General features: G+C 67.9%; 102 protein-coding genes and 1 tRNA gene (2 of these 103 cut by a window edge). 48 read left to right on the top strand and 55 right to left on the bottom strand.

Annotated features, from left to right (window positions below; all coding sequences use genetic code 11):
* A protein-coding gene (locus ACQHGV_RS04370) for a glutathione S-transferase family protein (protein ID WP_440979576.1) crosses the window boundary here: on the top strand, positions 1-284 show its 3' end. It extends 379 nt beyond the left edge of the window; the window shows 284 of its 663 coding nt (coding positions 380-663); the start codon falls outside the window, past its left edge; its stop codon occupies positions 282-284.
* 107 nt (positions 285-391) lie between these two features.
* Here the strand turns inward: ACQHGV_RS04370 and ACQHGV_RS04365 are convergent, their stop codons facing one another.
* Entirely contained in the window at positions 392-574 is a 183-nt protein-coding gene (locus ACQHGV_RS04365; RefSeq protein WP_183951009.1) for a hypothetical protein, read from the bottom strand.
* Positions 575-712: 138 nt separating this feature from the next.
* On the opposite strand from ACQHGV_RS04365, the gene dapE reads away from it, so the two are divergent.
* Positions 713-1,828, top strand: coding sequence for a succinyl-diaminopimelate desuccinylase (gene dapE, locus ACQHGV_RS04360; protein ID WP_440979575.1), 1,116 nt, complete (start codon positions 713-715; stop codon positions 1,826-1,828).
* Here the strand turns inward: dapE and ACQHGV_RS04355 are convergent.
* Genes ACQHGV_RS04355 through ACQHGV_RS04345 form a run of 3 tightly spaced genes read right to left on the bottom strand, consistent with a single transcriptional unit; the run spans position 1,806 to position 4,377 of the window.
* Positions 1,806-2,333: a Smr/MutS family protein gene (locus tag ACQHGV_RS04355; protein ID WP_440980137.1), complete on the bottom strand. Its 528-nt coding sequence runs from the start codon at positions 2,331-2,333 to the stop codon at positions 1,806-1,808. The two genes, dapE and ACQHGV_RS04355, sit on opposite strands and share 23 nt — an antisense overlap.
* A 25-nt stretch (positions 2,334-2,358) precedes the next feature.
* Positions 2,359-3,738: an MltA domain-containing protein gene (locus ACQHGV_RS04350; protein ID WP_440979574.1), complete on the bottom strand. Its 1,380-nt coding sequence runs from the start codon at positions 3,736-3,738 to the stop codon at positions 2,359-2,361.
* A gap of 15 nt (positions 3,739-3,753) precedes the next feature.
* Positions 3,754-4,377 carry a Tim44/TimA family putative adaptor protein gene (locus ACQHGV_RS04345; RefSeq protein ID WP_440980136.1) on the bottom strand — a complete coding sequence of 208 codons (624 nt, stop codon included), beginning with the start codon at positions 4,375-4,377 and terminating at the stop codon, positions 3,754-3,756.
* Positions 4,378-4,597: 220 nt separating this feature from the next.
* Between ACQHGV_RS04345 and secB the strand changes: the two genes are divergently transcribed.
* From secB to trpS, 3 genes are read left to right on the top strand one after another with little or no spacing between them, the layout of a single operon-like run.
* Positions 4,598-5,104 (top strand): protein-export chaperone SecB, encoded by a 507-nt coding sequence (gene secB, locus ACQHGV_RS04340; protein WP_183951013.1) that lies wholly within the window; start codon positions 4,598-4,600, stop codon positions 5,102-5,104.
* Positions 5,105-5,117: 13 nt separating this feature from the next.
* Entirely contained in the window at positions 5,118-6,695 is a 1,578-nt protein-coding gene (gene murJ, locus ACQHGV_RS04335; protein WP_440979573.1) for a murein biosynthesis integral membrane protein MurJ, read from the top strand.
* Between the two features lie 8 nt (positions 6,696-6,703).
* Entirely contained in the window at positions 6,704-7,711 is a 1,008-nt protein-coding gene (gene trpS, locus ACQHGV_RS04330; RefSeq protein ID WP_440979572.1) for a tryptophan--tRNA ligase, read from the top strand.
* Positions 7,712-8,128: 417 nt separating this feature from the next.
* Here trpS and dnaA read toward each other — a convergent pair whose 3' ends face one another.
* From dnaA to mutM, 3 genes are all read right to left on the bottom strand, one after another.
* Positions 8,129-9,658 (bottom strand): chromosomal replication initiator protein DnaA, encoded by a 1,530-nt coding sequence (gene dnaA / locus ACQHGV_RS04325; protein ID WP_440979571.1) that lies wholly within the window; start codon positions 9,656-9,658, stop codon positions 8,129-8,131.
* Positions 9,659-10,131: 473 nt separating this feature from the next.
* A complete protein-coding gene (gene rpsT / locus ACQHGV_RS04320; protein ID WP_007404699.1) occupies positions 10,132-10,395 on the bottom strand; it encodes a 30S ribosomal protein S20 in 264 nt (87 codons plus the stop codon).
* 87 nt (positions 10,396-10,482) lie between these two features.
* Complete coding sequence (gene mutM / locus ACQHGV_RS04315; RefSeq protein ID WP_440980135.1) at positions 10,483-11,298, bottom strand: bifunctional DNA-formamidopyrimidine glycosylase/DNA-(apurinic or apyrimidinic site) lyase; 816 nt, start codon at positions 11,296-11,298, stop codon at positions 10,483-10,485.
* 105 nt (positions 11,299-11,403) lie between these two features.
* On the opposite strand from mutM, the gene ACQHGV_RS04310 reads away from it, so the two are divergent.
* From ACQHGV_RS04310 to ACQHGV_RS04275, 8 genes are read left to right on the top strand one after another with little or no spacing between them, the layout of a single operon-like run.
* Positions 11,404-12,135 (top strand): class I SAM-dependent methyltransferase, encoded by a 732-nt coding sequence (locus ACQHGV_RS04310; protein ID WP_183951017.1) that lies wholly within the window; start codon positions 11,404-11,406, stop codon positions 12,133-12,135.
* Between the two features lie 42 nt (positions 12,136-12,177).
* Entirely contained in the window at positions 12,178-13,713 is a 1,536-nt protein-coding gene (ubiB, locus tag ACQHGV_RS04305; RefSeq protein ID WP_440979570.1) for a 2-polyprenylphenol 6-hydroxylase, read from the top strand.
* Positions 13,714-13,715: 2 nt separating this feature from the next.
* The gene (locus ACQHGV_RS04300; RefSeq protein ID WP_440979569.1) at positions 13,716-14,810 is read left to right on the top strand and encodes a hypothetical protein; all 1,095 of its coding nucleotides are present in this window, start codon (positions 13,716-13,718) and stop codon (positions 14,808-14,810) included.
* A complete protein-coding gene (gene coaBC, locus ACQHGV_RS04295) occupies positions 14,807-16,000 on the top strand; it encodes a bifunctional phosphopantothenoylcysteine decarboxylase/phosphopantothenate--cysteine ligase CoaBC (RefSeq protein ID WP_440979568.1) in 1,194 nt (397 codons plus the stop codon). Before ACQHGV_RS04300 ends, coaBC begins: the two co-directional genes overlap by 4 nt.
* Complete coding sequence (gene dut, locus ACQHGV_RS04290; RefSeq protein ID WP_440979567.1) at positions 15,997-16,446, top strand: dUTP diphosphatase; 450 nt, start codon at positions 15,997-15,999, stop codon at positions 16,444-16,446. Before coaBC ends, dut begins: the two co-directional genes overlap by 4 nt.
* Positions 16,443-16,862 carry a hypothetical protein gene (locus ACQHGV_RS04285; RefSeq protein WP_440979566.1) on the top strand — a complete coding sequence of 140 codons (420 nt, stop codon included), beginning with the start codon at positions 16,443-16,445 and terminating at the stop codon, positions 16,860-16,862. Before dut ends, ACQHGV_RS04285 begins: the two co-directional genes overlap by 4 nt.
* Complete coding sequence (locus tag ACQHGV_RS04280) at positions 16,859-17,617, top strand: HesA/MoeB/ThiF family protein (RefSeq protein ID WP_440980134.1); 759 nt, start codon at positions 16,859-16,861, stop codon at positions 17,615-17,617. The genes ACQHGV_RS04285 and ACQHGV_RS04280 overlap by 4 nt, the downstream gene beginning before the upstream one ends.
* Positions 17,614-17,961: a hypothetical protein gene (locus tag ACQHGV_RS04275; protein ID WP_440979565.1), complete on the top strand. Its 348-nt coding sequence runs from the start codon at positions 17,614-17,616 to the stop codon at positions 17,959-17,961. The genes ACQHGV_RS04280 and ACQHGV_RS04275 overlap by 4 nt, the downstream gene beginning before the upstream one ends.
* A gap of 335 nt (positions 17,962-18,296) precedes the next feature.
* On the opposite strand, the gene galU is transcribed toward ACQHGV_RS04275, so the two are convergent.
* Complete coding sequence (gene galU, locus ACQHGV_RS04270; protein ID WP_440979564.1) at positions 18,297-19,157, bottom strand: UTP--glucose-1-phosphate uridylyltransferase GalU; 861 nt, start codon at positions 19,155-19,157, stop codon at positions 18,297-18,299.
* Positions 19,158-19,269: 112 nt separating this feature from the next.
* Between galU and wecB the strand changes: the two genes are divergently transcribed.
* The 4 genes from wecB to ACQHGV_RS04250 all read left to right on the top strand — a co-directional run bounded on the left by wecB (position 19,270) and on the right by ACQHGV_RS04250 (position 22,924).
* The gene (wecB, locus tag ACQHGV_RS04265; RefSeq protein WP_440979563.1) at positions 19,270-20,400 is read left to right on the top strand and encodes a non-hydrolyzing UDP-N-acetylglucosamine 2-epimerase; all 1,131 of its coding nucleotides are present in this window, start codon (positions 19,270-19,272) and stop codon (positions 20,398-20,400) included.
* A complete protein-coding gene (wecC, locus tag ACQHGV_RS04260) occupies positions 20,384-21,652 on the top strand; it encodes a UDP-N-acetyl-D-mannosamine dehydrogenase (RefSeq protein WP_440979562.1) in 1,269 nt (422 codons plus the stop codon). Before wecB ends, wecC begins: the two co-directional genes overlap by 17 nt.
* 79 nt (positions 21,653-21,731) lie before the next feature.
* A complete protein-coding gene (locus ACQHGV_RS04255; RefSeq protein WP_440979561.1) occupies positions 21,732-22,490 on the top strand; it encodes a metallophosphoesterase family protein in 759 nt (252 codons plus the stop codon).
* A 161-nt stretch (positions 22,491-22,651) separates the two neighbouring features.
* The gene (locus ACQHGV_RS04250; protein ID WP_240456035.1) at positions 22,652-22,924 is read left to right on the top strand and encodes a hypothetical protein; all 273 of its coding nucleotides are present in this window, start codon (positions 22,652-22,654) and stop codon (positions 22,922-22,924) included.
* A 717-nt stretch (positions 22,925-23,641) separates the two neighbouring features.
* On the opposite strand, the gene ACQHGV_RS04245 is transcribed toward ACQHGV_RS04250, so the two are convergent.
* Complete coding sequence (locus ACQHGV_RS04245) at positions 23,642-24,214, bottom strand: FKBP-type peptidyl-prolyl cis-trans isomerase (RefSeq protein WP_183951029.1); 573 nt, start codon at positions 24,212-24,214, stop codon at positions 23,642-23,644.
* A gap of 151 nt (positions 24,215-24,365) precedes the next feature.
* Positions 24,366-24,572: a 30S ribosomal protein S21 gene (gene rpsU / locus ACQHGV_RS04240; RefSeq protein WP_007404630.1), complete on the bottom strand. Its 207-nt coding sequence runs from the start codon at positions 24,570-24,572 to the stop codon at positions 24,366-24,368.
* A 330-nt stretch (positions 24,573-24,902) separates the two neighbouring features.
* On the opposite strand from rpsU, the gene cysS reads away from it, so the two are divergent.
* Positions 24,903-26,378: a cysteine--tRNA ligase gene (gene cysS / locus ACQHGV_RS04235; protein ID WP_440979560.1), complete on the top strand. Its 1,476-nt coding sequence runs from the start codon at positions 24,903-24,905 to the stop codon at positions 26,376-26,378.
* A gap of 86 nt (positions 26,379-26,464) precedes the next feature.
* Here the strand turns inward: cysS and ACQHGV_RS04230 are convergent, their stop codons facing one another.
* The 3 genes from ACQHGV_RS04230 to ACQHGV_RS04220 form a co-directional block, all read right to left on the bottom strand.
* Positions 26,465-26,779, bottom strand: coding sequence for a hypothetical protein (locus ACQHGV_RS04230; protein WP_183951031.1), 315 nt, complete (start codon positions 26,777-26,779; stop codon positions 26,465-26,467).
* Positions 26,780-26,955: 176 nt separating this feature from the next.
* Entirely contained in the window at positions 26,956-28,806 is a 1,851-nt protein-coding gene (locus ACQHGV_RS04225) for a methyl-accepting chemotaxis protein (RefSeq protein ID WP_440979559.1), read from the bottom strand.
* Positions 28,807-28,924: 118 nt separating this feature from the next.
* Entirely contained in the window at positions 28,925-29,968 is a 1,044-nt protein-coding gene (locus ACQHGV_RS04220; RefSeq protein ID WP_440979558.1) for a M48 family metalloprotease, read from the bottom strand.
* Positions 29,969-30,163: 195 nt separating this feature from the next.
* Between ACQHGV_RS04220 and ACQHGV_RS04215 the strand changes: the two genes are divergently transcribed.
* Positions 30,164-31,537: a class II 3-deoxy-7-phosphoheptulonate synthase gene (locus ACQHGV_RS04215; protein WP_440979557.1), complete on the top strand. Its 1,374-nt coding sequence runs from the start codon at positions 30,164-30,166 to the stop codon at positions 31,535-31,537.
* 124 nt (positions 31,538-31,661) lie between these two features.
* A tRNA-Glu gene (locus ACQHGV_RS04210) sits at positions 31,662-31,736 on the top strand.
* Between the two features lie 337 nt (positions 31,737-32,073).
* Here ACQHGV_RS04210 and ACQHGV_RS04205 read toward each other — a convergent pair.
* The 3 genes from ACQHGV_RS04205 to ACQHGV_RS04195 are packed head-to-tail and all read right to left on the bottom strand — an operon-like array spanning position 32,074 to position 34,254.
* Positions 32,074-33,462 carry a PLP-dependent aminotransferase family protein gene (locus tag ACQHGV_RS04205; protein ID WP_440979556.1) on the bottom strand — a complete coding sequence of 463 codons (1,389 nt, stop codon included), beginning with the start codon at positions 33,460-33,462 and terminating at the stop codon, positions 32,074-32,076.
* 50 nt (positions 33,463-33,512) lie between these two features.
* The gene (locus ACQHGV_RS04200) at positions 33,513-33,818 is read right to left on the bottom strand and encodes a hypothetical protein (protein WP_440979555.1); all 306 of its coding nucleotides are present in this window, start codon (positions 33,816-33,818) and stop codon (positions 33,513-33,515) included.
* Positions 33,819-33,825: 7 nt separating this feature from the next.
* Positions 33,826-34,254: a DUF983 domain-containing protein gene (locus ACQHGV_RS04195; protein ID WP_440979554.1), complete on the bottom strand. Its 429-nt coding sequence runs from the start codon at positions 34,252-34,254 to the stop codon at positions 33,826-33,828.
* 152 nt (positions 34,255-34,406) lie between these two features.
* Between ACQHGV_RS04195 and ACQHGV_RS04190 the strand changes: the two genes are divergently transcribed.
* Positions 34,407-35,336, top strand: coding sequence for a carbon-nitrogen hydrolase family protein (locus ACQHGV_RS04190; protein ID WP_440979553.1), 930 nt, complete (start codon positions 34,407-34,409; stop codon positions 35,334-35,336).
* Positions 35,337-35,390: 54 nt separating this feature from the next.
* Here the strand turns inward: ACQHGV_RS04190 and pcaF are convergent, their stop codons facing one another.
* From pcaF to ACQHGV_RS04130, 12 genes are all read right to left on the bottom strand, one after another.
* Entirely contained in the window at positions 35,391-36,593 is a 1,203-nt protein-coding gene (gene pcaF / locus ACQHGV_RS04185) for a 3-oxoadipyl-CoA thiolase (RefSeq protein WP_440979552.1), read from the bottom strand.
* Positions 36,590-37,237, bottom strand: coding sequence for a 3-oxoacid CoA-transferase subunit B (locus tag ACQHGV_RS04180; RefSeq protein WP_440979551.1), 648 nt, complete (start codon positions 37,235-37,237; stop codon positions 36,590-36,592). Before ACQHGV_RS04180 ends, pcaF begins: the two co-directional genes overlap by 4 nt.
* Positions 37,234-37,947, bottom strand: a complete 714-nt coding sequence (locus ACQHGV_RS04175; protein ID WP_440979550.1) for a CoA transferase subunit A — start codon at positions 37,945-37,947, stop codon at positions 37,234-37,236. The genes ACQHGV_RS04180 and ACQHGV_RS04175 overlap by 4 nt, the downstream gene beginning before the upstream one ends.
* Positions 37,948-37,994: 47 nt before the next feature.
* On the bottom strand, positions 37,995-38,885 hold the full coding sequence (locus ACQHGV_RS04170) for an alpha/beta fold hydrolase (protein WP_440979549.1): 891 nt from the start codon (positions 38,883-38,885) through the stop codon (positions 37,995-37,997).
* Between the two features lie 28 nt (positions 38,886-38,913).
* On the bottom strand, positions 38,914-40,416 hold the full coding sequence (locus tag ACQHGV_RS04165; protein ID WP_440979548.1) for an OprO/OprP family phosphate-selective porin: 1,503 nt from the start codon (positions 40,414-40,416) through the stop codon (positions 38,914-38,916).
* Positions 40,417-40,498: 82 nt separating this feature from the next.
* Positions 40,499-41,395, bottom strand: a complete 897-nt coding sequence (locus tag ACQHGV_RS04160; RefSeq protein WP_440979547.1) for an alpha/beta fold hydrolase — start codon at positions 41,393-41,395, stop codon at positions 40,499-40,501.
* A 22-nt stretch (positions 41,396-41,417) separates the two neighbouring features.
* On the bottom strand, positions 41,418-42,209 hold the full coding sequence (locus ACQHGV_RS04155) for a substrate-binding domain-containing protein (RefSeq protein ID WP_206362482.1): 792 nt from the start codon (positions 42,207-42,209) through the stop codon (positions 41,418-41,420).
* On the bottom strand, positions 42,206-43,177 hold the full coding sequence (locus tag ACQHGV_RS04150) for an SMP-30/gluconolactonase/LRE family protein (RefSeq protein ID WP_440979546.1): 972 nt from the start codon (positions 43,175-43,177) through the stop codon (positions 42,206-42,208). Before ACQHGV_RS04150 ends, ACQHGV_RS04155 begins: the two co-directional genes overlap by 4 nt.
* A complete protein-coding gene (locus ACQHGV_RS04145) occupies positions 43,177-44,112 on the bottom strand; it encodes an amidohydrolase family protein (RefSeq protein WP_440979545.1) in 936 nt (311 codons plus the stop codon). Before ACQHGV_RS04145 ends, ACQHGV_RS04150 begins: the two co-directional genes overlap by 1 nt.
* A 4-nt stretch (positions 44,113-44,116) precedes the next feature.
* Positions 44,117-44,935 carry an SDR family NAD(P)-dependent oxidoreductase gene (locus tag ACQHGV_RS04140; protein WP_183951045.1) on the bottom strand — a complete coding sequence of 273 codons (819 nt, stop codon included), beginning with the start codon at positions 44,933-44,935 and terminating at the stop codon, positions 44,117-44,119.
* A 28-nt stretch (positions 44,936-44,963) separates the two neighbouring features.
* Complete coding sequence (locus ACQHGV_RS04135) at positions 44,964-45,524, bottom strand: carboxymuconolactone decarboxylase family protein (RefSeq protein ID WP_440979544.1); 561 nt, start codon at positions 45,522-45,524, stop codon at positions 44,964-44,966.
* Positions 45,521-46,840, bottom strand: coding sequence for a cation:dicarboxylate symporter family transporter (locus ACQHGV_RS04130; protein ID WP_440979543.1), 1,320 nt, complete (start codon positions 46,838-46,840; stop codon positions 45,521-45,523). Before ACQHGV_RS04130 ends, ACQHGV_RS04135 begins: the two co-directional genes overlap by 4 nt.
* 228 nt (positions 46,841-47,068) lie before the next feature.
* On the opposite strand from ACQHGV_RS04130, the gene ACQHGV_RS04125 reads away from it, so the two are divergent.
* Complete coding sequence (locus ACQHGV_RS04125) at positions 47,069-47,995, top strand: LysR family transcriptional regulator (RefSeq protein ID WP_440979542.1); 927 nt, start codon at positions 47,069-47,071, stop codon at positions 47,993-47,995.
* Here ACQHGV_RS04125 and ACQHGV_RS04120 read toward each other — a convergent pair whose 3' ends face one another.
* The 4 genes from ACQHGV_RS04120 to ACQHGV_RS04105 all read right to left on the bottom strand — a co-directional run bounded on the left by ACQHGV_RS04120 (position 47,996) and on the right by ACQHGV_RS04105 (position 53,220).
* Entirely contained in the window at positions 47,996-49,123 is a 1,128-nt protein-coding gene (locus ACQHGV_RS04120) for an alpha/beta hydrolase (protein WP_440979541.1), read from the bottom strand. It lies immediately after the preceding gene.
* Complete coding sequence (locus ACQHGV_RS04115; protein WP_440979540.1) at positions 49,120-50,244, bottom strand: hypothetical protein; 1,125 nt, start codon at positions 50,242-50,244, stop codon at positions 49,120-49,122. Before ACQHGV_RS04115 ends, ACQHGV_RS04120 begins: the two co-directional genes overlap by 4 nt.
* Positions 50,245-50,267: 23 nt before the next feature.
* On the bottom strand, positions 50,268-52,691 hold the full coding sequence (locus ACQHGV_RS04110) for a TonB-dependent receptor (protein WP_440979539.1): 2,424 nt from the start codon (positions 52,689-52,691) through the stop codon (positions 50,268-50,270).
* A 136-nt stretch (positions 52,692-52,827) separates the two neighbouring features.
* A complete protein-coding gene (locus tag ACQHGV_RS04105) occupies positions 52,828-53,220 on the bottom strand; it encodes a cupin domain-containing protein (protein WP_440979538.1) in 393 nt (130 codons plus the stop codon).
* A gap of 334 nt (positions 53,221-53,554) precedes the next feature.
* Between ACQHGV_RS04105 and ACQHGV_RS04100 the strand changes: the two genes are divergently transcribed.
* Both ACQHGV_RS04100 and ACQHGV_RS04095 read left to right on the top strand, forming a co-directional pair.
* Positions 53,555-54,484, top strand: coding sequence for a fatty acid desaturase (locus ACQHGV_RS04100; RefSeq protein WP_440979537.1), 930 nt, complete (start codon positions 53,555-53,557; stop codon positions 54,482-54,484).
* Entirely contained in the window at positions 54,481-55,281 is an 801-nt protein-coding gene (locus tag ACQHGV_RS04095; protein WP_440979536.1) for a phosphate/phosphite/phosphonate ABC transporter substrate-binding protein, read from the top strand. Before ACQHGV_RS04100 ends, ACQHGV_RS04095 begins: the two co-directional genes overlap by 4 nt.
* Before the next feature lie 7 nt (positions 55,282-55,288).
* On the opposite strand, the gene ACQHGV_RS04090 is transcribed toward ACQHGV_RS04095, so the two are convergent.
* From ACQHGV_RS04090 to ACQHGV_RS04075, 4 genes are all read right to left on the bottom strand, one after another.
* Positions 55,289-56,392: a YihY/virulence factor BrkB family protein gene (locus ACQHGV_RS04090; protein WP_440979535.1), complete on the bottom strand. Its 1,104-nt coding sequence runs from the start codon at positions 56,390-56,392 to the stop codon at positions 55,289-55,291.
* Complete coding sequence (locus ACQHGV_RS04085; RefSeq protein ID WP_440979534.1) at positions 56,389-58,287, bottom strand: AI-2E family transporter; 1,899 nt, start codon at positions 58,285-58,287, stop codon at positions 56,389-56,391. The genes ACQHGV_RS04090 and ACQHGV_RS04085 overlap by 4 nt, the downstream gene beginning before the upstream one ends.
* Before the next feature lie 145 nt (positions 58,288-58,432).
* A complete protein-coding gene (locus ACQHGV_RS04080) occupies positions 58,433-59,203 on the bottom strand; it encodes a PRC-barrel domain-containing protein (protein WP_440979533.1) in 771 nt (256 codons plus the stop codon).
* Between the two features lie 271 nt (positions 59,204-59,474).
* Positions 59,475-60,632: a S8 family serine peptidase gene (locus ACQHGV_RS04075; RefSeq protein ID WP_440979532.1), complete on the bottom strand. Its 1,158-nt coding sequence runs from the start codon at positions 60,630-60,632 to the stop codon at positions 59,475-59,477.
* 89 nt (positions 60,633-60,721) lie between these two features.
* On the opposite strand from ACQHGV_RS04075, the gene ACQHGV_RS04070 reads away from it, so the two are divergent.
* On the top strand, positions 60,722-61,210 hold the full coding sequence (locus ACQHGV_RS04070) for a sigma-70 family RNA polymerase sigma factor (RefSeq protein WP_183951174.1): 489 nt from the start codon (positions 60,722-60,724) through the stop codon (positions 61,208-61,210).
* On the top strand, positions 61,207-61,887 hold the full coding sequence (locus ACQHGV_RS04065) for an anti-sigma factor family protein (RefSeq protein ID WP_440979531.1): 681 nt from the start codon (positions 61,207-61,209) through the stop codon (positions 61,885-61,887). The genes ACQHGV_RS04070 and ACQHGV_RS04065 overlap by 4 nt, the downstream gene beginning before the upstream one ends.
* A gap of 7 nt (positions 61,888-61,894) precedes the next feature.
* Here ACQHGV_RS04065 and ACQHGV_RS04060 read toward each other — a convergent pair whose 3' ends face one another.
* The 3 genes from ACQHGV_RS04060 to ACQHGV_RS04050 form a co-directional block, all read right to left on the bottom strand.
* Complete coding sequence (locus ACQHGV_RS04060; RefSeq protein WP_440979530.1) at positions 61,895-63,691, bottom strand: ABC transporter ATP-binding protein/permease; 1,797 nt, start codon at positions 63,689-63,691, stop codon at positions 61,895-61,897.
* A 20-nt stretch (positions 63,692-63,711) separates the two neighbouring features.
* Complete coding sequence (locus tag ACQHGV_RS04055; protein ID WP_440979529.1) at positions 63,712-66,006, bottom strand: TonB-dependent siderophore receptor; 2,295 nt, start codon at positions 66,004-66,006, stop codon at positions 63,712-63,714.
* 85 nt (positions 66,007-66,091) lie between these two features.
* A complete protein-coding gene (locus ACQHGV_RS04050; RefSeq protein WP_440979528.1) occupies positions 66,092-68,854 on the bottom strand; it encodes a M16 family metallopeptidase in 2,763 nt (920 codons plus the stop codon).
* 81 nt (positions 68,855-68,935) lie between these two features.
* Here ACQHGV_RS04050 and ACQHGV_RS04045 point away from each other — a divergent pair, with 81 nt between their 5' ends.
* Positions 68,936-70,375, top strand: a complete 1,440-nt coding sequence (locus tag ACQHGV_RS04045; protein WP_440979527.1) for a PLP-dependent aminotransferase family protein — start codon at positions 68,936-68,938, stop codon at positions 70,373-70,375.
* On the opposite strand, the gene ACQHGV_RS04040 is transcribed toward ACQHGV_RS04045, so the two are convergent.
* The 4 genes from ACQHGV_RS04040 to ACQHGV_RS04025 all read right to left on the bottom strand — a co-directional run bounded on the left by ACQHGV_RS04040 (position 70,365) and on the right by ACQHGV_RS04025 (position 75,848).
* Positions 70,365-71,624 (bottom strand): ABC transporter permease, encoded by a 1,260-nt coding sequence (locus tag ACQHGV_RS04040; protein ID WP_440979526.1) that lies wholly within the window; start codon positions 71,622-71,624, stop codon positions 70,365-70,367. The genes ACQHGV_RS04045 and ACQHGV_RS04040 overlap by 11 nt on opposite strands.
* Positions 71,621-73,060 carry an ABC transporter permease gene (locus tag ACQHGV_RS04035; protein WP_440979525.1) on the bottom strand — a complete coding sequence of 480 codons (1,440 nt, stop codon included), beginning with the start codon at positions 73,058-73,060 and terminating at the stop codon, positions 71,621-71,623. The genes ACQHGV_RS04040 and ACQHGV_RS04035 overlap by 4 nt, the downstream gene beginning before the upstream one ends.
* Complete coding sequence (locus ACQHGV_RS04030) at positions 73,057-73,803, bottom strand: ABC transporter ATP-binding protein (protein WP_440980133.1); 747 nt, start codon at positions 73,801-73,803, stop codon at positions 73,057-73,059. Before ACQHGV_RS04030 ends, ACQHGV_RS04035 begins: the two co-directional genes overlap by 4 nt.
* Positions 73,804-74,108: 305 nt before the next feature.
* Positions 74,109-75,848, bottom strand: coding sequence for a M14 family metallopeptidase (locus ACQHGV_RS04025; protein ID WP_440979524.1), 1,740 nt, complete (start codon positions 75,846-75,848; stop codon positions 74,109-74,111).
* A gap of 205 nt (positions 75,849-76,053) precedes the next feature.
* Here ACQHGV_RS04025 and ACQHGV_RS04020 point away from each other — a divergent pair, with 205 nt between their 5' ends.
* From ACQHGV_RS04020 to ACQHGV_RS04010, 3 genes are all read left to right on the top strand, one after another.
* Positions 76,054-78,156: a TonB-dependent siderophore receptor gene (locus ACQHGV_RS04020; protein WP_440979523.1), complete on the top strand. Its 2,103-nt coding sequence runs from the start codon at positions 76,054-76,056 to the stop codon at positions 78,154-78,156.
* Between the two features lie 389 nt (positions 78,157-78,545).
* A complete protein-coding gene (locus tag ACQHGV_RS04015; protein ID WP_440979522.1) occupies positions 78,546-80,948 on the top strand; it encodes a TonB-dependent receptor plug domain-containing protein in 2,403 nt (800 codons plus the stop codon).
* A complete protein-coding gene (locus ACQHGV_RS04010) occupies positions 80,948-82,234 on the top strand; it encodes an aminotransferase class V-fold PLP-dependent enzyme (protein ID WP_440979521.1) in 1,287 nt (428 codons plus the stop codon). Before ACQHGV_RS04015 ends, ACQHGV_RS04010 begins: the two co-directional genes overlap by 1 nt.
* A gap of 90 nt (positions 82,235-82,324) precedes the next feature.
* Here the strand turns inward: ACQHGV_RS04010 and ACQHGV_RS04005 are convergent, their stop codons facing one another.
* On the bottom strand, positions 82,325-82,876 hold the full coding sequence (locus ACQHGV_RS04005; RefSeq protein ID WP_440979520.1) for a TetR/AcrR family transcriptional regulator: 552 nt from the start codon (positions 82,874-82,876) through the stop codon (positions 82,325-82,327).
* Between the two features lie 96 nt (positions 82,877-82,972).
* Between ACQHGV_RS04005 and ACQHGV_RS04000 the strand changes: the two genes are divergently transcribed.
* From ACQHGV_RS04000 to ACQHGV_RS03990, 3 genes are read left to right on the top strand one after another with little or no spacing between them, the layout of a single operon-like run.
* Entirely contained in the window at positions 82,973-83,665 is a 693-nt protein-coding gene (locus tag ACQHGV_RS04000) for a DUF1349 domain-containing protein (RefSeq protein ID WP_440979519.1), read from the top strand.
* Between the two features lie 5 nt (positions 83,666-83,670).
* Positions 83,671-84,219, top strand: coding sequence for a sugar O-acetyltransferase (locus ACQHGV_RS03995; RefSeq protein ID WP_440979518.1), 549 nt, complete (start codon positions 83,671-83,673; stop codon positions 84,217-84,219).
* Positions 84,216-85,331: an acyltransferase family protein gene (locus ACQHGV_RS03990; RefSeq protein WP_440979517.1), complete on the top strand. Its 1,116-nt coding sequence runs from the start codon at positions 84,216-84,218 to the stop codon at positions 85,329-85,331. The genes ACQHGV_RS03995 and ACQHGV_RS03990 overlap by 4 nt, the downstream gene beginning before the upstream one ends.
* Here the strand turns inward: ACQHGV_RS03990 and ACQHGV_RS03985 are convergent.
* Together ACQHGV_RS03985 and ACQHGV_RS03980 are read right to left on the bottom strand one after the other, a co-directional pair.
* Positions 85,328-85,849, bottom strand: coding sequence for a serine O-acetyltransferase (locus ACQHGV_RS03985; protein ID WP_440979516.1), 522 nt, complete (start codon positions 85,847-85,849; stop codon positions 85,328-85,330). The genes ACQHGV_RS03990 and ACQHGV_RS03985 overlap by 4 nt on opposite strands.
* Positions 85,846-86,913, bottom strand: coding sequence for an acyltransferase family protein (locus ACQHGV_RS03980; protein WP_440980132.1), 1,068 nt, complete (start codon positions 86,911-86,913; stop codon positions 85,846-85,848). The genes ACQHGV_RS03985 and ACQHGV_RS03980 overlap by 4 nt, the downstream gene beginning before the upstream one ends.
* Before the next feature lie 232 nt (positions 86,914-87,145).
* On the opposite strand from ACQHGV_RS03980, the gene ACQHGV_RS03975 reads away from it, so the two are divergent.
* The 6 genes from ACQHGV_RS03975 to ACQHGV_RS03950 all read left to right on the top strand — a co-directional run bounded on the left by ACQHGV_RS03975 (position 87,146) and on the right by ACQHGV_RS03950 (position 93,794).
* Positions 87,146-88,369, top strand: a complete 1,224-nt coding sequence (locus ACQHGV_RS03975; protein ID WP_440979515.1) for a glycosyltransferase family 4 protein — start codon at positions 87,146-87,148, stop codon at positions 88,367-88,369.
* Positions 88,370-88,510: 141 nt separating this feature from the next.
* Positions 88,511-89,104, top strand: coding sequence for a polysaccharide biosynthesis/export family protein (locus ACQHGV_RS03970; RefSeq protein ID WP_440979514.1), 594 nt, complete (start codon positions 88,511-88,513; stop codon positions 89,102-89,104).
* A 40-nt stretch (positions 89,105-89,144) separates the two neighbouring features.
* The gene (locus tag ACQHGV_RS03965; protein WP_409786767.1) at positions 89,145-89,627 is read left to right on the top strand and encodes a hypothetical protein; all 483 of its coding nucleotides are present in this window, start codon (positions 89,145-89,147) and stop codon (positions 89,625-89,627) included.
* Positions 89,628-89,694: 67 nt separating this feature from the next.
* The gene (locus ACQHGV_RS03960) at positions 89,695-90,987 is read left to right on the top strand and encodes an outer membrane beta-barrel protein (RefSeq protein ID WP_440979513.1); all 1,293 of its coding nucleotides are present in this window, start codon (positions 89,695-89,697) and stop codon (positions 90,985-90,987) included.
* Positions 90,988-91,006: 19 nt separating this feature from the next.
* A complete protein-coding gene (locus tag ACQHGV_RS03955; protein ID WP_440979512.1) occupies positions 91,007-93,160 on the top strand; it encodes a GumC family protein in 2,154 nt (717 codons plus the stop codon).
* The gene (locus ACQHGV_RS03950) at positions 93,138-93,794 is read left to right on the top strand and encodes a hypothetical protein (protein ID WP_440979511.1); all 657 of its coding nucleotides are present in this window, start codon (positions 93,138-93,140) and stop codon (positions 93,792-93,794) included. The genes ACQHGV_RS03955 and ACQHGV_RS03950 overlap by 23 nt, the downstream gene beginning before the upstream one ends.
* On the opposite strand, the gene ACQHGV_RS03945 is transcribed toward ACQHGV_RS03950, so the two are convergent.
* The 5 genes from ACQHGV_RS03945 to ACQHGV_RS03925 all read right to left on the bottom strand — a co-directional run bounded on the left by ACQHGV_RS03945 (position 93,728) and on the right by ACQHGV_RS03925 (position 99,718).
* Positions 93,728-95,086: an O-antigen ligase family protein gene (locus ACQHGV_RS03945; RefSeq protein ID WP_440979510.1), complete on the bottom strand. Its 1,359-nt coding sequence runs from the start codon at positions 95,084-95,086 to the stop codon at positions 93,728-93,730. The genes ACQHGV_RS03950 and ACQHGV_RS03945 overlap by 67 nt on opposite strands.
* 50 nt (positions 95,087-95,136) lie before the next feature.
* Positions 95,137-96,540, bottom strand: coding sequence for a hypothetical protein (locus ACQHGV_RS03940; RefSeq protein WP_440979509.1), 1,404 nt, complete (start codon positions 96,538-96,540; stop codon positions 95,137-95,139).
* Positions 96,537-97,007, bottom strand: a complete 471-nt coding sequence (locus ACQHGV_RS03935; protein ID WP_440979508.1) for a hypothetical protein — start codon at positions 97,005-97,007, stop codon at positions 96,537-96,539. Before ACQHGV_RS03935 ends, ACQHGV_RS03940 begins: the two co-directional genes overlap by 4 nt.
* Positions 97,008-97,081: 74 nt before the next feature.
* Entirely contained in the window at positions 97,082-98,323 is a 1,242-nt protein-coding gene (locus tag ACQHGV_RS03930; protein WP_440979507.1) for a cell wall hydrolase, read from the bottom strand.
* 12 nt (positions 98,324-98,335) lie between these two features.
* Positions 98,336-99,718 (bottom strand): exopolysaccharide biosynthesis polyprenyl glycosylphosphotransferase, encoded by a 1,383-nt coding sequence (locus ACQHGV_RS03925; RefSeq protein ID WP_440979506.1) that lies wholly within the window; start codon positions 99,716-99,718, stop codon positions 98,336-98,338.
* A gap of 249 nt (positions 99,719-99,967) precedes the next feature.
* Between ACQHGV_RS03925 and ACQHGV_RS03920 the strand changes: the two genes are divergently transcribed.
* Positions 99,968-100,174, top strand: coding sequence for a hypothetical protein (locus ACQHGV_RS03920; RefSeq protein WP_183951083.1), 207 nt, complete (start codon positions 99,968-99,970; stop codon positions 100,172-100,174).
* A 145-nt stretch (positions 100,175-100,319) separates the two neighbouring features.
* On the top strand, positions 100,320-101,357 hold the full coding sequence (locus tag ACQHGV_RS03915; protein ID WP_440979505.1) for a transglutaminase-like cysteine peptidase: 1,038 nt from the start codon (positions 100,320-100,322) through the stop codon (positions 101,355-101,357).
* 15 nt (positions 101,358-101,372) lie between these two features.
* On the opposite strand, the gene ACQHGV_RS03910 is transcribed toward ACQHGV_RS03915, so the two are convergent.
* Positions 101,373-102,407 (bottom strand): hypothetical protein, encoded by a 1,035-nt coding sequence (locus tag ACQHGV_RS03910; protein WP_440979504.1) that lies wholly within the window; start codon positions 102,405-102,407, stop codon positions 101,373-101,375.
* 141 nt (positions 102,408-102,548) lie between these two features.
* On the opposite strand from ACQHGV_RS03910, the gene ACQHGV_RS03905 reads away from it, so the two are divergent.
* Positions 102,549-103,430: a glycosyltransferase family 2 protein gene (locus ACQHGV_RS03905; protein ID WP_440979503.1), complete on the top strand. Its 882-nt coding sequence runs from the start codon at positions 102,549-102,551 to the stop codon at positions 103,428-103,430.
* Positions 103,431-103,439: 9 nt separating this feature from the next.
* On the opposite strand, the gene ACQHGV_RS03900 is transcribed toward ACQHGV_RS03905, so the two are convergent.
* Positions 103,440-104,927 carry a lipopolysaccharide biosynthesis protein gene (locus tag ACQHGV_RS03900; RefSeq protein ID WP_440979502.1) on the bottom strand — a complete coding sequence of 496 codons (1,488 nt, stop codon included), beginning with the start codon at positions 104,925-104,927 and terminating at the stop codon, positions 103,440-103,442.
* 116 nt (positions 104,928-105,043) lie between these two features.
* Between ACQHGV_RS03900 and ACQHGV_RS03895 the strand changes: the two genes are divergently transcribed.
* The 3 genes from ACQHGV_RS03895 (at position 105,044) to ACQHGV_RS03885 (ending at position 108,105) form a co-directional block, all read left to right on the top strand.
* Positions 105,044-106,102 (top strand): glycosyltransferase family 2 protein, encoded by a 1,059-nt coding sequence (locus ACQHGV_RS03895; protein ID WP_440979501.1) that lies wholly within the window; start codon positions 105,044-105,046, stop codon positions 106,100-106,102.
* 93 nt (positions 106,103-106,195) lie between these two features.
* Complete coding sequence (locus tag ACQHGV_RS03890) at positions 106,196-107,392, top strand: glycosyltransferase family 2 protein (RefSeq protein WP_440979500.1); 1,197 nt, start codon at positions 106,196-106,198, stop codon at positions 107,390-107,392.
* The gene (locus tag ACQHGV_RS03885; protein WP_440979499.1) at positions 107,392-108,105 is read left to right on the top strand and encodes a WecB/TagA/CpsF family glycosyltransferase; all 714 of its coding nucleotides are present in this window, start codon (positions 107,392-107,394) and stop codon (positions 108,103-108,105) included. The genes ACQHGV_RS03890 and ACQHGV_RS03885 overlap by 1 nt, the downstream gene beginning before the upstream one ends.
* 10 nt (positions 108,106-108,115) lie before the next feature.
* Here ACQHGV_RS03885 and ACQHGV_RS03880 read toward each other — a convergent pair whose 3' ends face one another.
* On the bottom strand, positions 108,116-109,249 hold the full coding sequence (locus ACQHGV_RS03880; RefSeq protein ID WP_440979498.1) for a glycoside hydrolase 5 family protein: 1,134 nt from the start codon (positions 109,247-109,249) through the stop codon (positions 108,116-108,118).
* Between the two features lie 101 nt (positions 109,250-109,350).
* Between ACQHGV_RS03880 and ACQHGV_RS03875 the strand changes: the two genes are divergently transcribed.
* Positions 109,351-110,403, top strand: a complete 1,053-nt coding sequence (locus ACQHGV_RS03875) for a family 43 glycosylhydrolase (protein WP_440979497.1) — start codon at positions 109,351-109,353, stop codon at positions 110,401-110,403.
* Positions 110,400-110,918: a hypothetical protein gene (locus ACQHGV_RS03870; protein ID WP_440979496.1), complete on the top strand. Its 519-nt coding sequence runs from the start codon at positions 110,400-110,402 to the stop codon at positions 110,916-110,918. Before ACQHGV_RS03875 ends, ACQHGV_RS03870 begins: the two co-directional genes overlap by 4 nt.
* A 138-nt stretch (positions 110,919-111,056) precedes the next feature.
* On the opposite strand, the gene ACQHGV_RS03865 is transcribed toward ACQHGV_RS03870, so the two are convergent.
* Positions 111,057-113,210, bottom strand: a complete 2,154-nt coding sequence (locus tag ACQHGV_RS03865; RefSeq protein ID WP_440980131.1) for a TonB-dependent receptor — start codon at positions 113,208-113,210, stop codon at positions 111,057-111,059.
* Between the two features lie 138 nt (positions 113,211-113,348).
* On the opposite strand from ACQHGV_RS03865, the gene ACQHGV_RS03860 reads away from it, so the two are divergent.
* Positions 113,349-114,025 carry the 5' portion of a PepSY domain-containing protein gene (locus ACQHGV_RS03860; protein ID WP_440979495.1) on the top strand. Its footprint extends 1,825 nt past the window's final position, so 677 of the gene's 2,502 nt are visible here — the first part of the coding sequence; the start codon lies at positions 113,349-113,351; its stop codon lies beyond the right edge, outside the window.

Here is a 114,025-nt window from a genome sequence, read left to right as displayed (position 1 = left end):
CCGATGATGACGTCATCGTCGATCTGAAGCGAATCATGGAGCTATGGGCGCAGGCGCGAGCGCGGTTCGGCGGCGAGGGCGACTTCCTGTTCGGGGAATTCGGCGCGGTCGACATCATGTTCGCGCCGGTGGTGACGCGCATCATCACCTATCAGCTGCCAGTCGCGCGCTTCGCCGTCCCCTATATGGATGCGGTGTTGCGCCACCCCTTCATGCAGGACTGGATCGCCGGGGCGCAGGAGGAGGAATGGGTGATCGAGCGGTTCGAGCAGCCGGTGGGGTGAGTGTTTGCCCCTGGCCTTCGACTTCGCTCAGGCTGAGCGGAGCGCATCGCCATCGGTCCGACACCCCCCCGTTCAGCCTGAGCGAAGTCGAAGGCCACGCCCCCCGCTCACCGTGCCGCCGGCGGCGTTTCGTTGAGGGGCGCCCGCTGCTCGCCCGCCGGTTCGGCGACGCGCGACGTGAATGCCCAAAGCAGCCCGAACGCGATCAACAGCGCCACGCCCAGCCATGCCATCAGGGCGACGCTGGTCTTTCGGCCCTTGTGATCCACACCACGATCGCGATCGTTCATCGCCTTACTCCCATCATGAGCGCTCACAACGATGCGCATGCCATTGGGGTCCCGCCATCCCCTAACCTGGATTAGAAAGATTAGCGCGATCGGGCCGGGTGATTGCCTGTGCCGTCGCGGCTGCCTATGCCCCGCCGCATGACCGATGCCCTTTCCCTGACACAGGCCCTGATCCGCGCCGACAGCGTCACCCCCGCAATCGGCGGCGTGTTCGACGTACTGGAGGCCGCGCTCGTCCCGCTGGGCTTCGTGGTGGATCGCTTCGTCATCGGGGAAGCACCCGATGGTCCGGTCGAGAATTTGCTCGCGACGCGCGCCGGCGACGGCTCGCACCTCGCTTTTGCCGGTCATGTCGATGTCGTGCCCGCCGGCGAAGGCTGGCAGGGATCGCCCTTCTCGGGCGATGTACGCGATGGCCTGCTATACGGACGCGGCGCGGTCGACATGAAGGGTGCGGTCGCGGCCTTTGTCGCGGCGATCCCGGCCGATCCGACCATCCCTCTCTCGCTGATCATCACCGGCGATGAGGAAGGCCCGGCCGTCTATGGCACACGCGCGCTGATCGATCGCATGGCCGAGCGCGGGGTCGCGCCCGATCTATGCCTGGTGGGCGAGCCCACCTCGGCACACCGGCTGGGCGACATGATGAAGATCGGGCGGCGTGGCTCGGTCAATATCTGGATCACCGTGCCCGGGCGGCAGGGGCATGTCGCCTATCCCCATCTCGCCGACAATCCGATCACGCCGCTGGTCGCGATCCTGGCCGAGATAGAGGGGATCACGCTCGATACCGGCAATGCCTGGTTCCAGGCATCGAACATCGAGATCACCGACCTGCATGTCGGCAACCCCGCGCACAACGTCATCCCCGGATCGGCGCAGGCGCGACTGTCGATCCGCTTCAACGACGAACAGCAAGGTCAGGCGCTGATCGACCGGATCGCCGACGTGGCGCAGCGCCATGCGCCCGCCGCCCAGGTCACGGGCCGCATCTCGGGCGAGGCGTTCCTGACCCAGCCCGGCCCCTTCTCCGCGATGATCGCCGACGCCATCCGTGCCGAGACCGGGATCGAGGCCGAACTGTCGACCACCGGCGGCACGTCGGACGCGCGTTTCCTGTCGAAGCTGTGCCCCACGGTCGAGTTCGGCCTGCTCAATGCGACGATGCACAAGGTCGACGAGGCAGTGGCGGTCGACGATCTGTACGCGCTGACCCGCATCTATGCGGGCATCATCGCTCGCGCGGGCGCCTGAACACGATGTAGAGCGCGCCCTGCCCGCCATGGCGGGGATGGGCACCCCGGATCGCCGCGATCGCATCGGCATGGCGCGACGCGCCCAGCCAGTCGCTGATCGCCGCGCGGATCGCACCGCGCGCATGCGGGCGCTCGCTTTCGGGGCGCGGTGGCTTGCCCGTGACCAATAGCAGCACCCGGTCACCACGCGCGATGGCGCGGCCCAACCCCTGGTCGAGCAGCGCGTGCGCTGACGACAAGGTATGCCCGTGCAGGTCGAGAGAGCTGTCGGGGATCACGGCGCCGCGCGACAGTCGCTTGTCCCATCCGCCATCGAGTGTCTCGCCCGGCCCCTTTTTGGGCGCGGCCGGTACGGGAACAGGCTGACGCAACGGAGGCACGCGCCCCTTCACCCGCACCTTGGGGGCGCCCGGCGTTTCGTGGAACACCGCCTCCATCGTCGGAGGCGGTGGTGCGGGCCTGGCGGGCACGATCGCGGCACGCAAGGGGCGCACGGTGTTCATCACCCGCGCCCAGAGCTGCGCTTCGTCAGGGTTGAGGGATCGCACCGGCCGTCCCGTTCGCACCGACAGTGCCGGCACGCGCCAATGTGCCGACCGGCAGCAACAGGAACGCCGTGCCCCGCGCCGACATGCCACCCGCGACCGCACGCGCGGTCTCGCCCGCACCCCAGAAGGTGTCGAAGCGGTTGGCGCCCTTAATCGCCCCGCCCGTGTCCTGCGCGACCCATAGGCCGGTTGCATCCTGCCGATCCATCGACAGGAAGACGGGCGCGCCCAGCGGCACGAATTTGGGATCGGCGGCCGCGCTCACCTGGCCTGTCACCGCATAGCCCATCGCGCCCTGCGGCGCGCCGTCCAGTTCGCGGAAGAACACGAAGCTCTTATTCTCGCGCATGATCGCACGACCTTCTTCGGGATGCGCATGCAACCAGGCGACGATCCCCTGCATCGAGGTCTGCCCCGGCCCCAGCAGCCCGCGCGACTTCATCAGCGCGCCGATGCCGGTATAGTCCCGGCCATTCTGCGTGTCATAGCCGACCCGCATGATGTCACCGCCGGGCAGCCGCAGTCGCCCCGAACCCTGGATTTGCAGGAAGAACACCTCGACCGGGTCCGCGCCCCAAGCGAGGACGGGCGCGCGTCCCTCGAGCGAGCCTTCCTCGATCGCGGTCCGGTCGTCATAGGGGACCAGATTGGTGCCCTGCACCTTCCCGCGAACCTTCTTGCCCTTCAGCGCGGTCGAGAAGGCGCCGAGATCGACATCGATCAGGTCGCGCGGGCGGGCGTAGATCGGCACCTCATAGCCCGATCGACGATCACGCGAGCCGGCGATTTCCGGCTCATAATAGCCGGTCGCCAGCGAGCGGCCGTCGCCGACCTGTACCGCCTCGAAATACCGGGCGAAGAAGTCGCGCGCACCGCCACGCGGCACATTGGCAGCCGCCTGACAAGCCGGCTGCCAGTCCGCCCCCTGGGTCAGGCCGCTGCTGTCGGTCCGCCGCATCAGGCCGGGGCAGGACAGGAGGAAGGCTGCACGCGCCGCTTCGGCCTGTGGCTCGGTGATCGGCAGGGCGGCGACCGGCGGGCCGGCCAGCACGCCCGCCTGCGCGGCAGTGGTCGCACCAGCGGGCGCGATCACCGGGGTGGCGGGCAAGGGCGTCGCGGGAATGATCTGGACCGGACCGGGACCGACGCGCGAGACGCTGGGGCCATTGGGCTGGACCGAAGGCCCGACGGGACGCGGCCGATCGGGACGGGCTTCGGGTCGCTTAGAGGGCATGGGGCGGGACGCGCCGCCCGTATAATCGCCCGACGTACCCGGCGGGACGATATGCCCGGCGCAGGCCGCCAGGCTCAACGAAAGCGCGACCGTCGCCGCGGTGCGAAGCCCCCTCACCGTTCGCATTCCTCCGGCCTGTCGTCAGGCTTCGTCGGTGTCGACGAGCTTCCAGTTCGGATCGCCGCTCTTCAGCGTCCGGGCGAAGGTCCAGATGTCATGCGTTTCGACCGCATCGCTCAGCGAGCCGGCAACGACCTGGCCCTCGGCATCGCGGGTGACGGCTACGATGTCGGCATCGAAGCGCACCGTGATCCGCGCATCGCGACCGGCGAGTTGCGCATCGACGATCTTGGCGGTTTCCACCCGGATCAGACGGTTGTCGAGCGTCTCGCCCGCCGCCTCACGCTGCGCGATCGCTTCGGAGAAGGCCGCGAGCACATCGGTATCGACCAGTTCGGCCAGCGCCTGCTCGTCGCCCTTCCAGAACGCCTCCAGCGTCATGCGATAGGCCGATTGCGCGCCGGCCAGGAACTGGTTGACGTCGAAGCCCGGCTCGCCGGCGATGATCCCGCGCAGGCCCTGTTCGGCGCGCGGGTCGATGTTGCGGTTGACGACCGGGGCCGGGGTCTGCGTCGCCTCGGTCGTGCGCGGCAGCGCCACGGGGCGGGCGCGATCGTCCGCGCTGCGCGGCAGCGGCTGCTGTTCATGGCCGGTACGCTTGCCCAGCACGCTGTACAGCCTCAGCGCCAGGAACAGCGCAACCATCGCGAGAAGAACGACGTAGAATAACAACGCGACAAGCCTTTCGATAACCCGACCGATATAGGCACAGCGACCGACAATGAAAACCCGGCCACCCGAGAGAGTTGGGCAAGGTTGAATCCGCGTCGACCCGCTGCTACGCGCAACGGCCATTAGGCCGAACGCGCGGACCCGCCCTTTCGGTTCCCTAGCCCCCTTGATACTATACGAGAAGGTATTGACGATGGACGAACAGGGTTTGCCGCAGGGCTTCGAAGCGCCGGCTGGTGACGATACCGGCCCCGCCGCCGGCATGATCTCGCAATATGTGAAGGACCTGTCGTTCGAGAACCCGAACGCCCCGGCCATCTATCAGGCGCAGACCGCACCCGGCATCGACGTGCAGTTCAACATCTCGGCCGCGCAGGTCGGTGAGGAAGTCCACGAACTGACCCTGAAGATCGAGGTTCGCGCCGAGTCCGAGGGCAAGACCGCCTTCATCGTCGACCTCAGCTATGCCGGTCTCTTCGGCTTCCGCAACGTGCCGGCCGACCAGATCCAGCCCTTCATGCTGGGCGAAGCGCCGCGCCTGCTCTTCCCCTTCGCCCGCCGCGTGCTGGCCGATGCGGTGCGTGACGGCGGCTTCCCCCCCCTGATGCTCGAGCCGATCGACTTCGCGCAGCTGTATCTGCAGCAGGCGGATGCCCAGGCGGGCGCACAGCCCAACACCCCGGAAACCGGCCACGCCTGATCCGGACTGATATATGAACCTGACCAAGGCGCTGGGCTCGGTCGGCGGGCTGACTCTGGCCAGCCGCGTGCTTGGTCTGGTTCGCGACTCGCTGTTCTTCCGCTTCGTGGGCGCGAACTTCGCCTCCGATGCGTTCCAGATCGCGTTTCGCCTGCCCAACATGTTCCGCGCCCTCTTCGCCGAGGGCGCCTTTTCTGCCGCCTTCATCCCGATGTTCAACCGCAAGGTGGCCGAAGGGGACAAGGCGGCGGAAGGGTCGGGGCTGACGCATGGCCTGGCCTTTGCCGAGAATGCGCTCTCGGTCCTGCTTCCCATCCTGATCGTCATGACCGTGCTGGTCGAACTGGCCGCCTGGCCCGTCACCTGGGTTCAGACCTTCGGCTATGGCAAGGGCAGCTCGGCGCAGTTCGATTACATCGTGCTGCTCAACCGGCTGACCTTTCCCTATCTACTGTTCATCAGCTTGGTGTCGCTCCTGGGCGGCATCCTCAATTCGCTGCACCGCTTCTGGGTGAATGCGGCCGCGCCGATCCTGCTCAACCTGACGCTGATCGTAGCCCTGCTGTTCTTCCACACGCACGACCCGATGACGACCGCACGCAATCAGGCGATCGCGGTGACGGTCGCGGGCATCCTGCAATTCGTGTGGCTCTGGTGGGCGTGCCGACAGGCGGGCGTCCGGCTCCGGCTGAAGCGGCCGGTCATCAACGACGACGTCAAGCGCCTGATGAAACTGATTCTGCCCGCCGCCGCCGGTGCGGGCGCGGTGCAGATCAACCTCGTCATCTCGACCGCGCTTGCCGCGCGCTTCCTGCCAGCGGGGTCGGTGTCGTACATCTATGCCGCCGACCGGCTGAACCAGTTGCCGTTGGGGCTGATCGGCATCGGGCTGGGCACCGTCCTACTCCCCACCGTCTCGCGTCTTCTGGGCGCAGGTAAGGAAGTGGAGGCGATGGAGACGCAAAACCGCGGCATGGAACTGGCGCTGCTGCTCACCCTGCCCGCGACCGTCGCGCTGATCGTCTGCGGCCAGCCGATCGTCGCCGCGCTGTTCGAACATGGCAAGTTCACCGCGACCAACAGCTATTACACCGCGCAGGCGCTAGCCGCCTTCTCGATCGGGCTGCCCAGCTACATCCTCGTGAAGGTGTTGACGCCCGGCTATTACGCGCGCGCCGACACGCGGACGCCGGTGCGCTTTGCGACCTGGTCGATGCTGGTCAATCTGGTGCTGAACCTGATCTTCATCTGGTGGCTGGGCCATATGGGGCCGCCGCTGGCGACCGCCATCGCCTCGACGGTCAATGTCGTGCTGCTCTATCGCACGCTGGCGCGGCGCGGGCATTTCGTCGCGGATGCACAGTTGCGGCGGCGCAGCTGGCGGATGCTGGTTGCCGCCATCCTGATGGGCGGGGCGATGGCACTGCTCAACGAACGCTTCCAGCCCTATGTGACCGGCACCAACCTGGAGCGCTGGGGCGCGCTCATCGTGCTGGTCGCGACGGGGATGCTGGTCTATGCGGTCGCGACCTTCGCGACGGGCGCCTTCCGTCTCGGAGACATCAAGCGGCTCGTTCGCCGCAACAGTTGAGGACCATCATGCGCGTCGTTTCCGGCATCAAGCCCACGGGCAACCTTCATCTCGGCAATTATCTGGGCGCCGTGAAGCAGTGGGTGGCGATGCAGGACGACATCCAGGCCAAGGGCGGCGAGACGATGTACTTCATCGCCGACCTGCACGGCCTGACCGAATGGATCGTGCCCGCCGACATGGCGGCCAACACCATCGAGATGACGGCGACCCTGATCGCGGCCGGGATCGACCCCGAACGCTCGATCCTGTTCAACCAGACCCGCGTGCCGCAGCATAGCGAGCTGAGCTGGCTGCTGAACAATGTCGCGCGCGTCGGCTGGCTGAACCGCATGACCCAGTTCAAGGACAAGGCGGGCAAGAACCGCGAGGGCGCCAGCGTCGGACTGTATGATTACCCGGTGCTGATGGCGGCCGACGTGCTGCTCTACAACGCCACCCATGTGCCCGTGGGCGAGGACCAGAAGCAGCATCTGGAGCTGGCGCGCGACATCGCGACCAAGTTCAACAACGACTATGGCCGCGAGGTCTTCACGCTGCCCGAACCGCTGATCAGCGCCGCCGCCCCGCGAATCATGTCCCTACGCGACGGCACCTCGAAGATGTCCAAGTCGAACCCGTCGGAAATGTCGCTGGTCAAGCTGATCGACACCGATGACCAGATCGCCGAGAAGTTCCGCAAGGCCAAGACCGACCCGGACGTGCTCCCCGAGACGCTGGACGGGCTGGAAGGCCGGGCCGAGGCGCGCAACCTGATCACCATCTATGCCGCCATGGCCGACCGGGCGCCGGCGGACGTGCTGACGCAGTTCGCGGGCAAGGGCTTCGGTGCCTTCAAGCCCGAGCTGGCCGATCTAGCGGTGGCGACATTGGGTCCGATCCGCGAGCGGCTGACGCGGTTGCTCGACGATCGCGGCGAAGTGGGCCGCATCCTGGAGCGCGGTGCCGAAAAGGCGCGTAACCTCGCCGCGCCGATGCTGCTCGACGTGCAGCGGACCATGGGGTTGCAGATCTAATGACCCCTGGCCCCGTTGCCCGGTTCGGGTGACGGGGTTTTGGCTGCTGAGTGGCGTGGCCTTCGACTTTGGCATTTATCCTGAGCCGATGGCTTGCCAGCAAGCCCAAGGGCTCAGGCTGAATGGAGCCGGGCTTGAGCTTTCATTAGAGCGGATCGACATTCATTCTATTCCTCCCCTGCAAGGGGAGGTGGCAGGCCGAAGGCCTGACGGAGGGGTGTCACGGTTGGTAAGAGCAGACTTGCCTCGCCACCGGTGACACCCCTCCACCATCCTTCGGATGGTCCCCCTCCCCTTACAGGGGAGGAAAAAGGTAGGGTGGCCTGAACGCCGACCCGGCTTAGCTGATCCTTGCCCGACCTCCGTTCAGCCTGAGCGAAGTCGAAGGTCACGCCCCGAACCCGACCCAAACGGACCTCAGCCCTCCAGTTCCTTCATCAACACCCGCACCGCATTATCGATATCGCGGTCGGTATCACGCAATTCCTCGATCTTGCGCACCGCATAGATCACGGTCGAGTGATCGCGCCCGCCGAACTTGCGACCGATCTCGGGCAGCGAGCGGGTGGTCAGGCGCTTGGCGAGATACATGGCGATCTGGCGCGGACGGGCGATCGCGCGGGCGCGGCGGGCCGAGACCAGATCGAGTGGCTTCAGCTCGAAATGACGGCTCACCAGCTTCTGGATCTCGTCGATGGTGATTCGCCGCTGCGCACCGCGCAGCACTTCGCCCAAGGTGGCGACCGCGAATTCCAGGTCGATCTTGTCGCCGGTCAGCTGCGCATAGGCGACGACGCGGTTCAGTGCGCCCTCCAGTTCGCGGATATTGCCGCGAATCCGCGACGCCAGCAGGTCGAGCACGTCGTTCGGCACCGCCTCGGGGAGGTCGGCGACCTTGCGGTTGAGGATCGTGCGGCGCAGCGTCAGGTCGGGTGCTTTGATGTCGGCGACCAGCCCCGCGCCCAGGCGACCGATGATGCGCGGCTCCACCCCGTCGAGCGACTGGGGCGAGCGGTCGGCGGAGATGACCAGTCGCTTGCCCGCGCTGACCAGCTCGTTGACCGTGTGGAAAAATTCCTCCTGGGTCGAATCCTTGCCGGCGATGAACTGCAGATCGTCGATCAGCAGCAGATCGGCCGAGCGCAGCCGCGACTTGAAGCTGTGCGTGTCGCGGGCGCGCATTGCCGCGACGAAATCGAACATGAACCGCTCGGCCGACATGCACAGTACGACCGCCTCGGGATGCGATTCGAGGAAGGCATGCGCGATGGCGTGCATCAGATGGGTCTTGCCCTGCCCCGTGCCGCCATGGAGGAACAGCGGGCTGAAGCGCGGCGGGCCCGGCTCGGCGAGCGAGAGGGCGGCGTTGAACGCGACGCGGTTCGACGAATCGACGACGAATCGGTCGAAGGTCAGCCGGGGATCGAGCGGCGGCCGGTCGCTGGGGGTGCGCGGTGCGGCGGGGGCAGCGACGTCCGCCTTGGCCGCACGCGACGCCGTGGTCGCACGCGCCGGCTTGGCGGGCGCGGGTGCGGCGGGCGCACCGAACAGCGAGGGCTGCTCGTCCGATTCGACCAGGCTGGGGGCCGCTTCGGCGCGCAGCGCGGCCGGGCGGGGCGCCGGGGCGGGCTCCACGGCTTCGACACTGGTCAGCTTGGCCGCACGCGACGGCGCACGGGTCTCGAGCATCACGGCGCGCACTTCGGGAAGTACCGCTTTGAATTCGAGGTGCAGGCGGTCGGCATAATGGCTGCGCACCCAATTGGTCGCAAAGGCCGACGGGAGCGCGAGGCGGACCGTGTCCGGCTCATCGCCCTCGATCAGTTCCATCGGCTTCAGCCACTGGTCGAACAGGCGGGCGCCGGCCGATTCGCGCAGGTTCGCGCGGACGCGCGCCCAGGCACGGGCCTGGTCCGACGTCGGTCGCGTTGCCTGCCAATTGGTCACCCGCACACTCCATCCTACTCGGCCGCCGCATCAGCGACCGACCCCAATTCCACTCGGCGACAAGAGCCCCATGGGCGAATCCGACCTGGACTCGGCCCGGTTATGTCAATTCGCCATTTCCATGACGCGGCGACGAAGCACCGCTGCTGGGAAACCGATTATGAGCCATGAGGGGGTCTGATCAAGACCATGTCCGGCCATAAATCTGAAATAAACCGGATTGACAGCCAAAAGCCCGCAGAAACCCGTCCGACAATCTTACAAGTCACTGATATTGCAAGATATTAAGGATAATGGCGCACGGACACGCAAAGACCCCCACACTCGAATCGCCGGGAATCCTAGTGTTGCACGAAAGGCGCAATTGTTCCTTGGCTTCGCCCGATCGGCGAAGCTTAACCTATGCCGCAGAGGCACGAAAAAACCCGCCGGGGCCGCCCCCGGCGGGTTTCATTCGTCGCTGATAGAGGCGTTTAGGCCAGCGCGGCGATGCGCTTGGTCAGGCGCGAGAACTTACGCGCCACGGTGTTCTTGTGAAGCACGCCCTTGGCGACGCCGCGCGCCATTTCGGGCTGCGCCGCGGCCAGAGCAACCGTCGCGGTTTCCTTGTCGCCAGCGGCCAGCGCGGCTTCGACCTTCTTCACGAAGGTGCGGATGCGGCTGACGCGGTTGCCGTTGATGACGGCGCGACGCTCGTTACGACGGATACGCTTTTTGGCCTGCGGCGTGTTCGCCATGAAAACCTCTAAATTTCGATCAAAAGGGATAGCGGCGCGACGCACCAGCTTTGAAGCCGCGCCCCTTACCGGTTGGCGGAGCCGCCGTCAACTGCGCTGGCAACTCGCACAGTAGAAGGTGGAGCGCCCCGAATCACTCCGACGCCGGACGATGGCCCCGCATTCGCAAGGATCGCCCTCACGCCCATAGACCCGCCACTCCTTGGAGAAATAGCCTAATTCGCCGTCGGGCCGGACATAATCGCGCAAGGACGAACCGCCCGCCAGGATCGCGGCGTTCAGCACGGCGCGGATCGCATCGACCAGTCGCGCCAGCCGCGCCTTGGAAATCTGTCCGCCCGCGCGGCCCGGCGAGATGCCCGCCATGTGCAGCGCCTCGCACACATAGATATTGCCGAGGCCTGCCACGACTCGCTGATCGAGCAGCATCGCCTTGATCGGCGCGATGCGGCCCGCCAGCCGCTCGGCCAGATAGGCGGCGTTAAAATCCGCGCTGAGCGGTTCGAGCCCCATGGCGAGGAAGGGCGGATAGGCGATCAGCTCGGCGGTCGGCCACAGATCGACGAAGCCGAATCGGCGCGGATCGTTCAACGCCAGCCGCCGCCCCGCCTCGGTCTCCAAGAGCAGATGGTCGTGCGTCTGCGGCTCGCCCGGATCGATCCGCCAGCGGCCCGACATGCCCAGATGGAAGATCATCGTGTCGCCGCGATCGGTGTCGATCAGGCCATATTTGGCGCGCCGGCCCAGCCCCGTAACGCGTGCCCCCGTCATCCGCTGGCGCAGATCGGCGGGAAAGGGATGGCGCAGATCGGCGCGGCGCGGCTCGACCAGCGTCAGCCGCGCATCGGCCAGCACGGGGGTCAGGCCGCGCACGGTGGTTTCGACCTCGGGCAGTTCGGGCATCGTCTCTCGGGCCATCTCACGAAAGCGCGGCATGTCGGCGCTTTCCTCAGCCAAACAGCTAGGTAGCGTTTGCCCCGCCAGCAAGGCCGGGCTAGGGCATCTTGCATGAGCGATACCGTGTCCTTCGGCTATGAAGATGTACCCCGCGACGAAAAGGCCGCCCGCGTCGGCGGCGTGTTCACCAACGTCGCCTCCAAATACGACCTGATGAACGATGCCATGTCGGGCGGCATGCACCGGCTGTGGAAGGATCGCTTCGTCCGCCGGGTGAAGCCCCGCGCCAGCGACCAGATCCTCGACATGGCGGGCGGCACCGGCGACATCGCCTTCCGCCTGGCCGAGTCGGGGGCCAGCATCACGGTCGCCGACATCAATCCGGCGATGCTGGAGGTCGGCATGAAGCGCGCGGCGGAACGCGGGTTCGACGAGCTGGTCTGGACCGAGGCCAATGCCGAGGTGCTGACCTTCCCCGACCGTTTCTTCGACGCCTATACGATCGCGTTCGGCATCCGCAACGTCACCGACATTCCGGCGGCACTGAAGGAAGCGCACCGCGTCCTGCGGCGTGGCGGGCGATTCTTCTGCCTGGAATTCTCGACCACCGTCTGGCCGGGTTTCTCCGAGGTGTATGACGCCTATTCGCACAAGCTGGTGCCCAAGCTGGGCCAGATGCTGGCGGGCGATGCGGACAGCTATCGCTATCTGATCGAATCGATCCGCCGCTTCCCCGACATGCCGACCTTCGAGAAGATGATCCGCGAGGCGGGCTTCGTCGAAACCAAGGTCGAGCCGATCATGGGCGGCCTGGTCGCAATCCATTCGGGTTGGAAGATTTGATGCGAGGAAGTCCGGGCGGATTCGCCCTGTGAGGTTCGCGCTGTGACCCAGCCGGTGGTGCATCTCTGGCGTCTGCTCAAATGGGGGCGGACGCTGGCGCGGCATGGCGCGCTGCGGGGGATCGAACGTGATCCCAATACGCCGGCGCCCGTGCGCCGGCTGGCGCGCGTCGCCCGTTTCGGCGCACGCGTGCCGGCGAAGCCCGCTTATGCCGATGCGTTCCAGGCGATCGGCCCGGCCGCGATCAAGCTTGGACAGACGCTGGCGACACGCCCCGATCTGGTCGGCGAGGAAGCCGCGCACGATCTGCTGCGCCTGCAGGACCAGCTGCCCCCCGTCCCCTTCGCGACGATCTGCGCCGCGATGGAGGCGAGCATGGGCCGGCCGCCCTCGCATTTCTTCGCATCGATCGAGGAAACGCCGGTCGGTGCCGCCTCGATCGCGCAGGTCCACCGCGCGGTGACCACCGATGGCCGCACGGTCGCGGTCAAGGTGCTGCGACCCGGCGTCGAGGACGACTTCACCCGCGCCATCGACACCTATCAATGGGCCGCCGCGCAGGTCGAGGGTATGAGCGGCGAGGCCGCCCGTCTGCGCCCGCGCCTGACCGTCGAGAATTTCCGCCGCTGGACGCTGCGCGAACTGAACTTCCGGCGCGAGGCGGCCTCGGCCTCCGAACTCGCCGAATCGATGACCGCCGAACCCGATTTCGTCGTGCCGCAGATCGACTGGGCGCGCTCGACCGCCAAGGTGCTGACGGTCGAGTGGATCGACGGGATCAAGCTGTCCAACCGACAGGCGCTGGTCGAGGCGGGATACGACCTGCCGCACCTCGCCCAGACGCTGGTCCGCGCCTTCCTGCGCCAGGCGATCGCGGAAGGCTTCTTCCACGCCGACATGCATCAGGGCAATCTGTTCGCGCTGCCCGGCAACAAGATCGCCGCGATCGACTTCGGCATCATGGGCCGGATCGACCGGCGCGCGCGGGTGTGGCTGGCCGAGATCCTCTATGGCCTGATCACCGGCAATTATAAGCGCGTCGCCGAGATCCATTTCGAGGCGGGTTACGTCCCCCCCCACCACAATGTCGCCGAGTTCGCCACCGCGCTGCGGGCGGTGGGCGAGCCTATGCGTGGCCTGCCGGTCAAGGACATGTCGATCGGCATGATGCTCGACGGTTTGTTCTCGATCACCCGCGATTTCGACATGGTGACGCAGCCGCATCTGCTGCTCCTCCAAAAGACCATGGTGATGGTCGAGGGCGTGGCGACCAGCCTCGACCCCGACATCAACCTGTGGGACTCGGCCGCGCCGTTCGTGCGCGAATGGATCAGAACCGAACTCGGCCCCGAAGCCAAGATCGCCGACCGGCTGATCGAGGATGTCCGCACCATCGCACGTCTGCCCGAACTGGTCCGCCGGATCGAGGCGCGCTATCCGGCACCGGGCGGCGAGCCACCCGCCCCGCCGCTCAAGCAGATCGAGGTCGTCCGGATGGGCGGCGGCTGGCGCTATGCGCTGTTGTCGATGGCCTCGGCGGCGGCCGGGGTCGCGGCGACGCTGGCCCTGCTTCGGTAACGATGGCGGGCAGCACGCCCCCCACCCGTCCGCGTCCGCTCTGGCTGGCCCAAGCCGGCCGGCTGACGGGCCTGTCGCCGATGGTGGCGGGCGGCGTGCTGGGGTTCGTGCTGCTGCTGATCCTGCTGGCATGGGCGACGCAAGCCCCCATCATCCCGCTGGTCGATCGGCTGGCGCCGGTGCCGGTCACTATCATCGACCATGTCCGTCACGGCCAGCCCTTCTATGCAGCGGCGATCGATACGCTGCGCGAGAATGAGCAGCCGCTCCGCCCGGCGCTGATCGCGGTGCCCCTGCCCGCGCTTCCCGTGGCGCTCGCCGCGCTGCCCCCGGCGCTGGGCGACGGCCTGCTGGTCCTGTTGGGGCTGGGGGTCGTGATCGCCTGGGCGCGGCGCTGGCGCCCCCTGCTCGACCAGCCGATCGCATGGGGCCTGGCACTGATACTGGCGGTCGCGGGGCTGTATCCGCTGGTCGCCTGGCCGATGAGCGTGGTGCCGGAAAGCTGGGCCGCGCTGCTGATCGCGCTGTCGCTGGTTCAGCGCCGGCCGCAAGCGATGCCGACCGCGATCGCGCTGGGTCTGGCCGCGATGATCCTGACCCCGGTGGCGCTGCTCCATGCGCTGATCATGCTGATCCTCGCCTGGCAGGCGCGCGCGCGGCAGGAGGTAATCGGGTGGATCATCGCCATCGCGCTATTCCTGCTGGTGCTGGCCGCGCATGCCCATGCCCTGAATGCCGCGGTGACCGCCATCGATCCCGCCATGGGGGATATTCTGTCGATCCTGTCACCGGGAACGCTGATCGCCGCTATCGCCTCGGCCGGCGCGATCGGCTTCCTGCCGCTGTGGCTCGTCCTGCCACTGGGTGTGCTGGCGGCCTTGGGCTGGGTGCATTGGCGGCAGCCGGTCGCGCGCAGGGCCGGTGTCACGCTGGCGGCCTATGCGCTGGCGGCGATACTGACCGGGGGTGCGGGGTTTCTGCTGATGCTGTCGCCGCTGCTGTTCCTGGGGCTGGTCTTCGCCCCCGATGCCCTGCGTGACCTGTTCGTCGCGGTGCGCGCGCGCCGCCGCATCACCGTGAAGCGAGTGGTACGATGAGCCATATCCTGTTGATCGTCGGCGGCGGCATCGCGGCCTATAAGAGTTGCGAGCTGATCCGCCTCCTCCGCAAGGCCGGGCATAGCGTTCGATGCGTGCTGACCGAGGGGGGCAGCCATTTCGTCACACCGATGACTCTGGCCGCCTTGTCCGAGAACCAGGTCTTCACCACCCTGTGGGACCTGAAGGACGAGGCGGAGATGGGGCATATCCAGCTCAGCCGCGAGGCCGATCTGGTCGTGGTCGCGCCCGGCACCGCCGACCTGATGGCGCGGATGGCGAACGGCCATGCCGATGATCTGGCGACGACCCTGCTGCTGGCGACCGATACGCCGGTGCTGGTCGCGCCGGCGATGAACGTCCGCATGTGGCTCCACCCCGCGACGCAACGCAACGTCGCGCAATTGCGCGCGGACGGGGTGACGGTCATGGCCCCCGACAAAGGCGCGATGGCCTGCGGCGAATTCGGTCCCGGTCGCCTGCCCGAACCGTCCGCGATCCTGGCGGCGATCGAGGATATGCTAAGCCCCGCCCCCGGAGCGCAGCCGCTGGCCGGGCGTCACATCCTGGTCACCGCCGGCCCCACGCATGAACCGATCGACCCGGTGCGCTATATCGCCAACCGCTCCTCGGGGCGGCAGGGCTTCGCGGTGGCGGGGGCACTCGCACGGCTGGGCGCGCAGGTGACGTTGGTCGCCGGGCCGGTGACGCTGCCGACCCCCGCCGGTGTCACCCGCATCGATGTCGAGACCGCGCGCCAGATGGCCGAGGCGGTGGAGACCACCCTGCCCGTCGACGCCGCTGTCATGGTCGCCGCCGTCGCCGACTGGCGCGTCGAGGCCGCCGGGCAGAAGGTCAAGAAGGATGGCGGCGCGGCGCCGTCGCTGACACTGGTCGAGAACCCCGACATATTGGCGCGCGTCGCCGCCGGCCCCGACCGCCCCCGGCTGGTCGTCGGCTTCGCGGCGGAGACCGAGCAGGTCGTCGACCACGCCATCGCCAAGCGCGTCCGCAAGCGCGCCGACTGGATCGTCGCCAACGACGTCTCCACGGATGTGTTCGGCGGCGAGGCCAACACGGTCCACCTCATCACCGCCGATGGCGTCGAGAGCTGGACGCGCATGACCAAGGAGGCGGTGGCGGGGGGACTCGCGCAACGTATCGCCGATGCGCTACAAGCGCCGGCATGACGCTTTCCCCAATCGCGATTGCTCTCAAGCGCTTGCCCCATGGCGAAGGGCTGGCCCTGCCCGCTTATGCGACCCCCGGCGCGGCCGGCATGGACGTGGTCGCCGCCGAAAGCCTGACGCTGGCACCGGGCGCGCGCGCCGCCGTGGCGACCGGTTTCGCCATCGCCATTCCGCCGGGTTATGAGGTACAGGTCCGGCCGCGATCGGGACTGGCGTTGAAGCATGGCATCACCTGCCTCAACACGCCGGGCACGATCGACGAGGATTATCGCGGCGAGGTGAAGGTGATCCTGGCCAATCTGGGGCAGGAGCCGTTCGCGGTCGTGCGCGGCGAGCGGATCGCGCAGCTCGTCCCCGCCCCCGTCCAGCACGCCACCCTGACCGAGGTCGAGACGCTCGACGACACGCAAAGAGGCACAGGCGGTTTCGGATCGACCGGGCAATGAGCCTGTTGCTCGCCCTGGCCGTGCAGGCTGCGGTGGCACCCCAGACGGTCTTGCCGCCCCCCGCCGCTCCCACCCCTTCGAACCCGCCGCGTGAATGGTCGACGCTGCCCGCCATCCCGCTGCCCCCGGCCAGCGACGACATGGTCCGCTTCGTCCGTGACGAGGTGAACGCCGGTCGCTGTGTCCGGCATCAGACGACGCAGAGCGGCCAGGTCACGGTCGTTGCCCCGCTGGCGCTGCGCTTCAACGCGGAACATGGCGTCGAGACGATCGTGCCGGTCGCGATCGGCTGTCCAACGGTCGAGCAGTTCAGCGCGGGCGCGGCGCAGCGCATGGTGCGCCGCCTGCCCTACCGCGCCACGCTGACCGGCGATCGCTGGTATCGGACTGTCATCACCTATACATGGCCGGGATGATCCTGTCCGATGACGAACTTGCCCGTTACGCCCGTCACATCGTCCTGCGGGAATTCGGCGGCGGCGGCCAGCTTCGGCTGAAGCAGGCGCGGGTCGCGGTCATCGGGGCGGGCGGCATCGGCTCTCCTGCCATCCAGTATCTCGCCGCCGCCGGCATCGGCGCGCTGACGCTGATCGACGATGACGTCGTCGAGCCGTCCAATCTGCAACGCCAGACGATCTTTTCGACCGAGGATCGCGGCACCCCCAAGGTGGAGGCCGCCGCCGCCTTCGTCCGGCGGCTCAATCCGCATGTCGCGGTGACCACCCACCGCACGCGTGTGATACCGGACAATGTCGCGGCCCTACTTGCCGGCGCGGATGTCGTGCTCGACGGATGCGATAATTTCGCGACCCGGCTGAGCGTCGCCGATGCCGCGCTCGGCTTACGCATCCCGCTCGTGTCGGCGGCGGTCGGCCAGTTCGAGGGGCAGCTGGCGACCTATCGCGGCTGGGAGGCGGACAAGCCCTGTTACCGCTGTTTCGTCGGCGATGCGGTCGATCAGGCCGGCATGACCTGCGCCGATGACGGCGTGCTGGGCCCCGTCACCGGCGTGATGGGCAGCCTGGCCGCGCTGGAGACACTGCGCGCGGTTGCGCCCTTCGGTCGGGACAGCGCCGGCTCGGTGCTGATCGCGGACCTGCTGTCGATGCGGTTCCGGACGCTGGCGCTGCCCAAGGACCCGGGTTGCCGCTGTTCGGGCGTGACGGCGTGAAGACGCCCCCCGCCCCGCCGACGGGCTGGCTCGACTGGACGGGTGACAAATCCTGGATCGGCGAGATCACCGGTCTCCCCGACAGTGCGCTTCACGCGCATTTCGGCATGGCGATCCTGGTGCTCGCGGCCCTGATCCTGCGGCGCGCGCCGTGGGACTGGCGATGCTGGCTGACCGTCCTGGCGATCGAGACCGCCAACGAGGTCTATGACCTGCTCCAGCCCTACTATCCGACCGACGAGGGCAATCTGGCGGCATCCTGGTTCGACATGTGGTCGACGATGCTGTGGCCGACCGTCATCCTGCTGACCTTCCGCTGGCTCGCCCGGCGCGCGGACCGGTAGGGACAGCATATTCCTCTCCTGCAAGGGGAGGTGGCAGGCCGAAGGCTTGACGGAGGGGTGTCACCGCTGGTTGATACGGTACTTTAGAGAGGGATGACATGAGATGGGTCCGTCATTGCGAGCGTAGCGAAGCAATCCAATGTCCGGGCGAGACGCTCTGGATTGCTTCGCTGCGCTCGCAATGACGGATTGGATTAAGCTGACGTCATCTCGTTCTATCGCCCCCGGGGCACCCCACCACCATCCTTCGCATGGTCCCCCTCCCCTTGCAGGGGAGGAATAGAAAAGGGGCGGCGACCTTTCGGCCCCGCCCCCTTCATGCACAAGCAACTCGATCAGGCGAGCAGCGTCTTGGCGAACTCCCGTACCGCCGGCCCGATGTCCTCGCGCGCCACACCCAGCGCCAGGTTCGCGGTCAGCCAGCCGGCCTTGTCGCCGCAGTCGTAACGCTGTCCATCGAAGGTGAAGCCATGGAAGGGCTGCTTGCCTATCAGCTTGGCCATCGCATCGGTCAGCTGGATCTCGCCGCCCGCGCCGGGCTCCTGCGCGTCGAGTATGTCCATCACCTCAGGCTGGAGGATGTAGCGGCCCGGGATCATCAGGTTCGACGGCGCCTTGTCCTTGGGCTTTTCGACCAGCGCGGTGACCTCGGTCAGGCGGCCGTCCTGCTTACCAGGCGAGATGATGCCGTATTTGTCGGTCTCGCTGTCGGGCACTTCCAGCGCGCCGATGACGTTGCCGCCGACCTGGTCATAAGCCTCGACCATCTGCTTCATGAAGCCGCCGACCATCAGTTCGTCGGGCAGCAGCACCGCGAACGGCTCGTCGCCGACGATCTCGCGCGCGCACCATACCGCATGGCCCAGGCCCAACGGCTCCTGCTGGCGGACATAGACCGGGCTGCCCGGCTTCTGGCGGATGCCGTCGAGCACCGCGAGGCTCTTGCCTCGCGCCTTCATCGTGGCTTCCAGCTCGTAGGAGATGTCGAAATGATCCTCGAGCGCGCCCTTGCCGCGCCCGGTGACGAAGATGATCTGCTCGATGCCGGCTTCGAGCGCTTCCTCGACCGCATATTGGATCAGCGGCTTGTCGACGACGGTCAGCATTTCCTTGGGCATCGCCTTCGTCGCCGGCAGGAATCGCGTCCCCAGACCCGCCACCGGAAACACGGCCTTGCGCACTTTCTTGATCGTCATGAAACCTCCCTGGACGAAACGGCCTCTAGCGGGATCGTTCGTCGCAACATAGTCCTTGCACCCTTGGATGCGGTTAGCGTGTCCTTAAAAGCGACAGGCTACGAATCGCCCGATGACGCGTGCACCGATCCTCATCGTCTTCGGCACAAGACCGGAAGCGATCAAACTGTTCCCTGTTATCCGCAACTTGGCGGCATCGGGCGTGGCGCCGGTGCGGGTCTGCGTGACCGCGCAGCATCGCGGGATGCTCGATCAGGTGCTGTCGATCGCCGGGCTGACGCCCGATCACGATCTGGACCTGATGGAGCCGGGCCAGTCGCTCGACCGGCTGACGGCGCGCCTGCTGACCGGGCTGGGCGCGGTGATGGATGCCGAGCGGCCCGCGATGGTCGTCGTCCAGGGCGATACCGCCACCGCCATGGCCGGCGCGCTGGCGGCCTATTATCGCAAGGTGCCCGTCGCGCATGTCGAGGCAGGGCTGCGGTCGGGCGATATCTATCATCCCTGGCCTGAAGAAGTGAACCGGCGGATGATCGCGCCGATCGCCGCACTGCACTTCGCCCCGACCGACACCGCCGCTGCGGCCTTGCGCGACGAGGGGATCGCCGCCGACCGGGTCCATGTCACCGGCAACAGCGTGATCGACGCGCTGCACTGGACACGCGCGCGCATTGCCGCCGATCCCGCGCTCGCGGCCGATCTTGCCCCCATATTCGAGCGGATGGCGGGCAAGCGCATCGTACTGGTCACCACCCATCGCCGTGAGAATTTCGGCGATGCCATGGCGCATATCGCCCGCGCGCTCGCCCGGATCGCCGCGCGCGACGATGTCGGCATTCTCTTCCCGATGCACCCCAACCCCAATGTCGCCAGCGTCATGGACGAGGTGCTGAGCGACCATCCCGCGATCGCGCGCATCGCGCCGCTCGACTATCCGCACTTCGTCGCCGCGCTCGACGCCGCGCATCTCGTCCTGACCGATTCAGGCGGGGTGCAGGAGGAAGCCCCCGCACTCGGCAAGCCGGTGCTGGTGATGCGCGAGACGACCGAACGCCCCGAAGGGGTCGCGGCCGGCACCGCTCGGCTGGTCGGCACCGACGAGGATCGGATCGTTGCGGAGGTCTTCGCGCTTCTCGACGAGCCCACCCGCTATGCCGCGATGGCGCGGGCGCATAACCCCTTTGGCGATGGCGACACCGCCGAGCGTATCAGCAGGATCATTTCCCATGCCCTTGGACACTGAATTTTCCGTCACGGTCATGGGGCTGGGCTATATCGGCCTGCCGACCGCCGCCGTGATCGCCCGCACCGGCGCGATGGTGACCGGCGTCGACGTGACCCCCGCGGTGGTCGAGACGATCAATTCGGGCCGCGTCCATATCGAGGAGGTCGATCTCGACGGCCTCGTCTCGGGCGTGGTCGCGCGCGGCAATCTCAAGGCTTCGCTGACGGTCGCACCCGCCGACGTCTTCGTCATCGCGGTGCCGACCCCGTTTACCGACGCGCACCAGCCCGACATCACCTTCGTCCTCGACGCCGCGCGTGCGGTGGCACCCGTGTTGAAGACCGGCGACACGGTGATCCTCGAATCCACCTCGCCGGTCGGCACCACCGAGAAGGTGCGCGACCTGATCGCCGAGCTGCGCTCCGATCTGACCATGCCCGGGCTCAACCGACCGGGGGAACAGGCCGATATCGCCATCGCCTATTGCCCCGAGCGGGTGCTGCCCGGCCGAATTCTGGTCGAGCTGATCGACAATGACCGGGTGATCGGCGGCATCACGCCGCGCTGCGCGCGCAAGGCGCTAGCCTTTTACCGGCGTTTCGTGCGTGGTGCCTGCGTCACCACGACCGCACGCGCGGCGGAGATGACGAAGCTGACCGAGAACGCGTTTCGCGACGTCAATATCGCCTTCGCCAATGAACTCAGCCTGGTCGCCGACACGCTGGGCGTCGATGTGTGGGAGGTGATCCGGCTGGCCAACCGCCATCCGCGCGTCAATATCCTGTCGCCCGGCCCCGGCGTCGGCGGCCATTGCATCGCGGTCGATCCCTGGTTCCTGGTCGCCGCCGACCCCGCCAACACGCCGCTGATCCGCACCGCGCGCGAGGTCAATGACGGCAAGACCGACCATGTCATCGCCCGCGCGACCGCGATGGTCGAGGCGCAGCCGCCGGGCCAGCCGGTCGCCTGCCTGGGCCTGGCGTTCAAGGCCAATATCGACGATTTCCGAGAAAGCCCCGCGCTCAAGGTCGCGCAAGCCCTCGCCGAACGCTTCGGGCCGCGTATCCATATCGTCGAGCCCTATGCGACCGCCCTTCCCCCGGCGATCGCCGCGACCGGCGCCGTGCTGACCGACATCGACACCGCGCTGGAAACTTGTGCGGCGATGGTCGTTCTAGTCGATCACGACATCTTCCGTTCGGTTCCGCTGGACGAGCGCAGGGGCAAGACGGTGCTGGATACGCGCGGGCTGTGGCCCGACCAGGCGTGACAGCCCCCTGACGGCTCGCATTGCGTGGACGGGACGGGGGGACTAAGGACAACCGCCTGTTGCGGATCGACCATCACCCATGCTTGCCAAGCTTTTGAATCTGCGCAAACGCGCGCCCGAATTCGTGCCCGTCATGGAGGAAGGCCTGCGGGTCTACGCCATTGGTGACATCCATGGTCGGCTCGACCTGCTCGACCAGCTTCTTTCCCAGCTTGAGGCGGATCATGCCGCGCGCGGGCCGGCCGAACGGCACATCATCTTCTTGGGTGATCTCGTCGATCGCGGCCCCGATTCGGCGGGCGTGATCGAGCGCGTTCGTACCTTATGTGCCGCCGATCCCAATGTGCATTGCCTGATGGGCAATCACGAGGAGATCATGTTGCGATCATTGGACGGCGAGGACAAGGCGCTGCGCCTGTTCTGCCGGGTCGGCGGCCGCGAGACGATGATCAGCTATGGCGTGACGCCCGAGGAATATGAACGCCTCGATTATGTCGAGGTGACCGAGCGGCTGAACGCGGTGGTACCGGCGTCGCACCGCGCGTTCCTGGCGGCATTGAAGGAGATCATGGTGCTGGGCGATTATGCCTTCGTCCATGCCGGCGTCCGCCCCGGCGTCGCCATCGCCGATCAGAAGCTGTCCGAAACCCGCTGGATTCGCGATGCCTTTCTCGAACATCGCGGCCTGCTGGAGAAAGTTGTCGTGCATGGTCATACGGTTGCGGACGAGGCCGAGCTCTTGCCGCACCGCATCGGAATCGACACCGGCGCCTATCAGACCGATCGCCTGACCGCGTTGATGCTGGAGGGAAGCCAGCAGGAGATATTTTCCACCTGAAGCCTCTTTACCGAGGCGAAACGTTTGTGGGGGCATTCCCTCCCCCGGCAAAGCACAGTATAGCCGCAAAGCGGTGAAGCGATGTTGCGTTGCCGCATCAGTATGGGAGCATAAGGGCTCCATACTCGTTGGTGGGGTTGCCATGGTACGGCTAACGTGCCATGGCCCCGCTGACATTTTTAAGGGAGTTCGACATGCGTCTTGGGAAGTATCTCGTCGCCGCTGCCGCCGTTTCGATGACCGTTGCTCCGGCGATGGCTGCAAACCCGGCTGCCAGCCTTTCGGTTTCGAAGTCGGTTCGCGCTTCGGCTCCGGCCGCCAAGAAGAACGGCCTGGCCGGTGGTGGCATCCTCGTCGCCGTTCTGGCGGCGGCTGCCGTCGTCGCCGGCATCGTTGTCGTCGCCGACTCGGACGATTCGGCCGACAGCAACTAAGTTGCTTCAGCCTCACGGCTGAAAGGAATAGCGGCCTTCGGGCCGCTATTTTTTTGCCTGTCGTCCGTGGCTTGGGCGGTCTTGGCTGTGGTTGCGGCGGGAAGGGTGACCTCGGGCAGGATTGCTATTGCGCCCTTCCCTCTCTCTAAGCCATCTGAACAATGGTTGAGGGGCGTCTCTAGCCTCGGGGAAGGGAACGCTCGTTAGCGGTGACACCCCTCCGTCAGGCCTGCGGCCTGCCACCTCCCCTTGCAGGGGAGGAATAATATCCCGCTTAGTTCAGCTGTCGTGCTTCTGTTGACACATCCTATCGCAAATGCGCCTGACACAGTTCAGCGCCTCAGTCGTTTAAAACCGCGGCACCGATCAATCGCATATCCTTGCGGGTCCCGTCGAATAGGGCCTACGCATTGACGCACCACAATGCCCCGCATAGGTGCTTGTATGCCGTCCAGTGGTATCCTGCCGCTCCCGTCGCCTGACGCAGCCCGTGCTCATGCGGGAGAATCGACAGCCCTCCATCCTCGAATCGGCGAATCGCAACCCCCATGGTGGCGAAGGTCCGTCACGAGGCGATTCGAAATGACAGGACTATAGCCGTCTCCTCTTTGAGACGATCACCAACCAAACCGCCCACAAACGAAAATCGCCGGAGCCCCATGAGGCTCCGGCGACATTCATTTTTTGGCGATAGGGCCGTCTACCGGCCCACCCGGGTCAGCGCGGCGATGGTACGCCGGGGGCACCACCGGGGATCGCGCCGGGGGCGCCGCCGCCCATCATCGACTGCTGCGCCTGCATCTGACGGAGAACCGCTTCGGGGATGAAGTCGATCAGCTCGACATCGAACACCAGGTCCGAGTTGGGCGGGATCGCGCCGGCGGCCTTGTCGCCATAGCCGATCTTCGCCGGCAGCCAGAAGCGGTACTTGGCGCCCTTAGGCATCAGCTTGAGCGCTTCGGCGAAGCCGGGCAGCACGCCCGACAGCGGCATCGGCGCCGGCTGCTGCGACTTGTCGAAGACGGTGCCGTCGATCAGGCGACCGGTATAGTTGATCAGCGCCACATCGGTCGCGGTCGGATGCGGACCACCCTGACCCGGCTCGATCACCTTGTACTGAAGGCCCGATGCGGTCGTCACGACGCCCGGCCCACGCGCTTCGCGCACCAGTGCGGCATCGCCCTGACGCGCCAGCAGCGCGGCGACGACGATCGCGGCGGCCACCGCCACCCATATCCAGATCAGATAGGAACGCCGAACGGGACGAAGGGGAACAGCGGTTACGGACATGCCTGGCTCTCGCTCTGTACGGTGGCGTTCGGGAATGGGCGCTGAAAGCGCTGGCCGATTCGGCTAGGCGAATCGGTGGCCATAACGATCGCGATCCCGCGCCGGCCCGCCGGAGGCGAGCCAGTCACGGGACCAGGCGACCGTCAGGCGATTACCGTGCGCCGTCGCGCTCGGCGCGCTTGCGCTCCAGCTTGCGGGCACGACGGACAGCCGCCGCACGCTCGCGAGCGCGCTTTTCCGAGGGCTTCTCATAGTGGCGGCGAAGCTTCATCTCGCGATACACGCCCTCACGCTGCAGCTTCTTCTTGAGAGCGCGAAGGGCCTGGTCCACATTGTTGTCGCGAACGATGATCTGCATAAAAACGAATTGCTCCGGCAAAACAGGATAAAGCGGCCGCAGAACACTGTGGCCGCATCGTGGGGCGCTCCTAGCAGGCGCATGGCCACAACACAAGCCACGGCGTGGCCATTCGGGCCGCCCCCTCACCCGCCGCCTGCCCGCCAAGCGATTGATGACGCGAAATGTCATGGCCACGCCATGCCCCTGTGATGTCGGGGTCGATAGGACGGATGCGTCCATGGGGGTTTCCCGTCCCCCTGGACCGGACCACGGTGCCTCCCCGTCGCCGCGTCCGGCCCCGGTCCGCGCTCCCACCGGACCGGGGCCTCTTTCCAGAAGACACCCGACATGGCTAAGGCACGCGCCATGACCGCGCCCGTATCCTCGCCGAGCCTGCCGCTGACGCTGTACAACAGCCTGACCCGCAGCGCCGAGACGTTCCAGCCGATCGATCCGGCCAATGTCCGCGTCTATTCCTGCGGGCCGACCGTCTATAACTATGCGCATATCGGCAATTTGCGCGCCTATGTCTTCACCGACACGCTGTCGCGCGTGTTGCGTTGGAAGGGCTGGCCGCTCACCCATATCATCAACATCACCGATGTCGGCCATCTGACGTCCGACGCCGATGCCGGCGACGACAAGATGGAGGCCGCCGCCAAGAAGAGCGGCCAGGATATCTGGGCGATCGCCGCGCATTACACGACTGCCTTCAAGCAGAATTTGAAGGACCTGGGCATTGCCGAGCCGACCCGCTTCCCGCTGGCGACCGAGCATGTCCCGCAGATGATCGACTTCGCCAAGGCGATCGAGGCGAAGCATTGCTACAGCCTTCCCGACGGCCTCTATTTCGACGTGACCACTGTGCCCGATTATGGCCGCCTCGCGCGCCACCAGGACGATGAGGGCGAGAGCCGGATCGATCCGGTCGCGGGCAAGCGGCACTCGGCCGACTTCGCGATCTGGCGCGCCTCGGCACCCGGCGAGAATCGGCAGATGGAGTGGGACAGCCCCTGGGGTCCCGGCGCGCCGGGCTGGCACCTCGAATGCTCGGTGATGAGCAAGCAATATCTGGGCGCACAGTTCGACATCCATACCGGCGGCATCGACCACCGCGAAATCCATCACCCCAACGAGATCGCGCAGAACCAAGCGCATGGCTGCACCGCCGAGACGGGCGCCAATATCTGGATGCACAACAACTTCCTGGTCGACCGGACGGGGAAGATGTCGAAATCGTCGGGCGAGTTCCTGACGCTGCAGGCGCTGATCGATCGCGGCTTTCACCCGCTGGCCTACCGCCTGATGTGCCTTCAGGCGCATTACCGGTCGGAGATGGAGTTCGGCTGGGACGGCCTGGCTGCTGCGCAGGTGCGGTTGAAGCGACTGGCCCAGACGATCGAGGGGCTGCGCACCCGCGCCGATGCGCCGGCCAAGGGCGATACCGCGACCTATCGCGAGCGGCTGGACGCGGCGGTGTCCGACGATCTCGCGACCCCGCGCGCGCTGCCGGTGCTGGACGAGATGCTGGCCGACAAGAAGCTGTCGCCGGGTGTTCGCCTGGCCGCGCTGGCCGATTTCGATTCGGTGCTGGGGCTGCAACTGGCGACGCTGACCCGCGCTGATCTGCGCACCCGTCCCAAGACCGCGACACTTGACGACGCCACGATCGAGGCGCAACTGGCCGAGCGCCGGGCGGCGCGCGCGAACAAGGATTTCGCGACGTCCGACCAGCTCCGCGACTCGCTGCTGGCCGCCGGGGTCGAGGTGATGGACGGCGATCCGCTCGGCTGGGACTGGAAGCCGGTGCTGCCGGAGGGATAGGCCGGATCGGGATTCACCCCCTTTCCTCCCCTGCAAGGGGGAGGAAGGCGTGAACGTCGCCCCGGCCCAGCCCCGTCCCCGCCCGGTCAGCGGCGAGCGCGCGGGGACCGCATGCGCAGGCCGATGAACAGCACGGTCGGCCAGAACAGCGTATTGGCGGTGTCGCCCAGCGTGTCGGGCCAGCGCCACGACCCGTAATGCAGCCGGTCGAGGATCTCGTTACCCGCCTGCGCCAGCGCGACACAGGCGAGCGGGATCGGCGTGGCCAGCGACTTGCGCGTCAGGATGCGCGCCAGGAACAGCACCGCCATGCCGGCATGGACGTGCAGCAGGCTGTCCGCCATACCGGTTCCATCGCCGATCCACTGGATGAATTGGGCATAGCGCGCGGGAATATCCATTCCCGACCCTTGCCGTGACCAAAACGGACATACAATCCCAAAGCGGGCGCAAAGCCGATCGCCACCGCTTTTCCGCCCCGCCCGGACGCCCCGCCCGGACGCCCCGATGCGAAAGCCCCGTGGAAACCGGGGTTCCCACGGGGCCTTTCTCATCAGCGACGGCGCAACGTCACGCGTCAGAAGCTGCTCCAGTCGTCATCATCCTGCTTCAGCGCCAGATTGCCCTGCGAGACGGGCGCGGCACGCCGCATCGGTGCCGATGGCGGCGAAGCCGCGCGACGCAGCGCGGGGGCGAAGGTCGGGGCCGACGCCGCCGGGGCCTCCGCCGCGCCATCGATGCGGAAGCGTGCGATCTGTTCGTCCAGCGAGCGGGTCTCGCCCGACAGCGCACGCACCGCCGCGGTCACCTCCTCGACCATCGCGGCATTGGCCTGAGTCACCCCGTCCATGTCGTTGATCGCCAGATTGACCTGATGGATGCCGGTCGCCTGTTCCGAGGCATCGCCCGCGATCGCGCTGACCAGCCCGGAGATTTCCTGCATGCCGGTGGCGATCAGGCGCAGCGACTCGTCGGTCTGGTTGGCGAGGTCGACGCCGCTGCGCACGCGCTCGACCGTGGTCGTGATCCGCGCGCTGATGTCGCGCGCCGCCTCGGCCGAGCGTTCGGCGAGCGCACGCACTTCGGAGGCGACCACGGCAAAGCCCTTGCCCGCATCACCCGCACGCGCCGCCTCGACCCCGGCGTTCAGCGCCAGCAAATTGGTCTGGAAGGACAGGCCGTCGATCACCGCGATGATCTCGGCGATCTCGTTCGAGGACCGCTCGATGTCACCGATCGCCGAGACGGTGCGGCGCACGACATCCTCGCTCTTGGCGACGTCGCCGGTCGCCTTGCGCACGATCGACTCGGCCGACTGCGCCTTGCTCGCGGCGGCGGTGACCGACTGGGCGATCTCGTTCATCGCGGCCGAAGTCTCCTCGATGCTCGCCGCCTGCTGCTCGGCGCGGCGGGCCAGATCGTCGGCCGCCTGGTTCATCTCGACCGTTCCGCTCGCGATGCCGGTGGCGTTGATCCGCACCGCCGCCAGCGCCGCCGACAGACGCGACACCGCGCTGTTGAAGTCGCGCTCGATCGCCACATAGGATGGGGGGAAGCCCGACAATTTGGGGGTCAGGTCCGAGTCGGCCAGCTGGCGCAGCGCGTCGCCGATGCTGTCCACGACCTGTTGCTGCTCGGCATCGGCACGCTGCTTGGCGACCGCCGCATCGCGGAACACCGCGACCGCACGCGACATGCTGCCCAATTCGTCGCCGCGCTCGGCATCGGGCACCGTCACGTCGTTCCGTCCCCGCGCCAGCTGATCCATCACGCCGGTCAGCGCGACGATCGGCCGCCCCAGGACACGCGACAACAGCATCGACATGGCGAGCGCCACACCGATGAGGACGATGCCGCCGATGCCCAGGCTCCATTTGCCCGTGCTCACCGCGACCTGACGCGTCGCGCGGCTGGCCTTCATCGCCTCGACCGTCTTCGCGCGCAGATCGCGAACCGGCTTCAGGATCGCGGTCACCCGAACCGCTTCGGAATTGGCGCGAATCCAGGCCTGCGCGCCTTGCGGATCGGTGCGCGCACGCTCGATCATCGGGTCGCCGACATTGCGACGCCAGGCGTTCATGCGCGCATGCGAGGTCGCGACCGCAACCTTGGCCTGCGGATCGTCGGCCAGCAGCGTGTCGAGATTGGCCGCCGCCTGGGTTTCGGCTTCGCGCGAGTCGAAATACTGCTTCAGGTAATTCTCGTCCTGCGTGATGAGAAAGCCGCGCATTTGGCTGTTCTCACGCTGGATGCCGCCCTCCATCTCCAGCGACGCGGCATAGATTTCCTGGGCATGGCCGTTGGCGACCGTCGTGGCCTCGATCCGCGCTAGTGCCCACCACAGCGCCGCCATCATCACCAGCACGGATATCAGGACGAGTGCGAACGAGAGACCGATCTTCTTGGGTATCGGCAAGGATGACAGCATGAAGCCCCCGGACAGCGCGGAAGCCCAATGCCTCCGGTTTGTCCGCTTCAATAATCAGGGAACCGCCAACAGAAGGTTAAAGAGCGCTATTTGAGAATCTTAGCTTGTGTCAATCCGCTCAAAGCGGCCTGTCGGCGACGGCGATCAGTGCCGGCTTGTCGGGAATCGGCGCGTCCTTGGGAATGGTAGCGATCTCGGCCGCGACCGCATCGGCGCGCGCGGACGAGGAGGGATGGGTGCGGCTGCGGAATATCCCGCCATCGACCTCGCCACCATGCTCGCGCCAGAAGCGTACCGCGTCCTGCGGATCATAGCCGGCATTGCGAATCAGATGGACGCCCAGCAGATCGGCCTCGGTCTCGGTCTGGCGGAACAGCCGGCCATTGCGCCCGAATTCGGACAATATCCCCCGCTTGACCCCGGCTGCGTCGAGCCGTTCGCGGTGGCGCAGGATGTTGTGCGAGAATTCATGGCCCACCACGACCGCGATCATCCGGTCGTCGAACCGTTCGAAGAAGCGCGAGCCGATCTGGACGATGTCGCCATCCGCCGAGGCGGTCAGGCCCGGCCCCATCAGCATCTCGAACCGCGACCTGCATCCGGGCTGGGCCGGCACCGTCACCTCGCGGCGCTCGCCCTTGCGCAGGATCGTCAGGCGCAGCGGCACATCCGCCGGCTCGGCCGCGATCTGGCGCTGCGCCGTGTCGCGTGTGGCGGTGTCGGCGCGCTCGCGTCCCGCCGCCTGCACGACCAGCGGGCGGCCGTTCACTGCCGCGATGCCGTCATTGGCGACGATCCCCGCCTTGGCCGCCGCGCTGCCCGGTACGACCGCCTCGACCGCGATCGGCGCCTCGAACCCGAAGATCGCGGGCAGCGTCTTGCGCACGGCCGGATCATATTGGTCGATCGCATGGATCACCAGGCCGGGCGTCGGTGCGCGGTCCCTGCACAAGGGGGCGTTCGCGGTCGCCAGCCGCCAGGCGATCGTTCCCAGCCGAAGATCGGCGTCACGCATCGCGCTGAACAGCGCGGCGTCATCGGTATCGGCGGCCGCCACCGGGGTCGCGGCGACGGGGGCCGCCGCCGGCGCCTCGGGCGGCATGACGAGGAGGAAGGCGGACAGGGCGATCACCGCCGACGACAGGATGAAGGGACGCGACATCGCCGCGTTGCTACCCGTTCCGCGCGACGTCCGCAAAGCCGGTCGCCGCAACCGCCAACGGCTCGGCGCAAACTCGTATCATGCGCAACAAAGCACGCGACTTCAGGGGGTCAAACGCCAACTTCATTGCGTATGGACCCAAATCGGCGCATGGCACTATTTTCACATGCAGTAGACAAAGAGAGCAGGACGATCATGGCCGCGAACTGGGCCCCCGACAGCTGGACGAGCGCCGAAGCCCGGCAGCTCCCCGAATATCCCGACGCCCAGGCGCTCGACGCCGCGACGCGTACGCTGTCGAGCTATCCCCCGCTGGTCTTTGCGGGCGAGGCGCGCAGCCTGACCGCCGAGCTGGCCGAAGTGGCCGCCGGTCGCGGCTTCCTGCTCCAGGGCGGCGACTGCGCCGAGAGCTTTGCCGAGCATAGCGCCAACAATATCCGCGACACCTTCCGCGTCATCCTGCAGATGGCGGTGGTCCTGACCTTCGCCTCCAAGCTGCCGGTGGTGAAGCTGGGCCGCATGGCCGGCCAGTTCGCCAAGCCGCGCTCGGCCAATACCGAGGTCGTCGATGGCGTCGAGCTGCCCAGCTATCGCGGTGACAATGTCAACGACATCGCCTTCACGCCCGAAGCGCGCATCCCCGATCCGCAGCGCATGCTGCGCTCCTATGCGCAGTCGGCGGCGACGCTGAACCTGCTGCGCGCGTTCGCGCAGGGCGGCTATGCGAATCTGCATCAGGTGCATCGCTGGACGCACGACTTCATGGGCCGCAGCCCCTGGGCGCGCAAATATAGCGAGATGGCCGACCGGATCGGCGAGGCGCTGGACTTCATGGCGGCGTGTGGCATCGATCCCGCCTCGGTCCCGCAGCTGGCGCAGACCAGCTTCTACACCAGCCATGAGGCGCTGCTGCTCCCCTATGAGCAGGCGCTGACGCGTCAGGATTCGCTGACCGGCGACTGGTACGACACCTCGGCGCATTTCCTGTGGATCGGCGACCGGACGCGGTTCGAAGGCTCGGCGCATGTCGAGTTCCTGCGCGGCATCGGCAATCCGATCGGCGTGAAGTGCGGGCCGAGCCTGGAGCCAGAGGCGCTGCTGCGGATGCTCGACACGCTCAATCCGGGCCGCGTACCGGGGCGGATCACGCTCATCACCCGCTATGGCCATGACAAGATCGAGGCGCATCTGCCCAAGCTGGTCCGCGCCGTCACGCGCGAGGGCCATCCGGTCGTCTGGTCGTGCGACCCGATGCACGGCAACACGATCAAGGCGGCGACCGGCTACAAGACCCGTCCCTTCGACCGTATCCTGGCCGAAGTGCGCGGCTTCTTCGCCGTGCACCGTGCCGAGGGCACCCATGCCGGCGGCATCCATGCCGAGATGACCGGCCAGAACGTCACCGAATGCACCGGTGGCGCGATCGACGTGACCGAGCAGTCGCTGGCCGATCGCTACCACACCCACTGCGACCCGCGCCTGAATGCGGGCCAGAGCCTGGAGCTGGCCTTCCTGCTGGCCGAGATGCTGAACGAGGAAATGGCCGAACGCCGCAAGGCCGCCGCCTGATTCGCCTTGGTCGGGGCGGGGAAGCCATGACGCTCCCCCCGCCCCGATCTTATCCACAGCTTCCGCATGCAATCCGCTTGACGCCCGCCCCCACCCCGGCTAATAGCGCGCCTCCACTGCAAACGGCCCCTTCGTCTAGCGGTTAGGACGTCGCCCTCTCACGGCGAAAACACGAGTTCGATTCTCGTAGGGGTCACCAGCCTTCTTAATGGCTTGGGTGGAGCAGTTCCCAAAATCATGAAACTTGCACGCTCGCTCCGAGGACGCGTGTCAGGCGTTTCAGCACTCGACGCCCGCATCGAATCCTTGATGGATTCGGCGCTTGACGATCGTCATGAATATGGTCGGAAAGCCGGCCCAGCACGGCACCCCCAACCCAAGACCATGATGACATTGGATGAAACCAACGCGAGCCCCTCCCCTTCAGGGGGGGGGTTGGGGTGGGGCCTCATCACAGGCGGCATGCTCGCGGAGGCGCCCCACCCCCGGCCCCTCCCCTGAAGGGGAGGGGTGAGTCCGTCTTATGTCATCACGCTCTAGACCAGCGACATCTTGCGCGTCGCGTCGGGTACGATCAGCGCGCCGAGCAGGCGCAGGCCGCGTTCCAGTCGGTCGCGGGGGACGAGGCCGCCGATCGACACCCGCAGCGCCGGCCCGACGGTCGAGCGATCGACGGCAAAGGCGTCGCCGGGAATGGCCGACATGCCCTGCGACCGCAGCGCCTGCGCGATCAGGGCCGCATCGGCGTCGGGCGGCAGGGGAATCCAGAGGTGATAGCCGTCCGGGTGCCGGTGATAGCGCCCCTCGGCCAGACATTGGCGGACCAGCGCGCCTCGCCCCCTCGCCTCCGCCCGCACCTCGCCGATCAGGCGGTGCAGCATGTCACCCTCCACCCAGTCGGCGACCACGGCGGCATTGAGCGGCGGGGCCATGATCGCGGTTTCGTGCAGGTCCGCCGCCAGCCGCCAGGCCCGGCCAATGTCGGGCGCGCGCAGCCAGGCCACGCGCAGTCCCGGCGACAGGATTTTCGATACGCTGGCGATGTGCCAGGTCCGCTCGGGCGCCAGCGCCGCGATGGGCGTGATCGGCCGTTCGGGCAGCTGGCCATAGGCGTCGTCCTCGATCACCATCAGGCCATGCCGCCGCGCCACCTCGGCAATCGCAGTGCGGCGGCCCATCGACATGGTCGCGGTGGTCGGATTGTCGTTGGTCGGCACCAGATAGACGGCCTGCACCGACGCACTTGCGCACAGCGCATCCAGCGCTTCGGGATCGATACCCTCCCCGTCCATGCGAACCGGACACAATATCACGCCGTAGCGCCGTGCGAGCGCCAGCAGGCCGGGATAGGCGAAGGGCGCGACGGCGATCCGGTCGCCCGCCTTCAGCTCGGCACTGAAGATGGCGTGCAGCGCCTGTTGGCCGCCGGCCGACACCAGCACCATGTCCTCGCTCGCCTCGATACCGCGCGCCCGGAGCAGCGCCGCCCCCGCCTCGCGCACCGATGGCTGGCCGCCGGCCGGCTGATATTGCAACAGCCCCATGCCGTCCCCGTTGGCGAGCAGCCGGGCGGCCGTGTCGCGAAACGCCCCGGCAAGCGACATGCCGGGAATGTCCGGGGGCGCGTTCATGCCGGGATCGATCCGCTCGACGATCGGCACCCTGGCCCGCGCTGCGTCACGCCGCTCGCGGACGAAGCTGCCGCGCCGGCCGTCGCCTTCAATCAGGCCCTGCCGCTGCGCCTCGCCATAGGCGCGCGTCACCGTGGTAAGATCGACGCCTAGCGCCTCGGCCAGCGCGCGCTGGGGCGGCAAGCGGTCGCCTGGCACCAGCGTCCCGGCATCGACGTCGCGCGCCAGCGCCCGGGCGATGGCGAGATATTTGGGACCCGTAAGGGTGGTCAGATCAGGCTTCCAGCTTTGCACGGCCGCCTCCTACACCCATCTCCATACAATTGCCCATCCCCGACACCGTATCAGTCGCGGTGATGGAAGAGCGCGCAGCCCGCCAGGGCGGCGCGGGCCATGTCGCCGGCGTCGTGCAGCGCCAGACACGCATTATCCCCATCGCCCTCCCAGAAGCTGGCATCGGCATAGCATCGCAGCGCCTGTTCCCAGTGCCGCAACCGGGTCGCCACGGTCGACAGCGCCGCCAGCGCGGCGCGCACCTCGACGAAATCGTCGCCACCCCCGGCGCGGACGATCGCGGCATCCTGTGTCCGATCCATACGGTCGAGCAGGTCGGCCGCCACCCGGCGGGCATCGCCCAGCTGGTTCGCCATGCCGCGCTCAATCACCGAAGATATTGCCGCCATCCTGGCCGTCGAGCCGGTTCTTGAGCGTCTCCGTCCCCGCCTCGATCGCGCGGTTCACATATTGCGACGCCACCAGCCAGCCCTTGATCGGCCGCAGCGGCAACAGACAGCCCAGCAGCATGAACGGCAGCGAGGTGAACAGATGCACCCACCAGGGCGGATCATAGGTGACCTGCAACCAGACCACGACGAAGGTCAGCGGAAAGGCGACGATGCACAGCGAGAAGAAGGCAGGGCCGTCATCGGGCGCGGCGAAGCGATAGTCGAGCCCGCAACATTCGCATCGCGGCGCGATCTTCAGCCACGAAGTGAACATGGCCCCCTTGCCGCAACGCGGACACAGGCCCTTCAGGCCGCTTTCGATGATCCAGCGGAACTTGCTCGAATGCGAATCGGGGAGCATGTCGGCACCTCTATAAAGCTTGATACATACATAATGCATTTTGCATGTATTGCAAAACCATTATGCATGGATAATGTGCGTCACTTTCCCCTTCACTGTCATCGCCGCGACGGGTATCGCGGCGATGGACCGTCAACCACAGGATCAGGACCATGCCCCATATCACCGTCGCCGCGCTGCAAATCGGGTCGGACTATGCGGGCAAGGCCGCCACGCTGGCCAATATCCTGCGCCATGAGGAGGCGATCGCTGCATCGGGCGCGCAACTGGTGGTGATGCCCGAAGCGGTGCTGGGCGGTTATCCCAAGGGCGAGCATTTCGGCACGCGCCTGGGCTATCGCCTGCCCGAGGGGCGCGAGGCCTTTGCCCGCTATCATGCCAATGCGGTCGATCTGGACGGCCCGGAAATCGCCGAGCTGGCCGACCTCAGCACGCGCACCGGCGCGACCTTGGTGCTGGGCGTCATCGAACGGGCGGGCGCGTCGCTGTTCTGCACGGCGCTGTTCATCGAGCCGGAACGCGGGCTGGTCGCCAAGCATCGCAAGCTGATGCCCACCGGCACCGAGCGGCTGATCTGGTCGCAGGGGGACGGTTCGACCATGCCGGTCGTCGACAGCCGGGCGGGCAAGCTGGGCGCGGCGATCTGCTGGGAAAACCACATGCCGCTGTTCCGCACCGCCATGTACGCCAAGGGCGTCGAAATCTGGTGCGCGCCGACCGTCGACGAACGCGACATCTGGCGCAGCTCGATGCGGCATATCGCGCATGAGGGCCGCTGCTTCGTCATCAGCGCCTGCCAGGTCCAGCCCTCCCCCGCCGAACTGGGCATGACGATGGAGCATTGGGATGCCGATCGCCCGCTGATCGGCGGGGGCAGCATGATCGTCGGGCCGCTGGGCGATGTGCTGGCCGGGCCGCTGGAGCGCGAGACGGGGCTGATCACCGCGTCGATCGACATGGAGGACGTGATCCGCGCCCGCTACGACCTGGACGTGGTCGGCCATTATTCGCGGCCCGACGTCTTCAGCCTGCATGTCGACGAGCGCCCGCGCAGCGGGGCGGTGTTCACCGGCGGCGAATGACCGCGAACGGGTGGGAACCGGTGACACCACCGTTTCCCACACCGCCAACCTATCTTAGACGCGTTCGAGCAGCGCGGCGATCCCCTGCCCGACGCCGATGCACATGAAGACAAGCGCACGGCGACCGCCCGTCCGGTGCAGTTCCTCGACCGCGCTCATCGCGATCCGCGCGCCCGACATACCCAGCGGATGGCCCAGCGCGATGGCGCCGCCATTGCGGTTCACCCGGTCGTCGGCCGGATCGATCTCCAGATCGCGCAAGGTCGCGATCGCCTGCGCGGCAAAGGCCTCGTTCAGCTCGATCACATCGATGTCCGCCATGCGCAGCCCGGTGCGCGCCAGCAGACGGCGGGCGGCGAGGACCGGGCCGATGCCCATGACGCGCGGCGGCACGCCCGCCGCCGCCATCGCCACGACCCGCGCGCGCGGGGCCAGTCCGTGGCGGACGGCCGCCTGTTCGGAGGCGATCAGCATCGCCGCCGCACCGTCGTTCAGTCCGGAGGCATTGCCCGCCGTCACCGTCCCGTCGGCGCGGACGACCGGCTTCAACCGGCCGAGCGTCGCCATGTCGCTGGCGCGCGGATGCTCGTCGCGGTCGAAGACGATCGCCTCGCCCTTGCGCTGCGGGATGGTGACGGGGACGATCTCCGCCGCCAGCCGACCATTGGCCTGCGCGGCGGCGGTCTTCTCCTGGCTGCGCAGCGCGAAGGCGTCCTGCTCCTCGCGCGTCACCCGCCACTCGGCGGCGACGTTCTCCGCCGTCTCCGGCATGGTGTCGACGCCGTAAGCCGCACGCATCGCCGGATTGACGAAGCGCCAGCCGAGCGTCGTATCCTCGATCTTCTGCGCGCGGTCGAACGGCGTCTGCGCCTTGCCGAGCACATAGGGCGACCGGGTCATGCTCTCGACCCCGCCCGCGATCATCAGGTCCGCGTCGCCGCTGCGGATCGCGCGCGCCGCCGATCCGATCGCGTCCAGCCCCGATCCGCACAGCCGGTTGACCGTCGAGCCCGGGACGACATCGGGCAGGCCGGCGAGCAGCACGGCCATGCGGGCGACGTTGCGATTGTCCTCGCCCGCCTGATTGGCGCAGCCCAGGATCGTGTCGTCGACCGCCGGCCAGTCGACCTTCGGATTGCGCTCCGCCAGCGCCCGGATCGGGATAGCGGCGAGGTCGTCGGCGCGGACGCTCGCCAGGCTGCCGTTCAGCCGCCCGATCGGGGTGCGTACCGCATCGCAGATGAAAGCCGCGCTCATGCCGCCATCTCCAGATCGACGGCGAAGTCCGCGCCCGTCTTCGCCCGCACATCTTCCACGCTCACGCCGGGCGCCAGTTCGATCAGCCGCAGCCCCGGCTTGTCGCAGGCCATGACGCACAGGTCGGTGACGATCAGGTCGACACAGGCCTGCCCGGTCAGCGGCAGGGTGCAGGCGGGCAGGATCTTCGGGCTGCCGGTCTTGCTGGCGTGATCCATGACCACGACGATCCGCTTCACCCCGGCGACCAGGTCCATCGCGCCGCCCATCCCCTTCACCATCTTGCCCGGAATCGTCCAGTTGGCGATGTCGCCGCCGACGGAGACCTCCATCGCGCCCAGCACCGCCATGTCGATATGGCCGCCCCGGATCATCGCAAAGCTGTTTGCGCTCGAAAAGAAGCTCGAGGTCGGCAGGGTCGTGACGGTCTGCTTGCCCGCATTGATCAGGTCGGGGTCCGCCTCGCCCTCATAGGGAAACGGCCCGATGCCGAGCAGCCCGTTCTCCGACTGGAGCGTCACATCGACCCCGGCGGGGACGTGATTGGCGACCAGCGTCGGAATGCCGATGCCCAGATTGACGTAATAGCCGTCCTGAAGCTCGCGGGCGGCGCGGGCCGCCATCTCGTCGCGCGTCCAGCTCATGCCGCATCCTCCCGGTTCCGCGTCGTCAGTTTCTCGATCCGCTTCTCGTTGATCGTACTCTTCACGATCCGGTCGACATAGATGCCGGGCGTGTGGATGGCATCGGGGTCGAGCGCGCCGGCCTCGACGATCTCCTCGACCTCGACCACCGTCACCTTGCCGGCGGTCGCCATGTTCGGGTTGAAGTTGCGCGCGGTCTTGCGGAACATCAGATTGCCCGCCGGATCGGCTTTCCACGCCTTGATGATCGACAGGTCGGCGCGCAGCCAGGTTTCGCGGACATAGTCCTGCCCGTCGAACATCTCGACCGGCTTGCCCTCGGCGACCACGGTGCCGACGCCGGTCCGGGTGTAGAAGGCGGGGATGCCCGCGCCGCCCGCGCGGATACGCTCGGCGAGCGTGCCTTGCGGGTTCAGTTCCAGTTCCAGTTCACCCGACAGATATTGCTGCTCGAACAGCTTGTTCTCGCCGACATAGCTGGAGATCATTTTGCGAACCTGCCGGCTTTCCAGCAGCATCCACAGACCGAACCCGTCCGCCCCCGCATTGTTGGAGATGACGGTCAGCCCCCGGACCCCGAACTGGCGGATTTCGGGGATCAGGCTTTCGGGATTGCCCGACAGGCCGAAGCCGCCCGACATGATCGTCATGCCGTCGAACAACAATCCGTCGAGCGCCGCCGCCGGAGTGTCGTAGATCTTGCTCTTCATCGTAACGCGTTTCCCATTCTGATCACTGGTCGGACGGCCGTTGCGGCTCAGCGTCGCCCGAAGGTCTTGCGGGCAAAGGCCGCGATCGCGTCGGCCATGCGGTCGGGCTGTTCGGGGGCCATGGCATGGCCCGATCCGGCGATCTCCTGCACCTCGACCCGGTCGCCCAGCAGCGGCTTCATGACGTTCTTGACCACCACCGCATCATGCTGGCCCTGCAGGTCGAGGATCGGCACGGTATCCCCCGCTGCATAGTAGCTGTCGATCGGCGTGACGTTGCGCGCATGCGCCTGCGCGTCGTGCGTTCCGGCATACCATCCGCCCAGCCAGACCGACGGGTCGTTGCCCGGCGCGAAAAAGGCCTGCCGCAAATAGGTCAGCCGCTGTTCGCGGGGCAGCGCCATGTTGCCCGATCCGTCGATCGCCTCGCGCAACCGGCCATAGGGCTTTTCGGTCGAGCCGGGCGGCAGCTTGCCCGCCGAGGCGGCGGCCATCACCACGCCCTTGACCAGATCGGGGCGATCCACCGCCAGCATCCGCGCCGGCTGGCTGCCCCAGGCATGGCCGACGATGATCGCGGGACCGGTCTTCTCGCGGTCCATCACCATCGCGACATCGGCAGCGAAGTCGTGCAGCGTCAGGCCCTCCATCGGCCCCTTGCTCCCGCCGATCCCGCGCGGTTGAGGACGGATCACGCGAAAGCCCTGTGCGGCCAGCCTCGCGGCGACCCGGTCATAGTCATGCGCGCCCCGCCCCAGCGACGGCAGGATGACGATGGGCCGGCCCCGCCCCTCGACCAGCGCCTCGATCCGGACGTCGCCCTTGCGGACCAGGGTCGTCCTGGGCGCAGCCGGGGCGGCCGTCGCCACGTTCGCCGTGCCGATCATCAGGACACAGGCGGCCAGGGACAGCCGGCGCAGCGTGGTGGACATGGTCATATCTTTCTCCCGGTGGTGGAGGGGCCGATCAGAACTGGACCTGCAACCCCAGGTTGAGCGTCTGCCCGCTGTCGACACTGCCCGGCGCACCGCCGGGATTGGCGATGTGCCAGTCGGTCGCATCGAGCAGGACGCGGGTGATCTTGTTGATGTACCAGGTGCCGCCGAGCGTGGTGGAGCGGCCCAGCCCGCCGAGCGGCAGGCCGCGATAATCGGCCTCCTGATAGCGGGCGCGCAGCGCCAGCGCGCCCCAGCCGCCGGCGGTCACCGGATGGTCGATCCGCGCCCGCGCCCAGGTGCCGCGCCGCGCGTCGTAGGGCGGGGTCGAACCGAAGACGAACCAGCCGGCAGACAGGGCGAAGGCGTCGTGCGTATAATCGCCGCCCGGCCGGTGCAGCACCCGCCGCCCCCACTCGTTCTGGGTCCAGAACTTGCCGGCGATCAGCGCCAGCTCGGCACCATAGCCGGTATCGCTGGTCACCCCGGTGACGGGGCCGGGCCGCGCGCGGACCAGCGTGTTGAACCCGCCCGCGATCGCGCTCGACCGGACCAGCGATCCGGTTTCGTCGCCCAGCCGCTCGTGAAAGCCCCAGCCGCCCAGATGCAGGGTCACCCCCTTCGACAGGGTCGGCGCCCAGTGCGCGCGCGACACGACGGTCAGCCCGTCGTCGCCATCGCCGATATTGTTCGGGTCCTCGCCGGTCACCTGTACCGAGGCGTGCCAGTTCTTCGCATAGAGCCGCTCCTGCACGCCCACGCCCCAGAAGCCGCGGCGGGGGATGATCGTCGCGGCGACCGTGTTGAAATCGGTGAACGGCGTCGTGCCCAGCCCGACCGACCCGTCCATCGTCCGGTCGTTGAACCGGTTGCCGATCGCGGCATCCGCCTCCACCCCGAACAGCTTGTGCCGGATGTTGACGAAGGCGGATTTCCAGACGACCTGGTTCTCGGAGAATTCGCCCTCCAGCGCCCAGGACAGATTGCCGACTGCCCCCTCCATGCCGAGGCGCGCCGAGCCGAGCGCGGTGCCGGTGATATTGCGCCCCGGAAAGGCCCCGGCGGTGGTCGAGGCATCGAGGAACAGACGGCCGCGCGGGCGGAACCACCAATGGCCGTCCACCGAGTTGAAGCGCGGCAGGCCGTTGACGAAGACCACCGCCGCCTGCTCGCCATTGCGTTTGGCGGGTGGCGGTGCGGCCTCGGAGTCGGTCGTCCGCTGTACGGTCAGCAGGATCGGCGGCGGCTTCACCTGGCCCTTGGTCTCCGCCACCTGCTGGTCCGGCGTGCGGGCGGGAGTCGGGGGCGCGGCAGGGATCGCCAGCCGCGCTTCCAATATGCGCAGCCGCTCCTCCAGCGTGTCGATCCGCCGCTGCTGCGTCTCGATCAGCATCTGGGCATCGTCCTTTGCGACGACGTCCTTGACGGCGACCGGGGCGGTCGGTGCCGATGTCTGCGCCGCCGCCTGTGTGCCCATCGCCAGCGCGCACGCGCCGACACCGACCGCCGAGCGGCGGACGAGAAATTCCAGCATGGCCTGTTCCCATCGTGACGGCGTCGCGCCGTCGACCTGTGGGCGGGGCGCGGTCACGGCCGCCGCCCCGCCATCCCTGTCGTTACTTGGCGTAGACCCGGCGCGCGAAGGTCGCGATCGCGTCCGCCATCGCCTGCGGCTGTTCGGGGGCCATGGCATGGCCCGCATTCTTCAGCACGACGACCTGTACCCGGTCGCCCAGCATGCTTTTCAGCACGCCCGAGAAGCGGCGCGGCGCAACCGTGTCGTTCTCGCCTTGAAGGTCGAGGATCGGCGCGGTGCCGGCGGCGAAATAATCGTCGACCGGCGTGTTGTTGCGGGCATAGCCCTGCGCGTCATGCGTCTCCTTGTGCCAGCCGGTCAGCCAGACGCGCGGATCGTTGCCGGGCGCGAAGAACGCCTTGCGCAGATATTCCAGCCGCTTTTCCTCGGGCAGTTCGGTGTGGCTCGGCCCGTCGATCGCCTCGCGCATCTCGGCATTGATCGGCTTTTCGGTCGAACCCGGCGGCACCTTGCCCGCCGAGGCGGCGGCCAGCACGACGCCGCGCACCAGATCGGGGCGGTCGGTGGCCAGCTGGCGCGCGGGGAAATTGCCCCAGGCATGGCCGACGACGACCACCGGCCCGGCCTTTTCATGCTCGACGACCTTGGCGATGTCGCGCGCGAAGTCATGGATAGACAGCTTCTCCATCGGCCCCTTGCTGCGACCGATGCCACGCGGTTCGGGGCGCAACACGCGGAAGCCGTCCTTCTGCAGATTGGCCGCGACCTTGTCATAGTCGCGCCCCGAGCGGCCCAGCGAGGGCAGCATGACGATCACGGGGCCGCGCCCCTGGCTCATTACCTCGATCTGGACATTGTCGTAACGGACCAGCTCGCGCTTGACGGTCTGCGCCATGACCGGCGCGGCGGGGGCGGCGACCGTGGCCATCACCACCATCGGGGCGGCGAGGTGCCGCATCATCTGGGTCATCATCATCTCTCTCCTGTCCTGTTCTGTGTCAGCGCGACTTGGGCGCGGCGATCGGCTCCAGCCCGCTCGCCTCGATCAGCGGGCGCGCCTCCTTGCTGGCCAGATAGGCCAGGAAGCCGCGCGCGGCCGCCGCATGGCGGCTGTCCTTGGCGACCATGCCGGCAAAGCGGCTGACCTTCTGGATCTCGGCGGGCAGCGGGCCGAGATAGTCGACGCCCGGCGTCACCTTCAGCTCGCTGACCTGCTGCATCCCGATATCGGCCTCGCCGCGCGCCAGCAGCGTGCCGACCAGTTCCTTGCCCTCGGCCACGACGGTCTTGGCGGCGACCTGATCGGCGATGCCCAGCTTGGGCAGCAGAGTGGCGCGGATATAGACGCCGCTCGCCCCTTGCGAATAGGCGACCTTGCCCGCCGACAGCAGCGCCTGGCGCACCGCCGCTACGGTGGTGACGTCGGGATGCGGGCGGCCCTTGGGCACCGCGATGCCGATCTGCGACAGCGCCACCGCCTTGCGGCTGGCGGGATCGAACACGCCCGACCTGGCGACCGCGTCCAGCGTCTCCTCGGTGCCGATCGTCACGTCCATCGGTTCGCGGGCGCGGATACGCTCGGGGATGGATTCGGGGGAGGTGCCGAAGGACGGCCCCCAGGCGATGACCAGCGTGTTGCCCGTCTTCTTCTCATAAGCGGGCTTCAGCGTCTTCATCGCGCCCTGTAGCGCGCCGGTGGCGATCACATGGATCTCCTCGGCCGCCACGGCGCCCGGCAGGGCGAAACCGCCCGCCGCGACCGTCATCGCCATGACCTTCACGATATTCATGCATCCTCTCCCGGATCGGATGCCCATGGGGCACCTCGCGTGTTGACGTAGAGCGCGTAGAGCGAGCCGGTCGCCGCCATGAACAGGCGGTTGCCGTGCGCGCCGCCGAAGCACAGATTGGCGCAGCGTTCGGGCAGGTCGATATGGCCGATGGCAGTGCCGTCGGCCGCGAAGATCCGCACGCCGTCCAGCCCCTCGCCGCCGCCCCAGCCGCACCAGAGATTGCCGTCCGCATCAATGCGCAGGCCATCGGGCCGCCCCGCCCCCGCATCGACCAGCAGGCGCCGGTTGGACAGCGTGGCATCGGCCCCGACATCATAGGCGACGATGCGAGCGGGCTGCGCGCGGGACTCGACCAGATACAGCGTCGCGCCATCGGGCGAGAAGGCCAGGCCGTTCGGCCCCTCCAGCCCCTCCGCCACACAGGTCAGTTCGCCACCCGCGTCCAGCCGATAGACATTGGCGGGCAAGGCCGCCGCACCGCGACGCCCCATATAGTCGCTCGCCAGGCCGAAGGGCGGATCGGTGAACCAGACCGCATCGTCGGCGGCGACCACGACGTCATTGGGCGAATTGAGCCGCTGTCCGTCGTGACGATCAGCCAGCACCGTGATGCGCCCGTCATAGTCGGTCCGAGTGACGCGCCGCCCGCCATGCTCGCACGCGATCAGCCGCCCCTGCCGGTCGCGGGTCAGACCGTTGGCCTTGCCGGCGGGCTGGCGGAACGTGGATAGCGTGCCCGTCGCCTCGTCCCAGCGCAGGATGCGATCCTCGGGCAGGTCGGTCAGCAGCAGATAGCGGCCGTCGCCGAACCACACCGGCCCCTCCGCCCAGCGCATCCCGCCGCCCAGCCTCTCCAGCCGGGCATGCGGCAGGCGATAGCACGCGAACCGGGGATCGAGCACCCGCACCGCCGGATCGGGGACCCGCAGCGAAGGTGTCCAGGGAAAGGCGACGGCTGCCGTCATCAGGCGTAGAGCCGTTGCGGATTGTCGACCAGCACGGCGCGCGCCGCCGCCTCGGTCTCGCAGACGTCGAGGATGAAGCCGAGCAGCGCGGCATCGTCGGGCACCGGCCCCTTGATGTTGGGATGCGGCCAGTCGCTGCCCCAGATCGCCCGGTCGGGGGCGGCCGCAAACAGACGGCGGGCATGATCGATCGCCTGCGGCCACGGCCCCGCCGCCCCGCCCATCGCGCGGTCGACACCCGACAGCTTGATCCAGCGGTTCGGGCGGCGCAGATGTGCCTCCAAGGCGGCGACCTGACCGGTATCGACCGGGCGGGTCAGGTCGGACCGCGCCATATGGTCGATGACGATCGGCGTCGCAACATCGGCCATCGCGTCCAGCACCGGTAGCAGCACCGACATCTCGCCGTGCAGCAGGACATGCCAGCCGAGCGGACGCACCCGCTCCGCCAGCCGGGTCAGCACCGCGGGATCGCGCGCGCCGGGCAGATGCCCCATCAGGTTGAACCGCGCGCCGCGCAGCCCGCCATCGTGCAACGCGCGCAGCTGCGCCGGGTCGGTCGCCTCATCGATCAGGCCGACACCGCGATACCGCCCCCCGCTCTCGGCGATCGCCGCCAGGATCGCGCTGTGATCGGTGCCGTAGGGCGCGGCCTGCACCAGCACGCCATGCCCGATCCCGAGGCGTTCGTGCAGCGCCGCCAGATTGGCGAAGGGCGCAGGCTCGGGCGTATAGGCGGCGTCCTTGGGCAGCGGAAACCGGCTCCACGGACCGTAGATATGGGTATGGCAGTCCCAAGCCCCCACCGGGACGGCGCGGTCGATCATCGACAGGTCTTTCGTCAGAGGAAGGCGCGCGCAGGCCGAGGCCAGTCCGGTGACCAGCCCCGCCGCGATCAGGCGGCGGTCGGGCAGGAAGGAGGTGGACCTGCGCATCGGATCAGTCGCAGCGCGCGGTCATGCCGCCATCGACGACGATCTCGGTTCCGGTGACGAAGCGCGCCTCGTCACTCGCCAGGAACAGCGCGGCATAGGCGGTGTCGCGGCCATCGCCCATGAAACCCAGCGGGATGCGCTTCAACCGACTGTCGAGCAGCGCATCGACATTGCCGCCGGTCCGCTGCCCGGCCAGCCGCGCCTCGACCATCGGGGTATGGAGCTGACCCGGCACCACCGTATTCACGCGGATGCCGCGCGGCGCATATTCGACCGCCGTGACGCGGCCCAACTGGATCACCGCCGCCTTGGTCGCGGCATAGGCGACCTGCGGCGACCCCGTGAAGCGGATTCCCGAGGTAGAGGCGGTGTTGACGATCGCGCCGCCGCCGACCTTCTCCATCTCGGGCAGCGCGTGCTTGCAGGTCAGGAACACGCTTTTAAGGTTCAGGTCGATCTGCGCGTCCCACTTGTCCTCGGACAGCGCCACCGCGCCACCCGCCGCGCTGCCGCCGACATTGTTCACCAGCACGTCGACGCGGCCATATTGTGCGGTGCAGGCCGCGACCATCGCCTCGACCGCGTGGTTGTCGGTCACGTCGCAGGCATGGGCCGTCACCTCGCCGCCCAGGTCGCGGATGCGAGCCAGCGTCTCGTCCATCGCGGACAGGTCGCGGTCGACGGCGAAGACCTTCGCCCCCGCCAGTGCGAACAGCACCGCGACGGCGCGGCCATTCCCCCAGCCGGGGCCGACGCACCCTGCGCCGGTGACGATCGCGACCTTGCCGCGCAGGCGGTCATTGGGGATGAGTTCTTCGGACATGTCCATTCCTTCTGGATCGGCCGCCATCTCAGGCGAGGCGGGTGGGCAGTTCGGGCGCGACACCGGCGGGCGGCGGCACCTCGAACACTTTGATGGTCATGGAGATCAGCGTGTAATATCCGGCGATCCCGACCAGATCGACGACCCCGGTCTCGCCCAGCGTCTCGGCCAGCGCCTGATAGAGATCGTCGGGGATCGCGCGCTCGGCATGCAGGGTCCGCACGAAGCGATGAACCAGCCGCTCGTCCTCGCGCTCGAAAGGCGGATCGCGGTCGTCGCGGATCGCATCGATCACCGCCTCGGACAGCCCGGCCTTCAGGGCGAAGGGCTTGTGCGCGGCCCATTCATATTCGGCCAGCCAGTGCCGCCCCATCGACAGGATGACCAGTTCCGACAGGCGGGCGGGCACGCTGCTGTCATAGCGGCAATATTGTCCCAGCGCCTGCGCGGCCTGTGCCAGTTCCGGGCGGTGCAGCCAGATGGCGAGCGGGCCACGGACGCCCTTGCGCGGGCCGGTCGCGATCGCATCGAACACGGGGCGCTGCGCCTCGGTCAGCGTCTCGGGGGTGACGGGGGGCAGGCGGTTCATGCGTGACCTTTCAGGGTGGCGGCGGGGGTGGCCGGCTCATCGGTGGCGATCGGCGTGGCGGGACCGCGCACCAGGCTGCGTCCCGGACGATGGCCGGTCTCGCGCTCGAAGGCGTCGGGATCGAACCCGCCCTCCCAGCGTGCGATGAAGAAGGCCGCGATCGTGTTGCCGACGATGTTGGTCAGCGCGGTGGCGGTCGCCATGATCCGGTCGATGCCGAACAGCAGGCCCAGCCCGCCCAGCGGCAGCGAGCGCACCGATTGCAGCGTCGCGGCCAGCTTGATGAAGGCGCCACCCGCCACCGTCGTCCCACCCTTCGAGGTCAGCGCCAGGATCGCGAGCAGACCGATCTGTTGCCACAGGGTGAAGGGCGTGTCGGTCGCCTGGGCGATGAAGCCGATCGCGATCGCCATGTAGATGGAGGTGCCGTCGAGGTTGAAGCTGTAGCCGGCGGGCAGGACGAAGCCGACCACGACATCGTCGCATCCGCTGCGCTTCAGCTTTTCGAGCAGGCGGGGAAAGGCGACCTCGCCCGAGGCGGTGCCGAAGACCAGCAGCATCTCGTCGCGGATCAGGCGCAGCACCGGCAGGAACGGCAGCCCGATCGACCAGGAGATACCCCATAGCACGACGAAGACGAAGATGGCCGAGGCGAGATAATAGACGCCGATCAGCTTCAGCAGATAGAACAGCGTCGCGCCGCCATAGCTGCCCACCGCCGCCGCCATCGCGCCGAACGCGCCGAGCGGAGCGAGCTTCATCAGGAAGCCGAGCATCTTGAACAGGATCGCCTGCGCCTCGCCGATGCCGCGCACGGTCAGCGAGTCCGGACCGCAGACCCGGTTGATCGCCACGCCCGCCAGGATCGACACCAGCAGCACCTGCAGGATGTCGCCCTTGGCGAAGGCATCGACCAGCGTGTGCGGGATCATGTGCAGGAAGAAGTCGGTGACGTTCACCTTGCCCGCCGCGACGGCGGCTTCGGGTTCGACCAGATTGGTCGCGTGCAGTCCGACGCCCGGCTGCATCAAATTGACCATGACCAGCCCGACGACCATCGCGACCGTGCTGACCACCTCGAAATAGACCAGCGACTTGATGCCCAGCCGGCCGAGCGCGCGCATGTCGGAGACATGGGTCAGGCCGTGAACCAGGGTCAGGAAGATGATCGGCGCGAGCATCATCTTCAGAAGGGCGATGAAGGCCTGGCCCAGCGGACGGAAGGCGACCGCCCATTCGGGTGCCGCAATTCCGAGGATGACCGCCGCGACCAGCGCGATCAGCACCTGCACATGCAGCTTCCTAAGATGTCTCACGTTCGACCTCTCCATGTCGCATGCCGCAGGGGGGCATGCCGGCATCCATGCTTCCGGCGCATCGGTCGGCCCATGCGGGGCCGTCGATCATCGGTGCTGTTATCGTATTGATCCGGGCGGCGGGTTTTCCCGATCACCTTGGACGCCATCATCCTATGGCGGCCCGGGCCACATATCAAAAACCATTTTTTGATGGTCAGCCATGCCGCATGGGTATAGCTTGCCGGCATGGATATTCGCGAATTGCGTTCGTTCGTCACGGTCGTCCATGCGGGCAGCATCAGCCGCGCCGCACAGGAACTCCACATCGCCCAGCCGGCGATCAGCCGCCAGATCGCCAAGCTGGAGGAGGAGCTGAAGACCCCCCTGCTCGTCCGCCATGGTCGCGGCGTCGCGCTGACCCCGGCGGGCGGGCGGCTGTTGGAACGCGCCGAGATGATGCTGCAATATCTGGGCGACACGGTGGCGCATGTGCATGACGAGCAGGCGCATCAGCGCGAGCATCTGTCGATCGGGCTGACCCCGGCGATCGGCCAGATCATCGGCCCGACCCTGATCCGCCGCTTTCGCGAGACCTGGCCGTTGGCGCAGCTTCACGCGCGCGAGGGGCTGAGCACCTCGCTGCAATCCTGGCTGCTCGACGGGCAGATCGAGGTCGCGATCGTCTATAACCAGCCCTTGATGGAGGCGTTCGACCTGTGCCCGCTGTTCAGCGAGCCGATGGTCCTGATCGCACCGCCGGGCGAGCCGGAGCGGCCGATCCGCTTCGCCGACATCGTCGACCGCCCGCTGATCCTGCCAGCGCTGCCGCACAGCAACCGCCGCCTGATCGAGCAGGCGGCGGTGCAGAACGGCGTTCGGCTGAACGTGGTGCTGGAGGTCGATAGCGCGGCGCTGACCCGGCAGCTGGTCCATGACGGCGTCGGCTATTCGATTACCGCGCAACTGGCGGTGCGCGACTTCATGAAGGCGGGGCGGCTGGTCGCCCGGCCGATCGAGCGGCCCAGCCTGCGGTCGAGCGTCGCCATCGCCACGCTGCACAATGTCCGCAGCAGCCGCTTGGCGCAAACCTGGAACGAACTGATGGTCGAGGAACTGCGCAAGCTCGTCCTGCACGGCGCGTGGAGCGACGCGGCGGACTGGCTGGGCAACTGATCAGCGCACCGTCCGGTCCAGCCAGTCGGCGATCAGCGTGGCGATTTTGCCGTTATTCTTCTCCAGCATCATCAGATGGCCGTTGCCATGGATGCCCTGATCCTCCAGCCGGACGAAGCGAACCGGCACCCCCGCCTGCGCCAGGAAGCGCGCGGTGCAATGGTCGTACGGCGCGTGATAGGACGCCTCCCCCACCACGATCATCACGGGCGTGCGGGCGAGACGGGACAGGCGGCGCGGCGTCCCCGTCTGGAGCCAGCAGGGTAACAGGTCGGGTGCTTCGGCGACGGACTGGCGCGCGATACGCAGCTCGGCGGGATCATCGACCGCCGGCGTGTAGGTCAGCCGGTCATAGGTCGGCCCCCAGCGCCGCGCCATCTTCTCGGGCGTCTTGCCGTCGGCGGAGGTGGGATCGTAGAAGGGCGGACCGTTCGGCTCGATCGCGACCACCGCGCGCACCAGATCGGGGGCGTCGTCCGCCACCTCCCACCCGAAGGTCCCGGCGCGCGAATGGGTCAGGATCACCGCCGGCCCGATCTTCCTGAGCAGCGCGCCCAGCGCCGCGCGGACCACCGCGTCGATCCGCTCGCCCGGTCCGGTCACGGTCGGCTGTTGCGAGGTATAGAGCTGCTCGAACACCGGATCGCCGACCCGGCCGGTGCCCGGCCATTGCGTATGCCTGCGCGTCTGCGGCACCGGCGAGGTCAGCGCGGGCGCGGTGAACAGCCGCTCCATTTGTGCGGGCGGGATGGTCGTCGCGGGGCCGTCGATCGCGGGGTGATAGGGCGAGCGGCCGCGCATCGGCTGGTCGACGATATAGACGGCATAGCCCCGGCGGAGCAGCATGTCCGCCCACCCCTCGCGCCCGTCCGGCGTGCCGGTGAAGGCGGTGCCGTTCTGGTAATTGCCATGGACCAGCACGACCGGCGTGGCATGGGTGCGTTTGGCGGGCAGGCGATATTCGACATACATACTGTCGACGCGCAGCGTCACGCCATTCTGTTCGACGTCCCGCCCGCCGACATAGAAGCTGCCTTGCGCGGCCAGCCGGGGTGGGACCGAAGGCGCCGGCGCGGTGGCCGCGACCAGCAGCGGGAGGAAGAGCAGGGACAGGCGTCGCATCATCATGATCCTTGCGAAGGACGAAGCGGGGCACCCGCCAGCGTCAAACCATAGCCGATCGGGAATAGCGGCGCGCGGCTGTCATGCGGCAGGTCGCCTGCCTGCGCCGCGACCGCCGCCTCGGAGGAGGGCAGCTCGAACGGCAACCGGCCTTCGGGCGGTACCCGCCCCATCAGCGCATCGAGCAATGCGGCATCGCTCGCCCCGAATTCGCCGATCAGCCCTTTCGCCAGCGGAACCAAGGGGGTCAGGATGGCCGGCCGGTCGAGATAGACCACCGCCGTCGTCGGCACCTTCGCCGCCACCGCCCGGAACGCCGTCAGGGCGGGGTCGTCCGCCGCCCAGGCGAGGCTGCCCTCATGCTGCTTCGCGCCGTAGAAATATTGGGTATGCTCGCCGCGCCAGGGTGCCGTCATGCGCACCAGCGCGCGCTCTGCCTCCTCGGGCCGGGCGACGGGGATCAGGCCCTGCGCGCGGGCGACCGCCGGATCGACGCCGACCAGATAGATGCGCGTGCCGGGTGCGATCCGCACGCCATCCGCCTTCAACACCACCAGCGCGCGCGATTGCGCCCGCAAGCCCTCGGCGCGAAAGCCGGGCGCGCCGAAGCCGGTCGCCTCGGGCCATTTGGAAAAGCCCGTGCCCGCGACGCTGGCGCCGTCCAGCACCTGGAAATGGTGGCGCGGATCGGTGCTGATCGTCAGCGGAATGGCGATCCGCGCGCCCGCCGCGATCCGCTGAAGCGCGTTATTCTGTTCGGCCAGCACCCGCCCCGATGCGGCCAGCCGGCTGATCAGCGTGACCACATGCCCGTCGCGGATCAGCGCGCCCGCCGCCGCCGGGTCATAGCTCTGCCCGTTTGCGGCCAGGGGCGCGGCGTCATGCACCATGACCCCGGCCTTTTCCGCCAGCGTCATGTGCGTCGCCAGATCGGCCGCCCGCGCCTCGGGCGTCTTGCGCCAGTCCTCGAAGGGGGACAGCCGCCCGTCGCGATCCAGGTCGCGAAACCGCAAGCCGCCGCGCAGCAGAACCGGCACATCGCCGTCCGCCAGCACGGGCCGATGGCGCATGGCGGCTCCGCTGGCGAGCGGCGTCGCGATCCCGACCAGCAGGACCGCGACGCTCATCCCGACCGAAAGGCGTGTCCCGATCAGAACCGCACCCCCAGCGTCATCCCCGCATAGCGGTCCGCATCCTTGTTGTAATTGGCGACGAGATCGAACGGCGTACCCGTCGTCGCCAGCAGCGAGTTGTGCGCGATCGAGGTCAGATAGTTGGTGTCGAACAGGTTCTTGACGAACAGCGTCAGCGAATAGCGGCTGTCTTCGGTCCGCACGCCAAAGGCCAGGTCGACCAGCGTATAGGACGGCTGGGCCAGCAGCGGGTCCTGCTCCAGCGAGAAGTTCTGCGCACTCTGGAAGTTGATCGCAGTCTGCACGAAGCCGGTCAGCGAGGTGCCCGGAATCTGATCCTCGTAACGCGGGGTGATGTTGATGCGATAGCGTGGCGAGGCGGGCAGCGTGCCACCCCGGACGTCCTGCAACGGCCCCGAGGTGACGGTCGTGCCGCCGACCACCGTCCGCCGGCGATAGCAGCTGTTCACCGGGAAGCTGCCGGTTAGGATCGGCGCGGCCCCCTGGAACTGCAACGGGCAGTTCAGCCCGTCGATGTCCGCCGTCGCCTCGGCATAGGTCAGCGAAGCGTTGACGGTAAAGGCGCGGGTCGGGCGCATCACCGCCTCGATCTCGAAGCCCTTGGTCTGCGAGGAGCCGGCATTGGTGGTGACGAACTGGGTCACGCCCGTCGCCGGGTCCGACCGGTTCGCCTGCACCTGAAGATTGCTGTAGTCCGACAGGAATAGCGCGGCGCTGAAGCTCAGCGAACGATCGGCGGTCTGGCCCTTGAACCCGATCTCATAGGCGTTGACATGTTCGGGCTGGATCGGGTCCTGCGTGGCGAAATTGGCGGTGATCTCGGTATCGAAGCCCGGCCCCTTATAGCCGCGCGTGTACGAGCCATAGAGCTGCGCGTTGCGGCTGAACTCATATTGCAGGCCCGCCTTGCCGGTCAGCGCGGTGTCGCGGGTGCGACGGCTGCCCGAGACGGGGCCGCTGCCGGGGAAGATCGTCTCACCGCTCGCGACCGGCGACACGCGCGTGCCGCGCACGCCGACCGTCTCGCGCTGGATGCGCAGGCCGCCCAGCGCCTTCAGCCCGCCGACGATCCGGTAATCGACCTGACCGAAGGCGGCGATGCTCTCGCCGTCGAGATGCGCGTCGCTGCGCGCCGACTGATAGACCGGCGCCGTCGCACAGGGCTGGCCAATCACCCCGGCCGAACAGGTCGCACGACGCCGGGTGAAGTCGCGGTCGATGTTCAGGTCGGAATAGAAGACACCCGCGACATAGCTCAGGTCGCCGCCGCCGTTCGAGGCGATACGCAATTCCTGCGTGATGTTGCCGAGCTGCACCGAACCGCCGCCGAGCGGCCAGTGCGCATAGGCGAAGGTCGGGCTGACGAACCGCACGGGCAGCGACGGGATGCGATCGACCGACTGGTTCGCGTCGAGATGATAGTCCTGATAGGCGGTGATCGAGGTCACGGTCGCCGGCCCCAGGTCCCAGTCGGCCTGCAGCGAGGCCGTGGTCTGGCGCGAATTGCCATAGGTCAGCGTCTCGTCGTTGATCGCACGGTTGCGGCGCGAGGCGACGACGGGCGCGGTCAGCTGCGCGATGACCGGATTGACCGCGCTGATCAGCACCTGGGCGCAGCAATCCGCCTTGGTATCGCGGTGATCGACCGACAGCAGGAAGTTCAGGTTCGACGTCGCATCCCAGTCCAGCTTGCCGCGAACGCCCCAGCTTTCCGATCCGTTGACCATCCGGTCGGTGGCGTAATTGTACGTGATGCCGCCGACATTGTTGTAAAAGCCGGTCAGTCGCGCGCGCAGCGTATCGGTCAGCGGGCCGGACACCGTGCCCTTGGCGCGATACTCGTTCTGCTCGGCGATGGTCACGTCGCCGCGCGCCTCGAAGGTCGAGGACGGGCGCGCCGTGGTGATGTTGAGCACGCCGGCGGTCGCGTTGCGCCCGAACAGCGTGCCCTGCGGCCCACGCAGCACCTCGATCCGTTCCAGATCGGCGAAATCGGCAAAGCCCTGCGCCTGGCGCGCCGCGACCACGCCGTCGACGACCACGGCGACCGCCGCCTCGACACCCTGGCTGAACAGCTGGGTGCCGATGCCACGGACGCGGAAACTGGTGTTGGACGGGTTCGTCCCCTGCTGGAAGGTCAGCGACGGCACCGCCTGCACCAGGCTCTGGGTGTCGTTGATCTGGCGGCTTTCCAGCGCGTCGCCGGTAATCGCGGTGACGGCGAGCGGCACGTCCTGAAGACGCTCGGCGCGCTTCTGCGCGGTGACGACGATGTCACCGGTGGTGGCGAGCGAATCCTCGGCCGGGGCGGGTGCGGCCTCCTGCTGCGTGTCGGCGGGTACGCTCTGCGCCTGCGCGTGCGCCACGCCCGGCATGGTCATCGCCAACGCCAACACCGCCGTGGAAATACGGTAGTTCATCTCCAATCCCCTCCTGAATTGATGCCACCCTGATGGATGTGCCGCCTTGGGGCGGCGTCTTATGATTGGTATGCCTTGGTCGCATGGCGGGCGTCGGGTGGCCGTCGTTGCGGCCTGACCCGGCACCGCGATGCGGTTATGGTGTGATCAGATCGACTTCGAGGAACACGACCGGGACCTTGCCGCGATTGGCCAGCGCATGGTCCTGCGTGAAGCTGGCGTTGGACCCGCCCGCCTTGATCACGCGCGGCGTCGCGTCACCCGCGACATATTCGGTCAGGACACCGCTCAGCACATAGGACACCGAGGGGCGATCGCCATGCGCATGCATCGGCAGCCCGCCACCGGGCAGGATCGTGACCTTGCGCATCCGCAGGTTGCGCGCTTTCGCCATATCGAAACCGGCGGGCAGTTCGACCTTCGCCGTCTCGACATTGGAGACGCCGGTCTTTTCGCGGGGGAGGTCTTGGGCCGACAGGCCCGCCATGGCGGTGACCAGCACGCAGGGCATGGCGACCTTGACGGCCATGCGTCGAAACCGTGTCACGCCCATATCCACACCCCTCCTGCGCGGTCGCCGACGGTTGTTCCGAACCCCTGATCGTCCGCTTTGCGGATCGATCCGTCGGTTCGCCGTTCCTTGCGACCCACGCAGCCATACAGCCGAAAAATATATCAAAAACTAAGATTTTATGGCTTGCCATGCCCATCCGGCATGGCGGCCGCGAGGCATGCGAGCTCATCGCCCGGCTCCGCCTGACGACCATGGGCATCCCACCGGCAAAAGCCGTGCTTCCGGCATGCCGAGAATTGCTCTATTCAATTCCCATCAATTTGATGGATAATAGGGCTGGAGGTGCAGGATGACACGCAAGCCCAATGCCGCCCTATCCGCATGGTCGCCGGGACCCGATGCTCAGCCACGGCGGTCCCTCGAATGGCCGACGCTGGCGCTTGCGCTGGTCATCTATGGCGGATGGGTGGCGCTGACGGCCTTTCATGCCGTTTTGCCGACGCCGGTCGTCGTCATCCTCGGGGCATGGTTGGTCGCATGGCATGGCTCGCTTCAGCATGAGACGATCCACGGCCATCCCACCGCATCGGCGCGGATCAACGCCGCGATCGGTGCGGTGCCGCTGGCCTTGTGGCTGCCCTATGGCGTGTATCGCGACAGCCATGTCGCGCATCATCGCAGCCCGCATATCACCCATCCCGACCATGACCCGGAATCGCGCTATGTCGCCGGGCGGGGCTGGCCGCGCCGGATGGCCGCGCTCCAGGCGACGCTGCTCGGGCGGCTCGTCTTCGGCCCCGCCCTGGCCATCCTGTCGCTGGCGGTCGACGAGGCCAGGCGGCTGCGGACCCGGCCGCGTGCGGTATGGCGCGACTGGGCACCGCATCTGATCGGGGTGGCGGCGATCATCGCCTGGCTGCACGTCACGGGGTTCGGGACGGGCCGCTATCTGCTGCTGGTCGTCTATCCGGCCCTGTCGCTGACGCTGCTGCGCTCCTTCGCCGAGCACCGGGCCGACATCCCCGGCCCCAGTCGCGCCGCGACCGTGGAACGCGGTGGGCTGCTCGGCCTGCTCTATCTCAACAACCATCTCCACACCGCGCATCACGACCGGCCCGACCTCGCCTGGTATCGCCTGCCCGCGCATCAGCGGCGTCACCGCGCGCGACTGGCGGCGCAGGCGGGGGCGATGCACCGCAGCTATGGGGCGATCCTGCGCCGCTATGCCTGGCGCCGTCACGACGTGTTGGTCCATCCGGATGCGGAGGCGGCGCGGTGATCGCCTCGCTGGGCATGTACGACCATCCGGCGCAGCGCTGGGCCAATGACGCGCTCTGGTCGGCACTGGCCACGCGGCTGCGCGACCGAGGCATCGACGCGCCGCCGACACTCGAACACGACCAGCCGGTGGAGACGATATGGCGCGCGCCCGATCTGCTGCTGGCACAATGCTGCGGCTATCCGCTGGTGGCCGATGACCGCCTCGACCTGCTGGTCGTGGCGGTGCCGCATTATAACGTGCCGGACTGTACGCCGGGCCGCCACGTCAGCCGGATCGTCGTCCGTGCCGACGACCGCGCACGCACCCTGACCGAATTTCGCGGACGGATCGCCGCGATCAATGCGCCCCTGTCGAACACCGGCGCCAATCTATTCCGCGACGCCCTCGCCGATGTCGCCGACGCCGCGCCGTTTTTCAGCGCGGTGATCACTACCGGCTCGCACCGGCAAAGCGCGCTGGCGGTCCAGGCCGGAACCGCCGACATCGCCGCCATCGATGCGGTGACGCATGCCGCACTCGAACGCTATGAGCCGGCGGCGCTGGCGGGATTGCGGACGATCGCGCTGACCCGTGCCTCGCCGACCCTGCCCTTCGTCACCGCCCGCAAAACGCCGATGGCGGTGGTCGCGGCGCTACGTTCGGCGCTGGTCGAACTGGTCCACGATCCGGCACTGGCCCCGGCGCGGGCGGCGGTGTTCCTGTCGGACATCGTGCCCGCCGGCGGGCATCGCTACACCGCGCTGGTCGGGCTGGCCCGCAAGGCCGCCGCGCACGGTTATCCCGCGCTGAGATAGGCGGCCCCTATCGATCGTTCGGCCTCGCCCGCCACGCGGCCAGCGCGGCGATCGCGATCGCTGCGGCACCCACGGGCCGCCCGCGCCGCAGCAGGGCAAATCCCAAGGTCGCGACCGTCCCGTTCCCGACCCAGCTGAGGGCCGTGCCCACCCGTTCCGGTAACGCCGAGGATGGCGGCAACGGCTCGGCGTCCTTCGGGGCGGTCTCGCTGTCCGCCAACGGCCCCTCCCCCTCGACCTGCCGCTCCAGCTCGGCATTCAATTCCGCGCCGAGCAGGAACACATAGGCGGTCAGCCACAGCCAGGTCAGCGTAACGATCACCGCGCTTAGCGAGCCATAGGTCGCGCCGTAATTGCCGAAATTGGAGACGTAGAAGCCGAACCCTGCCGTCCCCGCCAACCAGAGCAAGGTCGCACCGATCGATCCCGGCGACAGCCAGACCCAGCGCGCATGGCGGTGATCCGGCCCGAACCGGAACAGCACCGCCGCCGCCGTGATGACGAGCAACGCCAGCACCAGATAGCCGCCGATCCGGATCGCCACCAGGATGATGGCGGGCGCATCGGGGATCAGCCCGCCCAGGAACGCCAGCAGCATCGTGCTGCCGATCGCGACGAAGATCAGTGCGACGCCGCCCGCGACGATTCCGAACTGCAACAGGTTCAGTCGGACGAAGCCCCGGCTGTCCTCCGTATCATAGGCGACGTTCAGGCCGGTGACGATCGCCGACGATCCCTTGGTCGCGCCGTACCAAGCCAGTACCAGCGCGATGACCAGGCCCAGCCCCTGCTTGTCCTTCGAGCTTTCGACCACCGTCAGCAACTGGTCGCTGATGATCGACGCGGCATCGCGGGGCAGCGAGGCGAAGACCGCCTCGACATTGCGCCGGACCGTATCGGCATCGGCGAACAGGCCATAGCTCAGCACGACCGCGCCCAGCGTGGGAACGATCGCGGCGAAGACGTAAAAGGCGATGCCCGCCGCGATGATCCCGATATTGTCGTCGCCGACCTCGGCCCAGGTGCGCTTCAGGATCGCGAACCAGCCCTGCGCAGGGACTTGCAGCGGCGAGTGGGCACCGGTGCCGGCGCGGTGATCGGCGCCGGTCATGCCGCCGCCTCCCGCTCGGCACCGGCATGGTCGAGACAGGCCTCGACCGCCGCGCCCAGGGTGCCGACATAGACGTCCGCGCCCAAAGTATGCTGGATCTCGCGATCGGTCAGCGCCGCCTCACCCTCGGGCCATAGCCCGACCAGGATCGGCACATCGCCGACACGCGAGCGGATGCGCCGGACCAGATAGCGCAGATGCGACGGCGATCCGCCGATCTCGAGATAGGAGATGCACACCATCCGCGCGCCCGATGCGTCGAGCCGGTCGATATTGGCGCGCGATCCCGCCTCATGCGGCACGCGGTTCACGCCGAAGCCGCGTTTCGCCAGCAATTGCTGCAACATGGCGGTGACCGCATCGTCGAGCACGCCGCGCCCGGCGATGCACAAGATGCTGCCCCCGGCCTGCCACGCGGCCGGTGCGGCCGGCAGCGAGACAGGGGCGGTCTCGTCGAACCGCGCGCCGTTATCGGGCAACGGCTTCAGCATGCCGCCGCGCGTTTCCTGGTCATTGGCGGTGTCGTCCTGATGCTCCAACTCGCTGACCAGCACCAGCATCGAGTCGACCACCCGCCCGGCCCGGTCACGGGTGATCGCCCCACGCTCGACATCCGCCGCCGCCAGCTTCAACGCCGCGAGCGCCACCTCGTCATAATAGGCGGTCAGCGAGCGGTCGGCGAGCTGGCTCTCCGCCTGTTCCAGCGCCTCGTCGGGGTCCTCGGCCAGCATGCGCTGATAGAAGCTTTCGACCGGGGTCAGCGCCGGGCGGTCGCCGAGCAGCACGTCGAGGAATTCCAGGCTGGGGATGTGCCGCCCCAGCACGACCAGCAACAGGGTCAACGGCATCGACAGGACCAGCCCGACCGGGCCCCAGATCCACGTCCAGAACACCGCCGCCAGCACCACCGACAGCGGCGACAGGCCGGTCGAATGGCCATAGAGCAAGGGCTCGATCACATAGCCGATGATCGGCTCGAGGATGATGAACAGCGCGGCGACCATCAGCATCGTCGACCAGCCCGGATCGATCCCGGCCGCGACCACCAATGGCAAGGCCGCCCCCAGCAGCGCGCCGATATAGGGCACGAAGCGAAGCACGCCGGCCAATATGCCCCATAGCGCCGGCACCGGCAGCCCGATCAGCCACAGGCCGATGCCCACGGTCAGGCCGAAACTGGCATTCACCGCCAGTTGCGACAGGAAATAACGGCTCAGCCGGCGGCCGGCATCATCCATCGCCGCCGTCGTGCGATGCAGGTCGGACGAGCCGAACAACCGGATCAGCCGGTCGCGCAGATCCTCCTTCTGCATCAGGATGAAGATTGCGACGACCAGGACGATGACGAAGGTCTCGAACGGCGCGACCACGGGTTCGAGATAGCCGCCCACCTGCTGCAGGACGGGCATCTGCTTTTCGATCACGCGGACGTTCAGCGGATGGGTCCGGGTCCCGCGCACGACATTGGGGTCGGCGATGACCGGCGGCGCGGTCGTGGCATGCCCCAGGAAAGGCAGCGATTTGGTCAGGAAGCCGGTCGCCCCCTCCATCTTCGCCTGGATACTGGTGGCATAGCGCGGCGCCTCGTCGGTCAGCGACGCCGCCTGCACCCCGACCAGCGTCCCGATCCCGCCGAGTGCACCCAGCGCGCTCAGCACCGCGACGAAGACCGCCAGCCCCTTAGGGAACTTCAATCGCCGCAGCAGCAGGACGATCGGCGACAGGACGAACGATAACAGGACCGCCAGCGTGATCGGGATCAGCACATCCTTGGCGAGGAACAGCCCCGCCACCACGACGACCGCGACCGCCAGCCCCAGCAGCCCGTCCCGGCTCGGCACCTTGGCGGCGGCCACGCTGGCCCCGGATGCGCCCTGCGCCGATCGATCATCCATCTGCTTTCCCTTCGGAAAGCGCTAACTCGCACTGACCGACTTTGGTCCACGTCGGTAAACGCAAATGGCGCGCACGGGGCTTTCGCCAACCCCATGCGCGCCCTGTCGCTGCATCCGCCGCCGGTCGGCGGCGGGATGTCGGCGGTTACTGGCCGGTCGCGTTGCGCTGCACCGCGCTGCGGCCCTTGGCGGAGACGAGGACATTGCCCTCGCCCGAAAAGTTGGCGGCCGGCAGCGTGGCGACGCGGTCGCCCACCTGCACCAGCACGTCGCGGACGCGGCCATCGGCCTCGCTGCGCAGCGACCGGACCGTGCCGATCGCGCGGCCCCGGGCATCGACGACGTTCATGCCGGGCCGCACATCGAAGCTGCCCGCGCCTTCCGCCGCCGCGCTGCCGGCCAGCGCCAACATGCCGTTGCCCGCGCCGACATTGCCATTGGCGGCACCATTGCCCGAGCCGGCAACGCCGCCCGCCGCACCGCCGACCGCATTGCGCACGCCGCCGATCGCCTCGCGGCCACGGCCGGCCAGCCCGCGCGCCTCGCCCGCGACACCCCGCGCGGTCGAGCGCACCGCATCGGTGCCGATCAGCTGCGCATCGACCGCGCCCGAGGCGCTGCCCGAACCGCGCGTCTCGGTCCGGCCGCTCCCGGCGGGCGACCGGCCATCGAGCACCGTGCCACCCTCGCCGGCGGCGCTGCCGCCCGCGCGGACCCGGCCGCTGCGGGTGTCGATCTGCCGGTCGGCGCGCAGTTCGCCGGCGCCCGACCGGCCGAGCGTTCCACCCGCGGCACCGCCCAGGCTGCCGCCCAGCGATCCGCCCAGACCGCCGCTGCCACCGAGCAGCTGTGCGGAAGCCGGAGTCGCGGCGATCGCGAGGGCAAGGGCGGCGGTGGTGAACAGAGTGCGTGTCATCGCGTATCTCCTTGTTGGTCTGTCCGGAGAACGGATGCCGCCCGACGCTTAATCCCGGCGCACGTAAATTTTTTCCTCCAGGGCCAATCGACATTCCTGTTGCCACTCCCCTGGAAAGGGGAGAGGGTTAGCGGAGCTTGCCAACGGGCTCGCTCAACCCATCACCCAGCTCCGACTAAGCCTTGGCTTTCGCAAAGACCAAGTCTGCGCAACCCTCTCCCCTCTCCCAGGGGCGAGGGAAAAGAAGGGCATGATCGAATGCCGTTCCGGCCTAGCGCCGGGTCACGCAGTCTGCACACACCAGTCCCCGGCCATAGCCGCGCCCCTTGCGGGCCTCCCGGTCGACGGTCGCGCGGCCGGCGGCGGCGAGGCGCGCGGCGACCATTGGTGCGGCGAAGGAGGTGCCGCGCACGGTCTTCATCCGCCCGGCCGCATCCGGTGCGGCGAAACCGGCGCCCGGGGCGGCATAGTCGAGATGGCTGGCGCGCCCCGCTTCGATCAACACCCGGTCGCGCGCATCGACCCCGGTGACGGCGATGACGCCGGGATAGGAGGCGGGATAGGCCGGCGGCGCGGTCGGGCCGTCATTGCCGACGGCGGCGACGATCGTCATCCCCTTCCCCTGCGCCGCCGCGACGACGCGCGCCAGCAGCGGATTGGGCGGGCCGACCAGACTGATCGAGACGGTCGCGACCCGCTCCTTCGCCAGCCAGCCGATCGCGCGGGCGATCGCCACCGCGCCGCCACCGGCCGGGTCCTGGCCATAGACATCGGCGGCCAGCACGCGCGCGCCCGGCGCACCCCGCCTGACCAGCCAGGCCACCGCGCTGCCATGATCGCTGGCACGCGGCGCACCGCTGGCGAACCCCATCTGGCGCACGCCCGCATCGCCGACGCCGCCATCGATGATGCCGATGGTCGTGCCGGCGGGCGCGGGCGGCATCTGCATGGCCATTGCCACGCCGCCCGCCATGCCGCCGCTTTCGAAATGGATCACGTCGGCGGCGGCATCCGCCGCCTGACGCCGCGCCCGCGCCAGCGCGCGGTCCAGCCGCACGCCCTGGGGCACCGCCATGCGTGCATAGCCGACGCCCAGTTCCTCGATGCTGGTGCGCTCGATGGTGCGGAAACCTTCGCGCTCCAGCGCGGCGATCTCCGCATCGCTGGGGTCGGTCAGCACCACCTCGCCCGCGCGCGCCGCATTGCCCAGATCGTCGCGCACCACCCGGCCGCCGCTGTCGCGCACCAGCCGCAGGACCCGGTCGAGCCGCGCGGCCTCGACCAGGCGCTGCGGGGTCTCGACGACGCGGTCGACCGCACCCCGGATGCGATCGGGCAAGCCGGCGACAGGGGCCGGCAACGAGGGCAGGAGCTGCGCGCCGGCGGGGGCGGCGATCATCAGGGCCAATAGGGGCGGAAATCGGATCATCACGGACCTTCTTGACATGGATTAGCGCGCTGTCACGGATGAAACGTGCGTTGGCATCCGTTTCATCCCCATTGGAAAAGGAAGCGAAGCTGAGTTTCGAAAGCGACCTGACCGCCTTGCTGCCGCGTCTGCGACGGTTCGCGCGTTCCCTGACCCATGATGCGGCGGACGCCGACGACCTGACCCAGGTCGCGGTCGAGCGCGCGCTCGTGGCCCGGGCCAGCTTCGCCGCCGGAACGCGGATGGACAGTTGGATGTACCGGATCATGCGCAACGCCTGGATCGACACGAGCCGCGCCCGCACCCGCGCCGCGCAGACCTTCGTCGCGGAGGAAGCGGGGGCCGCGATCGGCGACGATGGCGACCGCGCGATGGAGGCGCGCGCCGAACTCGACCGGGTGGGTCGGGCGATGGCGACCCTGCCCGACGAACAGCGCGAGGCGGTCGCGCTCGTGCTGGTCGAGGGGCTGGCCTATAAGGAAGCGGCGGCGGTGCTCGACATACCGATGGGCACGCTCACCTCGCGGCTGGTACGCGGACGGGCCGCGTTGATGGAAAGACTGGGGAAAGCGGCATGAGCATCGATCCGGAAACGCTGATGGCCTATGCCGATGGCGAGTGCGATCCGCTGACCGCGCGGCGGGTGGAAAAGGCGATGGCCGCCGACCCCGCGATCGCGGCGGAGGTGGAGGCGCACCGCGCGCTGCGGATGCAGCTGAGCAATGCGTTCGCGCCCATCGCGGACGAGCCGATCCCGGCGCGGATCGCCGCCCCCCTGACGTCCAACGTCGTCGCCTTCCCCGGCCGCCCGCGCCGCCGCTTCTCCGCCGCCTGGGCGGGAGCGGTGGCGGCGAGCCTGGTGGTCGGGCTGGTGCTCGGGCGCGGCCTGATGCCCGCGGGACCGGTCGCGACCGGCGCGTCGGGGCTGGTCGCGGGCGGTGCGCTCGCCCGTGCGCTCGACACGCAATTGGGCAGCGACGGCGCGCGTGATGGCGTGCGGATGCTGGCGAGCTTCCGCGCGCAGGACGGCGCGCTGTGCCGTGTCTTCACCGCGACCCGGACCAGCGGCATCGCGTGTCGCGACGGTCAGGCCTGGGCCCTGCGGCGCACCATGACCGGCGTGACCGAGAATGGCGCCTATCGCCAGGCCGCCTCACCGACCGCCGCGCTGATGACCGACGCGCAGGACCTGATGGCGGGCGAGCCGTTCGACACGGCGGCCGAGCGGGACGCGGCGGCGCGGGGCTGGCGCTGACGCCCGGTCAGGTCGTGGCCGTATCGATGGCCTCCGACCTGACGCGGCCGTCGGCGAAGATCAGCCGGTGGTCGTGATAGCGCAGCAGAGCGTCGTCATGGATCACGCTGATGATCGTCGTCTGCGGCAACGCCGCGCCCAGACATTCGTAGAAGTGACGCGCATTGTCGCCATCCAGCGCGCTCGTCGCCTCGTCGAGGACCAGCAGCGTCGGCCGCTGGAGCAGGATGCGGGCCAGCGCGATCCGCTGCTGCTCGCCGGGTGACAATTCCTCCTGCCACAGCCGCACGCCGTGGATGTCGTCCGCCAGATGGCCCAGCCGCACCTGCTCGAGCAGCGCGGCGATGCTGGCATCGTCATGCGCCTCGGGCCGGTCGGGGAAACAGATGGCGGCCTTCAGCGTGCCGAGCGGCAGATAGAGGCGCTGCGGCACGACCATCGCGCGGCTGTCCTGCGCCATCGCCACCCGTCCGCGACCATCCGGCCACAGTCCGGCGAGCGCGCGGATCAACGTCGACTTGCCCGCCCCCGAAGGCCCGCACAGCGCCCAGCGCTCGCCCACGCCGACCCACCAGTCCCCGACCTCGACCAATGCCGCGCCATTCGGACGATGCAGCGCCAGCCCCTCGGCCATCAGGACGACGCCCGGCGGTGTGCCCACGCCCACCGCGATGCCCGCCGGCCGCGCATCGTCGATCGCGTCGTCCAGCCCCTTGATACGGTTGAAATAGCTGACCTGCTGACCGATCAGCTGATAGCTTTTGACGAAATAGCCGAGCTGCATGCCCAGCTGGCCAAAGGCGTCGCGCCCCGCCATCAGCTGACCGAAGCTCATGCCGCCGGCGAAATAGGTCGGCACCATGATGAACAGCGGCAGGACGGTGCCCATCCTGTCATAGACGCTGCCCGCCGCCGTGATGCCCAGCGATCCGTAGAGGACCGAGCGGAAGTTCAGCCGCACGGCGTCGAACGATTGTTCCAGCGCCTGCCGCTCGGTCGCGACCGCGCCCGCCAGGCCGATCTGCGCGGCATTGCGGCGGACATGGATCAGGCCGGAGCGGAAATCCGCCTCGCGGTGCTGCTGACGCATCATCGCGCGGATAAAGGGCTGACCGATCTTGGCGGTCAGGTAGGAGCCCACCAGCGCATAGGCGGCGGCGTACCACACCATGCTGCCGGGGATCGAAATCGCGGTGCCGCCCAGCGAGAAACGAATCGGCGGCGCGGTATCCAGCAGGATCATGGCAAAGGTGACGGCGGCGACCAGCGATCCGATCAACCGCATGACGATATGCAGCGCGCCGACCGTCGTGCCCACCGCCGAGGTGATGTTGTTCAGATCCTCGGCAATGCGCTGGTCGGGATTGTCGATGATGCGCAGCCGCTCGATCTCGGCATAGCGGTTGCGGCGCATCCAGCGGTCGAGATAGTCGCGCGTCAGATAGGTGCGCCAGCGGATCGACAGCAGCCCGTCGATCAGATTCTCGGTCAGGATCATGACGACCTGCATCGCCATGATCCCGAGGAAGACGATCATCAGCGGCACGAGCTGGCCCGCGTTGCGCTGTTCGATGACGTCGAAGAACTGCCGCTGCCAGTGATTGGTGCGCAGCAGGATGAAGGCCGTGCCGAACTGGAAGAAGAACAGCGTGATCAGCGCGAACCACGCGAACTTCCAGTCCGGCGACGTCCAATAGCCGCTGGCCAGCCGCCAGGCGTCGCGCCATCGCGCCTGGCTGGACTGGGGTGGGACAAGGCCCGTCTCGCGACGGACCTCCCCGCTCTGGCTGGGTTGCGGCATCATAGGCTTAGAAGTTCCGTCGATCAGAAGAAGCGATAGCCGACCGTCAGGCGCCAGGTGCGGGTTTCGCCCAGCGGAAGATAGTTGGTGAAACGCGTGGGCTGATAGGTGCGGCGGTCGAACAGGTTTCGCACGCCGATATTGATGTCAAGATCGCCGACCGACAGGAAGCCGTTGAGATGCGCGAGCACCGCCGCCGGCGTCCGGTACAGGTTGAACATGTCGATCGCAGAACTCGACTGCCCGGCGACCTGGCCGCCGATGCCCGCCTTGGCCCGTTCGCCGACCTTGTGCTCATACGATGCGTACAGGCTGTAGACATCACGCGGCTGGCCGTTGACCGTGTCGCCCAGCGTCGCCGACGGCCGGAGGAAGCGGTACTTGGTGCGGGTGAATGCGGCCGACAGCGACAGGCCGGGGATCGGATTGCCGCTGAGATTCACGTCGATCCCCTCGCCGATCTGACCGGGAATGGCGATCTGGAAACGACGATTGATGGGGTCGGGTACCATCAAATTGGTCTGCCGGATGCTGAACCAGGACGCGTTCAGGAGCGCGTGGTTGTCGAACAGGTCCCATTTGATGCCCGTTTCGGCATTGCGCGTCTGGTTGTCGGGTAGACGGTTGCGGAACCGGTCGGTCAGGAAGTTCTGGATATAGCCATAAGCGAGCGTGCCGAACACCGAGAGGCGGTTGGTGACGTCGATGACCGCGCCGTAATTGGGCACCGTCTTGCCGCCCTCATAGGGATTGTTAGGAACCCCGTTGAAGATCGAACGCGACTTCATCTCGTTGCGACGCAGGCCCGCCATCAGGTGGATCGGCCCAGACCCGACCAGATACTGGCCGTAATAGCCGCGCTGGGTCATGATCGACGTGGCGGTCGAGTTGAAATTCACCGCCAGCGGACGCAGCGCCGGTCGCGTCAGGAAGTTGTACGGGAACATCGCGCCGTCGCTGGCATAGATCGCATCCACCGTCGCATCGACATGCGTCATGCCCGCGACCAGCTTGTGCGACACCACGCCCGTATTGAACGTGATCCGAGCGAAGGTGTCGAAGGCATCGTTCTTCGACGTCTGTCGCACGCCGCCCGTCGCGATCAGCAGCAGTCCGGCATTGTTGAGAACCACGAAGGGCGAATATTGCGCCAGCGTGAAGTGGATCTTCTGATGCTGGGCACGGCCGACGACGGTCAGCCAGTCGGTCAGCTTCTGCGTGATTTCCGCATTGAACTGCGTCGTCTCGATCTGGACGCCCTGGTCCTTGCCGCCGACCAGCGGGCGATCGAACGCCACGTCGAACGGTTGCTTGGTCGCGGTGTTCAGCACGGTATAGGGCGGCATGCCGAAAATCTGGTTGCCCAGCGTCGCCGAGACGATGATGTCGGTCGTCGCGTTCTTGTAGCGCAGGCCGGGGGCGAACAGATAATCCTCGGTCCCGCGATAGCCGCCGAAATTGCGGTCGGCGGTCGCCGCCGTCGCGACGATGCGGGCGCTGAAGCGATTGTCGTTGGACAGCGCACGATTGGCGTCGAGCGTGCCGCGGATCAGCCCGAACGAACCGATGTCGGACGAGACATGGAGCCGCTCCTCCGCATTGGGCTTCTTGGTGACGATGTTGATCGTCCCGCCCAGATTGTCACCGCCCAGCAGGATGGCGTCGGGACCCTTCAGCACCTCGATCCGCTCGATATTGGCGAGGGGCAGCGTCGTACCGGCCGCGAACATGGCGCTGGAGGCGGAAGGCAGGCCGTTGACCGCGCCGTTGGAGTCGAACCCGCGCACCGTGAAGCTGACGCCGCCCTGCACCGTCGCGCTGTTGACGACGACGCCACCGGCATTGCTCAGCGCTTCGGCCAGCGTCTGCGACTGTTGCCGTTCCAGCAGCTTGGCCGAGATCACCTGCGTGTTGCGCGGCTGATCGCGCAGCGACTGGCCCAGACGCGAGGAACTGGTCGCGCCGCGCACCAGCACGCTGGTCTCCGCCTCGTTGGGGCGCGCCGTCACGACGACGTCGTTGATGACCGCGATCCGGTCATCCTCGCCGATCTGCACGGCGACGGGCAGGCCGCGCGTGGCCTGCGCCACGGCGTCGCGCGCGCTGCGCGCATTGACCACCGGCTTGGCGATGATGCCGCCGACTGCATCGGGATCGATGTCGAGCGGCGTGCCCCATTCGGTGGCGATCCGCTGCAGCGCCTGGGCGAGCGGCATAGCCGGCTGCGACAGGCTGCGTTCCTGCGCCCAGGCCATGGCCGGCGCCGTGGCGGTGGCCAGCGCCAGCAGGCTGGCGACGACGATATGACGAGTAACCATGAAATTCCCCCCTGGTTGGTTTGACGATCGAAGGCGGCATCCCCCCGTTTCCCCTGCCTGTTTTCTGTCAGGATGCCGCCGCTCTTCAGCGTGTCGGTTCGATCACCTCCGGCACGCCAAGCCTCACATCGCGGAACTGGTCGCGAATCCTCTGCCAGTCGCCGACCACGACCCAATGGACGGTCCCCGGATCGGCGAAGGGGGCGGCCGCCCGCTCCACCTGCCCGGGCGTCAGCGCGCGCAGCCGCGCCGGCTGGCGCACGACATCGTCATGGGGCAGGCCGGCGGACCGCGCGTCCGCCATCGCGGCCAGCAGATCGCCATTGCCCTCCAGCCGTGCGGCGTTCCTGTTGGCCGCCGTCGTCGCGATACGATCGAGCTCGGCCTGTTCGGGCGGGCGGGTGCCGGTCAGCGCCCGCATCTCCCGGCCCAGTTCGACGACCGACTCCCCGCTATGATCGCGATCGACCGTGCCCGCGATCGTCCAGCGCCGCTGGCCGCGCAGATCGTACACGCCAGAGCCGATGCCATAGGTCCAGCCCTTGCCCTCGCGCAAATTGGTCCCGATGCGCGAGGTCAGGTTGCCGCCATAGACCTCGTTGACGACCCAGGTCGCGGCGGCGTCGATGCCGTCCGGCCGGTCGGCGGCGGGAAGCGCCTTGCCCGCGATGATATAGGTCTGGGTCGCGCCGGGCTTGTCGATCACGGTCAGCGAGGGGGCCGCCCGCCCCGCCGCCGCCGGGATCGGTGTCGCAGGTGCGGGCGCCCCTTGCGCGCTCCAGCCGCCCAGCGCTTTTTCGACAAGCGGCTTGAGCGTCGTCATATCCGTGTCCGCCGCGACATAGAGCGTCGCCTGGTCGGGCCGCAGATGCCCGCGCATCCATTCGTGGACCGTCGCCGGATCGATCGCCTCCACCTGCCGGATCGCATCGGCGGCGGTCGCCGGCGGGGCATAGGGATGCCCGGCGCCGTAAATGGCGGTGTCGAGCACCCGATCGGCTGCCGCGCCCTGGTCGATCGCCTCGGCCCGCAGCGCATCGGTTCGCGCCGATTTGAGCGCGGCGAGCGCGTCGGGGTTCATGTCGACATGGGTCAGCCCGTCCCCGAACAGCGCCAGCCCCTCGGCCAGCCGCGAGGCGTCCCAGGCATAGGTCAGATCGGCATGATCCAGTTCCACCTTGTCGCCGATCCAGCCGTTGAGCGCCCCGATCCGCTCGGTCCGGGTCAGCGCCCCCGCCGTCCTCGCCTTCGACGCCAACAGGTCCAGCGCGATCGGCGCGATCTCATGCGCATCGCCCGCATTACCGCCCCGGTCGAAGCGCAGCAGCAGCATGTCGCTGATCGTGCCGGGGCGCGGGACCAGCAGGACCTTCAGCCCGTTGGACAATTGCGCCTGCTCGGTCGGGGGGAACGGGATCGGCGTCATCGCGCCGAGCGGCGGCGGTCCCTTGGCGAGGTCATAGCCGCCGGGCACCGCCTTCAGCGCCGGGCGGGGCAGAATGGCCAGATGATAGCCCGGCCGGCCATAGACCGCCGCCGCCACCCGGCGCACGCTGTCGGGCGTCGCGCTCCGGAGTTGCCGCAGATAGGTTTCGGCATAATCGACGTCCTCATTCCGCCGCGCGCCCCGCGTCAGCAGAAAGGCCTTGGACGACGTGCTTGCCTGAAGTCCCATCAGATACTGGATGCGCGCCGCCCGTGCGCTTTCCAGTTCCTCGACCGTCGGCCCCTCGGCCACGAAGCGGGCGAGCACCGCATCGACCTCCGCCTCGACGCGCGGCATCTGGTCGGCGGGAATGCCCGCCACGCCAAAGCCCATGCGGCTCGACAATTGCCCTTCGTCGAAGGTGACGAAGGCGGACTGGGCGATGCGCAGTTCCTCGACCAGACGGCGGTTCAGCCGCGACCGCGCGCCATTGGCGATGATATGCGCGATCATGTCGAGCGCGGCAATCTCGGGCGACCCCGCCGGCGGCGCGAAATAGGTGACGTACAGCCGCCCGTCGGGCACCGTCCGGAACATCTGGCGGCGCAGCGGGCCGGGCAACGCCATCGACCGGGTCGACAGCCGATCGACCGGCAGCCTCGGCGCCAGTCCGCCGAAATAGCGGGTGACCAGCGTGCGCGCCTCGTCCGCCGTCACATCGCCCGCCAGGATCAGCGTGGCGTTGGAGGGACCATAATAGGTGTCGAACCAGCGCCGCGCGGTCTCCACCGTCACCGCGTTCAGATCGGCCTCCTCGCCGATGACGCTGTGGTGATAGGGATGATCCGCCGGATACATGTCGCCCAGGATCGTCGCGTCCAGCCCGCCATAGGGCTGGCCGCCGCGCTGTCGCTTCTCGCTCAGCACCACCCCGACCTCGCGCCTGATCCGGTCCTGGGTCAGCGCGTCGCCGACATGCCCCATCCGATCGGCCTCGAGGAAGAGCGTCCGCTCCAGCGCGGCGCGCGGCACCGTTTCGAAAAAGACGGTCGTGTCCTGCGTCGTGGTCGCGTTCATGTCGGTACCGCCCATGTCCTGGACCGACCGGATCGCCGATTGATTCCAATGCGCGCTGCCGTCGAGCGCCAGATGCTCGAACAGATGCGCATAGCCATGCTGGCCCGGTTGTTCGTCCTTCGAACCGACGTCATAGACCATCGTCGCACTGATCAGCGGCACGCGCCTGCTGGTCTGGACGATGACCTTCAATCCGTTGGGCAGCGTGAAGCGGGTGACGGGGTCGGTGATCGCGCGTTCCGGCAATCGCGCGGCGGGCCCCGCCTTTGCGCTCGCGCCCATGACCCGCTCGCGGGCAAACGCGCTCCACACCGGGATCACATGCATCGCGGCGGCGGCCGTCAAAGCAACAATTGCAAAAGCTCGTGCCATCCCGTGAACATTACTGATTGCCGTCGGCGTTTCCTGCGGTCAAAAGTAGAAAAGATGACCGGACTGTCCCACTCGACCAACCAGGACACTTTCACAGCGACCGGTGGTCCCGATGCCCCGACCGGACAGACCGCGCGGGTCATCCGGGCGATCGCACAGGGCATCGCCGACGGCGTGCTGATCGCCGACGAGCGCCTGCCGTCGATCCGCGTCATGGCGGACACGCATGGCGTCAGCCGCGACACCGTACAGCGCGCCTATGACAAGCTGGTCGCGGGTGGCCAGATCTATGCCCGGCGCGGATCGGGCTTTTACGTCTCGCCGCCCGCACTGATGCCCGCGGCACCGGCGATCCGCACCGCCCCCGTCGACCTCGCGCCGTTCCAGCTGTGCCACTCCACGCTGCCGCTCGACCGATCGCCGGGCAGCGGCGTGCTGCGTCACGAGCCATCGGCGCTGGAGGAACTGAACCGGGTCCTGAAGAGCGTGGCCTCCTTGGGCCTGCGCACCACGGGCTATGGCGATCCCGCCGGCTATCTGCCGCTGCGCGAGCAGATCCGCATCAAGCTGGGGCTGGACGGCATCGACGTACCGGTTGACGCGATCATGACGGTGCCGGGCTGTATCGCCGGCCTGAGCGTGGTGATCCGCGCCTTCGTCCGGCCCGGTGGCCGGGTGCTGGTCGAGGACCCATGCTCCTTCGCGCATGTCGCCGCGTTGTTGTCGCAAGGGGCCGAAATCCTGCACGTGCCGCGCAAGGCCGACGGCCCCGACCTGGATGTGCTGCGCCTGCTATGCGAACGCTATCGCCCGGTCATGTTCCTGATGTCGTCGCTGATCCAGAATCCGACCGGCAACTGCGTATCGCTGCACACCGCGCGCCAGCTGATCGAAATCGCCAAGGAATTCGAGATGATCCTGGTCGACGATGTCGGCCAAGGCGACCTGTTGCCCGCGACCGGCGGGCGACCGGTGGTGCCGCTGCTGCTGCTCGATCATCTCGACCGCGTCATCCATGTCGGCGGTTCGTCGCGCATCCTTTCGCCCGAGGTCGGCGTCGGTCACATCGTCGCGGGGGACCGCTATCAGGACATGCTGAACCGCTTCCGCCCCCTGAACGGGCTGGGCAACCTGCAAATCCAGGAGCGCGTGCTCTATCGCTTCCTGGATGAGGGACTGTACCGCCGGCGATGCGAGCGGATACGCGGGCAGCTCGCCAAGGGGACGATCGCGCTGCGCCAGCATTTCGCCGGCATGGGGATCACCACGACGCCATCGATGGGCGGGCTGTTCCTATGGGCCGATCTGGGCGGCGGGGTCGACACGCTGGAGCTGGCCAGGCGGTTGCTGGCACGCGGTTTCCTGAGCGCGCCGGGCAAGCATTTCCGCCCCGCCAGCACCGTCTCCTCGTCGGAGATGCGGTTCAACGTCACCACCACCAGCGAGGCGGCGCTCCACGCGCTGGCGGACGGCCTGTCATCGCTCAGGGAGTGAGCGGCGCGCCAAATCGCGGCGCGCGCGCGAAATCGGCCTTGGCGAAGGGGCGGTCGCGGAACATGTACCCATAATAGAATTCGCGAAGGTCGCGGTGAAAGGCGCGGATACGGTCCTGATAGGCCAGTTGCGCCGCCAGATCGGTCCGCGCCAGCCGCGTCAGCAACGCCTGCACCCCGACCGAGGGCAGCACCCAGCCGAGACTGTCGGCGATCGCCGCGCGCCGTTCCAGCCCCTGGCGATAGGTGCGCACGCGGTCCGCCACGCTTTCGTCGCCCAGCTGGTGGAAGGCGAAATACCATTTGTAATGAAAAGCCTGCGGCAAGGGTGGCGAGTCCGCCCATTGCGGGTGGCTGGCATAGAAGCGGCGCATGGTCTCCTCGCGCGGGATTTCCCAGGCGGCATGGACCCGCTCGCGCTGGGCGAGCGCGATCTCGCTCCCCTGCCCGACCGGAACCGCGCGGTTGATCGCGACATTGGCGAAGGTCGGGATGACCAGCACCAGCATCAGCCACAAGCCCGCCAGGGTCGCGGCATTGGCGGTCGAGCCATGCCCGAGCCGCGCGACCAGGGCCGCAAGACCGGTCCAGAACAGCAGATAGAGCGCGGCCACAATGACGATCAGCAGCATCGCACCTACGCCGACCCCGGACAGGATCGCCCCCACCAGAAACGGGACGATCAGCGCGCCGAGCAGCAGCGCGAACCGCACCATCGCGCGGCGGAACCACAACCGCCGTCCACCCGGCATCGCATCCAGCATCCGTGCCCGCCCCGCCTCGCGCTCGCCGGACTTCAGGTCGTGGAACAGCGCGATGGCGAAGAGCGGCGCCAGGAACACCAGCACGAAAGAGAAATCGAACCGCCCCGGCAAGGCCAGTTCGGGGTTGAACGTATCCCCGTCATAGATCTGCGCCTCCAGCCCCAGCGCGCGGACGCGCAGGATATAGGGCGCGACATCGCGCATCCCGATCGCCGCAAAGGCCAGCGGGGCGGGCGAATCCCAGGTCGGGTGGAAGCTGTAATAGGCCGCGCTCCCGGCATCCTTGGTGCGATCGACATAGTCGGCAACCGCGTCGATATCCTCGGCCTGCGCCGCCGCCACGGCATCGATCGCGGCGCGCTGGCGCGCGACTTCAGCCATGCCCGCCGCCACCGCCGCCGCGCTGAGCAGCGCCATCAGGATCAGCGCGGCCTGCGCCAAACGCGAGCGCAGGAGCAGCCGTGTTTCGTGGCGCCACAGGGTCATCGACGCGCTCCCAGACGACGGGTCGCGAGGACCAGCGCCGCACCGATCACCACCAGCCAGCCGGACAGCACCGCCAGCCCCGGCAGGCTGGCGCGCACCAGCGCATCGGGGCCTGCGGCGCGGAAGCTGAACTCAGGCAGCTTGCGCCAGTGGTCGGCGGTGATCCGCTTGCGCTTGTCCGCCCCGGCATCCTCGGCGGTATCGTCGGCATAGGTCACCGCCTCGGCCTGCAACCGGTTCAGCCGCTGGATCAGGTCGTAGCGATAGGCCTCGGCCTGTTCGAGGAAGCGACGATGCCCCTCGAAATCGGTGCCCGCCGCCGCCATCGACGTCTGGCGCAGCGCGATCGCCGGGCTGACCAGCCCGATCGCCCCGACCAGTGCATTCTGCGACGCCTGCGCCGCGAAGTCGCGCGCGGCATAGCGATCGAACAGCCGGCTGGTCAGCGCCTCGCCCTCCAGCGCCAACAGGCCCTTGTAATTGACCGGCAGCTCCTCGACGCGGGTCACGCCGTAACGTGCTAGCGTCGCCTTCTTGAATTCCGCAAAATGCGGATCGTCGGGATTGTGGCTGTCGCCCAGGCGGCGCAGGTCGCGCGCGATGGCGACATCGGTCTGCAACCGGTTGGCCAGCGGATAGGCGCGATTGGCGATCTCGGGCGCGACGCGCGGCAACAGCACCACCGTGACCGCCCAGACCGCCAGCAGGGCCAGCAGCGCGTCACGCCGCCGCCGGACCAGCATCGACACCAAGGTGACGATGCCGACCCACAGTGCAAGATAGGCGGCATAAGCGAGGATGATCGTCGCCATCGGCCCGGCATAGGCCCCCGCCTGCCCCGCGATCAGCGCAAAGCCGATCATCGCCGGCACCGCGATCAAGAGTGCCACCGATCCCAGCGCCAGCAGCTTGCCCAGCACGATCGCGCGCGCCGACGCGCCCTGCAGCATCAGCGGGCGCAGCGTGCCGCGCTCGGTCTCACGCGCCACCGCGCCATAGCCCAGGAAGATCAGCAACAAGGGCGCGACCGCCTGCAACACGAAGGCCGGGGTCAGCTGGCCGAAGCGGATCAGCGGCGAACTCTGGCGCACATCGCCGAAATTGGCGGTGTTCTGGCGATGCCCCTCCAGGAACATGCTGTTGCCGGTAAAGGCGTCGACACCGGGATCGAAGGCGGCGAGCGGCCCCAGCGGCCGGAAGATGAAATGGCCATAATGCACGACCCGGTGCGGGTGCCGATCTGGCTGCGCCTCGAAGGCATGGTCGGCATGCGCCTGATGCTGCGCGCGTGCGGCGGCGATCCCCTGTTGATGCGTCCAGGAGGTGACGACCGCGACCAGCGTCAGGATGACCAACAGGACGACAGCGGTCACCGCCACCCGGTTGCGCCGCATCAGCCGCAATTCATCACGCGCGATCAGCGACACGGCGCTCATGCCGCGAGCGCCCGCCCGGCGAACCGATCGCGAAGGCCGCGCACGTCGAACCGCGCCGGTCCCTCCGCCACCACCTCCTCGACGATGCGCCCGCCCTCCAGAAAGCCGATGCGATCGGCGACATCGGCGGCGCTCAGCAGGTCGTGCGTGACCATCAGCACGGCGGTGCCCCGGTCGCGCACCGCGTGGAGCAGCGTATTGAAATCGGAGGTCGCGCGTGGATCAAGGCCCGAGGTCGGCTCGTCGAGCAGCAGCACCGGCACCTCGCGCAGCAAGGCGACCGCGATGGCGACCTTTTGCCGCATCCCCTTGGAAAAGCCGGCGAGCCGCTGGTCATAGGCGCGCTCCTGCAACCCGGCCGCCGCCAGCGCCTCGACGATCGCAGCCCGCGCACGCGGCGTGCCCGACAGCGCGAGCAGATAATCGGCATTCTCGACCGCGCTCAGATGTTCGTACAGCGCGACATTCTCGGGCAGATAGGCGATGCGACGCCGTGCCCCATCGGGATCGCGCGCGGGATCAATCCCGCCCACCGCGACCCGCCCGGCATCGGCACGAACGAAACCCAGCAGCGCCGACAGGGTCGTCGACTTGCCCGCGCCATTGCCGCCCAGCAGCGCATAGACCTCCCCGCCCGCGACATTCAGCGACAGGCCGTTCAGGACATGGTGCGAACCATAGGACAGCTGGACGGCGTCGATCAGGATTTCGCTATTCGGGTTCGGCATCGCCGTCTCCTGCATCATCAATGGCGTCGCGCCGAAGCACGGTGGTCGAGGCATGCGCGCCGCCCGGATGGCGACCATTCCGCAACACCTCCAGCGCGTTACGCGCCGAATGCCGGTCTTTTACCCGGCGGCGTGGGGCATGCAATAGTTACTTTGTATCATCTCATGCCGACCACTCATCCTCCCCTGCAAGGGGAGGTGTCAGGCCGCAGGACTGACGGAGGGGTGTCACGGTTGGCGAGGTACGACCATCCTCGCAACCGGTGACACCCCTCCACCAGCTTCGCTGGTCCCCCTCCCCTTGCAGGGGAGGAAAATTGTCACTCCACCTCGCGCGCGATGGGGTAGCGGAGCGGATAGGGATGGCCCGGCCCCGCCTGCGCATAGAGCCAGGCCAGCCGCGCATCGGGATCGGCGGCGAAGGCGGGTTCGGCCCGCAACTTCGCCTCGAACCGCGCCTTCACCGCCGGATCGGTCGCCAGCAGCTTGTCGCCCAGCGCCGCCAGCACGAAGGCGTCGGTATTGGGAGCCGCGCCCAGCATCTCCGGGAAGAAACCCCAGGCCAGGAACGAATCCTGGCTTTCGGGCTCCAGCAGCGCCGCCGCGAGCAGCCCCAGCGGCTGGTCCGCCGGCACCCGCACGCTGCCGGCCGGCATCTCTGTCCGAGCAGACTCATGCACGAAGCCCGCCGTGATCGGATAGCGGCCCTCCAGCGGCTGGCCGAGCTTGGGGTCGACCAGACGCACCCGATCGAGCGTCAGGGTGCGCGGTGCCGCCAGCGTCTCGAACGCGATGCCATGGACACGCAGCCGGTCGATCACCTCGGTCTGCGCGGCCGGCACCCACCACGCCTTGGGCAGGCGGACGGTTTCGGTCGGCGTCTGGCCGATGATCGGCATGCGGAAGGTGATGGGCTTGCCGTTCCAGCGTTGCTCCATCCGCCCCGAGGCGGGCGACATATAGGTGTCGAAGCCCACGCCCTTGAACCGCTCGATCCAGCCGATCGGCTTGGCCGCCGGGGTCCAGCGGGTCATGAGCGTGGCCGGACGGCTCGCGCGGTCCTGCGCCTTGGCCGCCGCGATCCGGTCCGCATCGGTCGCGGCGATCCTCAGTGCGGCCTCCAGCAGGACATAGGTGCCGAGCACCCGCTGGCGATAGGGTTTGAGCATGTGGTTTTCGACCAGCACAGTCGGCATGGCGATGAAGTCGCCATAGCCGGTCGAATAGCGCGGCCCCTCGGGGCTCTGGCGGATGCCCTTGTCCGGCTGGCGCGTGTCGATCGGGCTGGGATATTTGATCGGGATATGCCCCGCCGCCGTCAGCGCGTTCGTCACCGCCAGGCCGAACCGCCCCTCCAGCCAGTCGGCGGTCGCGCGGTGGCGCGCATAGGTGCCCCAGCCGGCATAGGTGAAGGTGACATCATACTGCATGTCGAAGCCTTCGCTGACATGGCAGTCGATATAGAGGATCGGGTCGAGCGAGCGGATCAGCCCGATCATCGCGCGCGTCTCCGGTGCGTCGATCTTGCCATAGTCGCGGTTGAGGTCGATGTTGCGCGCGTTGGCGTCGCGCCCCTTTTGCGCAGGCCCCCGGATATGCGGGAAGTTGTAGGCGCTCATCTGTTCATGGCCATCGATATTGTAGATCGGCACGAACACCAGATCGACCGTGTCGAGCAGGTCCGCCTTCCCCCGCAGCGCGATGTCGCGCAGCAGCATCAGCCCGGCGTCCTTGCCGTCGATCTCGCCCGAATGGATACCGGCCTGCACCAGCACGACCGGCTTGCCCGCCCCGCCCTTGCTCGCCCGGACATAGAGCAGGTCGCGCCCCTCGGTCGTGCGACCGAACGTGGCGAGGGTGATCAGCGGCGATGCGGCGTCCAGCCGCTCCAGCCAGGCGCGCACCTCGGCATAACGCGGCGTCGTCTTGAAACCGGCGGCCTCGGCCGGCGTGATCCAGGGATCGCCCGGCCTGGCGATCAACGTCTCGCTCTTGCCCGACCACGGCAAGGTTGGCGGCAGCGGTGCTGGCCCATCCTGGGCGAAGGAGACGGTGGTCATCGTGGAAAGCAACAGGCCCAAAATCGGGCTAACGCGTGAAAACAAGGATCGACTTCCGATGTGATGTCCGGGGCGGCCCGCCGGGACGATCCCGGCGCCACCGCACCCGTTCGACATGGTTGCGTTGCGGCAGAACCCTATTATGAGACGTTGCAACATACCGCAACCGCATGGTGTCGATCCCGTGCCATCGCCTGGAGTTCCGATGTCCCCTGTCCTGTCCCGCCCGCCGCATCGGTCGATCTCCGCCCTGGCCTGGGTGCTCGCGCTGGGTGCCCTGCCCCTCACCGCCCAGGCGCAGGAGGCGGTGGATCAGCAGAGCTTCACCAATCAGGACGAATCGCGCGGCAGCGACATCGTCGTGCTCGGCACGCGCAGCACCGTCGACCGCACCCAGTCGTCCGACCGCGTCACCGAGCGCATGTCGCAGTCGAGCCGGTCGATCGAGCGCGACATCCTCGACGCGGCGGGCACCTATCGCCTCAGCGACGCGCTCGAACTGGTCAGCGGGTTCAGCCAGCAGAACAACCGTGGCGGCGTGATCGACAATTTCGCGGTGCGCGGCTTCCTCGGCACGCCCGATGGCGGCGCGGAATATTATTTGAACGGCTTTCTCGCCAATCGCGGCATGGCCCCGCCGCGCGATCCCGCCACGACCGAGCGGATCGAGGTGCTGAAGGGGCCGGCCGGCGCGCTTTTCGGCGATGTCGATCCCGGCGGCCGGGTGAACATCGTGACCAAGGTGCCGCGCTTCACCCCGCATGCCAATGCGATGGTCAGCTATGGCTCCTTCAACACGCGCCGGGTCGAGCTGGACGCGACCGGCCCGCTGTCGCGCACGCTGGCCGCACGCATCGTGGTCGCGGGCGAGGATAGCGACGGGTGGCGTGACACCGTCACGCTGCGCCGCCGCGTCGTCTCCCCCTCGCTGACCTGGCAACCGAGCGAGGCGCTGCGCCTGACCTATACCGGCGAGTTCAGCCAGTTCGACACGCCCTTCGATCGCGGCATCCCCGCCATCAACGGCGATGCCAACGCGCTGCCCCTGTCCAACTATTATGGCGAGCCGTCGAACGGCATCACCAAGTCGCGCAACAACCAGCATCAGATCACCGGCCTCGCCGAGCTGGGCGGCGGCTGGACGCTGAACGGCGGCATGGTCTGGCGCAAGGGCACGCTGCGCGGCCTGTCGGCGGACCAGTCGCGCATCGTCGGCACGTCGCTGTGGCGGCAGCGCCGCTCGCGCGATTTCAGCGTCGACGACCTGTCCGCCCGGCTGGAACTGGCGGGCCAGATCGGGCAGCACCGGGTCAGCATCGGGGTGAAGGGCTATCGCTTTTTCTATGACGAGCGGTGGATGCGCATCAATCCGTCGGCGGCGGCCCCCTATGCCATCGACCTGTTCAACCCGGTCTATGGTTCGACCGCGGCGCCTTTGCGGCCCTTCACCAACAATGACGAAAGCCGCTGGGCAGGCACCTTCTATGTGCAGGACATGTGGGACGTGACCGACCGCCTGACCCTGGTCGGCGGCGCGCGCATCGATCCCTATCGCCAGAAGATCGTCAACAACAACACCGGCTCGACCGGGCGCAACATCAACGAGCCGGTCAATTTCCGGGTCGGCGCGCGCTACCGCGTGACCGACGCCATCGCGGTGCATGCCAATTGGGGTGAGAATTTCTCGCTCAACACGGGCACCGACCGCAACGGCAACGGCTTCGGTCCGGAGACCGGACGCGGCTACGAATTCGGGATCGCGGCCAAGCTGCCGGGCATCGACATGGCCGCGACCTGGTTCGACATCCGCAAAAAGGACATTCTCACCACCGATCCGGTCGATCCCAACTTCCTGGCGCCGGTCGGCAGCATGGTCAGCCGGGGCATCGAACTTGACGCCTCGGCCCGGCTGGGCCAGCGCTGGCAGATCGTCGCCAACTATGCATGGCTGGACGCCAAGGCCGATGACGCCACCTTCCCGACGCCCGCCGTGCTCAACGTGCCCGAACATTCGGGCACGCTGCTGGTCGTCCACCGCGTGCCCACGACGCGCGGCGACTGGCAGCTGAGCGGCGGTGTCGCCTATGTCGGCGACCGGGCGGGGTCGCTCACCGCCAATCCGATCGTCCTGCCCGACTATGTGAAGGTGAAGGCCGCGATCGAGGCACCGGTCGTGCAGGGCCTGCGCTTCCGGCTGGAGGCGGACAATCTGCTCGACCAGCGTTATGCCGCCAGTTCGTACAGCGCCTTGTGGATCTATCCCGGCGCACCCCGCACCGTGCGCGCCTCGCTGCGCATGGAGATTTGACGAAGAGCGCGGCCCACTTAAGCCGGATCGACATTCGAACATGCCTTTCATGTCCCTCGCCCCTCTTTGGGGGGAGAGGGTTGCGCAGACTTGGTCTTTGCCAGAGCAAAGACTTAGTCGGAGCTGGGTGAGGGGTGAGCGCACACAGCGCGCGCGAGCCAAAGGCTCGCTCAACCCCTCACCCAAGCTGCGCTAGCCAGCACGCTGGCAAGCTCCGCCATTCCCTCTCCCCTCTGCGAGGGGCGAGGGAATGACGCCATGAATGTCGATCGCCCTTAACGGGCGGCGTTCACCGATCCGCCGCATATTCGTCACGCAGGTGAAACCTTCCCTTCCTACTGGCCCGGCCCATGGGCGCCGAGCGAGCAGCCCCGGGGGAAGGCTTCACCATGACATTCAAGACAGCCAGCGCCGTCGTGGCGCTGCATATCCTGTTCGCGCCCGCCGCCTGGGCCCAGTCCGCGCCGACCGATGACGACACGACGCAACAGAGCCAGCCCGCCGCCGACGCCGCCACCGGCAACGACGTGATCGTCACCGGTACGCGCGAGCGCGGCCGGACGCAGTTCGATACGCTGGCCCCGGTCGATGTCCTGCCCGAAACGCTGATCCGCTCGGGCGTGTCGAGCGACCTGAACGACACGCTGGCGCAGCTGCTCCCCTCGTTCAACGTGCAACGCCTGCCCGCCGCCGATGGCCAGGCCTTTGTCCGCCCCGCCACCTTGCGCGGGCTGTCGGCCGACCAGACACTCGTCCTGATCAACGGCAAGCGCTATCACCGCTCGGCGCTGCTCGGCACGCGCGGCGCGCAGGCGCCCGACCTCGCCAGCATCCCCAGCCTGGCGATCAAGCGCATCGAGGTGCTGCGCGACGGAGCCTCGGCGCAATATGGATCGGATGCGATCGCGGGTGTCATCAACATCATCCTCGACGACACGGCCGGCATGGAAGCCTATGGCCAGTTCGGCCAATATTATGCCGGCGACGGCAATGACTATCAGTCGGGTGCGCGTGGCGGCATCGCGCTGGACGATCGCGGTGCGATCGTCTTCACCGGCCAGTTCGAGCATTCCGAGGCGACCTCGCGTACCCGCCAGCGTCCCGACGCGCTGACCTTCCAGGCGGCGAACCCGACGCTTGTCGTGCCCAACCCGGTCCAGCGCTGGGGCCAGCCCGATGAGGAGCGGGTGCGCGGCGCGGTCGACATGCATTATGACCTGATGCCGGGTGCAACGCTCTATGCGTTCGGCACCGTCCAGCAGGGCGAAGGCGTCACCGATTTCAACTGGCGCAATCCGGCGGGGACCGGCAGCGTCTACAACGCCAGCAGCGCCTTTCCGGGGTTCAGCTTCCGCCGCATCTATCCGGTCGGCTTCACCCCGCGCTTCGGCACCCGCTTTGCCGACATCCAGGCCAATAGCGGCGTGCGCGGATCGCTGTCCGACGCCTTCTCCTACGACGTCAGCGCGTCGTCGGGCCGCAGCCGCATCGACTACACCATGCGCGAAAGCCTGAACGCCTCGCTCGGCCCCAACAGCCCAACCAGCTTCTATCTCGGCCGGCTGACGCAGATCGAGACGAACCTGAACGCCGACTTCGTCTATCGCCTGCCCATCGGCGGGATCGATCCGCTCAACATCGCCTTTGGCGGCGAGCGGCGGATCGAGCGCTATGTCGTCGGCACCGGCGACCCGGCCTCCTATGCGATCGGGCCGGGCGCGGCGACGGGGCTGGCGCCCAATTCGAACGGCTTCCCGGGCTTCGGCCCGCAACAGGCCGGCCGGTTCAGCCAGACCAGCCATGCCGGCTATGTCGATCTGGCATGGCGGCCGATCCAACTGCTGTCGCTGGGCGCGGCGGGGCGGTACGAGGATTTCTCCAGCTTCGGCGACAAGTTCACCTACAAGCTGTCGGCGCGGGTCGAGCCGGTCGCATGGCTGGCGCTGCGTGGCACCTATTCCACCGGTTTCCGCGCACCGACCCCGGCGCAGCTCAACACCCGCGTCGTCAGCCAGGGGCTCGACACGCGCACGTTGCAGGTGTTCAACCAGGGTCGTCTGGCGCCCAGCGATCCGTTGGCCGTCGCGCTGGGGGCCAAGCCGCTGCGCCCCGAAACATCGCGCAACGCCACCATCGGGCTGGCGGTGCAGACCCATGTCGGGCTGAGCGCGACGGTCGATCTCTATCAAATCGATGTCGACGACCGCTTCAGCCAGTCGGCGACCATCGCCATCCCGGCCAGCCTGCCCAACCCCAACCGCTTCACCTCGATCAGCTATTTCACCAACGACTTCAACACGCGCACGCGCGGTGTCGATGTCGTCATCGGCTATAACCGCCAACTGGGCGAAGGCCGCGCCAGCGCGACGCTCGCCTATAATTACAACCGCACGACGGTGCGCAGCGGCACCAGCGCGGCGATCGCCAATGCGACGCAGCGGCGCATCTTCGAAGAGCGGCTGCCGCGTCACAACGCGACCGGCACGCTGGGCTATGACATTGGTCCGGTCGGCGTGATGCTGCGCGGGCGCTATTATGGTCCGTGGACCGACGTGACCGGCAATGCGACCGGCGAGCTGTTCCAGCGCTTCGACGGCATCGCGCTGTTCGATGCATCGGTCACCTATCGCCTCACGCCCAATATCTCGATCCGGGGTGGTGCTGAAAATCTGTTCGGCACCTATCCCGACGAGGCGACCAACCAGGCCAATCGCGGCCTGATCTACTCGCGCAACGCCCCCTATGATACCGATGGCGGGCGTTACTATGTCCGTCTGGGGCTGACCTTCTGATGATCGATCGGCGCGCGTTGCTGGCCGGTGGCATGGCGGCCACCCTTCCCCTGCCGGTCCGCGCCGCCGGTCCCGCCCGTCCTTCGCCCGATGAAGAGACCTTCTGGGCGAAGGTCGCGAGCGAATACGACCTGCCGGGCGATGTCGTTCAGCTGGAGAACGGCAATTGGGGCGCGATGGCGCGGCCGGTGCGCGCCGCCTATGAACAGGCGGTCGCGCGGGTAAACCGCGACACCAGCTATTATGCCAGGCGCGGGATGCTCGCCGATCTGGCGGCGGCGCGCGCGGCGGTGGCCGTCGAACTGGGCGTGCCGGCGGACGAGATCGCCTTCACCCGCAACGCGACCGAGGCGCTCAAGGCGCTGATCCTGGGCTATAACCGCCTGTCGCCAGGTGATGCGGTGCTTTACGCCGATCTCGATTATGACAGCATGCAGGCCTGTATGGAGAGCCTGGGGCCAAGACGCGGCGTGCGTGTCCGCCGCATCGCCCTGCCCGAGCCGGCGACCCGCGACAGCCTGATCGCCGCCTATGCCGAGGCGATGACGGCCGAGCCCAGGCTGAAGCTGATCCTGCTGACCCATCTCAGCCACCGCACCGGGCTGGTCATCCCGGTGCGTGAGATCGCCGCGATGGCGCGGGCGCGCGGGATCGACGTGATCGTCGATGCGGCACATAGCTGGCAACAGCTCGACTTCGCGCTGCCCGATCTGGATTGCGATTTCGTCGGGTTGAACGGGCATAAATGGCTGGGTGCGCCGCTGGGGGTCGGTATTCTTCATATTCGCCGGTCGGCGCTGGCGCGGATCGACCGCGATCCGGCGGAGGAGCCCGGTGGCCCCGATACGGTGATGGCGCGGGTGCATACGGGGACGCTCGACTATGCGTCCTGGCTGACCGTGCCCGCCGCGCTCGCCTTTCAGCATCGCATCGACCGGGCCGCACGCGCCGCCCGCCTGCGCGCGCTGCGCGATCGCTGGGTGAAACGGGCGCGGGCGATCCCGGGCATCAGCGTCCTGACGCCCGACGATCCGGTGCTGCACGGCGCGATCACGTCGTTCCGGATCGACGGCGTGACCGATGCCGCCGGCAATGCCGCATTGGCCCGGACGCTGCTGGACCAGCACCGGGTCTTCACGGTGCACCGCACCGGTCCCGCCAAGGGCGCCTGCATCCGCGTCACGCCGGCGCTGTTCACCAGCATGGCCGATGTCGATCGCCTGGCGGCGGCGCTGCCGGACCTTTTATCCTCCCCGGCACGGGGAGGTGGCAGGCCGCAGGCCTGACGGAGGGGGGCTTCGGTATAGGACGTCCCTCGCCGCACGCCCCCTCCACCATCGCTTCGCGATGGTCCCCCTCCCCGTCCCGGGGAGGATCTATTTTGGCGCGACCCGTTCGACGATCTGGCGGATGGCCTCACGGTCCAGCGGCTCGGCATCGATCGAATTATGGATGCCGATCCCCTCGACCAGCGCATCGAGCGCGCGCGCGGTCAGCGGGTCGAAGAACCGCTCCAGCGCCGCACGGCTGTTGTTCATCCAGCGCTGCATCACCCGCGACACCGGCGGATGCCGCGCGGCGAAGGCATAGAGTTCATAGCTGAGCAACAGGGTGCGCGGCTCCGCCCAGACCGAGCCGGCGATGATGTCGATGATCGCCGCGCGCGCGCTGTCGCGGTCACTCGCCTCCGCCATACGCGCACCGAACGCCGCCGAGGATTGCTCCGCCAGTTGCAGGAACGCCGCGGTCAGCAATTCCTCCAGCGAGGCGAAATAATAGGTCACCGACCCCAAGGGCACGCCGGCCGCCGCCGCGATCCGGCGATGGGTGGTGCCGGGCACGCCATGTTCGGCGATGACGTCCAGCGTCGCGTCGACGATCCGCTGCCGCCGTTCGGGGTCGTTTCGCCGTGCCACGCGATCGGCCATGCCGGAACTCCATTGCATTACATGTGTACAAATGTACACATGCCGTCCGAACGCGGCGGACGAAAGCCCGCCCTAGCGCAAAAGAGGATGATACGCATGAAGGAGGCTACGCTGTCACGCCGGACGATCATCGGCGGTGCCGCCGCCCTGACGATCCCCGCTCTGGCGGAGGCGAAGGATGGCGGGCATCCCACGGGCCGCACGATCCTGGGCCGGCGCGACGGCCGCTGGCTGAACGCGCCGCGCCAATGGAGCACGGACGGCAGCGGCGACCTGACGCTCACGACCGACCAGGGCACCGATTTCTGGCGGGAAACCCATTACGGCTTCACGCGCGGCAGCGGCCATTTCCTGGGATTTCCGGCGACGGACGCCTTCACCGCGCAGCTCCGCATCCGGGGTCGCTATGAGAAGCTCTATGATCAGGCGGGCATCATGGTGCGAGTCGACGAACGCCGCTGGGTCAAGGCGGGGATCGAGCTGTCGGACGGACAGGCGATGCTCAGCAGCGTGCTGACCGATGGCCGATCGGATTGGGCGACCGGTCCCTATGCGCAGGATGCCAGCGACTTCTGGATGCGCGCGACCGTCGCCAGGGGCGTGTTGCGGTTGCAGGTCTCGGCGGACGGCAAGACGTGGCCGCTCGTCCGGCTGGCCCCCTTCCCGGTCGCACCCGCCTATCAGGTCGGGCCGATGGCCTGCACGCCCGAACGCAGCGGCCTGGCCGTCCGCTTCTCCGACCTGACGATCACCGCGCCGCTCGGCAAAGACCTTCACGACCTGAGCTGATCCCCATGAGCCAGAAGCAGAAGATGTTGGCCGGCGAACTCTATATCGCCGACGATCCCGAACTGGCCGCCGACGCCGCGCGCGCCGCGCGGTGGATGGCGCGCTACAATGCCGCGTCCGATGTCGATGGACCTGCGCGCCATGCGATGCTGGTCGAGGGGCTGGGCCAAGTCGGGGAACGGGTGACGGTGCGCTCTCCCTTTCACTGCGACTATGGCTATAACATTCGCCTCGCTGAGGGCGTGTTCCTGAACTTCGGCTGCGTCATCCTGGACGTGGTCGCGGTGGAGATCGGTGCGGGTACCCAGATCGGCCCGGGCGTACAGATCCTGACCGCCGACCATCCGCGCGACCCGGCCCTACGCGCGCAGGCGCTGGAATTCGGGCGGCCGGTGCGGATCGGGGCCAATGTCTGGATCGGGGGTGGCGCGTTGATCCTGCCGGGCGTCACCATCGGCGACGATGCCATTATCGGCGCGGGCAGCGTCGTGACGCGCGATGTCCCCAGGGGCATGACCGTGATGGGCAATCCCGCGCGCCCCGCCACCCGATGAGCGACCCCCGCCCCACGCCCGCTATCGACCGCACGGGCGACGGCAAGGCGCATTTCGAAGTGCTCGACGGGCTGCGCGGGACGGCGGCGATGCTGGTCGTGGCCTTTCATATCCAGGGCATCACCGTGCTGTTCGATCCGGCGCGGCTGATGCTGCCGCACGCCTATCTGGCGGTCGATTTCTTCTTCGCCCTTTCAGGGTTCGTCATCGGCTATGCCTATGATGATCGCTGGGACGCGATGTCGGTGCGCGGCTTTATCGGCCGGCGTCTGCTGCGGCTGCATCCTTTGGTCGTGCTGGGCACGCTGCTCGGACTGATCAGCTATCTCGGCGATCCCTTTGCCGGCGGGCGACAGGCCGCGCCGCTGCTGTTGGTGCTGCTCGCCTTTGTCGCCGGGCTGGTCGCGTTGCCCGCGCCGCCGCTGCCCAATCGGCTGGGGGACAGCCATCCGCTCAATGCGCCGGCCTGGACGCTGTTGCAGGAATATATCGCCAATCTGGCCTATGCGCTGGTCCTGCGGCGGCTCGGCGTGCGGGCGTTGGTCGCGCTGACCGGCATTGCGGCGCTGGCATCGGTGGCGACCGCGCTGACGCTCGGCTCCTATGACACGGGTTGGGGATTGGACAATTTCTGGGGCGCGCCGGTGCGGCTGGCCTATCCCTTTCTCGCCGGGTTGCTGCTCTATCGACTCCGCGACCGGTGGCCGGCGGTGCGGCTCGGATTTCCGGTGCTCAGCCTGATCCTGGTCGCGCTATTCGCCGCGCCGGTGTTCCCCACTGTCGGGGCGATCAAGCTGAACGGCCTCTATCAGGCGACCTGCGTGCTGCTGGTGTTCCCTGCGATCATCCTGGCCGGGCGGCATTCGCGCGGCAGGCCGGCGATGATAGGGCTATGCCGCCGGGCGGGGCGGCTCTCTTACCCGCTCTACATTACCCATTATCCGTTCGTGTATCTCTACATGAACTGGGTGGCGACACGACCGGCCCATGTCGGCACGACCGCGATCATCGCCGTCGCACTCTATCTCTTCACGCTGGGCTTCGCGCTCGCGGTGCACCGCTATTGGGATGTGCCGTTCCGCGCCTGGCTGAAGCGCCGGGTGCGGGCCTAGCGTCGTTCCAGGATGCGCGCCGGATTGCCGACCGCGACCGCGCCGGCGGGCACGTCGTGGAGGACCACGGCATTGGCGCCGATGATGGCATCGTCGCCGATCCGGACCGCCCCCAGGATCACCGCGCCCGCGCCGACCTGTACGCGGTCGCCGAGGATTGGCGCCTCCATCGGGCGATCCTCGCTGCGATTGCCGAGCGTGACGTTCTGGCGCAGCACACAGTCGTCGCCGATCACGGTCGCGCCATGGACGATGATCCCGCCGAAATGCTCGATACGCAGCCGCCGACCGATCGTCGCGCTATCGGGCAGCGAGATGCCGCACACACATTCCACCCATTTGACGCCCAGCTTCGCGGCCCCGCCCCAGAGCGAACGGACGATCCCGCGCGGACGGGCATAGCGCGCCGCCGCCAGTCGATAAATGGCCAGCGCCCACAGGCCCTGCGCCCACCAACCTTCTCGATAGACGGCCCGATCCTCGCGAATCCGGGCGAAGGGGCCGGGCGAAGGGCTCACGCCGCCGCGACGCCGTCGGGTGCGGGCGCGCGGTGTCGCTTCGCGCCGCTCGCGATCCGGTGTCCCAGCCGGGTCAGCGGCTTTTCGAGATAGAAGGTCGACAGATGCGCCCCCGCAAAGGCCAGCACGAAGCTGCCGATCCGCTTGGTATAGCGCACGGCGACATCGCCGCTGCCCATCCAGCCCGCATAGGTCAGCGGGTGCAGCACGTAGAGCGCATAGGAGATACGCGCGATATAGCGCAGCACCGCCCCGCCGAGCAGCCGCGCCAGCCAGCCGCGCTCCATCGCCAGACTCAGCCCCACGATCGACGCCGCCATATAGGGCCGCAGATAACAGATATAGGGAAAGCGCGCGACGACCGGCTCCAGCATCCCCAGCGTCAGCACTGCGATCAGCCCCAGGATCACGACCGGCCGCGCCGCCCAGGCGGACGGGCGCCAGCCATGATGGATCGCCAGCGCCATCGTCGCTCCGGCCATGATCTCGTCGATACGGTCCAGCGTCGCCACCCCGAATGGGACATGGTGCACCACTCTATAGGCGGTCACCGCCAGCGCCAGGGGCGGCAGCAGCCACAAGGCCCGCCGCCCGCCCAGGCCCACCAGCACGGCGACGAAGGCATAGAATTGCATTTCGAGCGACAGGCTCCAGAAATGCGGGGCATAGGCCAGCGTGGCCTCGCTGGCATTGGCGTAGAACAGCAGATTGGGCAGGATCACCGACCAGGGCGCACCCTGCCCCGCGATGACGAGCAGGATGTATAGCCAGGCCAGCGGCAGGATGCGGAAGACGCGCTTGATGACGAACGGCACGACCGCGTCGTCGCGCAGCAGCGTTCTGGTGATCAGGAACCCCGACAGGGTGAAGAACAACGCCATACCCGTCGCCGCGACCGCGACATTGCCACCCCAGGCGACCGGGCCGAGCGGCAGCATATGGCCCGCCATCACGCCCAGAATCGACAGCCCCCGCCAACCATCGAGCGCCGCCAGATGCGCGCGCGCCTCGGGCCGGGCGGGAGGAACGGCCCGCGACGCGGGTCCGTGCACAGGGTCATGCATCAAGCCCGCTCCGATCCTGGTCGCCTGATACACGCACATAACCCATTCGGGACGATCCTCCTGTCACCGGACAGCCAGCCGCTATCGGGTTCCCCGCACAGGATAAAGCCGGACGAATACGGCCCGCCGTCATGCCTGACCCGTTATGACACGGTGCAGCAATAACAGGCATTGCACGGACAAGACCGCTTCGACCAAAGCCATGCTGCCTTGACGATGCTTGGGGGTTCCGTTGGCGATCGGCTATTTCATCAACCAGTATCCGAAGGTGAGCCACAGCTTCATCCGGCGTGAGATCCTCGCGCTCGAGGCACGGGGCGAGACGATCCATCGCTGGGCGCTGCGGGGCTGGGACGCCGATGTGGTCGATCCCGTCGACCTGGCCGAGCGCGACCGCACGCGCTATTTGCTGCAAGGCGGCGTCGTGCCGTTGCTGATCGCCGGTCTCGCCATGCTCGTGCGCCATCCGGCGCGCTGGCTGGCCGCGATGCGGCTGACCGCCCGGCTGTCGCGCCGCACCGACCGGTCGATCCCGCATCATCTGATCAGCTTCCTCGAGGGCGCACGACTGGCGCGCGAGCTGAACGCGGCGGGCATCCGTCACCTCCACACCCATTTCGGCACCAACGCCGCCGAGATCGCGATGCTGGCCGCCACCATGGCCGGCATCCCCTACAGCATCACCATTCACGGGTCCGAGGAGTTCGACCGGCCGGTCCAGATCAAGCTGGGGCTGAAGGTCGAACGCGCGGCCTTCGTCGCGGTGATCACCGAATTCTGCGCCTCGCAGGTCTATCGCTGGTCACGGCTGCAGGACTGGGCCAAGATCACGGTCGTGCGCTGCGGCCTGCTCGCTGACTTTCTGAAGGCCCCGCCCGCCCCGTCGGTCGAGGCGCCGCATTTCGTCCATGTCGGGCGGCTGTCGGGGGTGAAGGGCCAGCTGCTGATGCTGGAGGCGCTCGCCGAAACCCGGCACCAGGGCGTGCCCGCGACGCTGACGCTGGTCGGCGACGGCGAAATGCGCGCCGATGTCGAGGCGGCGATCGCGCGGCTCGGGCTGACCGATCATGTCACCATCACCGGCTGGGCCGACGAGGCCGAGGTCCGCGCCCAGATCGTACGCGCCCGCGCGATGGTGATGGCCAGCTTCGCCGAGGGGCTGCCGATCGTCATCATGGAGGCGCTGGCGCTTGGCCGCCCGGTGCTCGCGACCAATGTCGGCGCCATCGCCGATCTGGTCCGCACCGGCGAGACCGGCTGGCTGTACAGCCCCGGTTCGGTCCGCGCGATGGCCGATGCCATGGTCGCCTGCGCGCGCGCCGATCCGGAGACGCTGGCGCGTATGGGCGCGGCCGGGCGGGCGCTCGTCGCCGAACGCCATGACCAGATGCGCGAGGCCGAGAAGCTGCACGCGCTGCTGCGCGCCAGCACGGATCGCCCGAAGGTGGCGGCATGATGCCCGCAGGGGCCTGTTCGGAAATGGGACGAATCCACGGCGAACCGCGGGTTGGCGCGGCGCGCAACCACCCGGCCCGCCGATTGTTCGAGGCGCGCCGGACAGCGTATACGATACCGGTTGTGTCAGGGGTTTGGGTACATGCGTAAATTCTGGTTCTGCCTGGCGATGCTGGCCGCATCCGCCTCTGCGGGCGCGCAAACAGGCGCCCCGTCGTCATCGGCCAAGCAGGCCGCTACGACGACGGCGACCGCCACGGCCACCGCCGAGCCGATCGCCGACTATAAGCTCGGCGTCGCCGACAAGGTGCGCGTCATCGTGTTCAACGAGGAAACGCTGTCGGGCGAGTTCACCGTCAGCGACAGCGGCACCCTGTCGCTGCCGCTGATCGGCGACGTCAAGGCGACCGGCCGGACCCCGCGCGAGGTCATCCGCGACATCGAGGCGAAGCTGGCGGACGGCTATCTGCGCGAACCGCGCGTCAGCATGGACGTGCTGACCTATCGCCCCTTCTACATCATGGGCGAAGTCACCAAGCCGGGCGAATATCCCTATTCCAACGGCCTGACCGCGCTCAACGCCGTGGCGCGTGCCGAGGGATTCACCTACCGCGCCAACAAGCGCAAGGTCTTCATCAAGCGCTTCGGCGAGACCACCGAGCACCAGTATAAAATGGACCCCAGCGTCGTCGTCTATCCGGGCGACACGGTGCGGATCGGCGAGCGTTACTTTTAAATCATCGCCCGTTGGGGAACGGGACAACAGGGGGCACCATATGTCGACGAACGTGCGAAAGATGCTGGCGATCGCCGCCATCGGCGCAGGCCTGACCGCGCCTGCGGCGGCGCAGCAGCAGGCAGCGGCCCCGGCGCCGGCCGCCACGGGCACGCCCGCACCCGCGACGGCGGAGCCCGATCCCGCCGCCGTGCAGCGCGTCGTCGAGGCGGTCAACGCCGCCATCGCCGCGCAACCCGCGACCGCCACCGCGCAGGATATCGAGGCGGCGGTGATGTTCGCCATCTCGCAGCAGCAGCAGCCGGCCCCCGTGTCGCTCGCCGCGCTCAACTTCGTTGTCAACCAGCAGGGCAATGCCGCGCGCAAGGTCAAGGTCGCCTTGGTCAATGCCCGCGCCGCCGTCCGGCGTGGACAGGCCGGCACGGGCGGCACCGGCGGGGCAGCGGGCAATGCCGCCAGCCTGGCCGCCGGGCCCAGCGTCGGCGGTGGCGGCGTCGGCGTGAACTACACGACCCAGAATTAAGACCAGAAAACCATAACAGACATGAGCCGGATCTTCGGGGAGCCGGCTCCAACTCATGGGGACACCAATGTTTCGCTATTGGATGGCGGGCGCGACCGCTTGCGCGCTGATCCTGCCGGCCGCGGCTCAGGCACAGATGAATGGCAACGCCATCGAAACCGTGGTTCCGATCAGCTTCGATCGCGGCCGCAACGAAAGCGTGCTGGAGCGTGGCCGCCCCGAAACCAACCCCATCGGGTACAAGCTGGGCGGCTTTACCGTCCTCCCCTCGCTCGACACGCAACTGGGCTATACCGACAACGTCTATCAGACGACGTCGAACGAGACGGCGGACGGTTTCCTGCGCCTCGTGCCGCGTGTAACCGCCCGGTCCGACTGGTCGCGCCACAGCCTGCAGCTGAACGGCTCGGCTGACATCTACCGCTATCTCGACGCCAAGCCGCGCAACCAGGACGGCTGGTCGATCGGCACGATCGGGCGGCTGGATGCGACCAGCGACGTCGCGATCACCGCCGCGCTCGACACCGCGCGCCGCTATGAATCGCAGTTCTCGGGCGCCGCGCTGGTCAATGTGCGCAGCGTCACCCCCTTTCAGCAGAGCCAGGCGCGCCTGATGGCGGAAGGGCGCTTTGCCCGCGTCCGGATCGTCGGCAGCGCCGATTACGCGAAATACGACTTCCAGTCGGTCCGCACGCTGAGCGGCTTCCTGGTCTCGCAGGACAATCGCGACCGCGACGTGGCGCGCGGGGCGGTGCAGCTGGAATATGGCCTGACCCCCGATACCGGCGTGTTCGGCCAGGTGACCTATACCGGCACCAGCTATGACCAGGCGCTGGCCCCCGGCATCGCCAACCGCGATTCGAAGGAAGTGCGCGCGCTGGCCGGCGTCTCGCTCGACCTGACCGCGCTGCTGCGCGGATCGGCCGGCATCGGCTATATCGACCGCCGCTTCACCGCGCCGATCTACCAGAATATCAGCGGCTTCTCGTTCGATGCGAAGATCGAGTATTTCCCGTCGCAGCTGACCACCGTCACCTTCAACGCGTTCCGCGACATTCAGGATTCGACCTTCGGCGGCAGCGGCTTCTTCAACACCGGCGCGGCGATGCGGTTCGATCATGAACTGCTGCGCAACCTGCTGCTCTCCTACGGCGTCTCCTATGCCCAGAACGACTTTATCGGCGTGCGTGGCAAGGCGCGCGTGTCGCAGGTGTCGGGTGGCGCAAACTACCTCGCCAGCCGCCTGCTGACCGGTCGCCTCGACCTCAGCTATGCGCGGCGCAACAGCGACTTCATCGGGCTGAACGGCCCCGCCCTCTCCGAATTCCGCGCCCTCGCCGGCGTTTCCATTCATCCGTAAGGCTTTGAAGACCATGCTCATGGACCATAGCGCAGAGCCGTTCGCCGATACGGCCCCCTCCACCGGACCCGGGGTCGTGCGCGCGCTGTGGAGCGCGACGATCAGCATGTTCCGTCGCCGCTGGCGTATCTTCGCGGTGGTGGCGATCGTCACCTTCGTCGTGGCCGCCGCGCTGATCCTGATGATGCCCTGGAAATATCAGGCGGTGGCGCGGGTGAAGATCGATCCCTCGCCCAGCGCCGCGCTCGGTCAGATGAGCGGCGAGCGGCCCGACCAGAACATCTTCGACACCGAAGTCAACGTCATGCGCTCGCGCAACATCGCGCTGGCGGTGGTCGACCGGTTGAAGCTGGCGAGCGATCCGGCCTTCACCAAGGGGATGAAGCCGCTGCCCGCGACCGCCACCCCGGCGCAGCGCGAAAAGCGCGACACCGAACTGGCCGACCGTCTGCTGGGCAAGCTGAGCACCGCGCGCGACAAGATGACGTACATCGTCAATGTCGGCTTCACCGCCAGCGACCCGCGTCTGGCCGCCGATGTCGCCAACGCCTTCGCCAACGAATATATCGCCTATAGCGTCGGCCGGCGCACCGGCACCGCCAGCCGCGAGACGAGCTATCTCGACCAGCGGCTCGCCGCGCTGAACCAGCAGGCGATGCAGGCCGATGCCCGGCTGGCGCAATATCGCGCGCAGACCGGCATCGTCAGCGGCGGCGACGCCACCGTCACCGACCAGCAGATCAGCCCGCTCGCCTCGCAGCTGGCCACCGCCGAGTCCGAGGCCGCCGCCGCCCAGGCGCGGCTGCGCGTCGCGCGCGCCCAGATCGCCTCGGGCGGGATCGATGCGGTGTCGGCCGTGCTCAATTCGCAGGTCATCGCCGATCTGCGGTCGCAGCGTGCGCAGGTGATCCAGCGCCAGGGCGAAGTGTCCGCCCGCTATGGTCCGCGTCACCCCGAGACCATCAAGGTCAACGAACAGCTGACCGCGATCGACCGTCAGATCAAGGATGAGGCCAGCCGCATCATCGGCGGCCTGGAGAGCGAGGCCAATGCGGCCCAGGCGCGCGCCGCCAGCCTGCGGGGCGATATGGGCCGTCTGCGCGGACAACAGTCGACCGACACCCGTGCCAGCGTGATCGCCGACAATTACCAGCGTCAGGCCGATGCCGCCCATGCCGCCTACAACAAGCTGGCCGAACAGGCGCAGCAGATGAACCAGGTCGCGCGCAGCTCGCTGAGCCAGGCGCAGGTCATCGAAAGCGCGGTGACGCCCGAGGCACCCTCCTCGCCCAATCGCCGCATGCTGCTGATGCTGGCGGGTCTGGGTGCGATGGTGCTGGGTGCGATGTCAGTCGTCACGCGCGAAGTGCTGGCCAGCGGCATCTACTCGACCCGCGATGTCGAGGCGCTGGGTCTGCCGGTGCTGGCGAGCGTACCGCGCATCCGCTCGAGCAAGCTGCGCAACGCCGCCGGCGAACGCTGCGCCGCCCCCGCCCTGCTCCTCGAAAAGCCGATGAGCTCCTATGCCGAGACCTTCCGCGTGCTGCGTCACGCCTTGTCGTCCGGCCCCGCGCGGCAGGGCGCGCGCGTCGTCGCGCTGCTCTCCAGCCTGCCCGACGAAGGCAAGACCAGCAGCGCGCTGGCATTGGCGCGGATTTGCGCGCTGGCGGGCGAGAAGGTGCTGCTGATCGACACCGACCTGCGTCGTGCGGGCATGCTGGGTGCCGCCAATATCCGGCCCGAGGCGGGGTTGATCGAGGTGCTGACCGGCCAGCGTCCGGTCGATGAGGTGATCATCCCGGATCAGCTGCCGGGCCTCGACCTGCTGCCCGTCGCCAGCAACTCGTTCATGGCCGAGGACCTGTTCAGCGGCGAGGGCATGCAGGCGCTGCTCCGCGACATGGCGGCCCGCTATGACCGCATCATCCTCGACACCGCGCCGCTGCTCGGCGTGGCGGAGAGCCGGACGATCGCCCGGCTGGTCGATGCCGCCATCCTGGTCATCAAATGGGGCGACACACCGGTGAATGCGGTGAAGTCGGCATTGAACGGGCTGGCGCAGGACGGCGTGCCGCTGATCGGCGCGCTGTTCTCGATGGTCGATGCCGGCGAGGAAGCGTACGGCGCGCTATATTATTCGTCCAAATACAATGCCTATTACCGCTCGGAATGAGCGGCGGCCCGCCATCGCCCATGCGGCCAATGCCGCGGCGATGGCGGCGCTGGGCGCAGCGCTGGTCTTCACCGTCTCGACATTGAGCAGCGAGGCGCGTGTGGTCCGCACCCGCGAGGCGTCGGTCCGGCAGGCGGCGGGGCTGGCGACCGAGGCCGACGACCAGGACTATCTGCGATCGACCGTCCCCGCGAAGGACCTGCCGGCCCGCGCCGTGCTGCTACGCGGCGTAATGCGCGCGCGAGCAGCCGCTGCCGACCCCGCCGGGGCGGCAGGGATGCTCGATCAGGCTCGCGCCGACATCGCGGTCGCACGCGCCAGCCGGCCGATCTGGGGCGAGGCGGAGGTCGCGCGCGCCTATCTCGAATTGCTGGCACACGGCGCGGAGTCGCCGCAGGCGATCCAAGCGCTGGCGCAAAGCTATATCGCCGCGCCTTATCTGCGCGACAGCGCGCCGTGGCGCATCCGTTTCGGCGTGACCGTCTGGCCGCGCCTGGATGCCGCCACGCGCGATCATATCGTCAACGAGACCGCGTGGCTGGCCCAGGCATCGGGCCGCAACTATGCCTATGCGCTGGGGCTGGTCGCCGGCTCGCCCGCCGAGGCGTTGGTCAAGAGCCGCATCCCCGCCTGATCCTCCGCCGCCTCCTCGACGAAGCGCGAGGCGCGGCCCCAGACCAGCCCGGCCAGCACCGCCGCCGCCGAGGCGAGCGCGGGCATGTCGAGCGCGACATCGGTACTGGCGCACACGACCATCACGCCCAGCGCCGCGACCAGCGCGACCACCACCGGCTCGCGCAGCCGGTGCGCGCGACGGAAATAGGGAAAGAACAGCGCGACCACGAGCAGCGCCATGATCGCCAGATAGGGATAACCGCCCGTGATCAGCAGCGACAGCACGATGTTGTGGGTCGAATGGACGAACCAGGCGATATGCGCCTCATGGATCGAGGCGAAGCCGTGCAGCGCCGCATCGTCCAGCCCGCCGGGACCATAGCCCAGCGGCGCGGCCGCGACGAGGCGGGAATAGAGGTTCCACAGCTCGGTCCGCTCGACCCAGTCGCCCTGGATGTCCGCGACCCGGTCGAAGGTGGCATCGCCCAGCAGGCCGAATACCACCACCAGCACGCCGATGATGCCGGCGCCGACGATCAGCCCGCGCACGGCCCCCCGCTGCCGCCGCAGCCAGAGCCGCCCGAACTGCCAGGCCAGCAGCGCCAGCGCGATCAGCATGACTAGCAGCGCGGTGCGCGATCCCGTGATCGCACAGGCGCCGATCCCGCCGAGGAGCGCGATGGGCGCGACGATATGAATGATGAGCGGCGCCGACATGCTGCGGTCCAGCGCCAGCGAGAAGCCGCGTCCGGCCGCGAGCACCGCCAGCACCGCGAAATAACAGGCCGCCGAATTGGCGTTGAGGAAGGTGCCGGTGAAACGCTCGCGCAGGTCGCCCTTGTCGATCCCCCACACCGCGTTCGGATCATAATGCCGGAACGCGAGTGCGATCGCGATATTGACCAGCCCGAACAGCAGCCAGCGATCGACCGTCAGCCGGACGCCGCCGCGCCGCCAGCCGATGGCGGCGGCGGCGGTCATCAGGGCCAACCCGCCCAGAAAGCGCGCGCTCGCCTGGGGCGACAGGTCGGGCGCGCTCCAGTGCCGGCCAAAGGGATCGGCCGCGAACCAGCTCGGGCTGGCGATCCACGCCCAGGCGAGCAGCCCCAACCCGAGCGGAACCGCGAAACGTCGCCAGAAGGCGGTGCTCGGCCATAGCAGCACCAGGATGACGAGGCCGCCGACCAGCTCGACCGCCGCCGCGATCGTGGCGAGGAACGGGCCGTCGACGCCGAGTGCCACGACCTCGCCGAAGATGATGGCGGCCAGCAGCGTGCCGGCGACCCTGATCCTGTTGTCCGTCGCCGTCATCACCCGTCCCCAGCACGCCCCGCCGCCCGACCCGGCGGCGGGGCGGTGCGTCAGGGGTTTTCGAGGTCCTCGACCGTCACGACATCGATCGCCGCCCGATTGGCATCGAGATAGGCCATCAGCTGGTCGAAGGCGGGCTGCCAGTTGGACAGCGCGCCGCTCAGCCCGTCGTGAAATACCAGGAACCCCACACCTTTTTGCGCCATGGCGCGATCGACATGGTTTTTCCAGTAGCTGGTATAGATTGACGCGCTGTTACCCCATTGGAATTCCCCCGCGCCCATCGCGCGGATACGCATCGGATCGCCCCAGGGATAGGTTTCGACCTGCCCGAACTCGCCGAAATAATAGGCGCGCATCGACCGGAAGGCTTGCCGGAACATCGGATAGGCGATCATGTCGGTGACGCCGACATTGCTGAAATAGCTGCCATGCCCGCCGCCGGTCAGGCCCAGCGCATTCTGCCAATTGCGTAGCCGCGCCATCTCGGCGGTGCGCTGGTCGGCGGTGATCACGTCGATCCCGCCGGGGCCGCTATTATTCTCGGTCGACCAGGCCTGGCTGGCGATCTGCCACCCCAGATTGTCGTGCAGGGTCTTCAACTGCGCGACCTGCAGCTTGCCCGCCTTGCCGGTGTCGGTCGCCGCCGAGACATAGAGGACCCCGCGAAAGCCATAACGCGCCATCGCCCGCGCGGCATAGTTGACGGTGTTGGGATATTGATCGTCGAAGGCGATGATCATCTTGGCCTTGGTCAGCGCGTTGGCGATCAGCTCGACATTGCCGACCGCCATGGTCATGCCCGCCGAGTTGTTGGGCGCGGCCTCCACCATCGCCCAGGTCACCGCGGTCAGGTCCGCGCCGCTGCCGACCGCTGTGAAGGCGCCGACCGGGATGGTGAACGATCCCCAGCGCTGCTCGCCCCCCTTCTGCCCCTCGCGGATCAGGCCCGCCGCGTTGAACTCGTGATAATTCGCACCCGGATTGGCGGGACCGCCCGTCGAATAGAGGCGGATCTTGTAGGTGCCGAGGCGCGGATCGACATTGGCGATCGGCTTGGTCCAGATGCGGACCAGCTGGCCGGTCGCATTGACCGGGCCGGCCATCGTCGTCAGCGGCCGCAGCATCCGCGATCCGAACCCGTTCATCGTCAGCGTCAGGCGCGTGTCGCCATAGAGCGGATCGGCCGCGACATCGCTGACATCGGAAGGCGCCCCCGTCAGCCGGCCGACCTGATCGAACGAGGCCAGCACGGCGGTCGGCGTCGCGATCCGATAGCGTTGGTGGATACGCCCGCCGACCGGCGGGGCCTTGTCGCCATCGGCCGGCTGCTGCGGCCAGTCGGGGCTGGGGATGGCGGTGAGCGGCGCCGCGCCCGGGGCCAGGGTCTGGGCAAGGCCGGGCGGGGTCGCTGAGGCGGTGAGCAGCGCCAGCCCGAGGAGCAGGCGCTTCATGCCGGCACCCGCGCCAGCTGCGCGTTGCAGCCGGTCGTCCCGGACAGGCTGATGTCGACCACGGCCCCCGCTCCCAGATATATGTTGGTGCCGCCGCCCGTGTCGGACGCGGTGCGGGTCAGCAGCGGCAGCATGGTGACGCCGTCCGCCGCCAGATAGCGCAGCGTCAGGCTGCCATAACCGCCGCAGCTCTGGTTCAGGATGTACAGCCCGCCAAGCGCCGTGACGGGCGCGGCCGCGACATTGTTGCCCGCCAGCACCAGCCGCTCGGCACGCGTGGCGACCGGCATCGGCGTGTCACCGGACACGGCGGCGCAACGCCCATCGGCTAGCGACGTGCAGGGTGCGGTCAATGGCGCATAGCCCGCCGGCGCGGCCACCTGCTGCGCGTGTGCCGTCCCGGCCGAACAGCCGAGCAGCATCGCCATGATGCCCGCCGCCCCCATTCGGGTCTTCGTCCTCGTCATGCTTTCCTCCCACGATCAGGAGTTCGCCATATGTTCCAGATTCGACGCTGTAGGACAGCCCCAATCCGAAATTTCTACAGCGCCGCCGTCATCGGCGGATCGACGCGCGCGACGGTGCCGGGCAGGCACTGATCGGCCTTGTCACGCCGGATGCGGGCGCAGTCCCACATCGCCTTCTGCTCGTCTCCACGATGGCTGAATGCGAACAGCACGCCCGCCGGCCGCGCCTCGGTGACAGCGACCGGCACGCGCTCGGGCTTGTCCCAGCCATAGACGAGGCAGGTCTGGCGCTTGCCGCACACTTCCACCGCCTTGATCGCGAACCGGCCGGGATAATCGGCGGGGTCGAGATAGAGATAGAAGATACCGCGCCATTCGTCCGACCGGACGATGGCTCCGCTCTCGACGATTGGGACCGCGGCGTCGGCCGGCATCGCCGCCACGGCGGTCGCCGGATCGGTCGAAACCGTCGCCATCGGCGCCTCCCCCTTGGCCATCATCGCCGACAGCGCGGCCAGCCCGCGCGGTGCCTCGCCGGCTTGCGGTTTGGCCTGGAGCATCGCCGGTGCACCGGCGGGCCCGCGCCAGCGGAAGAACAGGTGGCGATGAAAGGCGAGCACCTTGTCCATCGCCCCGCTCCAGCGCGGCACGACATAATCGGCGTGATAATGGGTCGCGCCGCCGACCGCGCGGAACACGCCGCCGTTCAGCGCCCAGCGCGCGGTCGCCTGCGCCATCGTCAGCGCGGCGGGCGACGGCACCCGGCGATGGAGCGAGCCGTCGCACATGAAGCTGAACTGGCATCCGGTCGACCGCTCGGCTCCCTGCGTCACGACGCCGCACACCGTCTTGGGAAAGGCGGGGTGGCGCACCCGGTTCAGCACGACCTGCACGACCGCCGCCTGGCCCAGCGGATCGCTGCCCGCCTCATAATAGGCTGCCGCCGCCAGACAGGCCTCGGCCGCCGCGCGGTCACCCGCGCTGCCAGCCCAGGGGAAGGGGTGCGCCGCCGGATTGGGGCCACGCGCGAACGGGGTCAGCGCGTTGACCCGCCGCGCGATGTCCGCCGAGACGTCCAGATTGGCGACCGGCGCGACCACGGGCACCCCGGTGACGGTGGGCAACGCCTCCACCTCGCGCACGACCTGCGCCGCGATTACCGAATCGCTGCCCGTCACCCGGTGATAGCCTCCGCCATTCCACGGCGACCAACCGAACCAGACCGCGCAGCCGACCAGCGCGCAGACCATGGCCCCCAGCGCCAGCAGCACGTCGCCGCGCCGATCCTCCCAGATGGTGAGCAGCGTGCGCGTCATCGCCGACACGCCTCAATAGGCATTGCGGTGGACGATCACGCGGACCGTCGACAGCATGATCAGGATGTCGCGCCAGATGCTCCAGTTGTTCAGATATTCCAGATCGGCCTGGAGCCGGCTGACCAGATCCTCGCGCTTGTGGGTCGCACCGCGAAAGCCGCGGACCTGCGCCAGTCCGGTCAGCCCCGGCTTGCACGCATGGCGATGGTGATAGCGCGCATCGACATGCCAGAAGAGCTGATCGCCCGCGAGCGACCCCAGCGCATGGGGGCGCGGGCCGACGACGCTCATTTCGCCGCGCAGCACGTTGAGCAGCTGCGGCAGTTCGTCGATGCTGGTCGCGCGGATGATACGGCCGACGCGGGTGATGCGGTCGTCGTCGCGGCTGGCCGAACGCCCGCCCTTCGCATCGCTGGTCTCGACCCGCATGCTGCGGAATTTGTACATCAGGAACAGGCGGTTGCCGTAACCGACCCGTTGCTGGCGGAAGAAGACGGGACCGGGGCTGTCCAGCTTGACCGCGATGGCGACCAGGGTCAGCAGCGGCGCCAGAAACGCCAGCGCGATCGCGGCCAGCAGCAGATCGACGCCGCGCTTCAATATCCGGTCATAGGGGCTGAGCGGATTGGTCGACACCAGGATGGTCGACGATCCCGCGACCAGCGCCTGGCCGACGCTGCCCAGTTCGTCCAGTTCGGGGATCAGGATGTCGGCACGTACGCTGATCCCTTTCAGCGCCATCGCCCAGTCGCGCCGCCGTTCGGGGCGGCAAGCGACGCTCAACTGGTCGACATCGGCGAAGCGCCGCGCGAGCTGGTCGAGCAGATAGGGGTCGTTGAAGGTGTCGGCATCGATCCGCTCGACCTCGATCACCGACTGGCCCGCCGGCATGTCCATGCTGACCCCGTCGAGCAGCAGCACATGGTTGACCGCGCCGCCGCGAAAGGTCTTGGTCGACAGCGCGACGATGCCCGCGCGCAGCACGATCGCGATACCCAGCGTCAGCGCGATACCATAGCCGAACAGCAGCCGCGATGCCTGGCCGATGGCGTGCAGGATGAAGCCGAAGAACAGCAGCAGCAGCACCGCCTTGGCCAGCGCGATCACCATCGACAGGATCGAGCGCCGCCAATCGTTAAGATAATCGGGCCGCAAATTGCCCAGATCGAGAAAGCAGAAGAGCGGGATCAGCCCCGCGATCAACGTGATCGCCTCGGACGACAGCGCGACGTCGAACCGCAACTGGCTCGCGATGCCGATGCCCAGCATGACGGCGAACGCGTCCAGGGTCAGGATCGCGGCATAGAATCGTAGACGCAGGGCGCGCGTGGCGGTCCGCTTGCCGGCACCCGCCTGCGGCGTGTCATCTACACGTGAAAAGCTGACATATTGCACGGCTGCTCCCTCAGGGGCCGGCTATAATTGGCGCTCCGAAGTATCGTCCACGGGTCGACGCACACCCCAAATCCCATTGCGGGGCAGATTGACGGAGTAATGGCGGGCGTCACTTTGCTGCAACGCAGCAAGAAATCCCAATAAAATGCGCGCGTTACGCCGCACATTGCATGGTATTTCGCGCGTTAACCCACTTGTTAAGCTTTCCGCAATGCTGCCATATTACAAGGCAGGAGAAGGAAGGACGCCATGATCCATCATCACGAGTTCGACACCAGAACCTCCACCGCGCATGCCGGTGCCGTGAACGATGAGATCGCGGCCAGCGTCCTGCCGCTGGGCGAGACACCGCCCTCTTCCGCCAAGACGTTGTCGGTGGTCAATCTGGTGACGATCACCGCCGCCGCCAGCCTGTGCTGGGGCATGATCGCGCTGGCCGTGATGGTCCTTCGCTAAAGGAACGAACAAACCGGCAAGATCCTGCCGGAAATTGCTGGTTAACAACGGGTAAACCTTTGTCCTCCACCGCTGCGTAAGCGGTCGGGCCGCATCTCGTCCTCCAGGCAAGGAGGTAGAGATGCGATACCAAGTGCGCTTGGCGATGGCGGCTATCACGGTGGTGTTCGGGACCGCGAATCCCGCCCCGGCGCATGCCGCGCCGTCTCGCTTCCTGGTACGCGGCGACACCATGGCCCCGCCCACGGGCTTCGTCGCGATGTGCCAGACGGACGGAACCTTCTGCCAGGCCCAGCAGGACGCCGCATCGCCCGCCGACGCCGCAACCAGCGGCACCATCCCGGCATGGCGCGGGCGAATCGCCACTGGTCTGCCCGCCGTCACCATGGCGGTGGCCAATATGATCGCCGTCGCCCTCCCCGATATTCTGGGTGGCCTGAGCCATCCGTCCGCCTCGGGCATGGCGGTCACGACGCATCTTGGTCTGCCGCGCGCGCTTCGCAGCGCGGCGCCATCGGCCTTGCTGACCACCGCTCCGACCGAGCCGGGCTTTGGCCGCAAGCTGCGCCTTACGCTCCCGGATCGGATCGTGCCGCTTTGCGATGTGGGCGGTTCCGGTTGCGATCGGGCCGCTGAGACCGGTGCGCTTCCCGGCACCGCCATTCGCACGGCAGCCATTACGCTGTTCGATCCGCGTGACGCACAGCCGCAAGAGCTGCCCGAGCTGATCGTCGAACGGTCGGCGCCCGTCGCGACGATCGCGGTCACCGCCCCCGCTCGCCCCAAGCCGTCGCCCGATGCGGAGGCCAGGCTGCTGCAATCGGTCAACAAGCTGGTTAATGGCCGCGTGGTCCAGCGATCCGACATGCAGATCTACGCCACCGACGAGAAGTGGCAACGCAGCGGCATCGGCAGCCAGGCGCAGGGCGACTGCGAGGATCTGGCGATCGAGAAACGCTATCAACTGGTTGCGCAGGGCTATGACCCGGCGCGGCTCAGCTTCGCGGTGGTGTTCAGCCCGCAGACCGGCCTGCATACCGTGCTGGTCGCCCGTACCGACGACGGCGACATGGTGCTGGACAGCGCCACGCCATGGGTTCGCCGGGTCGACCAGACCAGCTATAGCTGGGTCAGCATCCAGTCGCCCGAAAACGGCATGCGCTGGCAGAGCGTCCGGACCTGAGGCACGGGCCCCGGCTTAGTCCGCCGGTTTCAGGACGGGCGGTGCGGCGGCGATCCGTTCGCCGGGACCGCCGATATGGTCGGGGCCATTGTTGAGCACGCGGACGAGATGGTCGCGGATCGTCCGCCGGTCCGCGAACAAATGGCTGATAATCTGCTTGTCGCACCCCTGCGGCAGCACGGCCAGCGACATGGTCTTGTCGGTCGCATCGACGACATAGCCGCCGAAGCGCTGATAGGCCCGCGCCAGCACGCGCCCTTCGCGCGTCAGCGGCAGCGCCTCGACATCGACCGAGGGCGGCAGCGCGAGCAGCGCGCCCATCGGCACCAGTCCCTGATAATTATTCTTGCCGCCGCCATCGCTGTGCGTCGCCGGCCAGACCTTCTGTTCCGCCATGGTCGCGCCCTTGCGCAGCTGGGTAGTGGACAGCAGCACGGCCACGGCATGCGGGATTTCACCCTTGGCCAGTTCCTCGCAGCGGACCAGCCCGCCCGCCAGCGAGCCGCCAAAGGCACGGATACCCTCGGACTGCCCCTCGACGCTGGCGATGCCGGGGCCGCGCAGGTCGGTGCGGACCAGATAGACGGCATGATAGTCGCTGGCACCCGTCCGCTTGCCCTGCCATGTTTCATAGGCATAGCGGCCGGCGGGATCGATCACGATGGCATGACCATCGGAGCCGCCCAGAAACTGGAGGCCGGTCGGCGTCGGAAAAGTGACCGAGCCGTTCGACACCGGCTGCCCGCTCGTCCAGCCGCTGCCCGCGCGGACATCATAGCGCCATGTCGCGACCGGAGCGCTGGTGCTGGCGCGGTACAGGCCGATCGCATCGGCCGCGATCCAGGGATAGGAGCCGCCGGGGCCGCCGCTATTGTCGGTATGCAGCATCTGGCTCTCGGCCGCGTCCGCCGCCTGATAATCCGCACCGCGCCCGATCGGGGTGTTCCAGATACTGTCATTCGCAAAGGGCTGGTCGGCCGGATCGCGCACCCCGGGCATGGTCGTCTGTGCCCGCGCGACCGGACCCGCGCCCAGGGCTGTCAATAGCAAGGCGACAAGGGGCGCCCGCAAAATCCGCATCACGTTCCGCCCTTGTGTCCGACAATGGATCATGACCGGCTCCATATTGTGTCGCCATCCCGCCTACCATGACGATAGTTTCATCGGGGATCAGGGATATTATAGATCGTAATGCGAATATCAGTCGTCATACCCGCGCGGAACCGCGCGAAGGTCATCGGCCGCGCCATAGAATGCGCCAACCGGCAAACGGTTGCACCCGTTGAGATCATCGTCGTCGATGACGGCTCCGATGACGATGGCGCGACCGTCGCCGCCGCACGCGCCGCCGAGGTCGCGGGGATTCCGGTCAGCATCTTAGAACTGGACGCCCGCGCCGGTGCGCCCAACGCGCGCAACATCGGCGTCGCCGCCGCCAAGGGCGACTGGATCGCGCTCCTCGATTCGGACGATGGCTGGGCGGAGACCAAGCTGGCCGAACAGATCGCGCTGATCGCGGACGATGTCGTGGCGATCTTCACCGACACCCTGTTCCATGACGGCAAGGGTGGCGGCACGACCAAGTTCGGCAAGGACGCCGATGACCTGTCGGCGCTGCTCTACGAAAACACGCTCGGCGGTTGCTCGGCGGTGATGATCCGCCGCTCGGCCTTCGACGCGGTCGGCGGCTTCGACATCAGCCTGCCCAGCTGTCAGGACTGGGACATGTGGCTGAAGCTGCGTGGCGCGGGGCGCATCGCGCTGTGCCACCGGCCGCTGACCCATTATTATTTCGATGGCGACGACCGCATCTCGCGCAATCCCGTCTCGGTCGCCAAGGGGCACCGCGTCCTCTATGATCGCATCCTGTCCGACTATGCCCCGGCCGACCGGACTGCGGACATTCGCCGTTTCCAGCGCTTTCACCTGGCGCAGACGCTGGTCTATTCCACCGGCATCCGGCGCGGCGCGCTCACGCCTGCCCTGCGCAATCTGGTCGCACCGCACGGCCGCACCACGCGCCGCTCGACCGTTCATCTGATCGGCACCGCGCTGGGGCTGATCCGCCCCTGATCCGTGACGTCAGGCGGGGCGGCGCATCGGGCGCCGCGCCGCCTTGCCGATCCAGCCCGTCACCATCGCCATCAGTTCGCGCCCCGGCTCCGATAGCAATTGTGCCGGGATGGCGGCGGCATAAGCGGCGATGGCCAGGATCACGAGGTGCGGCAGGGGCGACAGCCCCGCCGGCAGCACCATCTGCGTCGCGGCGGCAGCGCCCAGCGAGACGATGGTGACGATATGCAGCCTGGCGATGTCCCACATGCGGACCGAGGTATCGCGCGCCGACAGCCAGAAGAGCAGGGGCGAGCGCAGCGCCTCGCCGATGAAACAGGCCTTGGCCACGCCGATCGCGCCCCAGGGCAGGCCGATCAGGAACCCGATCACCACCGTGGCCGAGGCGAACAGGCCCCAGTTCATCATGACCTTGGACCGGTTGGTCGACATCATCAGCCACGGTGCCGATTCATTGACCAGCAGCATCGCGGCGGTGCCGGACAGCCAGGCGAAGATCGGCCCGACCGCCTGCCACTTGTCGCCCAGCAGAAACCGCACCGTCGCATCCGATCCGACCGCGGCGGCCATCACGCCGGGCACCGCGCAGGTCATGATCCCCTGCAGGAAGATCAGATAGGCCCGGCGATAACGCTGCGGCTCCTCGCGCGTGCGCGCCAGCACCGGCAGGATGATGCGCGACAGCGGCCCGCTGAAATTCTGGAGCGGGGCAGCCATCAGCCGATAGGCGCGGTCATAATAGCCCAGCGTCGCCGGCCCCCAGACGCGCGCGATCAGCACCTTGTCGATGTTGCGCGTGATGAACAGGGCAAAGCCATAGATGGACACGCCGCCGCCGAAGCGGACCATCGGCGCGATGCTGGCCCATTGAAAGATGAAGCGCGGCCGCCAGCGCTCGAAATACATGAACGAGAAGGTGTTCATCACCGTCGAGGCCAGCGCCCCCGCCAGCAGCGCCCAATAGGATCGCAGGATCAGTGCGGCGGTCACGGTGAAGGTGAACATCGTGACGCTGCTGATGATGTCAACCAGATTCTGCGTCTGGAACCGCATCTCGCGATTGAGCAGCGCATTGTAGAGCGGGTTGGGCGCGGTCGCCGCGATCAGCAGGCCCGAGGCCGCCACCAGCACGCCCGCCTGCGTGTTGTCGTAGAACATGGCGACGAACGGCCCCGCCGCCACCAGCGCCAGTGCGAGAACGAGGCACAGGCCGATGTTCAGCCAGAACAGCGACGACAGCTGGACATCGGACACCTCGTCCGACTGCACCACCGCATGATCAAAGCCAATGTTCTGAAACATAAAGGCAAATCCGGTGACGGGCGCGGCCATCGCGTAAATGCCGTAATCGGTCGGCGACAGGATACGCGAGGCGACGATCACCGTTCCGATCGTCGCGCCGACCCGCAACACTTGCGTGACGATCGTCGTGACCGTGCCGCCCAACACCTTGCGACGATATCCGTCCTGCTTTTGCACGTTCTGTCCCCGGCTCAATTCGATCGCCTCTAGCCTTCGCACGATCGGCGCGCCATGCGCGGCAGAGTGTCAGCCTGAGACACTTTGCGAATCTTGTTGGTCTCGGGCGCTGGATGGAGGGGACGAAGGCAATCGTGGCGACCATCGATATCGTCATGCCCGTGCGCAACGGCGGCGCCTATATCGGCGATGCCATCCGCTCGTTGATCGGCCAGACCGAACGGGACTGGCGGCTGCGCGTCTTCAACCATGGCTCGACCGACGACACGGGCGCGATCGTCGCCGCACTCGCCGCCACCGATCCTCGCATCGAGCAGGTGCCCTGCGCGCCGTCGCTGACCCTGTCCGAGGTCCGCAATCTGGGCTTCGAACGCGCCGAGGCGCCGTTCATCGCGCTCCACGATGCCGACGATCTCTCGCTGCCCGAACGCCTGTCGCGCCAGCGTCGCTTTCTGGAGAATCATCCCGATCTGGCGCTGGTCGGCGGGCAATATGAGACGGTCGACGCCACCGCGACACGGTCGCTGGGCGTCCGTCGCCTGCCGCATGCGGCCGATCGTTTGCGTATCGCCTGCCTGTTCAACAACCCGATCGCGCAGCCGACGGTCATGCTGCGCCGATCGGTGATCGAGCGGCACGGCGCGCGCTATGGCGACGGTTTTCTGGAGGCGCCGGGCGTGCCGTCGCTCCACGTCCCCACGCTGGCCGAGGACTATTGGCTGTTCGCGCAGCTCGCGCTGCTCGGCCTGTGCGCCAACCTGCCCGACAAGCTGATCCGTTACCGCCAGCATGGCGGCAATATTAGCATCAGCAAGTTCGACGCGCAGATGGCGGTGTCCGAAGACATATCGGACCAGCTGATGCGGCTGCTCGCCGCGCGGCATGGCGAGGCTTGGCAGAGCGTCCTGCCCTTCTGCAACCATGGCGCGCGGCTGGCCCCGGTGGCCGATCGGCGCGCCCTGCCCGCCGCCTGGCGGCGCTTGCGCGCCACGCTGCTGCGCATCTTCGGGGACACGCCGGGCGTGCAGCGCGAACTGGCGTTCCGCGATGTCCTGTCCAACCGGACGCTGCCCCTGATGCTCGGCCGCTTCGCGTGCCTGCGGCTGCGCGGCGGTCTCGACAGCGACGAGATGGCGACCATCCGCCACATCCTGTCCGCCTATAAGCCTGCCGGGTTGCGCCGCGCCGCCTGATCCGGCGTCAGACTTTGGGACGGTCGCGCCATCTTCGCGCCTGTTCGCAACCGCAGCACATGGCTAGAGGGCACCCCGGTCAGGGGAACGGTCATGACGATGTTGGGCGATGTGCTGCTGATCTTGGGGTTTCTGGCGCTCATGCCGGCCGCGCTGCTGTTCGCCGCCGAGATTCTGAGTGGCTTGCGACGCCCCGCCCCGCTGCCCGCCGGAGATGCGCCCGCGTTCACCGTTCTGATCCCCGCGCATGACGAGGCCGAGGTGATCGCCCCGACGCTGCGGTCGATCGCGGGGCAGCTTCGCGCTGGCGATCGCATGCTGGTGATCGCGGACAACTGCACCGACGACACCGCCGCCATCGCCGCCGCCCATGGCGCGGACGTGACCGAGCGGCAGGATCGGGTCCGGCGCGGCAAGGGCTATGCGCTGGCGCATGGTTTGGCGCATGCGGCACGCTGGGCCAATCCGGTGACGGTCATCGTCGATGCCGATTGCCTGCTATCGCGCGACGCGCTCCACCGGCTCGCCGCCATGGCCGCACGCGAGGGGCGGCCCGTTCAGGGCGATTACCGGCTGGAGGCCGCACCCGGCGGATCGCTGGCCAGCCGGTTCAGCGCCTTCGCCATTCGCGTGAAGAATTATGTCCGTCTGCTCGGCGGCAAGCGACTGGGCGTACCGTGCGTCCTGACCGGCAGCGGCATGGCCTTTCCGACCGCGTTGCTCTCACGCATCGAGCTGGGATCGGGCGAAATCGTCGAGGATTTGCTGCTGGCGGTCGACCTGACGCTGGACGGCGCAGGCCCCCGTTTCTGTCCCGAAGCGCAAATCACCAGCCCGCTGCCCGCGACCCGCGAAGCGGCCGAGGCGCAGCGCGCGCGCTGGGAGGGCGGCTATCTGTCGATCATGCGGCGCTATGTCCTGCGGCTGGCCTGCACCGGATTGCGGCGCGGCGACATGCGCGTGCTCGCATTGGCGCTCGACCTCGCCATTCCACCACTCAGCCTGTTGATCGCGGGGCAAGGTGCGCTCGTAATCCTGGCGGCGCTCTGGGCGCTGTTGTCAGGCCATGTCTTGCCGCTGGCCATCGGTGTCGTGCAGATGGCGCTGGTCGTGGGTGCCATCGCGCTCGCCTGGCACCGCTATGGCCGCGATCTGCTCAGCATCGGCGATCTGGCGCGGTTGCCGCTGACCGTGCTCGCCAAGCTGGGCTTTTATCGCCGCATCCTGCGCGCGCCGCAGCGCGGCTGGGTCCGGACCGAGCGCGGCGCGGAAATGAAGGGACGCGAATAATGGCCGCCACCACCGATTTCCTCGGCTTCCGTTTCGAACGCGGCAGCCGCGCGGCGCTGTTCGACCGGATGGTCGGCATGAGCGCCCGGCCCTTCGGCTATGTCGTCACCCCCAATGTCGACCTGGTCAACCGCGCCGCCCGCGATGCGGAGGTGCGTGCGCTCTATGACGGCGCGGCGGTGCATCTGTGCGACAGCAAGGTCCTGACCCTGATGGCCAAGGCCAAGGGCGTCGCGCTCGACTGCTATCCCGGTTCCGATCTGGTCGCCGACCTGATGAACCGGGGCGGCGCGGGACAGCGTATCGCCATCGTCGGCCCGAGCGCGGACGACTGGCGCGCGCTGGTCGATCGCTTTCCGGGCGTCGCGCTCCACCATATCCCCTCGCCCGCCGTCATGACGCCCGGTTCGGCCGCGTGGCAGACCTGCGTCACGCGCGCCGCCGCCGCGCCCTGGGACATATTGCTGATCTGCCTCGGCTCACCCAAGCAGGAACGGTTCGCGCGGGCCGTCGGCGCGCTCCGCCAGACGCCCGGCGTCGCCTGGTGCGTCGGCGCGTCGATCGACTTCCTGACCGGGCGGCAGGCCCGCGCGCCGCGCTGGGTGCGCGCGTGCAACCTGGAATGGCTGCACCGGCTGGCCAGCAATCCCGGGCGGCTGTGGCGGCGCTATCTGGTCGAGGGGCCACAGATCATCCGCCTGCTGATGCGCTAAGCGCCCCGTCTCACGGCCCGGCGGGCACCACGCCCCTGGGCGCGGCGGACAGGCGGCGGATCAGGTCGACCTCGGCCTGGCGATAGGGCGTGCCGTCGGCGCGGAACACCTCGTGGAACCAGATGGTCGGCTCCTCCAAGACATAGGGCTTTTTCCAGCTGTCCCAGGGCAGCCGCGTCTGCGTCTTGCCGTCGACGAAGCCCCAGTTCATCATCGCCACGTTATACCGTTTGGCGATGGGCAGCGACCCGTCAAAGGTCGATCCGTTGCCCCGCGCCATATATTCGGTGCACAGGATCGGCCGGTTATAGGGGAGCAACTGGCGCACCCGCCGCTCGAACGTCTCGGGCCAGCTATAGTCGTGGAACGAGATCACGTCCGACTGGCCGAGCTGTAGCTTGTCCATCGCCGAACTACGCCCGCCCGGCGTCCAGTCGTCGCCTTGCCACACGCCCGAGGTCAGCGGCTGCGACGGATCGGCGGCACGCGCCCAGTCGAACACCTGCGCCAACAGCGCGCGGACCAGCGGCTCCTTGCCCTCCTGCCCCTTATACTGGTCGGCGCCGTTGTCCGGCTCGTTCCAGACGTCCCAGCCGAGCACGCGCGGATCGTCCTTGAACGCGCCGATCACCCCCTGCACATAGGCGCGGTAGCGTGGCCAGCCGGCCCGGTCGCGCAGGCCCGCCATGCCCGGCCCCTGCACCCAGCCCGAATTATGGACACCGGGGATCGGCGGATGCTGCGGCCCCGATTTGGGATCGGGGTCCCAGCAGCTGTCGAACAGCACGAACAGCGGGCGGATGCCATGCGCCTTGGCCATCGTCAGAAAGGCGTCGATCCGCTGCTTGAACCCGTCGGGGTCCTGCGCCCAGAGCTGGTCGTGCAGGAAGACCCGCATCGTGTTCATGCCGATGCCCTGCGCCAGCCCCAGTTCGTCATCGATCCGCTTGGGGTCCCAGGTCGCGGCCTGCCACATCTCCAGCTGGTTGATCGCCGAGGCGGGCGTATAGTTCGCCCCGACCAGCCAGGGCTGCGCGGCATACCAGGCCTTGGCCTGAGCCTCACTCCAGCGGGCACGCGCCTGCGCCGGCACGGCGACGAACAGGCTGGCGACGGCGGCCCCCAGCAGCAATGCGATCCTCATCCATCCTCTCCCACGTCGCCCCGTCATCGTGTCCGCGACAGGGTCGTTTCATGAAGGCTAGGCCGATTTGCGGCATTGTTACAGGCTTTTATCCGACTAATATGCGCATGCAGATCATCGTCATCCGGCCAGTATCCGGCATCATGTCGGACGAAAGCAAGACGCGCCGGGGGCATGGGGAGGACAGGATGCGGATACGTCACGCCATCATCGCGGCCGGCTTGGGGCTCGCCGTCACCGCCTCGGGCATCGCCCGCAACCCGCAATTCCAGGGGGCCGATCCGCACGCGATGGTGATCGGCGACGAGCTATGGGTGTTTCCCACCGGCGGCCCGGGCGGCAGCTGGGAGGCGGACCGGTTCGGCGCCTTCTCCTCGCGCGACCTGAAGACATGGCGACCACGCGGCGAGCTGATCCGGCGTGACCAGATCGGCTGGATCAAGGATGACGGTGCGCGCGACCATTTCCTGTGGGCGCCCGGCGTCGCGACGCGCGGCGGGAAATATTATCTCTATTATTCGGTCGGCCCGCAGAACCCGACGCCCAGCCGCATCGGCGTTGCGGTCGCCGACCGGCCCGAGGGTCCGTATCGCGACAGCGGCCGCCCGCTGATCACCGGCGGCGACGGGTTCGAGGCGATCGATCCAATGGTCTTCACCGATCTGCGCAGCGACCGCAGCTATCTCTATGCCGGCGGCAGCGCGGGCGCGCGCCTGCGGGTCTGGGAACTTCAGCCCGACATGGTGACCATCGCGCGTGAGGTCCGGGTGGACCAGCCGCCGCACTTCACCGAAGGTGCCTTCCTGCACGAACGCAACGGCGTCTATTATCTGTCCTACAGCCATGGCCGATGGAACGGCCCTGACTATTCGGTCCATTATGCCACCGCCCCCTCGCCCACCGGCCCGTGGCGCTATCGCGGCGCGATCCTGACCAGCGACGCGCAGCATCAGGGGCCTGGCCATCACAGCTTCGTCCGCATGCCGGACGGCAAATGGCTGATCGTCTATCACCGCTGGGACCGCCGCCCCGGCCCCGCCCCCTTCCAGGGCGAGCGGCAGGTGGCGATCGATCGCGTCACCTATGCCCCGAACGGCACGATCCGCCCCATCCGCATGACCGACGCCGACGCGCCGGTGCTGGGGTCGCGATGATGCGCGCGCGCCTGTCACTCGCCGTCCTGTGCACCCTGGTCTCCACCGGTGCCATGGCCGCCACCAGCCATAGCTGGGGCAAGCCCGGCGCGACGCGCGAGGCGTTCGAGGGCGGCAGCCGCGACTGCATGCTCAAGGCCGCCCGGCGCGACGTGGGCGGCGACAAGCCGACCGAGAAATATTTGCGCGGCTTCGAGGCGTTGGAGCGCGAGAACAACATGCCGCCAATGCCAGCCATCCCCGGCGACGATCAGAACTTCGTGCGCAGCGAGCGGCAGGTGCTGCTGCGCCGCATGTATCGCCCCGACCAGCATGTCGACACGCTGCAAGGCCAGTTACAGGCAGAGGTCGACCGATGCCTGATCGCCGCCGGCTATATCCGCTTCACGCTGACCCGTGCGCAGGAGCGGAATCTGCGCCACCTGCGACCAGGCTCGGAGGCGCGCAAGGCGTATCTCTATACGCTGGGCAGCGACAGCCGGATCGTCGAGGCGCAGAAGGTGATCGAGCCATAAAACTCCTCCCCGATACGGGTAGGTGGCAGGGCGAAGCCCTGACGGAGGGGGGCCTCCGCAAAGGACGTCCTCAACCGCACGCCCCCTCCACCAGCTTTGCTGGTCCCCTCCCCTTACAGGGGAGGATTTGGATCGCCCTCACCACCGCTGGTCCCAGCCCAGCGTGAAGGTCCGCCCCCGCCCCGCGAAGAAGGCGAGATTGTCGTCGGGCAGCCGCGTGTCGCTATTATAGTCGATATACTGCCGATCGAAGATGTTCTGCGCGCTGAGGTAAAAGCCGCCGATCCGCGTCTGATAACGGACCGAGGCGTCGGTCACCGTATAGCCGCCGAAACTGTTGCGCGGATCGGGCCGCGCCTTGCCGCGGAAGTTGCGCGCGAAATACATCTGCGTCTGCACGCGCGCCGTGACCGGACCGGAGGCAAGGTCGGCCGCCACGTTCATCCGGTCGGGCGAGATGTTGGTTCCGTCCAGATCGGTGTCGACGATCCCATCGGGCGCGCGCGTATCGCTGTCATAACGGCCGATCAGATGCGCATAGCCGGTTGACAGCCGCAGCCCCTCGATCGGTGTGCGCACGCCCAGATTGAGTTCCAGCCCCTGGATCTCGACCCGCTGGCGCTGCACCTCGAAGATGCCGTTGCCCAGTGCCAGCAGCACCTGGCCGTTATTGCTGCTCGACCAGAAATAGGTCGCGCCGGCATCCAGCGGCCCCCGCTTCATCTCGACGCCGATCTCGCGATTGTTGGAGATGACCGGATCGATCGCACGGAAATTGCTCAGGTCGGTGCCCGGCGTGGCGACCGCGCGGGTGATCCGGCCAATATCGGCCATGGTGAAACCCTCGGCATAGCTGGCATAGGCGCGGATGCCGGCCACCGGCTCGACGATGACACCGCCGTTGAGCAGCAGCTGGTCGAAGCCCGGCGTGCCGCCCTTGACGCTGACGCCGCCATAGGTCGCCGGATTACGCCCGTCATAGGTGGTGGAGGCGAGCGTGCGATAGTCCGCGATGCGCACCTTCACATTCTCCCATCGCACGCCGCCGGCCAGACGAAGGCCGCCGTCGAACAGCTTCAGATTGGCTTGCGCAAAGGGCGCCAGGCTCTGGAAATCGGCGGGCGGCACCCAGACACGGTCGGTAAGGATCAGCCGCTGCTCCGACTTGTCCCACAGCGCGTCGAAACCGATCGTCGCGACCAGCGCCTCGAACCCCGGCACCGCGCGCTCATAGCTGGCGCGCGCGCCCCATTTGCGCGAGCGGTTCTCCGACTGGTCGAGCAATGTGCCGACCGGCGCGATGGCCGGGTCCTGAAAGGTCGCGATCGCATTCGGCTCGCCGCCGAACGTGTCATAGGTGCGGTTGACGAAGATCTGCGCGACCAGATTGCCGCCCGCCACATCGCTGTCGGTATAGGATAGCGACGCCGCCTCGGCGCGATTGGCCGCGGGAATGCCCGGCGGATCGCCGCGCACCGCGCTGGTCGGCAGGCCGGTGCGGCGATTGCCCGCCAGGGGCACGAACCGCCCCTCGCCCTCCAATTGGAACCGGTTGAGGATCAGGTCGAGCCGGCCCGTGTCGCGAAGCTGCACGCCCAGCCGAGCGAACAGGTCATGGGCACGCGAATCCTGTGTCTCCCCTTGCGTCAGGTTGATGCCGATGCGCCGGTCTTGCGCGTCGTAGAAGACGCCGCGCCGTTCATAGGAGCCGCCGATCGTCGCATCGAAGATGCCAGCCTTATATTGGACCAGCCCGGCGACCTTGCCGCCCAGCGAGTCCGACTCGAACCCGTCCGCCGCCGTCACCTGCGCCAGCGTACGGCCCGACCAGCCCTCGGTGCGCGGCGGGGCGACCGTCACCTGGTTGACGATACCGCCGGTGCCGCCCACCCCCTGCAGCGCGTTCGATCCATAGATCAACTCGACCCGGTCGATGAAGAAGCCGTCGATGGTGAAGCCATCCCGGCTACCGTCGCGCAGCGGCGTCGTCTGCGGGATGCCGTTGATCGCGTAGAGCGGCGAGCGGCCACGCAACGTCTCGCCCGCGCCCGACAATTTGCCGCGCGTCGGCGAGAAACTGGGCGTCAGGACCGCGACCGCATCGGTCACGCTACCCGACATCGCGATCTGCTGGTCGAGCGCCGCCTTGTCGATGATGTCGATGGTCAACGGCAGGGCGTTGGGCGGCAGGACGGTGCGCGCGGCGGTGACGACAACCTCCTCCTCCGTCTTGTCCGTCGGCTCGCTGCTTTGTGCCTGCGCGACGGGCGACAGTATCGCCAGCCCCAGCATCGTCCCGCCCAGCCATGCCGCCCGCACCCTGGCGCGTGACACGCCCCCCAACCGCTTCGTCATTCTGTCCCCGCAACCATTGACCTTATCGCCGCGAGCTACTAACGCGAGTGATTATCAATAACAAGGCTTGGACCAGTGCTATCGACGCGGAACATCCTGTTTCAGCTCCACTGGTTCCTGGGGATCACGGCGGGCTTGGTGCTCGCGGTCATGGGCGTCACCGGTGCACTGATCAGCTTCGAGGGCGAGATTCTCGCGGCGATCAATCCCGGCGTCGTCACGGTCGCGAGCGGCAGGACGCCGCCCTTGCCCGCGCCTGTGCTGATCGACCGGATCACCGCGCAGGTGCCAGGTATCCGCATCGGGCGCCTGATCGTCGACAGCGACCCCGGGCGTGCCGCCACCGTCACCTACACGATCGGCAAGGAGAAGCGGGGCAAGGGCGACGAACGCCAGCGCCGCTTCGTCGATCCGGCGACCGGCCAGATCCTGGGCGAAGCGCGCGGCGAGGGCTTTTTCGAGACGGTCGAGAACCTCCATCGCTGGCTGGCGCTGCCCGGTCATGGCAATGGCATCGGCCGGCAGATCACCGGCTTTGCCGCGCTGTCGCTGATCTTCTTTGCGCTGTCGGGCCTTTACTTACGCTGGCCGCGCCGGCCGCTCGACTGGCGCAACTGGCTGGTGCTCGACCTGCGCGAGACCGGACGCAATCTCTACCGCGCGTTGCATGCGGTCATCGGCGGCTGGGTGCTGGCCTTCTATCTGATCAGCGCCGGCACCGGACTATGGTGGTCCTACGGCTGGTATCGCGA

Source organism: Sphingomonas pseudosanguinis, assembly GCF_052056765.1.
In the GTDB taxonomy this organism is placed as follows: Bacteria; Pseudomonadota; Alphaproteobacteria; order Sphingomonadales; family Sphingomonadaceae; genus Sphingomonas; species Sphingomonas pseudosanguinis.
This window is presented reverse-complemented; position numbering and strand designations above follow the sequence as displayed.

Bases quoted from the DNA above. Each gene is read 5' to 3' on its own strand.
- ACQHGV_RS04005 (WP_440979520.1), bottom strand. From the start codon at position 82,876: ATGGCCGATCGCGTGGCACGGCGAAACGACCCCGAACGGCGGCAGCGG.
- ACQHGV_RS03930 (WP_440979507.1), bottom strand. From the start codon at position 98,323: ATGACGCGCACGCTGCTCACCATCTGGGAGGATCGGCGCGGCGACGTG.
- ACQHGV_RS03915 (WP_440979505.1), top strand. From the start codon at position 100,320: ATGGCGGCTATCACGGTGGTGTTCGGGACCGCGAATCCCGCCCCGGCG.
- ACQHGV_RS04355 (WP_440980137.1), bottom strand. From the start codon at position 2,333: ATGAACACCGTGCGCCCCTTGCGTGCCGCGATCGTGCCCGCCAGGCCC.
- ACQHGV_RS04085 (WP_440979534.1), bottom strand. From the start codon at position 58,287: ATGGATGATCGATCGGCGCAGGGCGCATCCGGGGCCAGCGTGGCCGCC.
- ACQHGV_RS04015 (WP_440979522.1), top strand. From the start codon at position 78,546: ATGACATTCAAGACAGCCAGCGCCGTCGTGGCGCTGCATATCCTGTTC.
- ACQHGV_RS04055 (WP_440979529.1), bottom strand. From the start codon at position 66,006: ATGGTTACTCGTCATATCGTCGTCGCCAGCCTGCTGGCGCTGGCCACC.
- ACQHGV_RS04090 (WP_440979535.1), bottom strand. From the start codon at position 56,392: ATGACCGGCGCCGATCACCGCGCCGGCACCGGTGCCCACTCGCCGCTG.
- ACQHGV_RS04150 (WP_440979546.1), bottom strand. From the start codon at position 43,177: ATGACGGCAGCCGTCGCCTTTCCCTGGACACCTTCGCTGCGGGTCCCC.
- ACQHGV_RS03945 (WP_440979510.1), bottom strand. From the start codon at position 95,086: ATGACGGCGACGGACAACAGGATCAGGGTCGCCGGCACGCTGCTGGCC.
- ACQHGV_RS03940 (WP_440979509.1), bottom strand. From the start codon at position 96,540: ATGAAGCGCCTGCTCCTCGGGCTGGCGCTGCTCACCGCCTCAGCGACC.
- ACQHGV_RS03890 (WP_440979500.1), top strand. From the start codon at position 106,196: ATGACGATGTTGGGCGATGTGCTGCTGATCTTGGGGTTTCTGGCGCTC.
- ACQHGV_RS03880 (WP_440979498.1), bottom strand. From the start codon at position 109,249: ATGAGGATCGCATTGCTGCTGGGGGCCGCCGTCGCCAGCCTGTTCGTC.
- mutM (WP_440980135.1), bottom strand. From the start codon at position 11,298: ATGCCCGAACTGCCCGAGGTCGAAACCACCGTGCGCGGCCTGACCCCC.
- ACQHGV_RS04035 (WP_440979525.1), bottom strand. From the start codon at position 73,060: ATGAGCGCCGTGTCGCTGATCGCGCGTGATGAATTGCGGCTGATGCGG.
- ACQHGV_RS04220 (WP_440979558.1), bottom strand. From the start codon at position 29,968: ATGTCGCGTCCCTTCATCCTGTCGTCGGCGGTGATCGCCCTGTCCGCC.
- ACQHGV_RS04225 (WP_440979559.1), bottom strand. From the start codon at position 28,806: ATGCTGTCATCCTTGCCGATACCCAAGAAGATCGGTCTCTCGTTCGCA.
- ACQHGV_RS04155 (WP_206362482.1), bottom strand. From the start codon at position 42,209: ATGAATATCGTGAAGGTCATGGCGATGACGGTCGCGGCGGGCGGTTTC.
- rpsT (WP_007404699.1), bottom strand. From the start codon at position 10,395: ATGGCGAACACGCCGCAGGCCAAAAAGCGTATCCGTCGTAACGAGCGT.
- ACQHGV_RS04310 (WP_183951017.1), top strand. From the start codon at position 11,404: ATGAGCGATACCGTGTCCTTCGGCTATGAAGATGTACCCCGCGACGAA.
- ACQHGV_RS03995 (WP_440979518.1), top strand. From the start codon at position 83,671: ATGAGCCAGAAGCAGAAGATGTTGGCCGGCGAACTCTATATCGCCGAC.
- ACQHGV_RS04250 (WP_240456035.1), top strand. From the start codon at position 22,652: ATGGCCCCGCTGACATTTTTAAGGGAGTTCGACATGCGTCTTGGGAAG.
- ACQHGV_RS04065 (WP_440979531.1), top strand. From the start codon at position 61,207: ATGAGCATCGATCCGGAAACGCTGATGGCCTATGCCGATGGCGAGTGC.
- trpS (WP_440979572.1), top strand. From the start codon at position 6,704: ATGCGCGTCGTTTCCGGCATCAAGCCCACGGGCAACCTTCATCTCGGC.
- ACQHGV_RS04125 (WP_440979542.1), top strand. From the start codon at position 47,069: ATGGATATTCGCGAATTGCGTTCGTTCGTCACGGTCGTCCATGCGGGC.
- ACQHGV_RS04075 (WP_440979532.1), bottom strand. From the start codon at position 60,632: ATGATCCGATTTCCGCCCCTATTGGCCCTGATGATCGCCGCCCCCGCC.
- ACQHGV_RS04120 (WP_440979541.1), bottom strand. From the start codon at position 49,123: ATGATGATGCGACGCCTGTCCCTGCTCTTCCTCCCGCTGCTGGTCGCG.
- ACQHGV_RS04010 (WP_440979521.1), top strand. From the start codon at position 80,948: ATGATCGATCGGCGCGCGTTGCTGGCCGGTGGCATGGCGGCCACCCTT.
- ACQHGV_RS04195 (WP_440979554.1), bottom strand. From the start codon at position 34,254: ATGCTCCCCGATTCGCATTCGAGCAAGTTCCGCTGGATCATCGAAAGC.
- ACQHGV_RS04300 (WP_440979569.1), top strand. From the start codon at position 13,716: ATGGCGGGCAGCACGCCCCCCACCCGTCCGCGTCCGCTCTGGCTGGCC.
- ACQHGV_RS04165 (WP_440979548.1), bottom strand. From the start codon at position 40,416: ATGCTGGAATTTCTCGTCCGCCGCTCGGCGGTCGGTGTCGGCGCGTGC.
- ACQHGV_RS04230 (WP_183951031.1), bottom strand. From the start codon at position 26,779: ATGGATATTCCCGCGCGCTATGCCCAATTCATCCAGTGGATCGGCGAT.
- wecB (WP_440979563.1), top strand. From the start codon at position 19,270: ATGACGCGTGCACCGATCCTCATCGTCTTCGGCACAAGACCGGAAGCG.
- ACQHGV_RS04180 (WP_440979551.1), bottom strand. From the start codon at position 37,237: ATGAGCTGGACGCGCGACGAGATGGCGGCCCGCGCCGCCCGCGAGCTT.
- ACQHGV_RS04215 (WP_440979557.1), top strand. From the start codon at position 30,164: ATGGCCGCGAACTGGGCCCCCGACAGCTGGACGAGCGCCGAAGCCCGG.
- ACQHGV_RS04255 (WP_440979561.1), top strand. From the start codon at position 21,732: ATGCTTGCCAAGCTTTTGAATCTGCGCAAACGCGCGCCCGAATTCGTG.
- ACQHGV_RS04105 (WP_440979538.1), bottom strand. From the start codon at position 53,220: ATGGCCGTCAAGGTCGCCATGCCCTGCGTGCTGGTCACCGCCATGGCG.
- dapE (WP_440979575.1), top strand. From the start codon at position 713: ATGACCGATGCCCTTTCCCTGACACAGGCCCTGATCCGCGCCGACAGC.
- ACQHGV_RS04350 (WP_440979574.1), bottom strand. From the start codon at position 3,738: ATGCGAACGGTGAGGGGGCTTCGCACCGCGGCGACGGTCGCGCTTTCG.
- ACQHGV_RS04190 (WP_440979553.1), top strand. From the start codon at position 34,407: ATGCCCCATATCACCGTCGCCGCGCTGCAAATCGGGTCGGACTATGCG.
- ACQHGV_RS03950 (WP_440979511.1), top strand. From the start codon at position 93,138: ATGCCTATTACCGCTCGGAATGAGCGGCGGCCCGCCATCGCCCATGCG.
- ACQHGV_RS03935 (WP_440979508.1), bottom strand. From the start codon at position 97,007: ATGACGAGGACGAAGACCCGAATGGGGGCGGCGGGCATCATGGCGATG.
- ACQHGV_RS03970 (WP_440979514.1), top strand. From the start codon at position 88,511: ATGCGTAAATTCTGGTTCTGCCTGGCGATGCTGGCCGCATCCGCCTCT.
- ACQHGV_RS03980 (WP_440980132.1), bottom strand. From the start codon at position 86,913: ATGCATGACCCTGTGCACGGACCCGCGTCGCGGGCCGTTCCTCCCGCC.
- dut (WP_440979567.1), top strand. From the start codon at position 15,997: ATGACGCTTTCCCCAATCGCGATTGCTCTCAAGCGCTTGCCCCATGGC.
- ACQHGV_RS04040 (WP_440979526.1), bottom strand. From the start codon at position 71,624: ATGACCCTGTGGCGCCACGAAACACGGCTGCTCCTGCGCTCGCGTTTG.
- ACQHGV_RS03870 (WP_440979496.1), top strand. From the start codon at position 110,400: ATGATGCGCGCGCGCCTGTCACTCGCCGTCCTGTGCACCCTGGTCTCC.
- ACQHGV_RS04115 (WP_440979540.1), bottom strand. From the start codon at position 50,244: ATGAGCGTCGCGGTCCTGCTGGTCGGGATCGCGACGCCGCTCGCCAGC.
- ACQHGV_RS04080 (WP_440979533.1), bottom strand. From the start codon at position 59,203: ATGACACGCACTCTGTTCACCACCGCCGCCCTTGCCCTCGCGATCGCC.
- ACQHGV_RS03965 (WP_409786767.1), top strand. From the start codon at position 89,145: ATGTCGACGAACGTGCGAAAGATGCTGGCGATCGCCGCCATCGGCGCA.
- ACQHGV_RS03955 (WP_440979512.1), top strand. From the start codon at position 91,007: ATGGACCATAGCGCAGAGCCGTTCGCCGATACGGCCCCCTCCACCGGA.
- cysS (WP_440979560.1), top strand. From the start codon at position 24,903: ATGGCTAAGGCACGCGCCATGACCGCGCCCGTATCCTCGCCGAGCCTG.
- ACQHGV_RS04245 (WP_183951029.1), bottom strand. From the start codon at position 24,214: ATGTCCGTAACCGCTGTTCCCCTTCGTCCCGTTCGGCGTTCCTATCTG.
- ACQHGV_RS04160 (WP_440979547.1), bottom strand. From the start codon at position 41,395: ATGATGATGACCCAGATGATGCGGCACCTCGCCGCCCCGATGGTGGTG.
- ACQHGV_RS04140 (WP_183951045.1), bottom strand. From the start codon at position 44,935: ATGTCCGAAGAACTCATCCCCAATGACCGCCTGCGCGGCAAGGTCGCG.
- ACQHGV_RS04030 (WP_440980133.1), bottom strand. From the start codon at position 73,803: ATGCAGGAGACGGCGATGCCGAACCCGAATAGCGAAATCCTGATCGAC.
- ACQHGV_RS04060 (WP_440979530.1), bottom strand. From the start codon at position 63,691: ATGATGCCGCAACCCAGCCAGAGCGGGGAGGTCCGTCGCGAGACGGGC.
- ACQHGV_RS03885 (WP_440979499.1), top strand. From the start codon at position 107,392: ATGGCCGCCACCACCGATTTCCTCGGCTTCCGTTTCGAACGCGGCAGC.
- ACQHGV_RS04110 (WP_440979539.1), bottom strand. From the start codon at position 52,691: ATGAACTACCGTATTTCCACGGCGGTGTTGGCGTTGGCGATGACCATG.
- ACQHGV_RS03905 (WP_440979503.1), top strand. From the start codon at position 102,549: ATGCGAATATCAGTCGTCATACCCGCGCGGAACCGCGCGAAGGTCATC.
- murJ (WP_440979573.1), top strand. From the start codon at position 5,118: ATGAACCTGACCAAGGCGCTGGGCTCGGTCGGCGGGCTGACTCTGGCC.
- ACQHGV_RS04145 (WP_440979545.1), bottom strand. From the start codon at position 44,112: ATGCGCAGGTCCACCTCCTTCCTGCCCGACCGCCGCCTGATCGCGGCG.
- secB (WP_183951013.1), top strand. From the start codon at position 4,598: ATGGACGAACAGGGTTTGCCGCAGGGCTTCGAAGCGCCGGCTGGTGAC.
- ACQHGV_RS04100 (WP_440979537.1), top strand. From the start codon at position 53,555: ATGACACGCAAGCCCAATGCCGCCCTATCCGCATGGTCGCCGGGACCC.
- ACQHGV_RS04135 (WP_440979544.1), bottom strand. From the start codon at position 45,524: ATGAACCGCCTGCCCCCCGTCACCCCCGAGACGCTGACCGAGGCGCAG.
- ACQHGV_RS04365 (WP_183951009.1), bottom strand. From the start codon at position 574: ATGAACGATCGCGATCGTGGTGTGGATCACAAGGGCCGAAAGACCAGC.
- ACQHGV_RS03875 (WP_440979497.1), top strand. From the start codon at position 109,351: ATGCGCATGCAGATCATCGTCATCCGGCCAGTATCCGGCATCATGTCG.
- ACQHGV_RS04345 (WP_440980136.1), bottom strand. From the start codon at position 4,377: ATGGTTGCGCTGTTCCTGGCGCTGAGGCTGTACAGCGTGCTGGGCAAG.
- ACQHGV_RS04280 (WP_440980134.1), top strand. From the start codon at position 16,859: ATGATCCTGTCCGATGACGAACTTGCCCGTTACGCCCGTCACATCGTC.
- pcaF (WP_440979552.1), bottom strand. From the start codon at position 36,593: ATGAGCGCGGCTTTCATCTGCGATGCGGTACGCACCCCGATCGGGCGG.
- ACQHGV_RS04020 (WP_440979523.1), top strand. From the start codon at position 76,054: ATGTCCCCTGTCCTGTCCCGCCCGCCGCATCGGTCGATCTCCGCCCTG.
- ACQHGV_RS04045 (WP_440979527.1), top strand. From the start codon at position 68,936: ATGACCGGACTGTCCCACTCGACCAACCAGGACACTTTCACAGCGACC.
- ACQHGV_RS03920 (WP_183951083.1), top strand. From the start codon at position 99,968: ATGATCCATCATCACGAGTTCGACACCAGAACCTCCACCGCGCATGCC.
- ACQHGV_RS03960 (WP_440979513.1), top strand. From the start codon at position 89,695: ATGTTTCGCTATTGGATGGCGGGCGCGACCGCTTGCGCGCTGATCCTG.
- coaBC (WP_440979568.1), top strand. From the start codon at position 14,807: ATGAGCCATATCCTGTTGATCGTCGGCGGCGGCATCGCGGCCTATAAG.
- ACQHGV_RS04025 (WP_440979524.1), bottom strand. From the start codon at position 75,848: ATGACCACCGTCTCCTTCGCCCAGGATGGGCCAGCACCGCTGCCGCCA.
- ACQHGV_RS03865 (WP_440980131.1), bottom strand. From the start codon at position 113,210: ATGCTGGGGCTGGCGATACTGTCGCCCGTCGCGCAGGCACAAAGCAGC.
- ACQHGV_RS04175 (WP_440979550.1), bottom strand. From the start codon at position 37,947: ATGAAGAGCAAGATCTACGACACTCCGGCGGCGGCGCTCGACGGATTG.
- ACQHGV_RS04170 (WP_440979549.1), bottom strand. From the start codon at position 38,885: ATGACCATGTCCACCACGCTGCGCCGGCTGTCCCTGGCCGCCTGTGTC.
- ACQHGV_RS04000 (WP_440979519.1), top strand. From the start codon at position 82,973: ATGAAGGAGGCTACGCTGTCACGCCGGACGATCATCGGCGGTGCCGCC.
- ACQHGV_RS03990 (WP_440979517.1), top strand. From the start codon at position 84,216: ATGAGCGACCCCCGCCCCACGCCCGCTATCGACCGCACGGGCGACGGC.
- ACQHGV_RS04200 (WP_440979555.1), bottom strand. From the start codon at position 33,818: ATGGCGAACCAGCTGGGCGATGCCCGCCGGGTGGCGGCCGACCTGCTC.
- wecC (WP_440979562.1), top strand. From the start codon at position 20,384: ATGCCCTTGGACACTGAATTTTCCGTCACGGTCATGGGGCTGGGCTAT.
- rpsU (WP_007404630.1), bottom strand. From the start codon at position 24,572: ATGCAGATCATCGTTCGCGACAACAATGTGGACCAGGCCCTTCGCGCT.
- galU (WP_440979564.1), bottom strand. From the start codon at position 19,157: ATGACGATCAAGAAAGTGCGCAAGGCCGTGTTTCCGGTGGCGGGTCTG.
- ACQHGV_RS04285 (WP_440979566.1), top strand. From the start codon at position 16,443: ATGAGCCTGTTGCTCGCCCTGGCCGTGCAGGCTGCGGTGGCACCCCAG.